The sequence below is a fragment of the Streptomyces rishiriensis genome (genome assembly GCF_003112535.1).
Classification (GTDB): Bacteria; Actinomycetota; Actinomycetes; order Streptomycetales; family Streptomycetaceae; genus Streptomyces; species Streptomyces rishiriensis.
Genome location: NZ_BEWA01000009.1, coordinates 228,061 through 343,403, shown reverse-complemented (window position 1 = coordinate 343,403; position 115,343 = coordinate 228,061). Strand labels below are relative to the sequence as shown.

Annotated in this window: 92 protein-coding genes and 1 pseudogene (2 of these 93 only partly in view); 23 read left to right on the top strand and 70 right to left on the bottom strand. The window is 73.0% G+C overall.

Going from position 1 to position 115,343, the window contains the following annotated elements; all coding sequences use genetic code 11:
* The 3 genes from Sri02f_RS17535 to rpsO all read right to left on the bottom strand — a co-directional run.
* Window positions 1–406, bottom strand: partial view of a M16 family metallopeptidase gene (locus Sri02f_RS17535; protein WP_109002232.1) — the beginning only. It extends 974 nt beyond the left edge of the window; only the first 406 of its 1,380 coding nucleotides appear in the window; its start codon is at window positions 404–406; the stop codon falls past the left edge of the window.
* Window positions 403–2,622, bottom strand: coding sequence for a polyribonucleotide nucleotidyltransferase (locus Sri02f_RS17530; RefSeq protein WP_109002231.1), 2,220 nt, complete (start codon window positions 2,620–2,622; stop codon window positions 403–405). The genes Sri02f_RS17535 and Sri02f_RS17530 overlap by 4 nt, the downstream gene beginning before the upstream one ends.
* A 398-nt stretch (window positions 2,623–3,020) precedes the next feature.
* Window positions 3,021–3,308 (bottom strand): 30S ribosomal protein S15, encoded by a 288-nt coding sequence (rpsO, locus tag Sri02f_RS17525; protein WP_015657483.1) that lies wholly within the window; start codon window positions 3,306–3,308, stop codon window positions 3,021–3,023.
* Window positions 3,309–3,814: 506 nt separating this feature from the next.
* On the opposite strand from rpsO, the gene Sri02f_RS17520 reads away from it, so the two are divergent.
* From Sri02f_RS17520 to Sri02f_RS17505, 3 genes and pseudogenes are all read left to right on the top strand, one after another.
* Complete coding sequence (locus tag Sri02f_RS17520) at window positions 3,815–4,126, top strand: DUF397 domain-containing protein (RefSeq protein ID WP_109002256.1); 312 nt, start codon at window positions 3,815–3,817, stop codon at window positions 4,124–4,126.
* A 432-nt stretch (window positions 4,127–4,558) separates the two neighbouring features.
* A pseudogene (locus Sri02f_RS17510) lies at window positions 4,559–5,182 on the top strand (hypothetical protein); the annotation flags it as partial.
* A gap of 369 nt (window positions 5,183–5,551) precedes the next feature.
* Window positions 5,552–9,004, top strand: coding sequence for an SCO5717 family growth-regulating ATPase (locus tag Sri02f_RS17505; RefSeq protein WP_109002230.1), 3,453 nt, complete (start codon window positions 5,552–5,554; stop codon window positions 9,002–9,004).
* Window positions 9,005–9,079: 75 nt separating this feature from the next.
* On the opposite strand, the gene Sri02f_RS17500 is transcribed toward Sri02f_RS17505, so the two are convergent.
* The 9 genes from Sri02f_RS17500 to rimP form a co-directional block, all read right to left on the bottom strand.
* On the bottom strand, window positions 9,080–10,027 hold the full coding sequence (locus tag Sri02f_RS17500) for a bifunctional riboflavin kinase/FAD synthetase (RefSeq protein ID WP_109002229.1): 948 nt from the start codon (window positions 10,025–10,027) through the stop codon (window positions 9,080–9,082).
* 218 nt (window positions 10,028–10,245) lie between these two features.
* The gene (locus Sri02f_RS17495; RefSeq protein ID WP_109002228.1) at window positions 10,246–14,178 is read right to left on the bottom strand and encodes a trypsin-like peptidase domain-containing protein; all 3,933 of its coding nucleotides are present in this window, start codon (window positions 14,176–14,178) and stop codon (window positions 10,246–10,248) included.
* A gap of 247 nt (window positions 14,179–14,425) precedes the next feature.
* On the bottom strand, window positions 14,426–15,331 hold the full coding sequence (truB, locus tag Sri02f_RS17490; protein WP_109002227.1) for a tRNA pseudouridine(55) synthase TruB: 906 nt from the start codon (window positions 15,329–15,331) through the stop codon (window positions 14,426–14,428).
* Complete coding sequence (rbfA, locus tag Sri02f_RS17485; protein ID WP_054239652.1) at window positions 15,331–15,780, bottom strand: 30S ribosome-binding factor RbfA; 450 nt, start codon at window positions 15,778–15,780, stop codon at window positions 15,331–15,333. The genes truB and rbfA overlap by 1 nt, the downstream gene beginning before the upstream one ends.
* A 48-nt stretch (window positions 15,781–15,828) precedes the next feature.
* Window positions 15,829–16,122, bottom strand: a complete 294-nt coding sequence (locus Sri02f_RS17480; RefSeq protein ID WP_109002255.1) for a DUF503 domain-containing protein — start codon at window positions 16,120–16,122, stop codon at window positions 15,829–15,831.
* A 180-nt stretch (window positions 16,123–16,302) separates the two neighbouring features.
* On the bottom strand, window positions 16,303–19,437 hold the full coding sequence (gene infB / locus Sri02f_RS17475) for a translation initiation factor IF-2 (protein ID WP_109002226.1): 3,135 nt from the start codon (window positions 19,435–19,437) through the stop codon (window positions 16,303–16,305).
* A 147-nt stretch (window positions 19,438–19,584) separates the two neighbouring features.
* The gene (locus Sri02f_RS17470; protein WP_109002254.1) at window positions 19,585–19,881 is read right to left on the bottom strand and encodes a YlxR family protein; all 297 of its coding nucleotides are present in this window, start codon (window positions 19,879–19,881) and stop codon (window positions 19,585–19,587) included.
* 102 nt (window positions 19,882–19,983) lie between these two features.
* Window positions 19,984–20,970 carry a transcription termination factor NusA gene (nusA, locus tag Sri02f_RS17465; RefSeq protein ID WP_109002225.1) on the bottom strand — a complete coding sequence of 329 codons (987 nt, stop codon included), beginning with the start codon at window positions 20,968–20,970 and terminating at the stop codon, window positions 19,984–19,986.
* A gap of 2 nt (window positions 20,971–20,972) precedes the next feature.
* On the bottom strand, window positions 20,973–21,476 hold the full coding sequence (gene rimP / locus Sri02f_RS17460) for a ribosome maturation factor RimP (protein ID WP_109002224.1): 504 nt from the start codon (window positions 21,474–21,476) through the stop codon (window positions 20,973–20,975).
* 235 nt (window positions 21,477–21,711) lie between these two features.
* Here rimP and Sri02f_RS17455 point away from each other — a divergent pair, with 235 nt between their 5' ends.
* The 3 genes from Sri02f_RS17455 to Sri02f_RS17445 are packed head-to-tail and all read left to right on the top strand — an operon-like array spanning window position 21,712 to window position 23,764.
* Window positions 21,712–22,302 carry a hypothetical protein gene (locus Sri02f_RS17455; protein ID WP_109002223.1) on the top strand — a complete coding sequence of 197 codons (591 nt, stop codon included), beginning with the start codon at window positions 21,712–21,714 and terminating at the stop codon, window positions 22,300–22,302.
* Window positions 22,299–22,820: a ferritin-like domain-containing protein gene (locus tag Sri02f_RS17450; protein WP_109002222.1), complete on the top strand. Its 522-nt coding sequence runs from the start codon at window positions 22,299–22,301 to the stop codon at window positions 22,818–22,820. Before Sri02f_RS17455 ends, Sri02f_RS17450 begins: the two co-directional genes overlap by 4 nt.
* Before the next feature lie 41 nt (window positions 22,821–22,861).
* Entirely contained in the window at window positions 22,862–23,764 is a 903-nt protein-coding gene (locus Sri02f_RS17445) for an aminoglycoside phosphotransferase family protein (RefSeq protein ID WP_109002221.1), read from the top strand.
* 275 nt (window positions 23,765–24,039) lie between these two features.
* Here the strand turns inward: Sri02f_RS17445 and Sri02f_RS17440 are convergent, their stop codons facing one another.
* The 7 genes from Sri02f_RS17440 to Sri02f_RS17410 all read right to left on the bottom strand — a co-directional run bounded on the left by Sri02f_RS17440 (window position 24,040) and on the right by Sri02f_RS17410 (window position 33,511).
* Window positions 24,040–25,743, bottom strand: coding sequence for a proline--tRNA ligase (locus tag Sri02f_RS17440; protein ID WP_109002220.1), 1,704 nt, complete (start codon window positions 25,741–25,743; stop codon window positions 24,040–24,042).
* A gap of 107 nt (window positions 25,744–25,850) precedes the next feature.
* The gene (locus tag Sri02f_RS17435; protein ID WP_109002219.1) at window positions 25,851–26,387 is read right to left on the bottom strand and encodes a GNAT family N-acetyltransferase; all 537 of its coding nucleotides are present in this window, start codon (window positions 26,385–26,387) and stop codon (window positions 25,851–25,853) included.
* 21 nt (window positions 26,388–26,408) lie between these two features.
* Window positions 26,409–27,257 (bottom strand): GNAT family N-acetyltransferase, encoded by an 849-nt coding sequence (locus Sri02f_RS17430; RefSeq protein ID WP_109002218.1) that lies wholly within the window; start codon window positions 27,255–27,257, stop codon window positions 26,409–26,411.
* A 280-nt stretch (window positions 27,258–27,537) separates the two neighbouring features.
* The gene (ispG, locus tag Sri02f_RS17425; protein ID WP_109002217.1) at window positions 27,538–28,695 is read right to left on the bottom strand and encodes a flavodoxin-dependent (E)-4-hydroxy-3-methylbut-2-enyl-diphosphate synthase; all 1,158 of its coding nucleotides are present in this window, start codon (window positions 28,693–28,695) and stop codon (window positions 27,538–27,540) included.
* A 228-nt stretch (window positions 28,696–28,923) separates the two neighbouring features.
* Entirely contained in the window at window positions 28,924–30,228 is a 1,305-nt protein-coding gene (locus Sri02f_RS17420; protein WP_109002216.1) for a M50 family metallopeptidase, read from the bottom strand.
* Window positions 30,225–31,478: a 1-deoxy-D-xylulose-5-phosphate reductoisomerase gene (gene dxr / locus Sri02f_RS17415; protein ID WP_109002215.1), complete on the bottom strand. Its 1,254-nt coding sequence runs from the start codon at window positions 31,476–31,478 to the stop codon at window positions 30,225–30,227. The genes Sri02f_RS17420 and dxr overlap by 4 nt, the downstream gene beginning before the upstream one ends.
* A gap of 95 nt (window positions 31,479–31,573) precedes the next feature.
* Window positions 31,574–33,511, bottom strand: coding sequence for an acyl-CoA dehydrogenase family protein (locus tag Sri02f_RS17410; protein ID WP_109002253.1), 1,938 nt, complete (start codon window positions 33,509–33,511; stop codon window positions 31,574–31,576).
* Window positions 33,512–33,943: 432 nt separating this feature from the next.
* Here Sri02f_RS17410 and Sri02f_RS17405 point away from each other — a divergent pair, with 432 nt between their 5' ends.
* Window positions 33,944–34,957 (top strand): LacI family DNA-binding transcriptional regulator, encoded by a 1,014-nt coding sequence (locus Sri02f_RS17405; RefSeq protein ID WP_109002214.1) that lies wholly within the window; start codon window positions 33,944–33,946, stop codon window positions 34,955–34,957.
* A 76-nt stretch (window positions 34,958–35,033) separates the two neighbouring features.
* The gene (locus Sri02f_RS17400) at window positions 35,034–37,076 is read left to right on the top strand and encodes a glycoside hydrolase family 31 protein (protein WP_109002213.1); all 2,043 of its coding nucleotides are present in this window, start codon (window positions 35,034–35,036) and stop codon (window positions 37,074–37,076) included.
* A gap of 55 nt (window positions 37,077–37,131) precedes the next feature.
* Here the strand turns inward: Sri02f_RS17400 and Sri02f_RS17395 are convergent, their stop codons facing one another.
* From Sri02f_RS17395 to Sri02f_RS17360, 8 genes are all read right to left on the bottom strand, one after another.
* Complete coding sequence (locus Sri02f_RS17395; RefSeq protein WP_109002212.1) at window positions 37,132–37,764, bottom strand: chorismate mutase; 633 nt, start codon at window positions 37,762–37,764, stop codon at window positions 37,132–37,134.
* A 35-nt stretch (window positions 37,765–37,799) separates the two neighbouring features.
* Entirely contained in the window at window positions 37,800–38,513 is a 714-nt protein-coding gene (locus tag Sri02f_RS17390) for a glycoside hydrolase family 12 protein (RefSeq protein WP_109002211.1), read from the bottom strand.
* Between the two features lie 44 nt (window positions 38,514–38,557).
* The gene (locus Sri02f_RS17385; protein ID WP_109002210.1) at window positions 38,558–40,864 is read right to left on the bottom strand and encodes a glycosyl hydrolase family 95 catalytic domain-containing protein; all 2,307 of its coding nucleotides are present in this window, start codon (window positions 40,862–40,864) and stop codon (window positions 38,558–38,560) included.
* Window positions 40,861–42,840: a beta-galactosidase gene (locus Sri02f_RS17380; RefSeq protein ID WP_109002209.1), complete on the bottom strand. Its 1,980-nt coding sequence runs from the start codon at window positions 42,838–42,840 to the stop codon at window positions 40,861–40,863. Before Sri02f_RS17380 ends, Sri02f_RS17385 begins: the two co-directional genes overlap by 4 nt.
* On the bottom strand, window positions 42,837–45,050 hold the full coding sequence (locus tag Sri02f_RS17375) for a sialidase family protein (protein ID WP_109002208.1): 2,214 nt from the start codon (window positions 45,048–45,050) through the stop codon (window positions 42,837–42,839). Before Sri02f_RS17375 ends, Sri02f_RS17380 begins: the two co-directional genes overlap by 4 nt.
* 269 nt (window positions 45,051–45,319) lie before the next feature.
* Entirely contained in the window at window positions 45,320–46,267 is a 948-nt protein-coding gene (locus Sri02f_RS17370; RefSeq protein WP_109002207.1) for a carbohydrate ABC transporter permease, read from the bottom strand.
* Window positions 46,264–47,298, bottom strand: a complete 1,035-nt coding sequence (locus tag Sri02f_RS17365) for an ABC transporter permease (RefSeq protein ID WP_109002206.1) — start codon at window positions 47,296–47,298, stop codon at window positions 46,264–46,266. The genes Sri02f_RS17370 and Sri02f_RS17365 overlap by 4 nt, the downstream gene beginning before the upstream one ends.
* A 25-nt stretch (window positions 47,299–47,323) precedes the next feature.
* A complete protein-coding gene (locus Sri02f_RS17360) occupies window positions 47,324–49,024 on the bottom strand; it encodes an extracellular solute-binding protein (protein ID WP_109002205.1) in 1,701 nt (566 codons plus the stop codon).
* Between the two features lie 364 nt (window positions 49,025–49,388).
* On the opposite strand from Sri02f_RS17360, the gene Sri02f_RS17355 reads away from it, so the two are divergent.
* Entirely contained in the window at window positions 49,389–52,247 is a 2,859-nt protein-coding gene (locus Sri02f_RS17355) for a glycoside hydrolase family 3 C-terminal domain-containing protein (RefSeq protein WP_109002204.1), read from the top strand.
* A 108-nt stretch (window positions 52,248–52,355) separates the two neighbouring features.
* Here the strand turns inward: Sri02f_RS17355 and Sri02f_RS17350 are convergent, their stop codons facing one another.
* The 3 genes from Sri02f_RS17350 to gabT all read right to left on the bottom strand — a co-directional run bounded on the left by Sri02f_RS17350 (window position 52,356) and on the right by gabT (window position 56,445).
* Window positions 52,356–53,801, bottom strand: a complete 1,446-nt coding sequence (locus Sri02f_RS17350) for an aldehyde dehydrogenase family protein (RefSeq protein ID WP_109002203.1) — start codon at window positions 53,799–53,801, stop codon at window positions 52,356–52,358.
* A 22-nt stretch (window positions 53,802–53,823) separates the two neighbouring features.
* Window positions 53,824–54,618, bottom strand: a complete 795-nt coding sequence (locus Sri02f_RS17345) for a phosphatase PAP2 family protein (RefSeq protein WP_109002202.1) — start codon at window positions 54,616–54,618, stop codon at window positions 53,824–53,826.
* Window positions 54,619–55,110: 492 nt separating this feature from the next.
* Window positions 55,111–56,445: a 4-aminobutyrate--2-oxoglutarate transaminase gene (gene gabT, locus Sri02f_RS17335; RefSeq protein ID WP_109002201.1), complete on the bottom strand. Its 1,335-nt coding sequence runs from the start codon at window positions 56,443–56,445 to the stop codon at window positions 55,111–55,113.
* A gap of 251 nt (window positions 56,446–56,696) precedes the next feature.
* Here gabT and Sri02f_RS17330 point away from each other — a divergent pair, with 251 nt between their 5' ends.
* Window positions 56,697–59,078, top strand: a complete 2,382-nt coding sequence (locus tag Sri02f_RS17330) for an ATP/GTP-binding protein (protein ID WP_109002200.1) — start codon at window positions 56,697–56,699, stop codon at window positions 59,076–59,078.
* 125 nt (window positions 59,079–59,203) lie between these two features.
* Window positions 59,204–60,898: a PucR family transcriptional regulator gene (locus Sri02f_RS17325; protein ID WP_109002199.1), complete on the top strand. Its 1,695-nt coding sequence runs from the start codon at window positions 59,204–59,206 to the stop codon at window positions 60,896–60,898.
* Between the two features lie 166 nt (window positions 60,899–61,064).
* Here the strand turns inward: Sri02f_RS17325 and Sri02f_RS17320 are convergent, their stop codons facing one another.
* The 7 genes from Sri02f_RS17320 to Sri02f_RS17290 all read right to left on the bottom strand — a co-directional run bounded on the left by Sri02f_RS17320 (window position 61,065) and on the right by Sri02f_RS17290 (window position 68,813).
* A complete protein-coding gene (locus Sri02f_RS17320; protein WP_109002198.1) occupies window positions 61,065–61,517 on the bottom strand; it encodes a bifunctional DNA primase/polymerase in 453 nt (150 codons plus the stop codon).
* A gap of 137 nt (window positions 61,518–61,654) precedes the next feature.
* Window positions 61,655–63,073: an NAD(P)/FAD-dependent oxidoreductase gene (locus Sri02f_RS17315; RefSeq protein ID WP_109002197.1), complete on the bottom strand. Its 1,419-nt coding sequence runs from the start codon at window positions 63,071–63,073 to the stop codon at window positions 61,655–61,657.
* A 33-nt stretch (window positions 63,074–63,106) separates the two neighbouring features.
* Window positions 63,107–63,907, bottom strand: coding sequence for an ABC transporter permease (locus tag Sri02f_RS17310; RefSeq protein WP_109002196.1), 801 nt, complete (start codon window positions 63,905–63,907; stop codon window positions 63,107–63,109).
* Window positions 63,908–64,837 carry an ABC transporter permease gene (locus tag Sri02f_RS17305; protein ID WP_109002195.1) on the bottom strand — a complete coding sequence of 310 codons (930 nt, stop codon included), beginning with the start codon at window positions 64,835–64,837 and terminating at the stop codon, window positions 63,908–63,910. It abuts the gene before it with no gap.
* A 1-nt stretch (window position 64,838) separates the two neighbouring features.
* On the bottom strand, window positions 64,839–65,990 hold the full coding sequence (locus Sri02f_RS17300) for an ABC transporter ATP-binding protein (protein WP_174855663.1): 1,152 nt from the start codon (window positions 65,988–65,990) through the stop codon (window positions 64,839–64,841).
* A 5-nt stretch (window positions 65,991–65,995) separates the two neighbouring features.
* On the bottom strand, window positions 65,996–67,243 hold the full coding sequence (locus Sri02f_RS17295; protein ID WP_109002193.1) for an ABC transporter substrate-binding protein: 1,248 nt from the start codon (window positions 67,241–67,243) through the stop codon (window positions 65,996–65,998).
* Window positions 67,244–67,298: 55 nt separating this feature from the next.
* Window positions 67,299–68,813, bottom strand: a complete 1,515-nt coding sequence (locus Sri02f_RS17290; protein WP_109002192.1) for a gamma-aminobutyraldehyde dehydrogenase — start codon at window positions 68,811–68,813, stop codon at window positions 67,299–67,301.
* A gap of 221 nt (window positions 68,814–69,034) precedes the next feature.
* On the opposite strand from Sri02f_RS17290, the gene ybiA reads away from it, so the two are divergent.
* Window positions 69,035–69,595, top strand: coding sequence for a riboflavin biosynthesis intermediates N-glycosidase (gene ybiA, locus Sri02f_RS17285; RefSeq protein WP_174855662.1), 561 nt, complete (start codon window positions 69,035–69,037; stop codon window positions 69,593–69,595).
* Window positions 69,596–69,643: 48 nt separating this feature from the next.
* Here the strand turns inward: ybiA and Sri02f_RS42810 are convergent, their stop codons facing one another.
* Window positions 69,644–70,609 carry a DUF4190 domain-containing protein gene (locus Sri02f_RS42810; RefSeq protein ID WP_245970653.1) on the bottom strand — a complete coding sequence of 322 codons (966 nt, stop codon included), beginning with the start codon at window positions 70,607–70,609 and terminating at the stop codon, window positions 69,644–69,646.
* 238 nt (window positions 70,610–70,847) lie between these two features.
* Here Sri02f_RS42810 and Sri02f_RS17275 point away from each other — a divergent pair, with 238 nt between their 5' ends.
* Together Sri02f_RS17275 and Sri02f_RS17270 are read left to right on the top strand one after the other, a co-directional pair.
* Window positions 70,848–71,975 (top strand): adenosine deaminase, encoded by a 1,128-nt coding sequence (locus Sri02f_RS17275; RefSeq protein ID WP_245970652.1) that lies wholly within the window; start codon window positions 70,848–70,850, stop codon window positions 71,973–71,975.
* Between the two features lie 33 nt (window positions 71,976–72,008).
* On the top strand, window positions 72,009–72,695 hold the full coding sequence (locus Sri02f_RS17270; protein ID WP_109002190.1) for a glycerophosphodiester phosphodiesterase: 687 nt from the start codon (window positions 72,009–72,011) through the stop codon (window positions 72,693–72,695).
* A 12-nt stretch (window positions 72,696–72,707) separates the two neighbouring features.
* Here the strand turns inward: Sri02f_RS17270 and Sri02f_RS41230 are convergent, their stop codons facing one another.
* Window positions 72,708–72,869, bottom strand: coding sequence for a hypothetical protein (locus Sri02f_RS41230; RefSeq protein WP_159106715.1), 162 nt, complete (start codon window positions 72,867–72,869; stop codon window positions 72,708–72,710).
* Window positions 72,866–78,718 carry a WD40 domain-containing protein gene (locus tag Sri02f_RS17265; RefSeq protein WP_218029874.1) on the bottom strand — a complete coding sequence of 1,951 codons (5,853 nt, stop codon included), beginning with the start codon at window positions 78,716–78,718 and terminating at the stop codon, window positions 72,866–72,868. The genes Sri02f_RS41230 and Sri02f_RS17265 overlap by 4 nt, the downstream gene beginning before the upstream one ends.
* A 164-nt stretch (window positions 78,719–78,882) precedes the next feature.
* Between Sri02f_RS17265 and Sri02f_RS17260 the strand changes: the two genes are divergently transcribed.
* Window positions 78,883–80,121, top strand: a complete 1,239-nt coding sequence (locus tag Sri02f_RS17260; RefSeq protein ID WP_109002250.1) for an ArsB/NhaD family transporter — start codon at window positions 78,883–78,885, stop codon at window positions 80,119–80,121.
* A 61-nt stretch (window positions 80,122–80,182) separates the two neighbouring features.
* On the opposite strand, the gene Sri02f_RS17255 is transcribed toward Sri02f_RS17260, so the two are convergent.
* The 8 genes from Sri02f_RS17255 to Sri02f_RS17220 all read right to left on the bottom strand — a co-directional run bounded on the left by Sri02f_RS17255 (window position 80,183) and on the right by Sri02f_RS17220 (window position 86,632).
* Complete coding sequence (locus Sri02f_RS17255) at window positions 80,183–81,064, bottom strand: inositol monophosphatase family protein (protein WP_109002188.1); 882 nt, start codon at window positions 81,062–81,064, stop codon at window positions 80,183–80,185.
* Window positions 81,039–81,698, bottom strand: a complete 660-nt coding sequence (locus Sri02f_RS17250) for a hypothetical protein (RefSeq protein ID WP_109002187.1) — start codon at window positions 81,696–81,698, stop codon at window positions 81,039–81,041. The genes Sri02f_RS17255 and Sri02f_RS17250 overlap by 26 nt, the downstream gene beginning before the upstream one ends.
* A gap of 44 nt (window positions 81,699–81,742) precedes the next feature.
* Window positions 81,743–82,696, bottom strand: coding sequence for a hypothetical protein (locus Sri02f_RS17245; RefSeq protein ID WP_307721042.1), 954 nt, complete (start codon window positions 82,694–82,696; stop codon window positions 81,743–81,745).
* Between the two features lie 74 nt (window positions 82,697–82,770).
* On the bottom strand, window positions 82,771–83,304 hold the full coding sequence (locus Sri02f_RS17240; RefSeq protein WP_174855661.1) for a flagellar biosynthesis protein FlhF: 534 nt from the start codon (window positions 83,302–83,304) through the stop codon (window positions 82,771–82,773).
* Window positions 83,288–83,785: an RNA polymerase sigma factor gene (locus tag Sri02f_RS17235; protein ID WP_109002185.1), complete on the bottom strand. Its 498-nt coding sequence runs from the start codon at window positions 83,783–83,785 to the stop codon at window positions 83,288–83,290. Before Sri02f_RS17235 ends, Sri02f_RS17240 begins: the two co-directional genes overlap by 17 nt.
* Window positions 83,782–84,507, bottom strand: a complete 726-nt coding sequence (locus Sri02f_RS17230) for a class F sortase (protein ID WP_109002184.1) — start codon at window positions 84,505–84,507, stop codon at window positions 83,782–83,784. The genes Sri02f_RS17235 and Sri02f_RS17230 overlap by 4 nt, the downstream gene beginning before the upstream one ends.
* A complete protein-coding gene (locus Sri02f_RS17225; RefSeq protein ID WP_109002183.1) occupies window positions 84,504–84,899 on the bottom strand; it encodes a Tat pathway signal sequence domain protein in 396 nt (131 codons plus the stop codon). The genes Sri02f_RS17230 and Sri02f_RS17225 overlap by 4 nt, the downstream gene beginning before the upstream one ends.
* A 284-nt stretch (window positions 84,900–85,183) precedes the next feature.
* On the bottom strand, window positions 85,184–86,632 hold the full coding sequence (locus Sri02f_RS17220; RefSeq protein ID WP_109002182.1) for a gamma-aminobutyraldehyde dehydrogenase: 1,449 nt from the start codon (window positions 86,630–86,632) through the stop codon (window positions 85,184–85,186).
* A gap of 177 nt (window positions 86,633–86,809) precedes the next feature.
* Between Sri02f_RS17220 and Sri02f_RS17215 the strand changes: the two genes are divergently transcribed.
* The 7 genes from Sri02f_RS17215 to Sri02f_RS17185 all read left to right on the top strand — a co-directional run bounded on the left by Sri02f_RS17215 (window position 86,810) and on the right by Sri02f_RS17185 (window position 93,757).
* Window positions 86,810–87,328 (top strand): Lrp/AsnC family transcriptional regulator, encoded by a 519-nt coding sequence (locus Sri02f_RS17215; protein ID WP_109002181.1) that lies wholly within the window; start codon window positions 86,810–86,812, stop codon window positions 87,326–87,328.
* 19 nt (window positions 87,329–87,347) lie between these two features.
* Window positions 87,348–88,712, top strand: coding sequence for an aspartate aminotransferase family protein (locus Sri02f_RS17210; protein WP_109002180.1), 1,365 nt, complete (start codon window positions 87,348–87,350; stop codon window positions 88,710–88,712).
* 194 nt (window positions 88,713–88,906) lie between these two features.
* Window positions 88,907–89,650: an ABC transporter ATP-binding protein gene (locus Sri02f_RS17205; RefSeq protein ID WP_109002179.1), complete on the top strand. Its 744-nt coding sequence runs from the start codon at window positions 88,907–88,909 to the stop codon at window positions 89,648–89,650.
* A complete protein-coding gene (locus Sri02f_RS17200) occupies window positions 89,632–91,044 on the top strand; it encodes a YML083C domain-containing protein (RefSeq protein ID WP_109002178.1) in 1,413 nt (470 codons plus the stop codon). The genes Sri02f_RS17205 and Sri02f_RS17200 overlap by 19 nt, the downstream gene beginning before the upstream one ends.
* 189 nt (window positions 91,045–91,233) lie before the next feature.
* On the top strand, window positions 91,234–91,653 hold the full coding sequence (locus tag Sri02f_RS17195) for a VOC family protein (protein WP_109002177.1): 420 nt from the start codon (window positions 91,234–91,236) through the stop codon (window positions 91,651–91,653).
* Between the two features lie 78 nt (window positions 91,654–91,731).
* Complete coding sequence (locus Sri02f_RS17190; protein ID WP_109002176.1) at window positions 91,732–92,859, top strand: LOG family protein; 1,128 nt, start codon at window positions 91,732–91,734, stop codon at window positions 92,857–92,859.
* Between the two features lie 163 nt (window positions 92,860–93,022).
* Complete coding sequence (locus Sri02f_RS17185) at window positions 93,023–93,757, top strand: LAETG motif-containing sortase-dependent surface protein (protein WP_109002175.1); 735 nt, start codon at window positions 93,023–93,025, stop codon at window positions 93,755–93,757.
* A gap of 73 nt (window positions 93,758–93,830) precedes the next feature.
* On the opposite strand, the gene Sri02f_RS17180 is transcribed toward Sri02f_RS17185, so the two are convergent.
* The 11 genes from Sri02f_RS17180 to rpsB form a co-directional block, all read right to left on the bottom strand.
* Window positions 93,831–94,667, bottom strand: coding sequence for a maleylpyruvate isomerase N-terminal domain-containing protein (locus tag Sri02f_RS17180; RefSeq protein ID WP_109002249.1), 837 nt, complete (start codon window positions 94,665–94,667; stop codon window positions 93,831–93,833).
* Between the two features lie 10 nt (window positions 94,668–94,677).
* Entirely contained in the window at window positions 94,678–95,715 is a 1,038-nt protein-coding gene (locus Sri02f_RS17175) for an ABC transporter ATP-binding protein (RefSeq protein ID WP_109002174.1), read from the bottom strand.
* Entirely contained in the window at window positions 95,715–97,388 is a 1,674-nt protein-coding gene (locus Sri02f_RS17170; protein ID WP_109002173.1) for an ABC transporter permease, read from the bottom strand. The genes Sri02f_RS17175 and Sri02f_RS17170 overlap by 1 nt, the downstream gene beginning before the upstream one ends.
* Window positions 97,364–98,491: a thiamine ABC transporter substrate-binding protein gene (locus tag Sri02f_RS17165; RefSeq protein WP_109002172.1), complete on the bottom strand. Its 1,128-nt coding sequence runs from the start codon at window positions 98,489–98,491 to the stop codon at window positions 97,364–97,366. Before Sri02f_RS17165 ends, Sri02f_RS17170 begins: the two co-directional genes overlap by 25 nt.
* Before the next feature lie 208 nt (window positions 98,492–98,699).
* Entirely contained in the window at window positions 98,700–99,806 is a 1,107-nt protein-coding gene (gene rlmN / locus Sri02f_RS17160) for a dual-specificity RNA methyltransferase RlmN (RefSeq protein ID WP_109002171.1), read from the bottom strand.
* 129 nt (window positions 99,807–99,935) lie between these two features.
* Complete coding sequence (locus tag Sri02f_RS17155; protein ID WP_109002170.1) at window positions 99,936–100,385, bottom strand: SRPBCC family protein; 450 nt, start codon at window positions 100,383–100,385, stop codon at window positions 99,936–99,938.
* A 140-nt stretch (window positions 100,386–100,525) separates the two neighbouring features.
* Entirely contained in the window at window positions 100,526–101,722 is a 1,197-nt protein-coding gene (locus Sri02f_RS17150) for a phosphatidate cytidylyltransferase (protein ID WP_109002169.1), read from the bottom strand.
* A complete protein-coding gene (frr, locus tag Sri02f_RS17145) occupies window positions 101,722–102,279 on the bottom strand; it encodes a ribosome recycling factor (protein ID WP_069773301.1) in 558 nt (185 codons plus the stop codon). Before frr ends, Sri02f_RS17150 begins: the two co-directional genes overlap by 1 nt.
* A gap of 173 nt (window positions 102,280–102,452) precedes the next feature.
* Window positions 102,453–103,211 (bottom strand): UMP kinase, encoded by a 759-nt coding sequence (gene pyrH / locus Sri02f_RS17140; RefSeq protein ID WP_109002168.1) that lies wholly within the window; start codon window positions 103,209–103,211, stop codon window positions 102,453–102,455.
* Window positions 103,212–103,400: 189 nt separating this feature from the next.
* Window positions 103,401–104,246, bottom strand: a complete 846-nt coding sequence (gene tsf / locus Sri02f_RS17135) for a translation elongation factor Ts (RefSeq protein ID WP_109002167.1) — start codon at window positions 104,244–104,246, stop codon at window positions 103,401–103,403.
* Between the two features lie 156 nt (window positions 104,247–104,402).
* Complete coding sequence (gene rpsB, locus Sri02f_RS17130; RefSeq protein ID WP_109002166.1) at window positions 104,403–105,338, bottom strand: 30S ribosomal protein S2; 936 nt, start codon at window positions 105,336–105,338, stop codon at window positions 104,403–104,405.
* 280 nt (window positions 105,339–105,618) lie between these two features.
* On the opposite strand from rpsB, the gene Sri02f_RS17125 reads away from it, so the two are divergent.
* Complete coding sequence (locus Sri02f_RS17125) at window positions 105,619–106,335, top strand: M23 family metallopeptidase (protein WP_245970650.1); 717 nt, start codon at window positions 105,619–105,621, stop codon at window positions 106,333–106,335.
* 71 nt (window positions 106,336–106,406) lie between these two features.
* Here Sri02f_RS17125 and Sri02f_RS17120 read toward each other — a convergent pair whose 3' ends face one another.
* The 11 genes from Sri02f_RS17120 to lepB (Sri02f_RS17070) all read right to left on the bottom strand — a co-directional run.
* Window positions 106,407–106,964, bottom strand: a complete 558-nt coding sequence (locus tag Sri02f_RS17120) for a TetR/AcrR family transcriptional regulator (RefSeq protein ID WP_109002165.1) — start codon at window positions 106,962–106,964, stop codon at window positions 106,407–106,409.
* A gap of 94 nt (window positions 106,965–107,058) precedes the next feature.
* Entirely contained in the window at window positions 107,059–107,901 is an 843-nt protein-coding gene (gene whiG / locus Sri02f_RS17115; RefSeq protein ID WP_109002164.1) for an RNA polymerase sigma factor WhiG, read from the bottom strand.
* A 262-nt stretch (window positions 107,902–108,163) separates the two neighbouring features.
* On the bottom strand, window positions 108,164–109,324 hold the full coding sequence (gene dprA, locus Sri02f_RS17110; protein ID WP_109002163.1) for a DNA-processing protein DprA: 1,161 nt from the start codon (window positions 109,322–109,324) through the stop codon (window positions 108,164–108,166).
* A complete protein-coding gene (locus tag Sri02f_RS17105; RefSeq protein WP_109002162.1) occupies window positions 109,321–110,973 on the bottom strand; it encodes a YifB family Mg chelatase-like AAA ATPase in 1,653 nt (550 codons plus the stop codon). Before Sri02f_RS17105 ends, dprA begins: the two co-directional genes overlap by 4 nt.
* Window position 110,974: 1 nt before the next feature.
* Complete coding sequence (locus tag Sri02f_RS17100) at window positions 110,975–111,352, bottom strand: YraN family protein (RefSeq protein WP_167467565.1); 378 nt, start codon at window positions 111,350–111,352, stop codon at window positions 110,975–110,977.
* Between the two features lie 127 nt (window positions 111,353–111,479).
* Window positions 111,480–111,788: a DUF2469 domain-containing protein gene (locus Sri02f_RS17095; RefSeq protein WP_005311352.1), complete on the bottom strand. Its 309-nt coding sequence runs from the start codon at window positions 111,786–111,788 to the stop codon at window positions 111,480–111,482.
* A gap of 56 nt (window positions 111,789–111,844) precedes the next feature.
* Window positions 111,845–112,381: an NUDIX hydrolase gene (locus Sri02f_RS17090; protein WP_109002160.1), complete on the bottom strand. Its 537-nt coding sequence runs from the start codon at window positions 112,379–112,381 to the stop codon at window positions 111,845–111,847.
* Entirely contained in the window at window positions 112,371–113,153 is a 783-nt protein-coding gene (lepB, locus tag Sri02f_RS17085; protein ID WP_109002159.1) for a signal peptidase I, read from the bottom strand. Before lepB (Sri02f_RS17085) ends, Sri02f_RS17090 begins: the two co-directional genes overlap by 11 nt.
* A gap of 110 nt (window positions 113,154–113,263) precedes the next feature.
* The gene (gene lepB, locus Sri02f_RS17080) at window positions 113,264–114,247 is read right to left on the bottom strand and encodes a signal peptidase I (RefSeq protein WP_109002158.1); all 984 of its coding nucleotides are present in this window, start codon (window positions 114,245–114,247) and stop codon (window positions 113,264–113,266) included.
* The gene (gene lepB, locus Sri02f_RS17075; RefSeq protein WP_109002157.1) at window positions 114,135–115,232 is read right to left on the bottom strand and encodes a signal peptidase I; all 1,098 of its coding nucleotides are present in this window, start codon (window positions 115,230–115,232) and stop codon (window positions 114,135–114,137) included. The genes lepB (Sri02f_RS17080) and lepB (Sri02f_RS17075) overlap by 113 nt, the downstream gene beginning before the upstream one ends.
* Window positions 115,225–115,343, bottom strand: partial view of a signal peptidase I gene (gene lepB, locus Sri02f_RS17070; RefSeq protein WP_109002156.1) — the 3' portion only. Its footprint extends 610 nt past the window's final position; the window shows 119 of its 729 coding nt (coding positions 611–729); its start codon lies off the right edge, out of view — the gene reads right to left on this strand; its stop codon occupies window positions 115,225–115,227. Before lepB (Sri02f_RS17070) ends, lepB (Sri02f_RS17075) begins: the two co-directional genes overlap by 8 nt.

The following is a 115,343-nucleotide window of genomic DNA, read 5'->3' as shown; positions in this document are numbered from 1 at the left end:
AGACGACGTCGATGGCGAGCGGCAGGTCGGTGTCGAGCACGCGCGCGTAGTAGCACGTGTACTCCTTCGCCGTGAACGCGTTCATCTCGCCGCCGACCGCGTCTATGGCGGAGGAGATGTCCAGCGCGGACCTGCGGTGCGTCCCCTTGAAGAGGAGGTGCTCCAGGTAGTGGGTGGCGCCGTTCAGGGACGGCGTCTCGTCGCGGGAGCCGACGTGCGCCCAGATGCCGAAGGTGGCGGAGCGGACCGAGGGGAGGGTCTCGGTGACGATGCGCAGGCCGCCCGGGAGGGTGGTCTTGCGGACGACGCCGATGCCGGCCGTGCCCTTGATCAGGGTTTGGGTACGGGCGACGGCCCGCGCCTCCGAAGAGGTGCGGGCCGTCGCCTGGGAGCTACTCGACGTCACTTGTCGGAGTCGTCCTTCGTGTCCTCAGCAGCTTCCTCGCCCTCGATCACGGGGATCAGGGAGAGCTTGCCGCGCGAGTCGATCTCGGCGATCTCGACCTGGACCTTGGAGCCCACACCGAGCACGTCCTCGACGTTCTCCACGCGCTTGCCGCCGGCGAGCTTACGGATCTGCGAGATGTGCAGCAGACCGTCCTTGCCCGGGAGCAGCGACACGAACGCACCGAAGGTGGTGGTCTTGACGACCGTGCCCAGGTAGCGCTCGCCGACCTCCGGCATGGTCGGGTTGGCGATGCCGTTGATCGTGGCGCGGGCGGCCTCGGCCTGCGAGCCGACCTGGGCACCGATGTAGATGGTGCCGTCGTCCTCGATCGTGATCTCGGCGCCGGTGTCCTCCTGGATCTGGTTGATCATCTTGCCCTTCGGGCCGATGACCTCACCGATCTTGTCCACCGGGATCTTGACGGTGATGATCCGCGGGGCGTTGGGGGACATCTCGTCCGGCGTGTCGATCGCTTCCATCATCACGTCGAGGATGTGGAGGCGGGCGTCGCGGGCCTGCTTGAGGGCCGCGGCCAGGACGGAGGCCGGGATGCCGTCCAGCTTGGTGTCGAGCTGGAGGGCGGTGACGAACTCCTTGGTGCCGGCGACCTTGAAGTCCATGTCGCCGAAGGCGTCCTCCGCACCGAGGATGTCGGTGAGGGCGACGTAGTGCGTCTCGCCGTTGATCTCCTGGGAGATCAGGCCCATGGCGATGCCGGCGACGGGGGCCTTGAGGGGCACACCGGCGTTCAGCAGCGACATGGTGGAGGCGCAGACCGAGCCCATCGACGTCGAGCCGTTGGAGCCGAGGGCCTCGGACACCTGACGGATCGCGTAGGGGAACTCCTCGCGCGTCGGCAGGACCGGCACGATGGCGCGCTCGGCGAGAGCGCCGTGGCCGATCTCGCGGCGCTTCGGGGAGCCGACGCGGCCGGTCTCGCCGACCGAGTACGGCGGGAAGTTGTAGTTGTGCATGTAGCGCTTGCGGGTCACCGGGGAGAGGGTGTCCAGCTGCTGCTCCATGCGGAGCATGTTGAGGGTGGTGACGCCCAGGATCTGGGTCTCGCCACGCTCGAACAGCGCCGAGCCGTGCACGCGCGGGATGGCCTCCACCTCGGCGGCGAGCGTACGGATGTCCGTGACGCCGCGGCCGTCGATGCGCTTCTTCTCCTTGATCACGCGCTCGCGGACCAGCTGCTTGGTGAGCGAGCGGTACGCGGCGGAGATCTCCTTCTCGCGGCCCTCGAACTCCGGCAGGAGCTTCTCGGCGGCGAGCGCCTTGACGCGGTCCAGCTCGGCCTCGCGGTCCTGCTTGCCCGCGATGGTCAGCGCGGAGGCGAGCTCCGGGCGGACGGCGGCGGACAGCGCCTCCAGGATGTCGTCCTGGTAGTCGAGGAAGACCGGGAACTCGCCGGTCGGCTTGGCGGCCTTCGCGGCGAGGTCGGCCTGGGCCTTGCAGAGCACCTTGATGAAGGGCTTCGCGGCGTCCAGACCGGAGGCGACGACCTCCTCGGTCGGCGCCTCGGCGCCGCCCGCGACCAGCGTGATGGTCTTCTCGGTGGCCTCGGCCTCGACCATCATGATCGCGACGTCGCCGTCCTCCAGGACGCGACCGGCGACGACCATGTCGAAGACGGCGTCCTCGAGCTCGGTGTGCGTCGGGAACGCGACCCACTGGCCGTTGATCAGCGCGACGCGGACGCCGCCGATCGGGCCGGAGAAGGGCAGGCCGGCCAGCTGCGTGGACGCGGAGGCGGCGTTGATCGCCACGACGTCGTACAGGTGGTCGGGGTTGAGCGCCATGATCGTGGCGACGACCTGGATCTCGTTGCGCAGGCCCTTCTTGAAGGACGGGCGCAGCGGGCGGTCGATCAGCCGGCAGGTGAGGATGGCGTCCTCGGAGGGACGGCCCTCACGGCGGAAGAAGCTGCCGGGGATCTTGCCGGCGGCGTACATCCGCTCCTCGACGTCCACCGTGAGGGGGAAGAAGTCGAGCTGGTCCTTGGGGTTCTTGGAGGCGGTGGTGGCCGACAGCACCATGGTGTCGTCGTCCAGGTACGCCACGGCGGAGCCGGCGGCCTGCTTGGCCAGGCGGCCCGTCTCGAAGCGGATGGTGCGGGTGCCGAAGGTGCCGTTGTCGATCACGGCCTCGGCGTAGTGGGTCTCGTTCTCCACTAGTGAATTCTCCTCGTCTTCGTCCCTCGCTGCCCGTGTGGCAGGGGGACGGTTGCGGAGAAGCGCGCCGTTCGGTGCGGGCCGGTCTTCGATCGAAGCACCCGGGGTTCTCTGTCCCGGGGGCCACTACCGAGGACCGGCGGCGGTGCGGTGCGCTTCTCCTCGTTCGGTGTGCGTGGTGACGTTCACCCGCAGCGAGTGCACGTCATCACGCTGTGTCGTACGTCGTGCGTTGTGCTACCACACTACAAAGCGTGGGAGACACTCCGCACGTTTCCGCGACCGGCAGGGCGCACGACGGGCCCGGCCGGGGTGCGTGCCGCTCCGTGGAGCGCACGCCGCGTACAGCAAAAGGGAGCGGTCCCGATGCTGCCGGGAACCGCTCCCCTCACGGCGTCCTACTTGGCGCCCGCCGCACCGCGGCGGATGCCGAGGCGGTCGACCAGCGCACGGAAGCGCTGGATGTCCTTCTTGGCGAGGTACTGCAGCAGGCGGCGACGCTGACCGACCAGGATCAGCAGACCACGACGGGAGTGGTGGTCGTGCTTGTGCGTCTTGAGGTGCTCGGTCAGGTCCGAGATCCGGCGCGACAGCATGGCGACCTGGACCTCGGGAGAGCCGGTGTCGCCCTCCTTCTGGCCGAACTCGCTGATGATCTGCTTCTTCGTAGCGGCGTCGAGCGGCACGCGTACTCCTCGTAGTCTTTTTCAGGCCACCGAGTGCCCCCGGTCTGTGTCTCGGGGGAGCTTCCGTTACTCGGGAGGCGGGGATCCGCTGAGCGCGACCTCCAGAACCTTCAGGCGGTGCCTGAGGGCGCTTCCGGGGGTGCGTACACAAACGGCCGAAGACCAGGGTATCAGGCCGGTGCGCCGGGCTTGTCCGGGATGCACGGCGGGCGACCGGGCCGCGGTCCGACGGTGCGGGGCGGCGGTGCGGGACGGCAGTCCGGCGGGGGGCCGTCGGCCGCGCGGCGCTCGGCCGGGCGGGGGCGGGCGGGCCGCGCTCCGGCGGGGGGCGGCGCGGGCGTCTGTCCGCATCCGGCGAGTGGGGGCAGTGTACGGGCCGCGAGGCCGGGCGGGAACGTAACGGAGGAACCTCTGAGCTGGGAGAACTGCGACAAGTAGGGTGACGCCACAGCTCGTTGGCACAGCGGGAACAGAGGGAAGGGGCGGAGCCGATCATGGCCGATGACATGGCCGACGCCGAGAACACCGGGAACGCCGGGAACGCCGAGGACAGGGCGGTGCGGGCGCGCAAGGACCGGGAGCGGGACGAGCTCTACGCGCTCGACATCTCCGGCGTCGAGTGGCAGTGCGCACCGGGCACGGAGGAGCACGAGGAGCGCGTCGAGATCGCGCATCTGCCCGAGGGCGCCGTGGCGATGCGGTCGTCGCTCGACCCGGAGACGGTGCTGCGCTACACCGAGGCGGAATGGCGGGCCTTCGTGCTGGGCGCCCGCGACGGCGAGTTCGACCTGGAGCCGGCGCCGGGCGACGGGGGGTGACGGCGGGGCGGCCGGGGTCCGACGACGAGGGACGGCGGTCAACGTCCGAGAAGCCGAGCACGGCGACCGCGCCGACGACGACCCCGGCCGCGCCGCCCAGCAGCCCAAGCAGCGTCTCGCGGCCGCACCCGGCCTGGGCGGCGATGCGTTCGGCGTCCGTGCAGGGGATCCGCCGCCGGCCTGAGCCCGGCGGGCGCAGGGCGCCGTCGCTGCCGCAGTTCCTGGCGCTCGTCAGCGCGATACCGGCGCTCGCCACCATCTTTTCCGCCTGACGCTCACGTGGGGGCGCGCAACGAGGTCTCGCTCAGCGGTCCTCCGCGGGTGACCTGGCGCCGCGCCGACGAACTGACGGCGGCGTGGCGCGCGTTGGAGGACGCCGCTCGCCACGGGGGTGCCGGGCTCGCCCGGCTGGGCCGCGAGCAGCTGCCCGGGATGCTCGCCGCCCTGCCTCTCGGAGGCGCGCGACGACGGCCCGACGCCAGGGGCGACCCCGGGTCCCGGCGCGCGGAACGGCTCGGACGGCGCGCCGGTTCCGGCCGGTCGGAGGGCGCGCGCGCCCTGCCCATCGGGGACGACGGTGTCGTCGGCGGGCTCGACGTCGAGGGGCGGCCCGCCGTGCTGGGGCTCAACCGGCCCACGGTGTACGACGTCGTCCTGATCGGGGGGGCTGTGGACGGCGCAGGTGCCGGCGCTCAGGGCCGCGGCGACCGGCGCGCGGGGCACGCCGGTGCTGGTGGTGCGGGACTGCGGGATGCGCCCCCCACGTGGACGCGTCGCCTCCGGCCCTGGCAGGCCGTGCTGACGCTGCTGCCGCATCTCGGTCCGGTCGCCCCGCGTCTGATTCGGCAGGCCGGGCTGGTCGGCGTGCGGCGGATCCCGCCCGACGAAGCCGCGTAGCTGGGCCGCGCGTTGACGCTGCCCCGGGGGGACGTGGAGGCGCTTCCCACGCTCGCCGACGGTTTCACCCTGGGATGCGCCGACCGTGACCGGCAGTACGTGATGACGCAGCCCAAGGATGCGGCGACCGGGTTGCTGGGCACGCTCCGTCGCATGGACCGAACCGAGGCGGCACCGGCGCCTCGGACGCCTGCTCCCGTACCTCGTGCGGCAGTTGCGGCCTTTTGGCCGGTTTGTTGAGTGACGTGACGAACAGCGGCGGCTTCGTCGTGGAGTCACCGGCGTGGTCGCGGAGTCACCGACGTGATGGACTGGTGCCGAGGGGCGGGCGGGCCTGCCTGCGTCGGGGGTCCGATGACTAGGCTGGTGCGGGGGCGCGGTACCGGAAACCGTGGGACGGGTGTCCTCGCCTCTGGGGGAGGGCCGGCGCATCGGACGACCTCAGACCGCCTCGCATCACTTCGGACGACGAGAGAAAACGGTCGCCCCGCCACGGCATGCGGGTGCTCGACCACATCAGGAGGAATTGTGAGCAGCGATCGGGACGGGAACGGCGGGGGCTGGGCCACACCCGGCGATGACCAGCCCGACGCGGAGTCCTCTGTCGAGGCGACGGGCGAGTTCACCATCGACTACGCGCCGCCGGCCTGGTACACGCAGAACGCGGGCGGGGATTCGACGGGCGGTGCGACGGGGCCCGCGGGCGCGAACCCGGGCGCGGCGGCCCCCGTGGGGCCGCCCACCGGCCCCGCCGGGCCGACCCGACCCGCAGCCGAGCCTGCTGCCGGAGCTGTACCCGGGCCTCCGGCGCCTGCCGGACCGGCGGCACCTGGCATGCCCGGTGCAGCCGGTGTGCCCGGTGCGCCTGGCATGCCGTTCACTCCGGCTGCTCCGCCGGCCCCCATCGCGCCCGAGACGCCTGGCATGCCGCCCGTGCCGCCCTCGCCTGTCCTTCCCACGCCCGCTGCTTCGACCCCCGCTGCTCCGACGCCCGTTGCCCCGGCGGCCGTCGCTCCGGCGTCCCCCGTTCCGGCTCCGGGCGTGCCGCTGACGCCTCCGGGTCCGGCGCCCGAGGCTCCGTTCGCTCCGCCCGCGCCGCCGGCGCCTCCCGTGTCGTCCGCCCCGCAGCAGGACGCCGTGCCCGGCCCTCCGGCCGACAGCGGGTTCGAGCTCCAGCGACCGCTGGCCCCGGCCCAAGTACCGGCACCGGCACCGGCACCGGCACCCATGACGCCTCCGGCCGCCCAGGTCGCGCAGGAGGCCGACGAGGACGGCGGTTCCGGGAACGGGGACCTGGAGAGCGGCGCCACGATGCGCTTCTCGGCGATCGCCCTCAAGCGGGAGATCGCGGAACACGCTGCCGCGGCAGAGTCCGAAGCCCGGCCCGAGGAAGCGGCCGCTGAGGCCCAGGAGGGTGACGGCGCTGCCGCCGGGGCCGACGAGTCCGCGGACGGGACCGAGAGCCCGGTGGAGGGTTCGCAGTCCGCCGACGGCCCTGCCCCGGACGGGACAGGGGCCGCCGCCGCCGAGACGGAGACGGCCGGGTCCGGCGAGCCCCGGGCCGCGGCCGACGGTACCGTCGGCGACGCCGGCGAGGCGGGGGCCGCTCCCGGCCGCTCCGCGGACCCCGCGGCTCAGGACGCCGAGGCCGTGGCGGTCCCGGCCCCCGAGGAACCGCCCGCGGTCGGGGACGCGGTCCCCGTGCAGAACGTCCCCGTGCAGAACGTCCCGCTACACGATGCCCCCGTGGACGATGTCGCCGAGGGCCCGTCCGACGCCGTTCCCGCGCACGCCCCCGAGCCCCAGGACAGCGCACCCCAGGAGGCTCCTCCCACCGGGCCGCCCGTCTGGACTCCCCCGCCGGTCCCGCAGGGCGGCCTTCCTCCGCTGCCGCCGTCGTACCAGCCCGCCGCTCCGGCTCCGGCGGCCCAGTGGCCGGCCCAGCCGCAGCCGGCCGCCGCGGGTCCCGAGACCGCGCCCGCACAGCAGCCTCCGGTCCAGCAGCCTCCGGTCCAGCAGCAGGCGGCTCCGGCCGCCCCGGTCGGCTGGAACCCGCCCGCCCCCGAGCCCGCACCGGCCGCGCCGCAGCCCGGCTACGGCTTCCCCCAGCCCCCGGCTCCCGCGCCCGCAGCACAGCAGCCCCCCGCACCGCAGCCGGGTTACGGCTTCCCGCAGCCCGGCGGGGCCTCGGCGCCCACCCCGCCGGCCGCCCCCGGCGGTTACGGGTTCCCTCAGCAGAACACCGGCCCGACGGCACCGCACGGCTACGGCTTCCCCCAGCCCCAGCCCCAAGCCCAGCCCCTGCCCCAGCCGCAGCCCGAGGGCACTCAAGCTCCGCAGCCGCAGCCCGGGTTCCCGCAGCCCGGTGTTCAGCCCGGCATTCCGCAGCAGTCGGACGGAAGCTTCCCGGCAGCCGCGCCCCAGGACTATCCGCAGGGGGCTCCGCAAGGAGCGGCTCAGCAGGGCCACCCACAGGGTTTCCCCGGGCAGGTCCCGCAGCCGACCCCTCATCAAGCGCCGTACGCACCGCAGGCGCCCGCGCCTGCCCCCGCACCCGACTTCGGTCCCGGCCCAGGTTTCGGTCCCGGTCCTGACGACGCGTCGCCGCAGAGCCACCAGGCGGCCCCGCAGATTCCCCAGCAGCCCGTCGATCCCCGGTCCGGGGCCGCATGGCCGCAGCCGATCCAGCACGACCAGCGGCAGCCGGTCAATCCCGGTGCCGCGCCGCTGGGTTACACGGCCGCCGTGGAGCTGTCGTCGGACCGGCTGCTCAACAACAGGAAGCAGAAGGCCAAGAGCGGCCGGCCGACCGCGGCGTCCTCCCGCTTCAAGCTCGGCGGGAAGAAGGAGGAGGCCGAGCGGCAGCGCAAACTGGAGCTGATCCGCACGCCGGTGCTGTCGTGCTACCGGATCGCGGTCATCAGCCTCAAGGGCGGCGTCGGCAAGACGACGACCACCACCGCCCTCGGGGCGACGCTCGCGACGGAACGGCAGGACAAGATCCTCGCCATCGACGCCAACCCGGACGCCGGCACGCTCGGCCGACGGGTGCGCCGCGAGACCGGGGCGACCATCCGCGACCTCGTCCAGGCGATCCCGTACCTCAACTCGTACATGGACATCCGGCGGTTCACCTCCCAGGCGCCGTCCGGCCTGGAGATCATCGCCAACGACGTCGACCCGGCCGTCTCGACGGCCTTCAACGACGAGGACTACCGGCGCGCGATCGACGTGCTCGGCAACCAGTACCCGATCATCCTCACGGACTCCGGCACCGGTCTGCTCTATAGCGCCATGCGCGGGGTGCTCGACCTCGCCGACCAGCTCATCATCATCTCCACCCCGTCCGTGGACGGCGCGAGCAGCGCCAGCACCACGCTCGACTGGCTGTCGGCGCACGGGTACGCCGAGCTCGTCTCGCGGTCCCTCACCGTCATCTCCGGGGTGCGCGAGACCGGCAAGATGATCAAGGTGGACGACATCGTGGCGCACTTCGAGACCCGTTGCCGCGGTGTCGTCGTCGTGCCGTTCGACGAGCACCTGGCGGCAGGCGCCGAGGTCGACCTCGACATGATGCGGCCCAAGGTGCGCGAGGCGTACTTCAATCTCACGGCGCTGGTCGCGGAGGACTTCATCCGTCATCAGCAGCGTCAGGGGCTGTGGACCAGCGACGGCAACCCGCCCCCGGTGGCCGCCCCGCCGATGCCGGGTCAGCAGATGCCCGGGCAGCCGATGCCCGGGCAGCAGGCGCCGGCACAGCCGTATCCGCCGCAGGCCGGCCAGCCGTACCCGCAGGCTCCCCAGCCCGGGCCCGGCCAGCCGTATCCCCCGCAGGGCCAGCCGTATCCGCAGGACCCGGGCCAGCCCTATCCGCAACAGCAGCCACAGCCGCAGTCCCAGCCCCAATCCCAGCCCCAGCAGCCGCACCCGGGGTACCCCCCGCCCGGCTACGGCTACCCGCAGCAGCCTCCGCAGCAGTGAAGAACGCCGAAGGGCGGCCGGTGTCCTGGGACACCGGCCGCCCTTCGGCCGTTCACGGTCGGACCTGCGGCGCGACTACGGCTGCGCCGCCACCAGTTCCCGGCAGCGCTTCACGTCCAGCGCCATCTGCTCCAACAGGCCTTCCAGGGAATCGAACTTGGCCTGGCCGCGTACGAAGGCCAGGAAGTCGACGGCGACGTGCAGGCCGTACAGGTCGAGGCCGACGCGGTCGATGGCGTACGCCTCCACCGTGCGCTCCGTGCCGTCGAACTGCGGGTTCGTGCCGACGGAGATCGCGGCCGGCATCGCCTCGCCGGCCGCGTGCAGCCAGCCCGCGTAGACGCCGTCCGCCGGGATCGCGGTGTGCGGGAGCGTCTCGACGTTCGCGGTGGGGAAGCCGAGTTCGCGGCCCCGCTGGGCCCCGCGCACCACGACGCCCTCGACCCGGTGCGGGCGGCCGAGGATCTCACCGGCGCCCGCGAGATCGCCCTCGGCGACCAGTCGGCGGGTCAGCGTGGAGGAGAACGGCTGACCGCCGCCCGCCTCGCCGCACAGCACCAGGTCGACGATCTCGACGTCGAAGTCGTACACCTTGCCCTGCTCGGTGAGGAAGTCGACGTTCCCCGCCGCCTTGTGGCCGAAGCGGAAGTTCGGGCCTTCGACGACCGCCTTGGCGTGCAGCTTGTCGACGAGGACCTTCACCACGAAGTCGGCGGGCGAGAGCTTCGAGAACTCGGTCGTGAAGGGCAGGATCAGGACCGCGTCGACCCCCAGTTCCGCCATCAGTTCGGCGCGGCGGTGGTGCGGGGCGAGCAGCGGCGGGTGGCTGCCGGGGCGGACGACCTCGCTGGGGTGCGGGTCGAAGGTGACGACGACCGCGGGAACGTCCAGCTCACGGGCGCGGTCCACGGCATGCCGGATGATCAGCTGGTGCCCGCGGTGGACCCCGTCGTAGGACCCGATGGTGACGACGCTGCGTCCCCAGTCCTCGGGGATGTCCTCCAAGCCACGCCAGCGCTGCACTGTGACCGCTCCTCGAACCCGTGTCCGTATCCACTGTTGTCTCTTACGCAGGTCTAAGGGTGCCATGCCGGACGCTTCGGGCCCGCATCGGCATGGAGGCTGTGACCCGGCCCACTGAGCAGGCCGCGGGCGATCGGCAGGCGAAGGGCAGGCGATCGGCAAGCTGCCGGCACGGGACGGGGACGGGCGGAGACCGCGGGTCCCCGCGCCGGTGTGCCTCATGCGGGCACGCGCGCTCCCGCCAGGCTCTCCAGCGTTCGGCGGGCGCTCGGGCCGACCATCGCGGCCCACTCCCCCGGAGCCCGGGCGAGCCAGTCCACCACCTGTGCGGCGAACCCCGGCACATGACGCCCGAGATCGACCAGCCCGCGGTCGAAGCGGATCGCGCCGTCCGGTGTGCGGACGAGGAGGAGACCCGTGCGATGGACCAGTGCGCGCAGGTCCTCTCCGCTGCGCTCCGCGGCTCCGTACAGGACGGCGGCGAGGACGGCCGGGGCGCGTTCGTGCGTGAGGAGACGGTCCAGGAGTTCGCGGCGCAGGGGGGCGGACTGCGGAGCGCCGGGGGCGGCCAGCACGCCGGCCAGGGCGGCTCGCGCCTGCTCGGGGCAGTCGCCGTCCAACAAGCCCCTGAGCAGCGGGAGGAGGGCGGCGTGCGCGGTGGGCCCGTCGTCGAGGCGTCGGCCGACGGACGCGGCCAGACGGCCCGTGCTCTCCGGCCGCCGCTCCAGCGCCTCCCGCAGGAGCGCGGCGATCCGGTGGGCCAGGGCAGGGGTGGCGGCTTCCACGAGGGCGTGCAGGACAGCGCCCGCGTCCGCCGCACCCGCGTCCGCCCGGCCTGTGTCCGGCCGGTCTCCGTCCGCCCGGCCCGTGTCCTCCCGGGCGGGGCCGTGCAGCCGGGTTCGGAAGGCGGCCAGGACCGGTTCGGGGTGGGTGCTCAGGGCGGTGAGCAGCGCTTCCGGGGGCACCTGCCGGTCCCCCGCCGCGAAGCGCTCCAGGGCCTGCGCGAGGTGACGGGAGCGGGTCTCGGGGTCGCGGACGAGGAGGGCGAGCGCACCGCCGTGCAGGGTGCGGTCGGCCGGGCGGGCGAGCAGGGTGAGGGCGGCGTGCCGCAGCAGCAGGCGGTCGGGCTCCGTCCGGACGTGCGGCGCGGCACGCAGCCCGTGCGTCACCGCCGCCGCCCGCCGGGCGGGCCGCTGGTCGTGCGCCCACCGGTCGACTGCCCGGCACAGGGCGGTCGGTTCCTCCTCGGCCAGCACCGCGAGCAGTTCGTCGGCGCGCAGATGGGCGCAGTCGACGAGGGCCTCGGTGAGGTCGTCGGGCGCCCGGTGGCGGTGGGTGTGCAGCAGCGCCTGCGCCGCCGTCGCCACGGTGGCGTGCGGGGTCGCGGGCAGCGGCCGCTCGTCGTCGAACCAGTTTGTGAGGTACGGCTGGACGGCGCGAGGGTCGGCGGCGAGGACTCCGGCGACGGCGTCGAGGTAGCGGGGGGCGTCCGCTTCGTGCGGGGCGCCGTCGGCGAGGACCAGGCGGCGCAGCAGGTCCAGCCGGGCGTCGGCCGGCAGGGCGAGCCGCGTCCAGAAGGCGGGGCCCAGGTCCGCGAACCGGCCGAGGTCCGAGGCGCCGGCGCCGATCCGGTCCGCGATCAGGCGCAGGACGGCCGTGTAGGGCGTCGCGTCCGGGACGCGCAGCAGGGTCTCGGTGAGCAGGCGGGCGGCCCACCACGAGTCCGGGTCGGCTTCCAGTGCGTGGGCCAACTCGCGTAGCCGGGCGGCGAGTCGGTGCGGGCCCTGCTGGCGGGCGAGGAGCAGCAGGGCCTGGACGACGGGGCCGATGCGGTGGTGCGGGACGGGCAGCGGACGGTCGTCCTCGGGTGTGCCGGTCCGGTGGACGAGGGCGCGCAGGGCTTCGTCGAGGTCGAGGTGGGCGCCCTGGATCCAGTCGGCGAGTTCCTCGTGGGCGAAGCGGTAGCCGCTGCCGGCCGGCACGAGGAGGCCCTCGGCGAGGACGGCGGACGCCCAGCCGACCCCTCCGCCGAGGCGGGCCGGCGCGGGCCCCCACGGGAAGACCGCCTCGAACGACGCCCGGTCCAGGCCGCCCTGTCCCGGCCCGAGACTGCGCCGGGCGGCTTCGTGCACCTGGCCGGCGACCTTCGCCGCGAGGCGTCGTACGGCGGCGCCCCGCAGCCCGTTCCCGGCGGCGAGGCGGACCGCGACGCGCAGGCACATCAGGTCGAGGTGGGCGGCGAGGACGTCGTCACGGTCGACGGGGGTCTGGTCGGGCGGGCCGGGGAGCGCGGCGCGGACCTCGGAGAGCAGGCGCAGGGTGAGCGGGTGCCGGTCGTCGGGGGAGGCGAGCGCCGTCTCGGGAAGGCAGTAGCGGGCGCGGGCCTCGCGGGCCTCGTCGGGGGTGAAGTCGCCCAGGCGGACGCAGGGCGGGAGCGGATCCCCGGCGGCTGCGGCTCCGTACAGCATCTCCGGCGCAAACCGGGCTCCGGCGTGCTCCCAGTACTCGCTCCGGCACGCCACCACGAGCCGCGCTCCCGTCTCCCGCAGCCATCGCGCCGTGCCCTCGGTCCACTCGGCGAGCCGGTGCGCGAGGACCGGGGGCATCTCCTCGGGTCCGTCCAGGAGGAGCAGCAGCGGGCGTCCGACGGTGCGGGCGAGCCGGGCGAGCCGCTCGGGGGTGACGTCACCGAGGTCGGTGCCGACGGCGCCGGCGGCCGGGGAGGGGGGCGCCGCTCGCCCCGGCCGCGAGGCCGCCACGATGCGGGCGGCCCTGGCCAGGGTGCGGCGGGCCGCGTCGGCGAGCGACTCGTCCTCGTCCTGCAGGTCGGCGCCGCGCAACCAGAGGGTGGGGGCGGGCCGGGCGCCCCGGGTGCGGCGGGCGGCGAGGGCCGCGAGTTCGGTCGTACGGCCGCTGCCCGGAGCGCCGACCAGGCCGAGGACGGCTGCCGGGCTCGACGCGAACCGGGTGAACTCCCCTGCGGGGAGGGCCCGTTCGACGGGTTCCGAGGCGGCGGGGCGGGACCCGGTCCCGGTGCGGTGGAGGGAGTGGTTCAGCGCGCCCGGCGGGCCGTCCGAGCCGACGGACGTGGCCGTCAGCTCCAGGACGGCCGCCAGGTTGAGGTCGGCGCCGTACGCGGGCACGGTGGCCGCGTTGCGGGCGAGCAACTCGGCGAGGGGCCCCTCGGGCCGCGTCTCCGCCGTCTCCGCACGACCGGAGGCCCCCGCCGGCGCTGCCGCCCCCACCGGGCTCGCCGCCCCGGCGGTCCGTGCCGTTCCCGCAGCCCCCGCCGTTCCCGCCGCTCGCGTGGGCGTCCCCGGCGCCCCCTGCTCCCCGACGCCGCAGGGCAAAACCGTGTCCCCGTGTGTCCCGACGCCGCCGGCCCGAGTCGTCTCCCCCGGCGGCACGGAGTACTCCCCCGTCGCCCAGCCCTCGCCCGACACCGTCGGCGCCGTCGGGGCGGCGACGGGCGCTCCGTCCCCGCGCTCGCTCCGCTGCTCGCCGGTCGTGCGGGTGAGGGGGCGCAGCGGCACGGCGAAGCCGGTGTCGCGGTGACCGCAGTGGAGCGCGGTGCCGAGGACGGCGACGACCGCGCCGGTCCGGGCGTCGAGGACCGGTCCGCCGGCCGCGCCCCCGCCCGGGCGCAGCGCGTCCCGGCCCGCGGTGCCGATCGCCAGCTCCAGGACGCCGTCGAGGTGGTGGAAGCGGTCGGTGGCCGTGTACGTCGCGCTGGTCTCGGCCAGCACCCGCGCCTCACGCCAGCAGCCGGCCGCCAGCCGGACGTATCTGCCGGGCTCCACGCCCTCCCGCACGGTCATCGGCAGCGGGTCCACGCCGAGCCCCTCGGTGCGCACGAGTGCCAGGTCGAGTTCGGGCAGCGGGGTGACCGCGTCGGCCGTCACGACGCAGCTGCGGTCGCCGGCGCCGTACAGCACGAGCCGGGGCAGTCCGTCGACCGCCTCGTGGCTGGTGACCACGGTGCCGTGGTGGTCGGCGACGAAGCCGGCGCCGCGCGGCCGGCCGGCGGGATCCTGGATGCGCACGAGAGCGGGGCCGACGTCCGGGGCGGCGCGGCAGACGTCCGCCGGACGGCCCTGGAGCGCGCCGCGCCCGGAGTCCCGCCACGGTGCCCGCGGGCCCCGTCCCGCCATCGTCGTACCTCCCGCCGCGCCCGCGTGTGCTGCGTCCGACGGTAGGGGCGGGATGATCGGCGGGACAGATCGCTGAGCGAAAGCGCCCCCCTGCGCTCCCTCGGTTCACTCCGAGCGCCTGCCCGGACGGGTGAATGAAGGGGGGTCGTCGGACACACCCTAGGGGTGGGGGAACCGAGGGGGGCCGTGGAGCGGCGGCGCAGCACCACCCCGTGTTCGCCGCTCCACGGGCCGGGCCGGGAGTGCCTCAGCCGAGTACGGCCAGGCTCTTGGCCTTGCCCTTCTGTTCCTCCACCAGGGCCAGGAAGCGGCCCTCGGGATCGAAGACGGCCACGGCGCCCGCGTCGGCGTACTCGTCGGGCATCTCCAGCCGCACGCCGTTGAGGAGCAGCCGAGCCCGCTTGGCGTCCACGTTCCAGCGGGGGAACGCGGCGGCGGCCGCGTCGGCGATCGGCATCACGCTCAGCTCCTGCTGGAGCTGGTCGAGCGTCTTCGCCGAGTCCAGCTTGTAGGGGCCGACGCGGGTGCGGCGCAGGGCGGTGAGGTGGCCGCCGACGCCGAGTCCGGCGCCCAGGTCGCGGGCGAGGGCCCGGATGTAGGTGCCGGAGGAGCAGACGACGGAGACGACGAGGTCCAGGACGGGGGTGCCGTCCTCGGCGACGGCGTCGCGAACGTCGTACACCGAGAAGGACGAGACGGTGACCGGGCGGGCCGGGATCTCGAAGTCCTCGCCGTCGCGGGCCCGTTTGTAGGAGCGAACCCCGTTGATCTTGATGGCGCTGACCTTGGACGGCACCTGCATGATGTCGCCGCTCAGCTCGGCGATGCCCGCGTCGATCGCGTCCCGGGCGACCTTCGAGGCGTCCGTGGAGCCCGTGAGCTCGCCCTCGGCGTCGTCGGTCAGGGTCGTCTGGCCGAGCCGGATCGTGCCCAGGTACTCCTTCTCGGTGAGCGCCAGGTGCCCGAGGAGCTTGGTCGCCTTCTCGATGCCGAGGACGAGGACGCCCGTCGCCATCGGGTCGAGCGTGCCGGCGTGGCCGACGCGGCGGGTCCCCGCGATCCCCCGCATCTTGGCCACGACGTCGTGCGAAGTGAAGCCCGACGGCTTGTCCACGATGACCAGGCCGTCGGGCGGGGTCGGCTTGCGGTTCATCAGGCGGAGTCGTCCGTCTCGTCCTCGTCACCGGGCTTCTTGTACGGGTCGGCGTCGCCCGCGTAGCCGGCTCCCGCGGACACCTCGCGGACCTTCTCGTCGGCGGCGCGCGCCTTGTCGAGGAGGTCGTCGATGGTGCGGGCGTTGTCCGGCAGGGCGTCGGCGACGAAGGCCAGCGTCGGCGTGAACTTCACGCCCGCCGCACGGCCCACCTCGGAGCGCAGGACGCCCTTGGCGCTCTCCAGACCGGCGGCCGCGGCCGCCCGCTCCTCGTCGTCCCCGTACACGGTGTAGAAGACGGTCGCCTCCCTGAGGTCACCCGTGACCCGGGTGTCCGTGATGGTGACGTGGGAGCCGAGCCGCGGGTCCTTGATCCCGCGCTGCAGCTTCTGGGCCACCACCTGCTGGATGAGGTCCGCCAGCCTCTTGGCGCGCGCGTTGTCGGCCACTGGTCCGTCTCCCGTTCTTTCTTCTTCTTGCGATTCGTGGTCGGTCGGTCAGTCGTCTTCGCCGTGGAAGCGGCGTCTGACCGACAGCAGCTCCACCTCGGGGCGCCCGGCGACCAGCCGTTCGCACCGGTCCAGTACATCGGTCAGGTGCTCCGCGTCACCCGAGACCACGGCGAGGCCGATCCTGGCCCTGCGGTGAAGGTCCTGGTCGTCCACCTCGGCCACGCTCACCGCGAACTTGCGCTGGAGCTCGGCGACGATGGGACGGACGACGGAGCGCTTCTCCTTCAGCGAATGTACGTCGCCGAGGAGGAGGTCGAAGGACAGAGTCCCCACGTACATGTGTATCCGGTTCACCCGCCGGTACGGGATCGACGGCCCTGCCGCCATGGGACAGGGACATCGAGAACGGTACAGCGTTCCCGGCGGCTGCTCGACGGGGTTTTCCCCGCTTGGCGGCGCCGGACGCCGTACCGGCCGGCGGGGAACGATCCCCCGCCGGCCGGTACGGACCTTGGGTGCTTACACCCGCGGCTTCTCGCGCATCTCGTACGTCGCGATGACGTCGTCGACCTTGATGTCGTTGAAGTTGCCGAGGTTGATACCGCCCTCGAACCCTTCGCGGATCTCGGTGACGTCGTCCTTGAAGCGACGCAGCCCGGAGATGGTGAGGCTCTCCGCGATGACCTTGCCGTCGCGGATGAGGCGCGCCTTGGTGTTGCGCTTGACCTCGCCCGAGCGGACCAGGACACCGGCGATGTTGCCCAGCTTGGACGACTTGAAGACCTCGCGGATCTCCGCCGTGCCGAGCTCGACCTCCTCGTACTCCGGCTTCAGCATGCCCTTCAGGGCCGCCTCGATCTCCTCGATGGCCTGGTAGATCACCGAGTAGTACCGGACGTCCACACCCTCGCGCTCCGCCATCTGCGCGGCACGACCGGCCGCACGGACGTTGAAGCCGATGACGATGGCGTCGGAGCCGGTCGCCAGGTCGATGTCCGACTCGGTGACCGCACCCACACCGCGGTGCAGGACGCGGATGTCGACCTCTTCGCCGACGTCGAGCTGGAGCAGCGAGGACTCGAGAGCCTCCACCGAACCGGACGCGTCGCCCTTGATGATGAGGTTGAGTTCCTGCACCAGACCGGCCTTGAGCGCCTCGTCCAGGTTCTCCAGGGAGAACCGGACTCCACGCCGGGCGAAGTTGGCGTTGCGCTCACGCGCCGCGCGCTTCTCGGCGATCTGACGTGCCGTGCGGTCCTCGTCGACGACGAGGAAGTTGTCGCCGGCGCCCGGGACGTTGGTGAGACCCAGGACCAGGACGGGGGTCGACGGACCCGCTTCCTCGACGTTGTTGCCGTTGTCGTCGAGCATCGCCCGGACTCGGCCGTACGCGTCGCCGACCACCATCGTGTCGCCGATGCGCAGCGTGCCGCGCTGGACCAGAACCGTCGAGACGGCACCACGGCCGCGGTCGAGGTGGGACTCGATCGCGATGCCCTGCGCGTCCTGCTCCGGGTTGGCCCGCAGGTCGAGCGAGGCGTCCGCGGTCAGGACCACGGCCTCCAGCAGGCTCTCGATGTTGAGGCCCTGCTTGGCGGAGATGTCGACGAACATCGTGTCGCCGCCGTACTCCTCGGCCACCAGACCGAACTCGGTGAGCTGACCGCGCACCTTGGTCGGGTCCGCGCCCTCGACGTCGATCTTGTTGACCGCGACCACGATCGGCACGTCGGCCGCCTTGGCGTGGTTCAGCGCCTCGATCGTCTGGGGCATCACACCGTCGTTGGCCGCCACCACGAGGATCGCGATGTCGGTCGACTTGGCGCCACGGGCACGCATGGCGGTGAACGCCTCGTGACCCGGGGTGTCGATGAAGGTGATCCTGCGCTCTTCACCGTTGACCTCGGTGGCGACCTGGTACGCACCGATGTGCTGCGTGATGCCGCCGGCCTCGCCCGCGATGACGTTCGTCTTGCGGATGGTGTCGAGCAGTCGGGTCTTACCGTGGTCGACGTGACCCATGACGGTCACGACCGGCGGACGAACCACCAGGTCTTCCTCGTCGCCCTCGTCCTCGCCGAACTCGATGTCGAAGGACTCGAGCAGCTCGCGGTCCTCCTCCTCGGGGCTGACGATCTCGAGGACGAAGTTCATCTCGTCCGCGAGAAGCTTCAGCGTCTCGTCGGAGACGGACTGCGTGGCGGTGACCATCTCGCCGAGGTTCATCATCACGCCGACGAGCGACGCCGGGTTGGCGCCGATCTTCTCGGCGAAGTCGGTCAGGGACGCACCACGCGACAGGCGGACGGACTGTCCGTTGCCGCGAGGCAGCATCACGCCGCCGACCGACGGGGCCTGCATGGCCTCGTACTCCTGGCGCCTCTGCCGCTTCGACTTGCGACCGCGACGCGCGGGACCGCCGGGACGGCCGAAGGCGCCCTGCGTGCCACCACGGGCACCCGGACCGCCGGGACGACCGCCGAATCCGGGACGGCCACCGCCGCCGCCGAAGCCGCCGCCGCCACCGGGACCGCCGGGACGACCGGCGAAGCCGCCGCCGCCACCGGGACGGGCGCCGCCGCCGGGACCGGCCGGACGACCTGCGAAGCCGCCGCCGGGACGACCGCCGCCGCCAGGACGACCCGCACCGCCGCCGCCACCCGGGCCGCGGCCACCGGGGCCACCGCCGGGACGCGGGCCGGCAGCGGGACGCTGCGGCATCATGCCGGGGTTGGGACGGGGACCGCCGCCGGGACGCGGGCCGCCGGGGCCTGCGCCCTGCGGGCGGGGCATGCCGCCCGGAGACGGACGGGAGCCGCCCGGAGACTGCGGACGAGGACCGCCGCCCTGGCCACCGGGGCCCTGCGGACGGGGACCGGCGCCGGGAGCGCCACCGGGGCCGCCGGGACGCGGGGCGCCCTGCGGACGGGGCGCCTGCGGGCGCGCCATGCCGGCGTTGCCGCCGGACGTGAAGGGGTTGTTGCCCGGACGCGGACCCGTGGGACGGGCACCGCCCGGACGCGGGGCGCCGGCGCCACCGGGGCGCGGCCCCTGAGCGGCGGCCGGACGCTGGCCGCGGTCACCACGATCGCCGCGGTCACCACGGTCGCCGCGGTCCTGACCGGGCGCGGGACGGCCGGCGGGGCGCGGCGCGCCGGGGCGCGGACCCTGCGAGGCCGGCCGCGGGCCGGACGACTGGGCCGGAGCGGCGGGGGCGGCCGGAGCAGCCGGCGGAGCGGTGAACTCCGGGGCGGCGGGGGCCGGACGCGGCGCGGGCTTGGGGCCCGGACGCGGACCGGAGGCCGCCGGCGCGGGGGCCGACGGCGCGGGAGCCGACGAGGCGGCAGGGGCGGCGGGAGCCGCCGGAGCCGCGGGCGTCTGCGCCGCGGGAGGCTTGGGGGCGGCCGGCCGAGGTGCGGCCGGACCCGGACGGGCCGCCTGCGCCGGAGAGGGCGCCGCGGGCCTGGGGGCTGCCTTGCGGGGGGCGGGCTTGCCGCCGCCCTGGAAGGCGTCAGTCAGTTTGCGGACAACGGGCGCTTCGATGGTCGAAGACGCCGAACGGACGAATTCACCGAGTTCCTGGAGCTTGGCCATGACGGCCTTGCTCTCCACCCCGAACTCCTTGGCGAGTTCGTATACCCGGACCTTAGCCACTTCGCTCCTTTTAGGTCCGGGTGTGTCCGGACCGTCGCTACTTCATGGGCGTACTCATCGCGTGCTCATCGAGTGCTCATCGCAATCTCGACCTACTTCCAACTCGCGGGGTACCAGAGCCGCACGGAGGTTCCGTGCGACGCCTTCTTACGGTGTCGCCTGTTCGGCAACGGTCGTCTGCTCGACGTACTGGCGCAACGCGTTTGTGTCGAGCGCTCCCGGGGCTCGCAACGCCCTCGTGAACGCCCGGCGGCGCGCCGCCTGGTCGAGACAGAACGGGGCGGGGTGCAGATACGCACCCCGGCCGGGCAGCGTACCGCGTGGATCGGGGACGCATGCGTCCTTGATCGCCACGATGCGCAGCAGCTCCGTCTTGGCCGCTCGCTTCCGGCACCCCACACAGGTGCGTTCAGGGCGTGATCCGGTGTGCGTCCGGCCAGACACAGTCAAGTCTACCTCCCCGCGTCGACCTCGTCCCAATGGGACAGGAATCGAACACGTGCCGTGACGAACTCTGACGTGATCTCAGCCACCACAGGCCGAGATCTATTCCTCCGGCTGTTCGGTGTCCGGACGGATGTCGATCCGCCAGCCGGTCAGACGGGCGGCGAGCCGGGCGTTCTGCCCTTCCTTGCCGATCGCCAGGGACAGCTGGTAGTCCGGCACGGTCACGCGCGCGGAGCGGGCCGCGAGGTCGACGACCTCCACCTTCGAGACCCGGGCCGGGGACAGCGCGTTGGCCACCATCTCGGCCGGGTCGTCGGACCAGTCGACGATGTCGATCTTCTCACCGTTGAGCTCGCCCATCACGTTGCGCACCCGGCCGCCCATGGGGCCGATGCAGGCTCCCTTGGCGTTCAGGCCCGAACGGGTGGACCTGACGGCGATCTTCGTGCGGTGCCCGGCCTCGCGGGCGATCGCGGCGATCTCGACCGAGCCGTCGGCGATCTCCGGCACCTCCAGGGCGAAGAGCTTCTTCACCAGGTTGGGGTGGGTCCGCGAGAGCGTCACGGACGGGCCGCGCACGCCCTTCGCCACCCGGACGACGTACGACCGCAGTCGCAATCCGTGCGAGTAGGTCTCGCCGGGGACCTGCTCCTGGACCGGCAGGATGGCCTCCAGCTTGCCGATGTCCACGAGCACGTTCTTCGGGTCGCGGCCCTGCTGGACCACGCCGGTGACGATGTCGCCCTCCCGGCCGGCGTACTCGCCGAGCGTCGCGTCGTCCTCGGCGTCGCGCAGGCGCTGCAGGATGACCTGCTTGGCCGTGGTGGCGGCGATACGGCCGAAGTCCGACGGGGTGTCGTCGAACGTGCGGGGCTCCTGCCCCTCGTCGAGGTCCTCGGGGTCCTCCTTCGCCCACACGGTCACATGACCGGTCTGCCGGTTGAGCTCCACGCGCGCGTGACGGCGGCTTCCCTCGGTGCGGTGGTAGGCGATGAGGAGGGCCGACTCGATCGCTTCGACCAGCAGGTCGAAGGAGATCTCCTTCTCCCGTACCAAGCCCCGCAGGGCGCTCATGTCGATGTCCACGGCTACGCCTCCTCTTCCTTCTCGTTCTTGTCCTTGCGGTTGAACTCGACCTGCACGCGCGCCTTGTCGACGTCGGCGAAGGCGAGTCTGCGGGCGGTGGCCCTGCGGCCCTTCACGCCCGGCACCTCGACGTCGAGCCCCTCGTCGTCGACCCCGACGATCCGGGCGACCAGCTCGCCGCCCTCGGTCAGCTGGAATCGCACCAGCCGGTCCGTGGCGCGCACGTAGTGGCGGTGCTCGGTGAGGGCGCGCTCCGCGCCCGGGGTGCCGACCTCGAGGGTGTACTCGCCCTCGCCCATCGCGTCCGTCTCGTCGAGCTTCGCCGAGAGCGCGCGGCTCACATCGGCGATCTGGTCCAGGTCCGCTCCGGTGTCGGAGTCGACGACCACGCTCAGCACCCGCTTGCGTCCTACGGAGTCCACGGCGATCTCTTCGAGATCCAGTCCCTGGGAGGCGACGAGCGGTTCCAGTAGCTCTCGCAGCCTCTCGCTCTGGGTGGTGCTCATCCGGGTGACTCCTCGGCCGCGTGTGCTGTTGTGGGACGGTGCGCGTGTCTGGTCAAAGGGTATCCGGTCGCAGGGAGTGTTGCCGTCCACCTGTGCACGGAGGGTGGCGGACCGTGGCGCCCGCGGTGCCGCTGAGCTGTGGGGGAGGAACGCGCGGGTACGGTGATCACGGGCCTGCCGCCCTTCTTCGTGTTCCTTATCGTTTCTTTCGTACGAGTTCCCGAGGACGTCTGCCGTGCCGTTCCCCCTTCCCCCGCGCGCCCCGTCGGGACCGCGCAGAAGATCCCTGCTCGCGTCCGCCGCGGGAGCGGCGCTGCTCGCCGGCTGCTCGTCGGGCGGCGGGGACGGCGAGGAGGGCGGCGGGGACGCGAGCGGCAGCCCGGCGGTCGTCGAGCGGGCACGCGCGCGTGCGGCCGCGGACAGCGACGGGCTGGTGGCGCGGTACGACGCGGTCCTGGCCGTCCATCCGGGGCTGACGGGTCTGCTGGGACCGCTGCGGGCCGAGGTCGTCCGGCATGTGGACGCGTTCGGCGGCGTCCGCAGCACGCCCCCGCCGCGGTCCGCCTCCCCCACCGGGGCGCCGGCCGGTTCTCCCACCGGTTCTCCCACCGGCCCCGTCCCGGCGCCCCCGGCCTCGGCCGTGCCCTCCCCCGCTCCGGCGGTCGAGAAGGACGCCCTGGCGCAGTTGGCCGCCGCCGAACGGGCGCTGGCCGACCGCAGGGCCGGGGAGCTGGCGGGCCTGCCGGGCGAACACGCCCGGCTGCTGGCCTCGGTGGCGGCGGCCGGCGCGGCCCACGCCTATCTGCTGACGGAGGGGACGCGATGAGCGAGGAGACGAGCGCGGAGCTGACGGCGCTGCAGGCGGCGCTGGCCGCCGAGCACGCCGCCGTCTACGGCTACGGGGTCGTGGGCGGGCGCATCGGCGAGGTACGGCGCCTCGAGGCGCGGGCGGCCTACGACACGCACCGGGCTCGCCGTGACGCGCTGGTGCGCGAGGTGCGGGGCCTGGGCGCCGAGCCGGTCGCGGCGAGCGCCGGGTACGCGCTGCCGTTCGCGGTGGCGGACTCCGCCTCGGCGGTGCGGCTCGCCGCCGAGCTGGAGGGACGCGTGGCCGGGGTGTACTCGGACCTGGTGCGGGCAGCCGGGGACGCACGACGCCGCGAGGCCGCGGCGGCGCTGCGGGAGGCGGCGGTGCGCGCGGTGCGCTGGCGCGGCAGCAGCGTAGCCTTCCCTGGTCTCGCGGAGCGGGACGGTACGGATCCGGCCACGGGCTCGGCGCCCGCCACGACGGCGGCGCCCGCCGCGCCCCCGGCGACAGCGGCATCGGCCACGGCCACGGGGTGACCGAAGGCTCGGCCGGAAGCACGGAAGGGGACGACTCGCGCATGGCTTTCGCACCGCCGCAGCGTCTGGTCAGGGCGCTCGGTGAGACGGCGCCGGACGGGGACGGCTGGCTGGAGAAGCTGCCGGAGACCGTCCGGCAGGCCGTCGCCCTGCGCGAGTTGACCGTCGACCGGGTGCAGGTGCCGGGCGGCCGGTCCAGCCTGGTCGTGCTGGTGCGCCGGGCGGACGGGACGCCGGCCGTGCTGAAGCTGGCCCCTCCCCGGTTCCGCCCCGAGGCCGAGCGGGCCGCGCTGGCGCGCTGGGACGGCCTGGGCGCGGTGCAGGCACTGGACGGGCCGGAGACGGCGGGGGCCCTGCTCCTGGAACGGCTGCACCCCGATGTGTCGGTGCGGTCGCTGCCGGAGGCGAAGGCGTTGCTGGAGGCGGCGGGGACGCTGCGGCGGCTGTGGGTGGAGCCGCCGGCCGGGCAGGTCTTCGAGACGGTGGCCGAGCGGACCGGTCGGCAGGCTGTGGCGATGCGGAGCACCGCCGCCGGTTCCGAGGCGGCGGTGGCCGCTCTGGTGGACGCGGCGCTCGCCGCCCGGGAGGAGCTGGTGGGCACCGCGCCGGAGGTGCGGTTGCTGCACGGCACGTTCCGGCAGAGCAAGGTGCTGGCGGCGGAGCGGTCGCCGTGGCTGGCGGTGGGCCCGGATCCCGTGGTGGGCGAGTGCGCGTTCGACCTGGCACGGCTGGTGCGTGACCGGGTGGAGGATCTGATCGGCTCCCCCTCGGGGGCGGCGACCACGCGGCGGCGGGTGCGGAAGCTGGCGGAGTCGCTGGAGCTGGACGGCGAGCGGGTGCGCGCGTGGACGCTCTTCCGGGCGGTGGAGTCGGGGGTGCGGGCGCTGCGGGTCGGCCGGCCCCGGGACGCCGAGCTGCTGCTGGAATTCGCCGCCTGGCTCTGAATCGACATGTCGACTCACCGGTCCGGGGCACCGGTGAGTCGATGACGTCGGCGCAGGTCGCCGACGAAGAGCGTCAGGACGGGCGGACGGCGCCGTCGAGGTGTCGTCCGCCCGCTTGACGCCGCTGCCGCCGACGCCGGGGCGGCTCTGCCGGCCGCCGTGGGCGTTCCCCTCCCTGGGGGCGTTCCGTCACGCCTGCGGTCGGGGAACGGCCCGCGGGAGGTGCGCCGAGGCGGCCGCACGGCCACTCGGCGCCCTCCGGTACGGCTCTGCCGTCATGCGGTGAGGCGGGCGATCGCCTCGTCCACCGTGAGCTCCTCGCGCTCGCCGGTCCTGCGGTCCTTCAGCTCCAGGACGCCTTCGGCGGAGCGACGGCCCGCCACCAGGATCTGCGGCACGCCGATCAGCTCGGAGTCGGTGAACTTCACGCCCGGGGAGACGCCGGCCCGGTCGTCGACCAGGACGCGCAGGCCGGCCGCGCGCAGCTTCTCGGAGACCTCCAGCGCCAGCTCGGTCTGCAGCGCCTTGCCGGCGGCGACCACGTGCACGTCGGCCGGGGCGACCTCGGCGGGCCAGCACAGGCCCTTGTCGTCGGCGGTCTGCTCGGCGAGGGCGGCGACCGCGCGGGAGACGCCGATGCCGTAGGAGCCCATGGTGACGCGGACCGGCTTGCCGTGCTGGCCGAGGACGTCGAGCTTGAGGGCGTCGGCGTACTTGCGGCCCAGCTGGAAGATGTGGCCGATCTCGATGGCGCGGTCCAGCTTCAGGCCGGTGCCGCACTTCGGGCAGGGGTCGCCCTCCTGGACGACGACGACGTCGACGTACGCGCCGACCTCGAAGTCGCGGCCCGCGACGACGTTCTTCGCGTGCGTGCCCTCCTTGTTGGCGCCGGTGATCCAGGAGGTGCCGGGCGCCACGCGCGGGTCGGCGATGTAGGTGACCTTGTCCCCGAGTCCCTGCGGGCCGACGTAGCCGCGCACCAGGTCGGGGCGGCCGACGAAGTCCTCGGCGGTGACCAGTTCGACGGCGGCCGGGGCGAAGTGCGCCTCGACCTTGCCGAGGTCCACCTCGCGGTCGCCGGGCACGCCGACGGCCACGATCTCGCCGCCGACCTTCACCAGCAGGTTCTTCAGGGTGGCGGAGGCCGGGACGCCGAGATGGGCGGCGAGGGTCTCGATGGTCGGGGTGTCCGGGGTGGGGATCTCCTCGAGCGCGGCGACGCCGTCGGCGTCGACCGGCGCCAGCTCGTAGGTGATCGCCTCGGTGTTCGCCGCGAAGTCGCAGTTCGGGCAGTCCGCGAAGGTGTCCTCGCCGGCCTCGGCGGGGGCGAGGAACTCCTCCGACTTCGAGCCGCCCATCGCGCCGGCGGTGGCGGCGCAGATGCGGTAGTCGAGGCCGAGACGCTCGAAGACGCGCTGGTAGGCCTGGCGGTGCAGGGCGTAGGAGTGGGCGAGGCCCTCGTCCTCGGTGTCGAAGGAGTAGGAGTCCTTCATGAGGAACTCGCGGCCGCGCAGGATGCCGGCACGCGGGCGGGCCTCGTCGCGGTACTTGTTCTGGATCTGGTAGAGGATGACCGGCAGGTCCTTGTAGGAGGACGCCTGGTCCTTCACGAGGAGGGTGAAGATCTCCTCGTGGGTGGGGCCGAGCAGGTAGTCGCCGCCCCTGCGGTCCTGGAGGCGGAAGAGCTCGGCGCCGTACTCCTCCCACCGGCCGGTCGCCTCGTACGGCTCCCGGGGCAGGATGGCGGGGAGCAGCACCTCCTGGGCGCCGATCGCGTCCATCTCCTCGCGCACGATGCGCTCGACGTTGGAGAGGACCTTCTTGCCGAGGGGCAGCCAGGACCAGATGCCGGCGGCGGTGCGACGGACGTAGCCGGCACGGACGAGGAGCTTGTGGCTGAGGACCTCGGCGTCCGCCGGGTCGTCGCGCAGCGTCTTCGCCATCAACTGGGACATGCGCTGGACCGGTGCGTTGGCCATGGTTGTCGTACTCCTGCCGATGGGGTACCCCCGCTCGGACGGAGCCGAGAGCGGAGGAGGGTGATGGCTAGGAGGTTAGCCGGGAGCGCGGCGTGCCCGGAAATCCGTTATTCCGGGCGCAGGAGCGGAAGCGGGGCGCCCATCACCGCGTAGGGGCGGGGGGCGCTGGGGAAGAGGACGCGGCGGGCCAGGTCCTGGTATCCGAGGGAGCGGTAGAGCGCCCGGGCGGGGCTCTCGGTGTCGATCGCGGAGAGGATCGAGCGGGGCTCGGCCGCGGTGTCGGTGATCGTGGTGATGAGGGCCCGGCCCGCGCCGCGGTTCTGGTACGCGGGGTGGACGTGGAGCTCGGTGATGACGAAGGAGTCGTCGAGCCAGTGCTCGTGGTGCTGGGCCCGCAGATAGGGCTGGACGACGGTGGACCACCAGTGGGTGCGGTCGTTGGGCATGCCGTAGACGAAGCCGACGAGCCGGCCCTCGGACGTCGTCGCGCCGAAGGCGCGCGCGCCCGAACTCGTCATGTGGCGCAGGACGATCTGGCGTCTGACGGCGACTTCGTCGGGGCCGAGCCCGAAGGCGACGGCCTGGACGGCCAGGGCCTCGTCCACGTGGGCGGGAAGGTCCAGGGGGCCGATGACGAGGTCCATGGCGGGGAGCCTACAGGGGCGTCAAAAGAGCACGCTCGTGAAGGCGCCGACCTCCTGGAAGCCGACCCTGCGGTACGTCCTGCGCGCCGCGGTGTTGAAGTCGTTCACGTAGAGACTCACCACGGGGGCCACGTCCGCCAGGGCGTAGCGCAGGACCGCCGCCATGCCGGGGGCGGCCAGGCCCTGCCCGCGGTACTCGGGGGCCACCCAGACGCCCTGGATCTGGCAGGCCTGGGATGTCGCCGCGCCGATCTCCGCCTTGAAGGCGACCTTGCCCCGCTCGTCGAGACGGGCGAACGAGCGGCCGGAGCCGACGAGTTCGGCGACCCGGGCCTGGTACAGGAGTCCGCCGTCGCCGGCCATCGGGGAGACCCCGACCTCCTCGGTGAACATCGCCACGCACGCCGGCATGATCGTGTCCATCTCGTCCTTGCGGATGCGGCGGACGTAGGGGTCGGGGGCGACGTCGGCGGGCATGCGGTCGGTGACCATGAGCGGCTGACGGGTGCGGACCTCCCGGGCCGGGCCCCAGTGGGGTTCGAGGAGGCGCCACAGCCGGGTCGTCGGCTCGGCGGGGCCGACGATCGAGGAGCAGCGGCGGCCGGCCCGGCGGGCCCGGTCGGCGAAGGCGCGCACCGCGCGCGGAGTCGCGCAGATCGGGACGAGGTTGGCGCCGGCGTAGCACAGGGACGTCAGCATGCCGTCCTGGTACCAGCCCCACATCTCGCCGCCGAGGCGCCACGGGTCGAGGCCGGCGATCTGCACGCGGGATGTCACGAAGGCGTTGGCGACCGGCTCGCGGTCCAGGACGGCGAGCGCGGCGTCCAGGTCGCTCGGTTCGAGGACCCGGGAGGTGGTCTGGGTCAACACGCGCGGGGCCTCACACTCAGGTCTGCTGATCTCCGCACTGTACCCGCGGAAGCTTTGCGGTGCCGCCCTGCGTTGGGTCGCCGTTCGTTTGCCGGTGGCCGTCGGCTTGCCGTGCCCTCTTCTGGGGGCTGCCGCCCCCAGGCCCCCGCGGTCGGCCCTGAACGGGCCTCGTCCTCAAACGCCGGACGGGCTGAGGGGGAACGGTCAGCACTCGTCTTCAAGTGGCCAGGCGGGCTGAAGGCCGGCCACCGGCTGGGACTCGACAGCCCCGTCGCCCCCGTCAGCCCGCGACCGACACCGAGGGCTCACCGGAGGCGGTTCCCGCGGCCTCCATCTGCTCGGCCAGCTTCATGGCTTCCTCGATGAGGGTCTCCACGATCTTCGACTCGGGGACGGTCTTGATGACCTCGCCCTTGACGAAGATCTGGCCCTTGCCGTTGCCGGAGGCGACCCCGAGGTCGGCCTCGCGGGCCTCGCCGGGACCGTTGACGACGCAGCCCATGACGGCCACCCGCAGCGGGACCTCCATGCCGGTGAGACCGGCGGTGACCTCCTCGGCCAGCTTGTACACGTCGACCTGGGCACGGCCGCAGGACGGGCACGAGACGATCTCCAGCCCGCGCTGCCTCAGGTTCAGCGACTCCAGGATCTGGTTGCCGACCTTGACCTCCTCCACCGGAGGGGCCGACAGCGACACGCGGATGGTGTCGCCGATGCCCTCCGACAGCAGCGCGCCGAAGGCCACCGCCGACTTGATCGTGCCCTGGAAGGCGGGCCCGGCCTCCGTGACGCCCAGGTGCAGCGGGTAGTCGCACTGCGCGGCGAGCTGCCGGTAGGCCTCGATCATCACGACCGGGTCGTTGTGCTTGACCGAGATCTTGATGTCACGGAAGTCGTGCTCCTCGAAGAGGGACGCCTCCCACAGCGCCGACTCCACCAGCGCCTCGGGCGTCGCCCTGCCGTACTTCTGCAGCAGCCGGCGATCCAGCGAACCCGCGTTGACGCCGATACGGATCGGCGTGCCGTGCTCCTTCGCCGCCTTGGCGATCTCGCGGACCTTGTCGTCGAACTGCTTGATGTTGCCCGGGTTCACCCGCACCGCCGCACAGCCCGCCTCGATCGCGGCGAACACGTACTTCGGCTGGAAGTGGATGTCCGCGATCACCGGGATCTGCGACTTGCGCGCGATCGTCGCCAGCGCGTCCGCGTCGTCCTGCGTCGGACACGCCACCCGCACGATCTGACAGCCCGACGCCGTCAGCTCCGCGATCTGCTGCAACGTCGCACCGACGTCCGACGTACGCGTCGTCGTCATCGACTGCACCGACACCGGGGCGTCTCCGCCGACCGCCACGGAGCCGACCTGGATCTGCCGGCTCTTGCGGCGCTCGGCGAGCTTGGTCGGAACGGACGGCATGCCGAGAGAAATCGCAGTCATCTGCTGTGCAACCCCAAGTCGTGGATCAAGGCCCAGGTCCCGTCTTCAGGCGGGTTCCAGGCTTCGAGATTACGGCACCGGCCGGTGCGGAAGCACTTCCGCTCCCGGGAACCACCCGCGCGGGGCACCCCTCGGTCGTCGAACCCCCGGTGACGCGGGACGGCCCGGCACGAGGAGAGTGCCGGGCCGTCCCGAACCGCCGGCCACCGGGGCGGCGGTGACCTGCCGCTACGAGATCTTCACCGGGTTGACCACGTCCGCGATCAGGACCAGCACGGTGAAGCAGATGAAGATGCCCGCCACGACGTACGCGACCGGCATCAGCTTCGCCACGTCGAACGGACCCGGGTCCGGCCTGCGCATGACCCTGGCCAGGTTGCGGCGCAGCGACTCCCACAGGGCGCCCGCGATGTGGCCGCCGTCGAGCGGCAGCAGCGGGAGCATGTTGAACAGGAACAGGGAGAGGTTGAAGCCGGCCACGAGCATCACGGCCAGGGCGAGCTGCTGCGAGGCCGGGATGTCCAGGGTGAAGATCTCGCCGCCGACGCGGGCCGCGCCGACCACGCCCATGGGCGAGTCGGGCTCGCGGGGCGCGCCGTCGAAGGCCGCGTTCCACAGGGCCGGGATCTTGCCGGGCAGGGCGGTGAGGGAGTCGACGGCCTCGCCCACCCGGTCGGTCATCCAGGAGACGGAGTCGCCGAAGTCCTGCTTGACGACGCCGTTGGCCGCGCTGAAGCCGAGGAATCCGGCCTTCACGTACTGGCCCTGGACGTACGCCCCGCTGGAGTCCTTCTTGGCGACCATGTTGGTGGCGATCTTGGCGTGCAGGGTCAGTTCGCTGCCCTTGCGCTCGACGACGATGGCGACGTCCTTGCCGGCGCTGACCCGGATCAGGTCGGAGAGGGTGTCCCAGTCGTCCGTCCGCTGCCCGGCGAAGGAGACGATCCGGTCGCCGGGCTTCATGCCGGCGGCCGCGGCCGGGGAGGCCGGGTCGGACGGCTTGCACGCGTCACGGTTCTGGCTCTGCGCGATGACGCACGGGGAGACCGAGCTGACGCTGGTGGTCTGCTGGGAGATGCCGAAGCCCATCAGCACGGTGAGGAACAGCCCGATCGCGAGCACCAGGTTCATGAACGGTCCGGCGAACATCACGATGACGCGCTTCCAGGGCTTGCGCGTGTAGAACATGCGCGTCTCGTCGCCCGGCTGGAGTTCCTCGTAGGCCGCCGAGCGGGCGTCCTCGATCATGCCGCGCCAGGGCGAGGTGGAGCGGGCCGTGATCCGGCCGTCCTCGCCGGGCGGGAACATGCCGATCATGCGGATGTAGCCGCCCAGCGGGATCGCCTTGACGCCGTACTCGGTGTCGCCCTTCTTGCGCGAGAAGACGGTCGGGCCGAAGCCGACCATGTACTGCGGGACGCGGATGCCGAAGAGCTTGGCCGTGGACAGGTGTCCCAGCTCGTGCCAGGCGATCGAGAACAGCAGCCCCGCCGCGAAGACGACTATGCCGAGGATCATCATCAGGGCTGTCATGCACGCGCCTCCGCGGTAGCCGTCAGTTCTTGGGCCCGGGCCCGTGCCCAGGTCTCCGCTTCGAGGACGTCCGACACGGTCAGTGAAGTTCCCGTCACCGGCGTGCCGTGCTCGTGCACGACCCGGGTGACGGTCTCCATGATGCCGTTGAAGGGCAGCGCGCCCCTGCGGAACGCCTCGACGCACTCCTCGTTCGCGGCATTGAACACCGCGGGGGCCGTGCCCGCGAGCTCGCCCACGTGCCGGGCGAGGCCCACCGAGGGGAAGGCCTCCTCGTCGAGAGGGAAGAACTCCCAGGTCGACGCGGTGCTCCAGTCGAAGGCGGGCGCGGCGTCCGGGACGCGCCCGGGCCAGCCGAGGCCTATGGCGATGGGCCCGCGCATGTCGGGGGGCGTCGCCTGCGCCAGTGTCGATCCGTCCGTGAACTCAACCATCGAGTGGACATACGACTGCGGGTGGACGACCACCTCAATGCGCGAGAAGGGAATGTCGTAGAGCAGGTGCGCCTCGATGACCTCCAGGCCCTTGTTGACGAGGGTCGCGGAGTTGATCGTGATCACCGGGCCCATGGACCAGGTGGGGTGGGCGAGGGCGTCCTCGACCGTCACGTTCGCCAGTTCCGCCTTCGTCCGGCCGCGGAACGGGCCGCCGGAGGCGGTGACGACCAGCTTGCGGACGTCGGCCCGGGTGCCTGCGGCGAGGCACTGGAAGAGGGCCGCGTGCTCGGAGTCCACCGGGATGATCTGCCCCGGCTCGGCGAGCGCCTTGACCAGCGGTCCGCCGACGATGAGCGACTCCTTGTTGGCGAGCGCGAGGGTGCGGCCCGCCTCCAGGGCGGCGAGGGTGGGCGCGAGGCCGATGGAGCCGGTGATGCCGTTCAGCACGGTGTGGCAGTCGGACGCGGCGAGCTCGGTGGCCGCCGCGGGGCCCGCGAGGATCTCGGGCAGCGGCTCTCCGGGGCCGTACTCGGCGGCCAGCGCCTCGCGCAGGGCGGGCACGACGTCCTCGCGGGCGACGGCGACGGTCCGCGCGCGCAGCCGGCGGGCCTGCTCGGCGAGGAGGGCGACCCGGCCGCCGTTGGCGGACAGGCCGGTCACCCGGAAGCGGTCCGGATTGCGCAGCACGAGGTCGATGGCCTGGGTCCCGATCGAGCCGGTGGAACCGAGGATCACCACGTCCTTGGGGCCGTCGCCCGCGACGGGGTCGTAGACGAGATGCGGGTCGGCGAGGGGGGCTGGACTGTCGCTCATCCCCCCATTGTTGCCGCAACGGGAAGGCGGCCGGACAGGGCGTCCCCCTGGGGAACGCCCCGCGACCCGGCCGCCTGGCAACCGTGTTCGAAGGATCACCTGATCGGGCGGTGGACGTTCTCCCGCTCGCTGGGGCCGGGGGTCGCGTCGGCGATCCAGGGAGCGTCCCCGGACAGGTCGACGACGCCCTGCTCCAGCCACTCGTAGGCGCCCGCCATGACGCCCCTGACGACCTTGCGGTCCAGATCGTCGGTGTTGTGCCACAGGCGCGCGAAGAGCTCGTCGACGCGGATGCGGGACTGGCGGCAGAACACGTCGGCGAGCTGGTAGGCCTCGCGGCCGTTCTCGCCGCGCGAGCGCAGCAGTTCGGCGCGCACACAGGCCGCGCTCATCGCGAACAGCTCCGCGCCGATGTCGACGATCCGGCCGAGGAAGCCCTGCTTGGTCTCCATCCGGCCCTGCCAGCGGGACATGGCGTAGAAGGTGGAGCGGGCGAGCTTGCGCGCATGCCGCTCGACATGCCGCAGATGCGGCGACAGGTCGACGCCCGCGTGCTTGAACTCCGCGTACGACGAAGGCAGTTGCCCCGGCCCCGCGACCAGCTTCGGCAGCCACTTGGCGTAGAAGACACCGGCGTTCGCACCCGCCCTCGCCTTGTCCTGGAGGGACTTGTCGGGGTCGATGAGGTCGCCGGCGACCGTGAGGTGGGCGTCGACGGCCTCGCGGGCGATGAGGAGGTGCATGATCTCCGTCGAGCCCTCGAAGATGCGGTTGATCCGCAGGTCGCGCAGGACCTGTTCGGCGGGGACGGCCTTCTCGCCGCGGGCGGCGAGGGACTCCGCCGTCTCGAAGCCGCGGCCGCCGCGGATCTGGACCAGTTCGTCGGCCATCCGCCAGCCCATCTCGGAGGCGAAGAGCTTGGCCAGCGCGCCCTCGATGCGGATGTCGTTGCGGTCCTCGTCGGCCATCTGCGACGACAGGTCGAGCACCGCTTCCAAGGCGAAGGTGGTCGCCGCGATGAAGGAGATCTTCGCGCCGACCGCCTCGTGGTGGGCGATCGGCTTGCCCCACTGCTCGCGGGCCGCCGACCATTCACGGGCGATCTTCAGACACCACTTGCCGGCGGCCACGCAGGACGCGGGCAGGGAGAGCCGGCCCGTGTTGAGCGTGGTCAGGGCGATCTTCAGACCGGCGCCCTCGGGGCCGACGCGGTTCGCGGCCGGGACCCGGACCTGGTGGAAGCGGGTGACGCCGTTCTCGATGCCGCGCAGGCCCATGAAGGCGTTGCGGTTCTCGACGGTGATGCCGGGCGAGTCCGTCTCCACGACGAAGGCGGTGATGCCGCCCTTGTGCCCCTCGCTCGCGGGGACCCGCGCCATGACCACCAGCAGGTCGGCGACCACGCCGTTGGTCGTCCACAGCTTCACGCCGTCGAGGACGTAGTCGTCGCCGTCGGGCACCGCGCTCGCCGCCAGGCGGGCCGGGTCGGAGCCGACGTCCGGCTCGGTGAGCAGGAAGGCGCTGATGTCGGTGGTGGCGCAGCGAGGCAGGAACTTCTGCTTCTGCTCGGGGGTGCCGAACATCTTCAGCGGCTGCGGCACGCCGATCGACTGGTGCGCCGACAGCAGCACCCCGATGGCGGGGCTGGCGGAGCCCACCAGGGCCAGGGCCTTGTTGTAGTACACCTGGGTGAGGCCGAGGCCGCCGTACTTGGGGTCGATCTTCATGCCGAGGGCGCCGAGCTCCTTGAGCCCGCGCACGACCTCGTCGGGGATGCGGGCCTCGCGTTCGATGCGGGCCGCGTCCACCTGCGTCTCGCAGAATTCGCGGAGCTTGGCCAGGAACGCCTCGCCCCGCCGGACGGCCTCGTCGGAGGGGACCGGGTGCGGGTGGACGAGGTCGAGGCGGAAACGGCCCAGGAACAGTTCCTTGGCGAAGCTGGGCTTGCGCCAGTCCTGCTCCCGGGCGGCCTCGGCGACCTGACGGGCCTCACGCTCGGTGACGGTGGGTTTCTTGAGGGGTGGTGCGGACATGAGGCTCACCTCGCCGCGAATCGGGATCTCGGACCACATTGGTTACCGATGGGTGCTACCCGATCGTTGGTACCCGATCCGGGCCGCGGTGGCCACCCCACGCGCGGCCCTTCGAGCGGGATCGGGCCCGGCGGCCGGGCCCGGGAGGGGCGTCGCCCCGGCGTATCGCGGCGTGTCGCGGCGTCCCCCGGCGTCCGGGCGCGGGCCGCGCGGGACGCCGTGCGCGGCCCGCGCGGCCTGCGCCGAACGGGTGTGGGCGACGACCGCGGCCCGTTCCCGTACTCTTCTCCACCAATCCGCCACAACTCGCTGTCGAAGCGCTTCGACAACCTATGGACACCCACTCGCGCTAGAGCTACTGTCGAACCACCCTCACCCGCCCCTGTTCGCAATGCGCACTGTCGAAGCGCTTCACAAAACTTGGAGAGCTGGATGGTCACCCTCGCCGAGGTCGCCCAGCACGCCGGAGTCTCGGCGAGCACGGTGAGCTATGTCCTCAGTGGCAAGCGGTCCATCTCCACGACCACCCGGCAGCGCGTCGAGCAGAGCATCCGGGAGCTCGGCTACCACCCGAACGCGGGCGCGCGCGCCCTGGCCAGCAGCAGGTCGAACATCATCGCGCTGATGATCCCGCTGCGCACCGACATCTACGTGCCGGTGATGATGGAGATCGCCATCGCGGTGGCCACCACGGCACGGACGCACGGGTACGACGTCCTGCTGCTCACCGGCGAGGAGGGGTCCGACGCGGTCCGCCGCGTCACCGGCAGCGGGCTCGCCGACGCGATGATCCTGATGGACGTCGAACTCGACGACGAGCGGCTGCCGCTGCTGCGCTCCACCGACCAGCCGTCCGTCCTGATCGGCCTCCCGGCCGACACCTCGGGGCTGACCTGCGTCGATCTGGACTTCGGGGCGACCGGCGCGCTGTGTGTGGAGCATCTGGCCACGCTCGGGCACCGCGACATCGCCGTCATCGGCGAGGCCCCGGCGGTCTACGAGCGGCACACCGGCTTCGCCGAGCGCACGCTCGACGGGCTGCGCCGCCGGGCGAGGGAACTGGGCCTGCGGCTGCTGCACCGGCCGTGCGAGGGCGGGTACGACGCGATGGCCGTGACCCTGGCCCGGATCCTCGACGAACGTCCGGGCACCACCGGCTTCGTCGTGCAGAACGAGTCGGCGGTGGAGCCGCTGCTCGCGCTGCTGCGCCAGCAGGGCCGGGCCGTGCCGGAGGACGTCTCGGTGGTGGCGATCTGCCCCGACCAGGTCGCCGTCCAGGCGTCGGTGCGGCTGACCTCCGTCGCCATCCCCGCGCAGGAGATGGGCCGGCACGCGGTGGAACGCCTGGTCGCCAAGCTGGAGGGGCACGGCGGCGACGAGGTCGTGCTGATCGCGCCCGAGCTGACGGTCCGGGCGAGCACCGGACCGGTTCCCGTCGCCTCCTGAGAAACCCCCGCTTTTCTCGCTGTCGTGCCCTCGCCGGGGCACCGCCATGTCTGCACTCCTTCAAGGAGCACTCCACATGAACCAGCCCGCCGAAAGCCAGCCTCAGGTCAGCCTCGCGCAGTCCTCCCCCACCGTCGGCACCTTCCGTGAGCGAGGCGGCGCGCTGGAGTGGAGCGGCCGCCAGGAGACTCTGCGCGTCGAACCCTGGGGTCCGGACGCCGTCCGGGTGCGCGCCCGACTCGGCGGGCCGATCCTGCAGGGGCTGCCGGGCGCGCTGCTCGAGGAGCCGCCGGCCACCGAGAGCACCGTCAAGACCGGCGACGACGAGGGGCAGCTGACGGTCGGCGCGCTCACCGTCGAGGTGAACGCCGAGGGCCTGATCCGCTTTCTGCGCACGGACGACCGCACGGAGATCCTGGCCGAGGAGCGCGCCCACTTCTGGTGGCCGGGCTCGCGTCTGTACACGGCGGTCGGCCACGGCCATCACCGGCTGGAGCAGCGCTTCGCCGCGTACGACGACGAGAAGCTGTACGGGCTCGGCCAGCACCAGCACGGGCGGCTCGACCAGAAGGGCCTGGTCCTGGACCTGGTCCAGCGCAACGCCGAGGTCGGCATCCCGGTGCTCACCTCCAGCCGCGGCTACACGCTGCTGTGGAACAACCCGGCGATCGGCCGCGTCGAACTGGCCGGCAACGGCACCCGCTGGGTCGCGGACTCGGCCCGCCAGATCGACTACTGGATCACGGCGGGCGCGCCGGCCGAGGCCCAGCGCCGCTACAGCGCGGTCACCGGCCGCACCCCGATGCTGCCGGAGTGGGCCGCCGGGTTCTGGCAGTGCAAGCTGCGCTACCGCACCCAGCACGAACTCCTCGAAGTGGCAAGGGAGTACAAGCGCCGGGGCCTGCCGCTGGACGCCATCGTCTGCGACTTCTTCCACTGGACGCACCTCGGCGAGTGGAGGTTCGACCCCAGCGAGTGGCCCGACCCGGCGGCGATGGTCCGTGAACTGGACGAGCTGGGCGTGAAGCTGGTGGTGTCGGTGTGGCCGTCGGTGTCCCCGCTGTCGGAGAACCACCCGGTGATGGAGCAGCGGGGCTACTTCATCGGCACCGAGTACGGCCCGACGGCCCACGCCGACTGGCCGGACAAGGGCGTCGCCTCGACCGTCCAGGTGGCGTTCTACGACGCGACGAACCCCGAGGCCCGGGAGTTCCTGTGGTCGAGGATCCGCGACAACTACCTGGCCCCGTACGGCATCACGGCGTTCTGGCTGGACGCCTGCGAGCCCGAGCTGAAGCCCGGTTTCCAGGAGAACCTGCGGTACTGGGCGGGTCCGGGGCTGGAGGTCGGCAACATCTACCCGGCCGAGAACGCCCGCACCTTCTACGAGGGCCTGCGCGCGGCCGGCGAGGAGGAGATCGTCAGCCTCAACCGCTCGGCGTGGGCGGGCAGCCAGCGCTACGGCGCCGCCCTGTGGTCCGGTGACATCGGCACCGACTTCCCCACCCTGCGCCGTCAGATCGCGGCCGGCCTGAACACCGCGCTGTCGGGCATTCCGTGGTGGAACACCGACATCGGCGGCTTCCACGGCGGCGACCCGGACGATCCGCGGTACCGGGAGGTGATGGTGCGCTGGTTCCAGTTCGGCGCGCTGTCCCCGCTGATGCGGCTGCACGGCTTCCGCGACCCCGGCATGCCGCTGGGCCCGGACATGACGGGCGGCCCGAACGAGGTGTGGTCCTACGGCGAGGAGGCCGGCGCGGTCCTGGAGAAGTACCTGCGGCTGCGGGAGCGGCTCAAGCCCTATGTCCTGCGGGTGATGCGGGAGGCGCACGAGGAGGGCCTGCCGCCCATGCGGCCGCTGTTCCTGGAGTTCCCCGACGACCGGGCGGCCTGGTCGGTGGACGACTCCTACCTCTTCGGCCGGGACCTGCTCGTCGCCCCGGTGCTGACGGCGGGCGCCACGGCCCGCACCGCGTACCTGCCGGCGGGGGCGCGCTGGACCGACGCGTGGACGGGCGAGACGTACGAGGGGGGTGCGGCCGTGACGGTCGACGCCCCGCTGGACCGGCTCCCGCTGTTCCTGCGGGACGGGGCGCGGCTGCCCGTGGCGGAGTAGCCGTCGCCGACGCGGCCGGTCCGACGTGGGTGGGCCGGCCGCCCCGGCGTGCGGGTCAGCGGCAGACGGAGGCCAGGGAGCGGGTCAGCGCCCGGGTGTGCAGGGCGTCGAGGCGGTCCTCGTGGTGGACCAGGAGGGCGGCCAGGGCGAGCTCGGGGCGGCAGGCGGGGGCGTCGCGGTCGGTGGCCGTGGCGGCGAGGGCCTCGACGAGCGCACCGGTGACCCGGTTGATCTCCTGCCGTACGACGGCCAGGTCGGGGCGAGTGACGGGCGCCTGGTCGGGGTGGTCCGTCCAGCGCCGGAAGAGGCCGCGCTGCACGGTCTTGTCGGCCTCGATCTGGTCGCGGAAGACCGTGCGGATCTCGTCCGGGTCGGCGCCCAGCTCCGTGGCCCGGGCGGCCACGGCGTCCAGGACCTGCTGCTCGCGGGCGGGGTCGTCGACGGGGGCGGTGGTGCCCCACTTCGCGGCGGCGACCAGGTCGGCGGTGGCGAGGCGCTCCGCGGACAGCTCGGCGACCGGGCGCAGGGCGAGGACGGGGCCGGGGCCGGAGGCGGGAGAGAAGGGCGCGGTGGACGCCGGGACGCCGACGGCCGGGACCGCGACCGCGGCTCCCGTGCAGGCGAGGGCGACGGCCGCGGTCGCGGTCAGGGTGGTCAGGAGGCGGCGCAGGGGGGTGATCGGACGCATGCGGTCATCCAACCCGACGCCGCCCCATGATCAGGTCAACTGCTGCTGACGGTCAGGTTGTTGGTGGTGAAGTTCAGGCCGCCGGAGGACGAGGTGATCTCGTAGCCGAACTGGAGGTCTCCGATGGTCTCGTTGCCGAACCAGCCCTTGGAGTCCTTGATCCACTTGAGGATCGGCAGGATGTTCACCGTGCCGGAGGTCGAGTTGGAGGTGCGGACGAAGGAGAACACCTCGTTGGCGCCGTTGCTGCCCTTGTAGACGGTCCAGGAGTGCCCGCCGAGCGTGACGTTGCCCTGCGAGGAGCCGAGGGGGCCGACGGCTCCGGTCTTGTTGACCCAGAGCATGATCTCGTAGCGGTGCGCGGTGTCCCAGATGTCGTACGACGTGTTGTACGCGCCGGACGACGGGACGGAGACGTTGTAGGTGCTGGAGAGCGAGCCCAGCGAGGTGATCGACTTGTTGATCACCTTCTTCGAGTCGGGGTACGACTTGATGCCGCCGGTGTTGGGGTGGTTGGCCCAGACGCCCCAGTTGGTGCCGGAGTTGGCCCAGATGCACTGGCTGCCCGCGCCGGAGCCCCAGATGTTGTTGTAGAGCGTGTAGCCGTTGAGGCTGGTGTTGCCCCACTGGTCGCAGGAGTTCCAGACGGCGGCCGAGGCGGGGGCGGAGGCGAGGCCGACGGTGGCGCCGAGCGCGAGGGCCGGGGCCAGCGTCGCCATGGTGATCCTGCGGAGCGTGCGAGTTGCCATGGTGTCCCTTCCATGGGTGGGGGGATGTGCGTTTTCTGTGGGGGTCACCACGTCCCCGGGGTGAGGACGTGGTCTTCTCCGGCGACCAGGTCGAGCGAGTGGGCGTCGCCGGAGGAAGTCCGGACTTCTATGCGGTGGCTGCGGTGCGGTCTGAGGACGGCCCGGGTGCCCGTCGGACCCCAGGACAGGTCGAGCTCGGCGCCGAACCGGGTGCGCACGCCCCGCAGTTCGCCCTCGCCCAGGGCGGGGACGGGGGCGGGCAGCAGGACCAGCCGGTGGGGGGTCGACTGGACGAGCGCCTCGATGAGCACCGCGGGCAGGGTGTGCGCGGCGTCGGCGTTGTAGACGTCGCGGCCCGGATAGTGGGAGCTCATCAGGGAGGCGTGGAAGAAGTCGCCGCCCAGCACGGAGTCGAGCGCGCGGGCGACCCGGTGGCCGTCGCGCAGCCGCGCCGCGATCAGGGCGTGGTGGAGGTGGCCGTGCGCGGAGTCGTTCTCGGCGCCGCGCAGTTCCAGCGCGCGGTGCGCGGCGGCGGCCGGGCCGGGGGTGTCGTAGGGGTTGATCTCGTCGAGCGGCCAGACCCCGTAGAGGTGGCTGAGGTGACGGTGGTCGTAGCGGTCGCCGAGGCCGGGCCGGGCCCATTCGGCGAGGGCGCCGTCGGCGTTCACGCGGTGCGGCGGGAGCCGGTCGGCGAGGGCGCGCCAGCGGGCGGCCCGCTCGGGGCGGTGCGGGTGGTACGCGGCGGCGGTGAGCAGCGCGTGCCGGGCCGCGGAGAGGTCCATGGCCGCGTTGAGGGCGCCCCAGCTCCCGCCCTCCGGGCGGTTCTCGGGCGAGTAGGAGGGCACGACGACGAGCCGGCCGTCCGGGTGGCCGGGGTCGGTGCGGGTGAGGAAGTCCTCGTAGAAGAGGGCGGTCTCGGCGAGGGCGGCGGCGGTGCGCGGATCGCGTTCGCCGCGGGTCTCGTCGTGGTCGACGAGCGGCTTGAGCAGCCAGTCCGCGCCGGCCGTCCACAGGTGCAGCGGGTACTCCCGGCTGAAGTGGTAGGCCAGCCCGGACTCGCCGTCGCTGTGCGCGGGCGCGACCGCGCCCCGGGCGCCGAAGACCGCGCGGGCGTTCTCGCGCCAGTCGTCGAGCTGGCGGTGGATCAGACCGGCCAGGGCGTCGGTGACTTCGGGGAGTGCGGCGGCCGGGGCGGAGGAGGTCTGGAGGTTGAGGTTGGCGTCGTTGGTGAACGCCCCGGACCAGGCCGTGTCCCAGTCGCCGGTCCACAGGCCGGTCAGCCGGGGCGGGTTGAGCCCGCTGGACGACAGCAGGTGGTAGCGGCCGGCGGCGAAGAGGCGCTCCAGCAGAGCCGGGCTCCGGGGGCGTGCCAGCAGCTCGCTGCCGGGCAGGAGGCGCTCGCCCGGGTCGGCGTGCAGGTCGAGGACGACCCGCTGGTAGGCGGTGCGGTGCAGCGCGAGGTGCCGGGCGAGCAGCTCGTCGTAGGAGTGCGGCAGATCGGCCAGGGCCCGCTGTTCCCGGGCGACGTCCGGTTCGCCGCGGTGCCGGCGCACGCGGGTGAGCAGCAGCACCGACTCGGCGCCGGAGACGGCCACGCCGGGGAGCCGGAGCGTGGTGCGGCCGCCGGTGGCGACGACGAGTGTGACGCCCGTGTAGCCGCGGTCGCTGTCCGGGTAGCGGGCCCGCAGGGTGAGCAGCGCGCCGTCCGGGGTGAGGACGGCTCCCTGGCCCACGGCGAGGCCGGCGGGCGCGCCGGGCAGCCGGTGGTCCAGGCGGACCTCCAGGTCGGGGCCGGTGAAATGCTGGACGATCACGTCGTCGGCGCGGGAGACGAAGAGCCGGCCGGCGCCGTCGGCGCAGCTCGCCGTGGTCTCGCCGGTGGTGAAGTCGACGGAGCGCAGGTGGTCGCGGCAGTCGCCCGGTTCGCCGGAGGGCGCCGCGCTCAGCCGCAGCTGGAAGGCCGGGTGGAAGGGCTGGACCCACTGCAGCGGCCGGTGGTCGGTGAAGTCCTCGGCGGCGGCCCGGTCGCCGGCGAGCAACCTGTCCTGCACCGCCGCCAGTTCACCGGCCAGCTCGGGCGGCCGGGCGTGTTCGGCGCCGTTGGGGCGGACCAGCGTGTGGTGGGTGACGACGACGCGGTCGTCGTGGGGGTCGCCGAACACGAGGGCGCCGTGCCGGCCGTTGCCGCTGAGGAAGGCGTCCTCCCAGCGCTGGGCGGGCCGGTGCTCGTGCGTGCCGTGAAGGGGGCCGTCGACGCCGGGGCGGTGCGGACCAGGACCGGCGAAGGGCGGCCGGTCGGCGTCCGGGCGGGCGGGGCGGGCGTGGGCGGGGTGCGGGGAGGCGTCGGTCATGAGCGCAGCACCGCCGCCCCGTAGCGGCCCAGCGTGATCTCGTCGGTGACGGTGGTCCCGCTGAGCAGGTCGTGGTGGGCGCCGGGCAGCTCGACGGTGACCGGTTCGCGGCCGTGGTGGAGCAGGAACAGCAGGTCGCCCCGGCGCACGGCCTCCACGCCCGGCGGCAGGCCGTCGAGGACGGGCCGCACGCCCGCGCCGGCGGCGACCCGCGCGAGGAGGTCCCGCAGGGCCTCGGGTTCGGGGAGGGTGGAGACGTACCAGGCACGGCCCTTGCGCAGGACGGCGGGCAGCCGGTCGAGCTCGCCGCCCTTGTAGGCGCTCTCCACGGCGTCCTCGTCGGCTTCGAGCTCCTCCGACCACAGGGTCGCGTCGAACCCGTCGGTCGCGACCCGCTCCCCGGGCTCCAGCGGCCACCACTCGTGCAGGACGCGGATGCCGAACAGCTCGCGCAGCCGGGCGTCCATGCCTCCGGGGCGGATCCGGTCGTCCTCGTCGGCCACGCCGGTCAGGAAGCCGGCCACCAGGGAGCCGCCGCCGCGGACATGGGCGAGGAGGTTGTCGATCGCGGCGTCCGTCATCGCGTAGAGCTGCGGGACGACGATCAGCCGGTAGCGGGTGAGGTCGTGTTCGGGGTGGGCGAAGTCGGTGGCGAGGCCGGCCTCCCACAGGGCGCGGTGCCAGGCGTGCAGGACGGCCGCGTGGTCGACGTGCACGGAGGGCCGGCCGTCCTGGGCGCCGGCCCACCAGGCGTGCCAGTCGTGCAGGATCGCGATGTCCGCAGTGATATGACCACCCGTCACTTCAGCCCCGATGCGCGCCAGTTCACCGCCGAGCTGCTTGACCTCCTGGAAGGTGCGGCCCCGCTCCCCAGCGTGGCCGACCATCCCGGAGTGGAACTTCTCGGCGCCCTGCCGGGACTGCCGCCACTGGAAGTAGCAGACGGCGTCCGCGCCGCGGGCCACGGCCTGCAGGGACCAGAGGCGGTTGAGGCCGCGCGGTTTGGGGTGGTTCGCCCCGCGCCAGTTGACGGGCCCCGCCGCCTGTTCCATCAGCATCCAGGGGCCGCGGGCCTGGGAGCGGGTGAGGTCCTGGACCAGCGCGGCGTGCTGGGCGCCCAGCGGGTCGCGGGGGTCGGGGTAGAGGTCGACGGAGACGACGTCCTCCTCCTCGGCCCAGCGCCAGGCGTCCTGGCCGGCGAAGAGCGGCATGAAGTTGGTGGTGACCGGGATGTGCGGGGTGTGCCGGGCGACGATGTCCCGCTCGGCGAGGTAGCACTCCAGGAGCATGTCGGAGGTGAAGCGCCGGAAGTCCAGCACCTGGGCGGGGTTCTTCAGGTAGTGGGTGCGGCGGGCGGGCAGGACGCCGTCCCAGCTGTCGTAGCCCTGGCTCCAGAAGGCCGTGCCCCAGGCGGTGTTGAGGGCGTCGAGGGTGCCGTACCTGTCGCGCAGCCAGCGGCGGAAGGCGGCGGCCGCCTCGTCGCCGTGGTCGGCGGTGCAGTACTCGTTGTTGATGTGCCACATCGTGAGGGCGGGATGGCCGGCGTAGCGGGCCGCGAGGTCCTCGGTGATGGCCGCGGCGTGACGCCGGTAGGCGGTGCTGGAGTGCGAGAAGTGCTGGCGGCCGCCCCACCACTCGACGTCGCCGTTCTCGTCGCGGGGCAGGGTGTCGGGGTGGAGCCGGCCGAGCCAGGGGGGCGGGGCGGAGGTCGGGGTGGCGAGCACGACCCCGATGCCGTTCGCGTGCATCAGGTCCATCAGCGTGTCGAGCCAGCCGAAGTCCCTCGCCCCGGGCTCCGGTTCGAGCCGGGCCCAGGAGAAGACGCCGAGGGTGACGGAGTTGACGCCGGCCTCCCGCATGAGCCGGACGTCCTCGTGCCAGGTCTCCTCGGGCCACTGCTCGGGGTTGTAGTCGCCGCCGAAGAGGATGCGGCCGCGGGTGGCGTCGGCGAGGCCGGGGCGGTCGGCGGCGGTCATCGGACGGGCTCCCCGTACTGGATGCCCCGGCCGTTGGTGGCGATGTACACCCGGCCGTGGACGCGCGGGTCGGCGGCGAGGGTCGCGCCGATCCAGCCCCACTGGTGCCGGTCGTCGTTGATCCGCGTCCAGGTCCTCGCGCCGTCGTCGGAGCGGTACACGGCGGTGATCGTCTCCGTGGAGCCGACCAGGTAGACCGCCGGACGGCCGGCGCCCTCGGCGCCCCGGCCGAAGGCGACGGTGTACGCGGCCCGGCAGCTGTCGACCTTCGTGAAGCTCGCGCCGCCGTCGGTGGACCGGTACAGGCCGTTCCCCTTGGCGCTCAGCCACAGGTCGCCGGAGCGCCCCGGGACGGCGGCCAGCTGGAACTGGCTGTCGCCGGAGGGCAGTCCGCCGGCCCGGCCGGTGAAGGTGAGCCCGCCGTCCGTGCTCGCGAACAGGGTTCCGGTGTCGGTGTCGTAGGCGTAGAGGCGCGTCGGGTCGACCGGGTCGGCGAGCGGGGTGGCGCCCTCGGGGAAGGTGGGAACCTCGGACCAGGTCGCCCCGTCGTCGGTGGAGCGCTGGGCGGGGTACCCGGCGCCGTCCCCGTGCACGAAAGTCCACAGCAGCACGCCGCCGTCGGCGGTGACGGCGATCGGTCCGGTGGCGTCCTTGGCGAGAATGGGCTGGGCGGCGAAGGGGGTCCAGGTCCTGCCGCCGTCGTGCGACCGGGCGCCGTTGCCGTGGTCGCCGAACCCGGTGCGCACGACGTACGACGGCCAGGCCGCGGCCTGGGCGAGTCCCGTCGCCGTCCCGAACACGGGGTCGGCCGCCATGCCCCGCGACGGCGAGGCGGTGAGCCGGTCGTGGTACATCACGCCGAGGTCCCCGAGACCGCTGATCAGGTGGGCCCGTCCGGCCGGGGGAGAGATCAGCTGCCGTACGGAGGTCTCCTCCAGACCCCGGATCTGCGGGGCCCAGTGCTTCAGGTCCCGGGTGCCGTACAACGTGGCGCCGGTGCCGTAGACGATGTGGTGCGCGTCGTAGGGGTCGACGGCGACGGCCTGGATCCACCAGCCGAACTTGGGCTCGTCGGCGCCGAAGGTGAGGAACGGCGTCTCGGACACGTCGAGGACGGCCGAGTCCTTGAGGGAGGTCCAGGTGCGGCCGCCGTCCGTGGTCCGGTACAGGGTGTCGACGGCCGCCCAGCGGTTGTTGGTGGACACGACGGCCACGCCGGGGCGGCGGGCGTCCACGGCGACGCCGCCGTAGCCGAAGGTGTCCGCGCCCCCCTCGGCCGTCGTCCCGCCGGGCTTCACCGGGGTGACGTCCGTCCATCTGCCGCTCGCCGTGGCCAGCTTGTGCACGCTGCCGTCGGACTGGCCGTTGGGGCCGGGGGCGTCGGCGTACGTCACGTACAGCTCGTGGGCGCGGCCGTCGTGAGCGGCGCGGATGGGCACCTTCGCCGAGGCTCCGGAGGGCTGTCCGGGGACGGCGTGCCAGGTGCTGCCGTCGGTCGTGCGGTACAGGTGGGGCGCGGTCCCGTCGGAGTCGCCCCAGCCGGCGTAGAGCGCGCGCCCGGCGGCGACGAGCAGCGTGACGCCCTGTCCGCCGGCGACGGGGGTCGCCGGGAACCCGCCGGCGGCCGCCCAGGTGGCGCCGCGGTCGGTCGACCTGAGCAGTCCGTCGTGCCGTGTCCCCAGCCACAGGGTGTCGCTGTCGCGCGGGTCGACCAGCAGCCGCTCCCCGGCGCCCCGGCCGTCCTCGTTGCCGCCCAGGCGCACGGGGAGGTCGGTGCGGGACCAGGTGGCGCCGCGGTCCTCGGAGCGCAGGACCGCGCCGTTGCCGGCCCAGGACTGGGCGTAGGCGCCGAGCGCGAGGTAGAGCCGGTCCGGGTGGGCGGGATCGACGGCGAGGGCCTCGACGCCGAGCAGGTTCCAGTCGTCCCAGCCGAGATGGTCGGTCAGGGGCGTCCAGCGGGCGGATCGGTCGTCCCAGCGGTAGGCGCCGCCGATGTCGGTGCGGGCGTAGGCGAGACCGCGGACGGCGGGGTGGAAGAGGACTCCGGTGACGAACCCGCCACCGCCGACGACGACGTCGCGCCACCGGTAGGCGGGGGCGGGCCCGGCACCCGTCTGCGCGGCGTGGGCGTTGTCCTGCAGGGCGGGCAGGGCGGTGAGCGCGGCGGCGGTGGCTGCGCCGGCGAGGACCGTACGGCGGGACGCGTGCATGGGGTACCTCGGGGGGGGTGAGGGGGGCGGGGACGTGGGTTGCCGTGGGGGGAGGCGGGACGCTCGCGCGCGCGCGTGGCGGCGCGCCGCCACGGGGCTCGCTGCCCGCAGCCGTGCGGGCAGCGGTGACCGGCCGTCGCCCGGGGGCGCGGGGCCGGGTCGGTGCGCGGTCGCGCGGGGCGGGGGGCGAGGCCCCGGCCGCCGGCGGGTCGGCCCCGGCCTGGAGGGCCTACGGTGCTGCCCGGCGAAGGGGGCGCCCGGCCGGGGCGCTACCCCTTGACCGCCCCCGTCAGCATCCCCTTCTTGAAGTGCTTCTGGACGAACGGCGAGAGCACCGCGACCGGCAGCAGGGCCATCACCATCACCGCCATCTGGACGGCCAGCCCGGAGAGCTGACCGGTCTTGATGGCCTGGCCGAGGCCGACCGGCGCCTCCTGCTTCTGCACGAGCTGGATCATCACGTTCTGCAGCGGCATCATGTCCTGGTCGTTCAGGTAGAGGGAGGCGTTGAACCACGCGCTCCAGTACCCGACGGCGTAGAACAGGGTGATCACCGCGAGGACCGCTCGCGACAGCGGCATGACGATCTGCCACAGGATCCGGAAGTCGCCGGCCCCGTCGATGCGGGCGCTGTCGACGAGTTCCTGCGAGATCCCCATGAAGAAGCCGCGCAGGACCAGGATGTTGAAGACGCTGAGCGCGCTCGGCAGGATCAGCGCGAGATAGCTGTCCGTCAGGCCGAGCGACTGCACCAGCAGGTACGTCGGGATGAGACCGGCGCTGAAGAACATCGTGGCGAGCAGGGCCAGGAGCAGCCAGCGGTGGCCCAGCGACCCGGTGCGGGAGAGGCCGTAGGCGCACAGCACCGACACCGCCATCGAGAAGAGCGTGCCGACCAGCGTGATCAGGACGCTGATCACCGCCGCCCGGGTCACCTGGCCGCCGCTCAGCAGCTCCTGGTAGGCGACGAAGGTGACGCCCTTGGGGATCATCACCAGGCCGCCGGCCTCGTCGATCGTCCTGCGGGACGAGAGGCTGGTGACGACCACGATCCAGATGGGGAAGAGGATCCCCAGGCAGGCCAGCGACAGGACGAGGCCCTTGCCCGCGAGGCCCGCCCTGCCGGGCTCCTCCTCCCAGGACGGCCGGGGCGGCGCGGCCCACAACCCGCCCGTGCCGGCCGGTTCGTGGGCCGGCTTGTGCAGTGTCGCGCTCACTTCTTGTACACCCCCTGCTCGCCCATGAGATGGGCCGCCTTGTTCGCGGCGAGGACCAGCCCGAGGCTGACGACGCCCTTGACCAGACCTGCGGCGGCCGCGTAGCCGAAGTCCTGGTTGCGCACACCGTTCCACCAGACGAAGGTGTCGAGGACCTCGGACGCGCCCGGTCCCACCGCGTCGCGTTGCAGCAGGATCTGTTCGAACCCGACCGTCAGCGCGTCGCCGACCCTCAGCACCAGCAGCAGCGCGATCACCGGGCGCAGGGCCGGGAGCGTCACGTGCCACATGCGGCGCCAGCGGCCGGCGCCGTCCATCGCCGCGGCCTCGTACAGGTCGGTCGGGACGGAGGCCAGGGCCGCGAGGAAGACGATGATCCCCCACCCCGCGTCCTTCCACACGCTCTCCGCGGTGATCAGGAACTTGAACGTCGCGGGGTCGGTCATGATGTCGAGGCCGTCGTAGCCGTGCTGCCGCAGCAGTTGGGAGAGCAGGCCGGCGCCGCCGAACAACTGCTGGAAGACGGCGATGACCAGGACCCAGGAGAAGAAGTGGGGCAGATAGAGGATCGCCTGGGAGAGGGCCCGCACCTTCGGTCTGACCACGCTGTTGATGAGCAGCGCGAGCATGATCGGGATGGGGAAGTACAGCACCAGCTGGAGGCCGAACAGCACCAGGGTGTTGCGGACCGCGCCCCAGAACGCCGAGTCCGCGAAGATCCGCTGGAAGTTGTCGAAGCCGACCCAGGGGCTGTGCAGGATCGAGACGATCCCGTTGTCGCTGACGTAGGGGTCGTAGTCCTGGAAGGCGACGACGTTGCCGAGGATCGGCACGTAGCTGAAGACCAGGACGAGGAGGAGGGCCGGCAGGGTCATCAGCAGCAGGACCCGGTCGCGTCTGAACCTCACACGCAGGCTCAGTCTCCCCGAGGGCGGCTTTCGCCGGGCGGCCGCCTCGCCGCCGGGCGCCGCCGGTGTGTTCGCCGTCTCGTCCGCCTCGGCCTCGCTCCGAGGCACCGTGCTGTGGGCCACGGCGTTCTCCTCGCCTCGCCGCCGGTCAGCTCGCCGCCGTGCCGTTGTCGTCGAGCAGCTTCTTGTACCAGTCGCGCAGCTTGTCTCCGCCCTTGCTCTTCCAGTCGGAGACGGCCTGCTGCATGTCGCTGATCTTCTTGCGGCCGCGGGTGATGTCGTCCTCGAGCTGCTCGAAGCCGTCGGAGAGGTTGGTGTACCGGGCCGGCTCCGTGATCTGCATGCCGTAGAAGGAGGACTTCTTGGTGAAGGCGCCCGCGTGCTGCTGCCACTCGACCTGCGCCTTGGCGACCGCGGGGAAGTCGGGGTGCGCGATGGTGGCGGCGGGGCTCGCGACCATGACGTACGCGTTCAGCACCTCGTTGTTGCCCTTGTCGGTCTTGACCGGGACGCCGTCCTTGACGGTGTAGTGGGTGCCCTCCACACCGTAGTTGGTCATCATGTACTCCTTGGTGCCGTACGGAGCGGCGGTGACGTTGGCGACGGCCAGCACGTCACGGATGACCGACTCGGAGGCCTTCTTGTTGACGAAGGCGAAGATGCCGGCGGGCTGTTCGGCCCAGAGATGGGGGTCGCCGCCGTCGTGCGCGAAGACGTCCATGCCCCAGATCCTGAACTCGGGGTTCTGGGTTGCCTGTTCGGCGGTGCGGCCCCACCACTGGCTGATGTTGTTGGCGTAGATCAGGAACTCGCCGGCCGCGAACTTGGGTCCGGGGTCGGGGGCCGTCTTGCCCAGCTCGGCGTCGGGGTGCACGACCCCGGCGGCGAAGAGCTTGCGGGTCCACTCCAGCGCTTCCAGGTACTCGTCGGTCTCGACGCGGTTGACGAGCTTGCCGTCGACCAGGTTCCAGCCGAGCGGCTTCTCGCTCCCGGAGAGCACCCCGAACATCTGCCAGGCGGTCCACTTCATGTCCAGGCAGGCCCACCGCTTGGCCTTGGCGTCGGTGATCTCCTTGGCCAGCGCCATGAACTCGTCCGCGGAGCGCGGGACGGTGTACCCCTTCTTGTCGAAGACGTCCTTGCGGTACAGCGGCACGATGCCGGTCACGTACGGCGAGGGCTGCGGCAGGCCGAGCAGCTTCCCGCCGAAGATGGACCGCTGCCAGGCGTCCGTGGGGATCGCGGCGAGGTTCGGGTACTCCTTGACGGCGTCCCCGGAGAGGTAGGGGCCGAGGTCGGCGAACTTGCTGATGATCGCGCTGGGTATCCGGCCGGTCATGTTCCAGCCGGGGACGACCACGACGTCCGGCACGTCGCTGGAGGCGAGGACCGCGCCGAGTTTCTGGTCGTAGGTGTTGCCGTCCTGGTTCTGCCAGGCGACGTCGACGCCGATGAGGGAGTTCATCCCCTGGTAGTAGGCGTTGTCGGCCTTGGGCGGGGAGCCCCAGAACGGCGACATCACGGTGACCTTGCCGCCCTTGCCGAGTTTCTCGGGCACGGAGGTCTTGAGCGTGGCGAGGTCGAGCTTGGCGGTGAAACCGATGGCCGAGCCGTTCCTGGCCGGGATGTCCGGCGTCACCACGTTGCTCGCCACGAACGCCGGGAGGATCTTCTTCGCGTCCTTGCCCGACGTGGTGCCGTCGCGCGAGCCGCTGTCCGAGCCGCCGCAGGCGGCCAGCAACGGCATCCCTCCCGCCACCGCTGCGGTGGCGACCGCCGTGGAGGCGAGGAAGCTTCTCCGGCTGGGCCCGGAAGGACCTGAAGAGGGGGAAGCGGCGTTCGGCGTCATTGCGTCAACCCTTCATGGCGCACCAGGACACCCGGCGGGGGCCGTCGGCTGCGGTGTCTCGAGTGGAACTGGCTGGGCTGAAGCGATCCTTCGACCGACGACGTCCGAGAACGTCCGACAACGACCGACCACGTCCCACGGCGTCAAGCTCAGTCGAAGCGCTTCGATGTTGCTGCGAGGTTAAGTGAACACCCGGGGGTGCACAAGGGCCGCTCCCAAGATTCCTCCGAGGTGCCAGGAGCGACGTGTGAGTATGGCCTGCTTGAAATTAGCGTGAGGCTCTCTTGACACCCGCCCTCTCGTCGAATGAGCATCGAAGCGCTTCGAAAGAGCCTTCCCGGTCCAGTGCAAAGGGATCCCCACCGTGACCGCACCTCCGCCGCACACGCCGCCGTTCCGCGACCCTCGGCTGCCGTTCGCGAAGCGCATCGACGACCTGCTGTCGCGTCTGACGCCGCAGGAGAAGACCTCCTTCCTGCACCAGTTCGCGCCCGCCGTCGAGCGTCTCGGCATCGCCGCCTTCCGCACCGGACAGGAAGCACTGCACGGCGTCGCGTGGATGGGCCCGGCGACGGTGTTCCCGCAGGCCGTGGGGCTGGCCGCGACCTGGGACACGGACCTCGTGCGCCGGGTCGGCGAGGCGGTGTCCCGGGAGGTCAGGGCGATGCGCGCCCGCGACGAACGGGTCGGCCTCAACGTCTGGTCGCCCACCGTCAACCTGCTGCGCCACCCTCTGTGGGGCCGCAACGAGGAGGGTTACTCCGAGGACCCGAAGCTCACCTCGGCCATCGCCACCGCCTACACGCGCGGGCTGCGCGGCGATCACCCCACGTACTGGCGCACGGCCCCGGTCCTCAAGCACTGGCTGGCCCACAACAACGAGACGGGCCGGGACGTCACGTCGTCGTCGGTCCGCCCGCGCGTGCTGCACGAGTACGACCTGCGCGCCTTCCACGAGACGGTGCGGGCGGGCGCGGTGGCCGGGGTGATGCCCGCCTACAACCTGGTCAACGGCCGCCCCAACCACGTCTCGCCGTACCTGCGCGAGCACCTGCGCGCGTGGACCGACGACGAGCTGCTGGTCTGCTCGGACGCGGGCGCGCCCTCCAACCTGGTGGACTCCGAGCACTACTTCGACACCCACGAGGAGGCGACGGCGGCCGCGCTCGTCGCCGGCGTGGACAGCTTCACCGACCACGGCACGGACGGCTCGAAGATCGTCGCCCGGGTCCAGGGGGCCCTGGAGCAGGGCCTGCTGACGGAGGCGGACGTGGACGCGGCGGTCCGCCGCCAGCTGTCGGTCCGCTTCCGGCTGGGCGAGTTCGACCCGCACCACGACCCGCACGCGGGCGCCGGCGAGTTCGACAGCCCGGCCCATCGCGCCCTCGCCCGGGAGGCCGCCGAGCGGGCGATCGTCCTGCTGCGCAACGACGGCGTGCTGCCGCTGGCCGCCGGCGCCCGGATCGCGGTGGTCGGCCTGCTCGCCGACGAGTGCAAGCTCGACTGGTACAGCGGCACGCTGATCCACCGCTCCACTCCGCTGGAAGGGCTGTACGAGCGGTTCGGCGCCGAGCGGGTCGAGTTCGCCGAGGGCGTGGACCGGGTGCTGTTGCGGACCTCCGCCGGAACGTTCCTGAAGGTCCCCGACGCCCCCGGGGCCGCGGCCGGGGCGCGCGGCGCCGAGGGGGCGCTCGACCCGGCGCTCCTGGCCGGCCGCACCGACCTCCCGCCGCTGACCACGGACGCCGTCGGCACGGAGCTCGCGCTCGTCGAATGGGGCGAGGGCGTGCTCACGCTGCGCGCCCCCGACGGCCGCTATCTCTCGGTGGCCGAGGACGGCCGGCTGCGCGCCTCCGCCGACCAGCCCGGCGGCTGGATCGTCCAGGAGACGTTCCGCCTCGAACCGCACGGAAACGGTCACCTCCTGCTGCATGTGGGCACGGGTCGACACGTCTGTGTCGCCGCCGACGGCGTGCAGGTTGCCGGGGCGGATCCCGAGGCCGTCGCGGGGGCGGATCCCGAGGTCTTCGAGCTCGTCCTCGTCGAGAGGGGCGAGGACGCCGTGGCGCGGGCGGCGGCCGGGGCCGACGTGGTCGTGGTGGTGGCGGGCAACGACCCGCACATCAACGGGCGCGAGACCGAGGACCGCACGACGCTGCGGCTGCCGGCCCACCAGGAGCGGTTGCTGGCGGCCGCCCGGGCGGCGAACCGGCGCACGGTGCTGGTCCTGGTGTCGGCGTACCCGTACGCGTTCGAGCCGGGACCGCTGTCCGCGGCGCTGTGGACCGCGCACGGCGGCCAGGCCGCGGGCGACGCCCTGGCGCGGGTCCTCGCCGGCGACGTCTCCCCCGCCGGCCGCCTGCCCCAGACCTGGTACGCCGACGACGCCGACCTGCCCGACCTGCTCGACTACGACGTGATCGGCGCCCGTCAGACGTACCTGTACTTCGAGGGCGCTCCGCTCTTCCCGTTCGGGCACGGCCTGTCGTACGCGTCGTTCTCCTACGCCGACCTGGCGGTGCGCGTCGAGGGCGGCTCGGTGCACGTGGCGTTCACCGTCGCCAACACCGGCGGGGTGAGCGCCGACGAGGTGGCCCAGCTCTACACCCGCGCCGTCGAGCCGTCGGTGGTCCGACCGCGCCGCGAGCTGCTCGGCCACCGCCGGGTGCGGCTCGCGCCCGGCGAGCGGACGGAGCTGTCCTTCGAGGTCCCGCTGTCCGCTTTCGCGTTCTGGGACGTGGCGCACGGCCGGTGGCGGCTGGAGTCCGGCCCCTACGACCTCCTGGTCGGCGCGTCCAGCGCGGACGTCCGGCTGCGCGGGACCGTCACGCTCGAAGGCGAGCCGCCGAGCCCGCGCGAGGTCTTGGACGGCGGCCTGGCGGCCGTCGACTTCGACGAGCAGAGCGGCTGCGACATCGTCGACCGCACGAAGACGTCCGGCGACGCGGTGACGCCGGTCGCGGGCGGGACGGCCGAACTGGTCTACCGGGCCTGCGACTTCGCAGCCGGCACGACCGGCGTGACGCTCACGGTGGCCGGGCGGGGCACGGTCGGGCTGTCGTCCGACGGCGGCGCGCCGACCGTGCTCACCCTCGGCACGCCCACGGCGGGTCCGTACGACTACGTCCGCGTCGAGGCCGCGTTCGCCGCCGACGGCGTGCGCGATCTGCACATCCAACTGCGCGGCCCGCTGCGGCTCGCGCACGTCGCCTTCCACGGCTGAGGGTCCGCGGGGGCCGACGCGAAGGGGCCCGGCGCCGGAAGTCATCGGCGCCGGGCCCCTTCGGGCAGGCTATATGAAAACGGTTCCCACGTACGGGAGTGCCGTGGCCTAGAGCGCGAGGCCCGTCAGGACCAGCACCCGCTCGTAGGTGTAGTCGTCCATCGCGAACTTCACGCCCTCGCGGCCCACCCCGGACTGCTTGGCGCCGCCGTACGGCATCTGGTCGGCGCGGTACGAGGGCACGTCGCCGACGACCACGCCGCCGACCTCCAGCGCGCGGTGGGCGCGGAAGGCGACCTGGAGGTCGTGGGTGAACACGCCCGCCTGGAGGCCGTACTTGGAGGAGTTGACGGCCGCGAAGGCCTCGGCCTCGCCGTTCACCCGCTGCACCGTGAGCACCGGTCCGAAGACCTCCTCGCGGGCGATCGTGGTGTCCGACGGGACGTCGGTGAGAACGGTCGGCGCGTAGGAGGCGCCGTCGCGCTTGCCGCCGGCGAGGAGCTTCGCGCCCGCGGCGACGGCCTCGTCCACCCAGGCCTCGACGCGCTCGGCCGCGGCCTCGCTGACCAGCGGGCCGACGTCCGTGGCGTCGTCGGAGGGGTCGCCGGTGACCTGGGCCTCGACGGCGGCGACGATGCGCGGCAGCAGCCGGTCGTACACGGCGGCGTCCGCGACGACCCGCTGCACCGAGATGCAGGACTGGCCGCCCTGGTAGTTGGAGAAGGTCGCGATGCGGGCGGCGGCCCAGTCGAGGTCGGCGTCGGCGGCGTAGTCCGCGAGGACCACGGCCGCGCCGTTGCCGCCCAGCTCCAGGGTGCAGTGCTTGCGCGGCACCGAGTCCATGATCGCGTAACCGACCTGCTCGGAGCCCGTGAAGGAGATGACCGGCAGCCGCTCGTCCTGGACGAGGGCGGGCATGCGGTCGTTGGCGACCGGCAGGATCGACCAGGAGCCGGCCGGCAGGTCCGTCTCGGCGAGCAGGTCGCCGAGGATCAGACCGGACAGCGGGGTCGCCGGGGCGGGCTTGAGGATGATCGGCACGCCGGCCGCGATCGCCGGGGCGACCTTGTGGGCGCACAGGTTCAGCGGGAAGTTGAACGGCGCGATGCCGAGCACGACGCCCTTGGGGAAGCGCCGGGTGAGGGCGAGCCGCCCCTGACCGCCGAGGTCGGTGTCCAGGCGCTGGGCCTCTCCGCCGTTGAAACGCCGGGCCTCCTCGGCGGCGAACCGGAAGACCGACACGGCGCGGCCCACCTCGCCCCGGGCCCACTTGATGGGCTTGCCGTTCTCCGCGGAGATCAGCTGGGCGATCTCCTCGGTGCGCTCGACGAGCCGCCTGCTGACGTGGTCGAGGGCGGCGGCGCGCACATGGGCCGGGGTGGCGGCGAACTCGTCCCGCACGGCGTACGCGGCGGCCACGGCCTCCTCGACCTGGTCGTCCGTCGGCACGCCGACCCGGGCGACGAGGCGGCCGTCCCAGGGGGAGGTGACGTCGAAGCCGTCCTCGCCGGTGGCCTGGCGGCCGGCGAGCCAGAAGGCGTGGAGGGAAGTCATATCGGAGTCCCGGCCCTTCCGCTTAGGGAGTGTCCTGTGGTGTGCGTGCTCCACGGTAGGGGTGGGACGCCGACGGAGCGCTTGTCCGAGTCGTACGGGTGGACGGCGGGTGTGCGCCGGTTTGGCACGGTCGCCCCGCTCCCGTGCCGGGCCTCCTCCCGCTCCCCCGGTCCCCTTCCTGGTCACGCTCCCTTTCCCGCTCCCGCTCCCGCTCCAGGAAGAGCCGCAGCGCGCCGAGCAGCACCGCGCTCAGGCACCAGCTCGCCACGACGTCCAGCGGCCAGTGGTAGCCCCGGCGGACCAGCCCGTAGGAGACGGCCAGGACGAGGAGCGCGCCCGTGGCGACGGCCGCCCGGCGGGCGAGCGCCGTACGCAGCCACGGCAGCAGGACCAGCACCGCGCAGCCGTAGGCGACGGCCGCCGTCGCCGTGTGTCCGGAGGGGTAGTACCCGGTGGCCGGCGGCACGGCGGGGGTGCCGGGCCGGTCGGTCCACTCCTTCAGGGGGACGACGATCAGCGGCACCAGCGCCATCGGACACAGGGCGGCGACGGGCGGGACCCACCACCGCGCGTCACCCGCGCCTCTGCCGCGCCACGCCGTCCAGGCCGCGACCAGCACCAGGACCGGCAGCGCGACCTGCACGTTCCCCAGGTCGGCCAGCAGCTCACCGGAACGGCCGGGGTGGACCAGGGCGTGGCTGAGGCGCTCGTCCGGGCCCAGGAGCGGCCCGGCGGCGGCCACCTGCCAGGTGATCAGCGCGAAGAGGACGGCGGGCGGCAGGAGGCCGAGGAGAGCGCGGCTCGGGCGGGACGGCATGGGCCCCAGCTTGTCAGCAGCGGCCGGCCGGCGGAGAGCCTGCGAGGACGACGGGCCGAAAGCGTTCCGGAACGAAAGAGGGGCGCCACCGAAAAGGACCCCGGATCAGTGTCCGGGGTCCGCTTTCGTGGTCTGCACCAGAGAAGGAGGTCGGCCACCCCGGAACAGGGGGGGTGGTTCCGGGGTGGCCGTCCGGACCGGATCGTCGGCCGCCCCGGGGGGTTTGGGGCGGACGACCGTCCGATCGGTGTGGAGATTTCCGAAGCCGGAAGCTCCCGTTGTGTGCGCGAGGGCACGACCAGGTCGAAGCTGGGGAGGCCCCGGCCCGGCGTCCGTCCACAGTCCCCTGTGGACGGGGTGTATCTCTCATCTGGGTAGAACCTACGGCAGCGGCAGGCCGTACGACAGCCCGTATCCCGTCCCGCCATCCTCCTCGCACACGTTCTTCACACCCTCTGCGGGCGCTGGGAGGCAGGTGTGCGAGGGCCCTGCTCAGATGCGCGCGAAAGCCTGCTCGATGATGTCCAGGCCCTCTTCGAGCAGGTCGTCGCCGATGACCAGCGGCGGCAGGAAGCGCAGCACGTTGCCGTAGGTGCCACAGGTCAGGACCAGCAGGCCCTCCTGGTGGCAGGCCTTGGCGAGGGCGGCGGTGGCCTCGGCGTTCGGCTCCTTCGTCGTGCGGTCCTTGACCAGCTCGATCGCGATCATCGCGCCGCGCCCGCGGACGTCGCCGATCACGTCGAACTTCTCGGCCATGGCCGTCAGGCGGCCCTTCATGACGGCCTCGATGTGCTTGGCCCGGGCGTTGAGGTCGAGCTCCTTCATCGTCTCGATCGCGCCGAGCGCGCCCGCGCAGGCGACCGGGTTGCCGCCGTAGGTGCCGCCCAGGCCGCCCGCGTGCGCGGCGTCCATGATCTCGGCGCGGCCGGTCACGGCGGCGAGCGGCAGCCCGCCCGCGATGCCCTTGGCCGTGGTGATCAGGTCCGGGACGATGCCCTCGTCCTCGCAGGCGAACCACTGGCCGGTGCGGCAGAAGCCCGACTGGATCTCGTCGGCGACGAAGACGATGCCGTTGTCGGACGCGAACTGGCTGATGGCCGGCAGGAAGCCCTTGGCCGGCTCGATGAAGCCGCCCTCGCCGAGCACCGGCTCGATGATGATCGCGGCCACGTTGTCCGCGCCGACCTGCTTGGTGATCTGGTCGATGGCCTGCGCGGCGGCCTCGCGGCCGGCGTTCTGCGCGCCGGTGGGCCAGCGGTAGCCGTAGGCGACCGGGACGCGGTAGACCTCGGGAGCGAACGGGCCGAAGCCGTGCTTGTACGGCATGTTCTTCGCCGTCAGGGCCATGGTGAGGTTGGTCCGGCCGTGGTAACCGTGGTCGAAGACGACGACGGCCTGGCGCTTGGTGTACGCGCGCGCGATCTTGACGGCGTTCTCGACGGCCTCGGCGCCCGAGTTGAACAGCGCGGACTTCTTGGCGTGGTCGCCCGGGGTGAGCTCGGCGAGGGCCTCGGCCACCGCCACGTAGCCCTCGTAGGGGGTGACCATGAAACAGGTGTGGGTGAAGTCGGCGAGCTGGGCGGTGGCCCGGCGCACGACGGCCTCGGCGGAGGCGCCGACGGAGGTCACCGCGATGCCGGAGCCGAAGTCGATCAGACGGTTGCCGTCGACGTCCTCGATGATGCCGCCGCCCGCGCGCGTGGTGAAGACGGGGAGCACCGAGCCCACGCCGGCCGCCACCGCGGCGGTACGGCGGGCCTGCAGCTCCTGCGACTTCGGGCCGGGGATGGCGGTGACGACGCGGCGCTCCTGCGGAAGGGCGGTCATGACGGCTCCTGTGGTTCTGCGAACGGGGCTTTGCGGACGCTTTTCCCTCTTTTCTCGCAGGCTAGGACCCCGGGCGGGGGGTCGGCATGCTCCATGTGGGCGGTGTCGGAGAGACGGGTTGTCCGACATGGACAGTGCCGAAGCGCGACCGTCCCCGCGGGCCCGGCCGCGTAAGCGGTGAACTCCCCTTGCGGGCGCGTTAGATTGGCTCGCTGATGACGGACGGAACGGCTGGTCAGGGGGCAGGGTCGATGGACAGCGACGGGACGCAGGACGCGCGGGGTACGCATGCGAATCCTGTGCCGCGCCCGGCGGGGCCCGCACAGCCGCCCCCGGTGCCGCCGCGGCCGGCCCGCGCGCCGGGCGTGCCGCCGGCCGCCGAGCACGCGCCGCGGGCCGCGTCCGCCGTCGCGGCCTGGCTCGACGAGGCGCGGCCGGTGTCCCGGCCGGGGATCTGGCGGTTCGGCCACCGGCTGCCGAAACCGCAACGGGCGTCGGAGCGGCTCGCTCCGGTGACGGTCGTCGGCATGCTGGTCCCGCTGGTGGTCGCGCTGGTGCTGTGGTCGCTGTGGCGACGGGGCGCCCTGCCCTACCAGTTCACCCTGCTGCGGCTGTTCACCCCCGACAGCTGGTGGTGGGGCGGCACGATCGCCTCCCCCAAGAACATGGACGGCGCCGAGGCGCGGGTGGTCTACGACGGCGTCTTCTTCGCCGTTCTGCTGTACGCCATGGGCCGGCTGGGCAGCTGGCCGCACGTCGTACGGCACTTCGTCGGCCGGCGGCCGCAGCCCGCGCGGGCCCTGATCGCCCTGCTGGGCGCGCTCGCCGCGCTGAGCTTCGTCTTCCCCGGCGCCTTCGGCGTCGGCTGGGACGCGCTGCCGGTCGTGGACCCGCTGTTCTCGCTGATCGTGCTGATCTCCGGCGGCTACGAGCTGTTCTCCTCTCCCCTCTTCACGAACACCCTTTACGCCGTCATCACGGTGCTGGTGGTCTGGCCGTTCGCACGGGTCGGGGGCTGGCTGCCGTACGCGAAGGAGCGGCTCGCCGCCCGGCGGGCCGGCCCCGACCACGGCGTGCCCGCGGCCGAGCGGCCCCGCTCGCAGTGGCCGGAACTGCGCGACGCCGGGCAGTACGAGGCGGCCGACCTGCTCACCGGTGAGGTCGCCGCGGGCCGGATGAACGACGTGGACTGCGTGCGGGTGCGCCAGGCGTGGAGCGCGGGTCTCGGCGACTTCCGCGAGACCGTGCTGCGCCAGGGCGGCGCGGCCTGGACGCACCCTTCCGGCGACCGCGACCTGCCCCGGCGCACGGCCCGCCACGACCTGCTCACCGGGCAGGTGCGCATCGGCCGCTGGGTGGCCGCCGAGCGCACCCCGCTCGCCTATCACGACACGGGCGCCGCGCTCGGCCCGGACCTGCTGGGCACCTCGCTGCTGGCGGTGGGGCCGTCCGGCTCGGGCAAGACGCGCACGCTGATCGAGCCGCTGACCGAGGCGCTGGCCCTGCAGGCGCTGACCGGGACGTGCGCCGTGGTCGCGCTGTCCTCGCCCGGCGGCGGCCCGCTCGGCTCCGACACCGCCTTCGACGTGATCGTGCGGATCGGCGACCCGTCGTCCGTGTACGACCTGGACCCGTACGCGGGCTGCGACGACCCGGACGAGGCGGCCGCCGTCCTCGCCGAGGCGCTGGTCGGCGACCTCGACTCGGTGAGCGCCCAGGGCGCGGCCACGGCGCTCGCCCAGCTGCTCGGTCCGTACCGCGCCGCGCACGGGCGTTTCCCCGCCCTGACCGAGCTGCTCGGGCTGCTGGAGGGCGAGCCCGGCGCGCTGTCCGCGCTGCGCGAGGCGGTGGCAGGGAACGAGGTGATGCGGCGCGAGCTGCAGGCGCGCCTCCGGCAGACGGGCGCGGCGGGCGACCCCGGCCGCGCCCTGGCCGACCGGCTGGCGCTGCTGAGCCGGCCGGCGTTCGCGGGGTTCTTCGGCGCGGACGGCGACGCGCACCGGACCTTCTCGCTGCGCGCGGTCGCCCACCATCCGCTCCGGGTGCGGATCGACCTGCCCGAGCGCGGCCACGAGGAGGCCGCCCGGCTGATCACCCGGCTGGTCCTCGCGCAGTTCCACGCCGTCGTACGGGAGCGGCACGACCACTTCGCCTGTCTGGTCCTGGACGACGCCACGGGGGCCGTCACCGACGGGTCGGTGCGCCGGCTGCAGCGGCTGCGCTCGCAGAACGCGGGCGTGGTGCTCGCCCTGCGCAGCGTCGGCGACGTCCCCGAGGCCCTGCACGGACCGCTGTACGGGGCCGTCGGCTGCCGGATGGCGTTCTCCGGGATCACCACCTGGGACGGCGGCAGGTTCGCGCAGACCTGGGGCACGGAGTGGGTGGAGACCACGGAGATCGCCAAGCACACCGTGTTCGCCGACCAGCCGATGACCCGCGCCATCCACGCGCTGCGCAAACTGGTGACCGGGAACGCGGTGACCACGGACGCGGTGACGGTGCGCCAGGTCGAGCGGGAGCGGTGGTCGGCGTCCCAGCTGGCGCACGAGGTCCCGCCCGGGCACGCGGTGCTGTCCCTGACCAGCGTGCGGGGCGAGCACACGCCGCCGCTGCTGGTGGATCTGCGGGGCTGAAGCGGCGTCCCGCGGGCCCTTACGGTGAGGCAGAATCGGCACAGGCCCTTCATACGAAGCGGCCAAATGATCACCTCGTCCACACCCGCCCCGCCGATCGCTCGTCTCCTCGACCTGAAGGCCCCATGCCTCCCACGCTCGCCTCGCTCGTCCACCATTCCGCGCTGAAGCTGACCGTCCGGGCGGGCGGGGGCCGTCTGGACGTGCCGGTGCGCTGGGCGCACGTCAGCGAGCTGGCGGACCCCGTGCCCTACATGGAGGGCGGGGAGCTGCTGCTGATCACCGCGCTCAAACTGGACGCCGAGGACCCGCAGGCCATGCGGCGCTATGTGCGGCGGCTGGCCAAGGCGGGGGTGGTCGGGCTGGGCTTCGCCGTGGGCGTCAATTACGAGGAGATCCCCGGGGCGCTGGTGGACGCGGCCGAGGAGGAGGGCCTGCCGCTGCTGGAGGTGCCGCGGCGCACGCCCTTCCTCGCCATCAGCAAGGCGGTGTCGGCGGCGATCGCGGCCGACCAGTACCGAGCGGTGACGGCCGGGTTCGCGGCGCAGCGGGAGCTGACCAGGCAGGCGCTGACCGAGGGCCCCCAGGGTCTGCTCGGCGCACTCGCCGCGCAGGTGAACGGGTGGGCGGCCCTGTACGACGCCTCGGGGGCCGTGGTGGCGGCCGCTCCCGAGTGGGCGGGCCGGCGGGCGGCGCGGCTCACGGCGGAGGTGGAGCGGCTGCGGGAGCGGCCGGCGCCCGCCTCGGCGGTGGTCGGGAGCGGGGCGGCGGACCGCCCCGAGCACGACGACCGTTACGACGACCGGATCGAACTGCACTCCCTGGGTACCGGCCGGCGCCCGCGCGCGGCGCTCGCCGTCGGCACCGCGTCGGCCCCGGGCACCGCCGAGCGGTACGCCGTCCACTCGGCCATCGCCCTGCTGACCCTGACCACGGAACGCTCCCGGCCGCTGCACGCGGCGCAGCAGCGGATCGGCGCGGCGGTCCTGCGCATGCTGCTGGCGGGCGAGCCCGACCACGCGCGGGCCGTCGCCGGGGACCTCTACGGCGATCTGCTCGACGCCCCCTTCCGGGTGGTGGTCGCCGAGACGGCGTCGGCCTCGCGGACGCACCCGGACACGTCGGCGCGAGGGCCGGCGGGCGCCGCGGAGGGGCCGCACGCGCGCGCGGCGCCCGTGACCCAGCCGGTCGGCGACCCGTTCGGCGCTCTGGTCGAGGCGATCGAGTCGGCGGCCGCCCGGGCCGGGGAGGCCGTGCTCGCGGTCCCCGAGGGCGACCGGCTGACGGCGCTGGTCAGGGACGGGGGCGCGGCCGCGGCGGCCTGCGAGCGGTACGCGACGGCGCGGGAGGGCGCGCCGGCGGACGACGGCGTCGCGCCCGGGACCGGCGACGAGCCCGGGTCGGTCGTGGGGCTGTCGGCGCCGGCCGGACCGATCGCGGCGGCTGCGGCCTACAGACAGGCGGAACAGGCGCTGTCGGTGGCACGGCGCCGGGGCCGGTTCTTCGTGGAGCACGAGCAGCTCGCGGCGGGTTCCGTGCTGCCGCTGCTCGCCGACGACGCGGTGAAGGCGTTCGCGGACGGCCTGCTGCGGGCGCTGCGCGAACACGACGCGACCGGCCGCGGCGACCTGGTGGCCTCCCTGCGGGCCTGGCTGTCCCGGCACGGCCAGTGGGACGCGGCGGCGGCCGACCTGGGCGTCCACCGCCACACCCTGCGCTACCGCATGCGCCGGGTGGAGGAGATCCTCGGACGCTCCCTGGACGACCCGGACGTGCGCATGGAGCTGTGGCTGGCCCTGAAGACGACGTCGGCGGACTGAGCCCCGGCGCGCCGGGGGCCGTCACGGCCGGCCCCGCCCGCGGGGCCGCGCGAAGCTCTCGGGGCGGCTCCGCCGGCCCCGGGACCGCGGGCCCTCGCGATCGGCCTGCCCGCGAGACCGGCGGGAGCCGCCGCGGCCGGCCACGGCCGCGGGGGTGTCCGGGACGTCAGTCGGCCCCTCCGTCCGCCAGGCCCGCCGCGGCCTCGTGCATCGCCAGTTCGAGGAGCGCCGGGTCGGTCAGGGTGCCGCTGCCGTCCGGCGGGACCAGCCAGCGCACGTTCCCGGTCCCGCGCCCCGGATAGGGCACGACGATCCAGGCGCCGGCCCCGGCGGTGCGGATGCCGGTGCCGAGCCAGCGGGCGGCGGTGCCGGGCGCCACGAAGAAGCCCATGCGGTCGTCCCCGAAGTCGACGAGCACCGGGCCCGGCCGGTCGAGGATCCGGGTGAGCACGTCGAGGGTGGGACAGCCGAGCCCGCCCGGCAGGATGAGCACGTCCCAGGCCCTGCCCGCGGGCAGCAGCGCCACCCCCAGCGGGTTGCGCTCCCATTCCCAGCGGCACGCCTCGGGATCCGGTGCGACCGATGCCAGCCATTCGACGGCCGTCTTCGCCCCAGCCATGAGAAGACCTCCCCTTCACTCGTGGACGCGGTCGCGTCACAAGGGAGAGGGAGGTCCCCGGCAGGCGTTACGCGGGTTCGGGCGACCCGTTGGAGTGAACCGGGCCGCCGTTCACCGGGCCGCCGTTCACCGGGCTGTCAGCTGTCGAAGCCCAGGCCCAGCCGGTCCATCGTCCTCAGCCACAGGTTGCGCCGTCCGCCGTGCGCGTCGGCCCGGGCCAGCGACCACTTGGTGAGGGCGATGCCCGTCCAGGCGAACGGCTCGGGCGGGAAGGGCAGCGGCTTCCTGCGGACCATCTCCAGCGACGTCCGCTCGGTGCTCTCCCCCGCGAGCAGGTCCAGCATCACCTCGGCCCCGAACCGGGTGGCCCCGACGCCCAGACCGGTGTACCCGGCCGCGTACGCCACCCTGCCCCGGTGGGCCGTGCCGAAGAACGCCGAGAAGCGCGAGCAGGTGTCGATCGCCCCGCCCCACGCGTGGGTGAAACGGACGTCCTCGAGTTGCGGGAAGCAGCCGAAGAAGTGCTCGGCGAGTGTGGCGTACGTCTGCGGCCGGTCGTCGTACTCGGCGCGCACCCGGCCCCCGTAGGGGTAGACGGCGTCGTACCCGCCCCACAGGATCCGGTTGTCGGCCGACAGCCGGAAGTAGTGGAACTGGTTCGCCGAGTCCCCGAGCCCCTGCCGGTTCTTCCAGCCGACGGAGTCGAGCTGTCCGGCGGTCAGCGGCTCGGTCATCAGCGCGTAGTCGTAGACCGGCACGGTGTACGACCGCACCCGCCTGACCAGGCTGGGGAAGATGTTCGTGCCCAGGGCGATCTGCCGGGCGCGGACCTGCCCGTACGGTGTGCGGACGGCCATTGCGGCGCCGTTCGGCTTCAGGTCCAGCGCGGGCGTGTGCTCGTACACGCGCACCCCGAGCCGCAGGCACGCCGCCTTCAGGCCCCAGGCCAGCTTGGCCGGATGGAGCATGGCGACGCCCCGGCGGTCGTGCAGGCCGGCCTCGAAGGTGGGCGAGGCGACCTGCTCGCGCACCGCGTCGGCGTCGAGGAACTCGATGCCGTCGCCGAGGCCGCGGCGGTCCAGCTCCTCGTACCAGTCGCGCAGCTCCCGCGCCTGGTACTCCTCGGTGGCGACGTCGATCTCGCCGGTGCGCTCGAAGTCGCAGTCGATGCCGTGCCGGGCGATCGCCGCCTCGATCTCGTCGAGGTTGCGCGCCCCGAGCTCCTGGAGCCGGTGGATCTCGTCCGGCCAGCGGGTGAGCCCGTTGGACAGCCCGTGGGTGAGGGAGGCCGCGCAGAACCCCCCGTTGCGGCCCGAGGCGGCCCAGCCCACCTCGCGGCCCTCCAGCAGCACCACGTCCCGCTGCGGCTCGCGCTCCTTGGCGACGAGCGCGGTCCACAGTCCGCTGTAGCCGCCCCCGACGACCAGCAGGTCGCAGGTCTCGGGGCCGGTGAGCGCGGCTTCGGGGCGGGGCCTGCCCGGGTCTTCCAGCCAGTACGGGACCGGCTGGGCGTCGGAAAGAGAAGTGATCCACCGGTTCATGGCGCTCGGGGCCATGATGTCAACTCCCTACAGGGGCTCCGCGCAGGCTCATGCCTTGTGCTTGGTGCGGCGATTGCTGATGACCATCGACGTCAGGACGAGGGCCACGGCGACGAGGAACATGGCCGTGCCGATGACGTTGATCTGGACGGGCGTCCCGCGCTGTGCCGAGCCCCAGACGAACATGGGGAAGGTGACGGTGGAGCCCGCGTTGAAGTTGGTGATGATGAAATCGTCGAAGGAGAGCGCGAAGGCGAGCAGCGCGCCCGCGGCGATTCCGGGGGCGGCGATCGGCAGGGTGACGCGCAGGAACGTCTGCGCGGGTCCGGCGTAGAGGTCCTGGGCGGCCTGTTCGAGGCGCGGGTCCATCGACATCACGCGTGCCTTGACCGCCGTCACGACGAAGCTCAGACAGAACATGATGTGGGCGATGAGGATCGTCCAGAATCCCAGCTGCGCGCCCAGGTTGAGGAACAGGGTGAGCAGCGAGGCCGCCATGACGACCTCGGGCATGGCCATCGGCAGGAAGATCAGCGAGTTGACGGCGCCCCGCGCGCGGAAGCGGTAGCGCACCAGGGCGAAGGCGATCATCGTGCCGAGGAGCGTGGCGCCCAGGGTCGCCCAGACGGCGATCTGGAGGCTGAGCGACAACGAGCCGCACATGCCGGCCACGCCGCACGGGTCCTTCCAGGCGTCCGTGGAGAACTGCTGCCATTCGTAGTTGAAGCGGCCCTTCGGCTTGTTGAAGGAGAACACCGTGACGACGACGTTCGGCAGGAGGAGATACGCGAGCGTGAGAAGTCCCGCGATGACCACGAAATGGCGCTTGAGCCAGTTGACGAAGGGCATTTAGACCAGATCCTCCGTCCCGGACCTGCGGATGTAGAAGGTGACCATGAAGAGGATCGCGGCCATGAGGATGAAGGAGAGGGCCGCCGCCGTCGGATAGTCCAGGACGCGCAGGAACTGCGTCTGGATGACGTTTCCGATCATGCGGGTGTCGGTCGAGCCGAGGAGTTCCGCGTTGACGTAGTCGCCGGAGGCCGGGATGAAGGTCAGCAGCGTCCCGGAGACCACGCCCGGCATCGACAGCGGGAAGGTGACCTTGCGGAAGACGGTGGACGGCCGGGCGTACAGGTCGCCCGCCGCCTCGTGCAGCCGTCCGTCGATGCGCTCGAGGGAGGAGTACAGCGGAAGGATCATGAACGGCAGGAAGTTGTACGTCAGGCCGCAGACCACCGCGAGCGGGGTGGCGAGGACGCGGTCCCCGGCCGTCCAGCCGAGCCAGCTGGTGACGTCGAGGACGTGCAGGGTGTTCAGGGCGCCGACGACGGGGCCGCCGTCCGCGAGGATCGTCTTCCAGGCGAGGGTGCGGATCAGGAAGCTGGTGAAGAACGGCGCGATCACCAGGATCATGATCAGGTTGCGCCAGCGTCCGGCGCGGAAGGCGATCAGATAGGCCAGCGGGTAGCCGAGCGCCAGGCACAGGACCGTGGCGGCGCCCGCGTAGAGCACCGAGCGCAGGAACTGCGGCCAGTACGCGCTGAGGGCGTCCCAGTAGGTGGCGAGGTGCCAGGTGACCTTGTAGCCCTGCTCCAGGGATCCCGTCTGCACGGACGTGGAGGCCTGGTAGATCATCGGCAGCGCGAAGAACACGACCAGCCAGAGCAGGCCGGGCAGCAGCAGCCAGTACGGGGTCAGACGCCCGCGCTTGCGCGGCGGCTTCTGCGTCGGCGCCGTCGGGGAGAGAGGCGGGGGCGCCTCGGTGAGGGTCGCCATCTCAGACCGCCGTCTCTTCCTGGATGCCGGCGTCGATGTCCTGTGCCGCGTCCAGCCCGAAGGTGTGGGCCGGGCTCCAGTGCAGGACGACGTCGGCGCCGGGGACGAGCCGGGCGTCGCGGTCGATGTTCTGGGCGTAGACCTCGAACTCGGGGCAGACCGAGCTGTCGATGACGTACTGGGTGGAGACGCCGATGAACGAGGAGTCGGCGATCTTCCCGGTGATGCGGTTGCGGCCCTCCGGGATCTCGCCCGCGTCGTCGGCGTGGCTGAGGGATATCTTCTCCGGGCGGACGCCGACGAGCACCTTGCCGCCGGTCGTCGTGGGCGCCGAGCAGCGCGCCTCGGGCAGCACCAGCTTGCCGCCGCCCGCCTTCAGGACGATGTCGCCGCCGCTGCGGGAGTCGACCTCGGCCTCGATGAGGTTGGAGGTGCCGAGGAAGTTGGCGACGAACGTGGTGTGCGGGTTCTCGTAGAGGTCGGCCGGGGAGCCGAGCTGCTCGACGCGGCCGGCGTTCATCACCGCGACGGTGTCGGCCATCGTCATGGCCTCCTCCTGGTCGTGCGTGACGTGCACGAAGGTGATGCCGACCTCGGTCTGGATGCGCTTGAGCTCCAGCTGCATCTGGCGGCGCAGCTTGAGGTCGAGGGCGCCGAGGGGCTCGTCGAGGAGGAGCACCTTGGGGTGGTTGATCAGGGCGCGGGCCACGGCGACGCGTTGCTGCTGGCCGCCGGAGAGCTGGTGCGGCTTCTTGCGGGCCTGCTCGCCGAGCTGGACGAGCTCCAGCATGTCCTCGACCTGCTTCTTCACGCTCTTGATGCCGCGCCGGCGCAGACCGAAGGCGACGTTCTCGAAGATGTCGAGGTGCGGGAAGAGCGCGTAGGACTGGAAGACGGTGTTCACCGGGCGCTTGTACGGCGGGAGGGCCGTGACGTCGAGGTCGCCGAGGTGGACGGTCCCCGAGGACGGCTCCTCCAGTCCGGCGATCATGCGCAGGGTGGTGGTCTTGCCGCAGCCGGAGGCGCCGAGCAGGGCGAAGAAGGAGCCCTGCGGGACGGTCAGGTCCAGCGGGTGGACGGCGGTGAAGGAGCCGTAGGTCTTGCTGATGCCGGTCAGGCGGACGTCGCCGCTGCCGCTGTCGTTCGTCTTCATCGTCGTCACGCCCCGGTCAGCTTCGCGAACTTCGCTTGGTAGGCGGTCTCTTCCTTCGCGCTCAGGGAGCGGAAGGCGTGGGACCTGGCCTGCATGGCCTTGTCGGGGAGGATCAGCGGATTGTCCGCCGCCGACTTGTCGATCTTGGCGAGGTACGGCTTCACGTCCGCGACCGGGCTCACGTAGTTGATGTACGCGGCGAGTTCGGCGGCCGGCTCGGGCTGGTAGTAGTAGTCGATCAGCCGCTCGGCGTTCGTCTTGTGGCGCGCCTTGTTGGGGATCAGCATGTTGTCGGTCGAGGTCATGTAGCCGCTGTCCGGGACGACATAGCCGACGTCCGGGTTGTCGGCCTGGAGCTGCACGATGTCGCCGGCCCAGGCGACACAGGCGGCCAGGTCGCCCTTGCTGAGGTCGGAGGTGTAGTCGTTGCCGGTGAAGCGGCGGATCTGGCCCTTGTCGACGGCTTTCTGGAGGCGGGCGAGGACCGCGTCGTAGTCGTCGTCGGTGAACTTCGCCGGGTCCTTGCCCATGTCGAGCATGGTCATCCCGACGGTGTCGCGCATCTCGGTGAGCAGGCCCACCCGGCCCTTGAGCGCCGGGGTGTCGAGCAGGTCGGAGACCGACTTCACCTCGACGCCGTGCAGCGCCTTCTTGTTGAAGGCGATGACCGTCGAGATGCCCTGCCAGGGGTACGAGTAGGCGCGGCCCGGGTCCCAGTCGGGGCTGCGGAACTGGTCCGAGAGGTTGGCGAAGGCGTGCGGCAGGTGGGACGCGTCCAGCTTCTGGACGTAGCCGAGCCGGATCATGCGGGCGGCCAGCCAGTCGGTGAGGACGATGAGGTCGCGGCCGGTGTCCTGGCCGGCGGCGAGCTGCGGCTGGATCTTGCCGAAGAACTCGTCGTTGTCGTTGATGTCCTCGGTGTACGTGACCGCGATGCCGGTCTGCCTGCGGAACGCGTCCAGCGTCGGGCGGCGCTTGCCACTGTCGTCGACGTCGATGTACTCCGGCCAGTTGGAGAACTTGACGACCTTCTCCTTCGCCGAGTGGTCGTCCGCGGAGACGCCGCCCTGGGACTTGCCGGCGGCGGGGATGCCGCAGCCGCTCAGCGCGCCGAGGCCGCCCAGGGTGAGCGCGCCGCCGGCGGAGGCGCGCAGCACCGACCGTCGGGTCATGGCCGCCCTGCCGTTGCGGAGGCTGCGCCGTATCGCGGCCAGGTGGGCCGGGCTGAGGCGGTCTGGCTCGTACTGCTCCATGCGCGTGGTGCCCTTTCGGGAGGTACGGCCGTGGTCGGCGGCCGGTCGTCGTCGCTTATGAGTCCCCGAAGACAGTGCGGTGCCAGGGCTTGCGGGCCACCGCCGTGTTATCGAACATAACGTGCTTTACCTGCGTGTACTCCTCGAACGAATACGCTGACATGTCCTTGCCGAAGCCGGAGGCCTTGTAGCCGCCGTGCGGCATCTCGCTGATGATCGGAATGTGATCGTTGATCCACACGCACCCGGCCTTGATCTCGCGTGTCGCCCGGTTCGCCCGGAACACGTCCCGGGTCCACGCGGAGGCGGCCAGCCCGTAGGGGGTGTCGTTGGCGAGCGCGATGCCCTCGTCGTCACCGTCGAAGGGCAGGACCACCAGGACCGGCCCGAAGATCTCGGACTGGACGACCTCGCTGTCCTGGGCCGCGCCCGCGATCAGCGTGGGGAGGTAGTAGGCGCCGTTCTTCAGCTCCCCCTGGGGCGCCTCGCCGCCGGTCACGACGCGCGCGTACCCGCGCGCCCGGTCGACGAAGGCGGCGACCCGGTCGCGCTGGAGATGCGAGACCAGCGGCCCGAGGTCGGTGCCGGGGGCGAAGGGGTCTCCGACCCGGACCGTCTCCATCAGCGCGGCCGTCCGCTCGACGAACGCCTCGTAGAGCGGCCGCTGCACATACGCGCGCGTGGCGGCCGTGCAGTCCTGCCCCGTGTTGATGAGCGCGCCCGCGACCGCGCCGTTGGCCGCGGCCTCCAGGTCGGCGTCGTCGAAGACCAGGAGGGGCGCCTTTCCGCCGAGCTCCAGGTGCAGCCGCTTGACGGTCGCGGTGGCGACCTCGGCGACGCGCTTGCCGACGGCGGTGGAGCCGGTGAAGGACGTCATCGCCACGTCGGGGTGGCCGACCAGGTGCTCGCCCGCCGTCCGCCCGGTCCCGGTGACGATGTTGACGACGCCGTCGGGGATGCCGGCCTCCGTGGCCGCCTGCGCGAAGAGGAGCGAGGTCAGCGGGGTGAGTTCGGCGGGCTTGAGCACGATGGTGTTGCCCGCGGCGATCGCCGGGAGGATCTTCCAGGCGGCCATCTGGAGGGGGTAGTTCCAGGGGGCGATGGAGCCGACGACGCCGATGGGCTCACGGCGGACGTAGGAGGTGTGGTCGCCGGAGTACTCGCCGGCGGACTGGCCCGCGAGGTGACGGGCGGCGCCGGCGAAGAAGGAGGTGTTGTCGATCGTCCCCGGGACGTCGAACTCGCGGGTCAGCTTCAGCGGCTTGCCGCACTGCAGGGACTCGGCGCGGGCCAGGTCCTCGGCGCGGTCGGCGAGGACGGCGGCGAAACGGTGCAGGGCGTCGGAGCGCTCGCCCGGGGTGGCCGCGGACCAGCCGGTGAAGGCCGCGCGCGCGGCGGCGACGGCGGCGTCGACGTCGCCCGCGCCCGCCAGCTCGTAGGTGAGGACCTCCTCGCCGGTGGCGGGGTCGACCACGGTGTGGGCGGCACCCGACGTGCCCTTCGTCAGGCGGCCGGCGATGTACTGCGCGCCGTCCGAGAAACGTTCCTGTGCGGGAAACCGGTCCTGCATGTCGCTCTCCTCCGCCTTCGCCCCGAAGTGTTCGGCAGCGGGTGGCGTAGCTCCAGCTCGATTTGATTGCCGATCCTGACAGAGCAAGGGCACTCCAACAAGTGATTCCGTTGTTGCCTTTTGATTACGCGACGAAATCTGTCGACGAGGGTCGACCAGGTGTCGAGTCGGAGCGAAAAAGGGGGGACGCTCTGTCAGTGGCGCGTGCCATCCTCGGCGGCATGGACACGATCGTGGACCGGGAGGCGCTGGTCGGCGCCGTCCGGGCGGGGGCCCGAATCAAGTACCTGCACTTCTGGGGACACCGGCCGCGACCGGACGGGCGGATCGGCGCGAGCTGCCTCAGCCAGTGGTGGCCGTCACCGTTCGTGGTCGACGGGGTCGGCTATGCGACGGCCGAGCACTGGATGATGGCCGCGAAGGCGCGGCTCTTCGGCGACGCCGAGGCGGAGCGGCGGGCGCTGGCCGCCGCCTCCCCCGCGCAGGCGAAGAAGGAGGGGCGGCTGGTGCGCGGCTTCGACGAGGAGACCTGGCAGCGGGAGCGGTTCGGGATCGTGGTCGAGGGCAGCGTCCACAAGTTCGCCTCGGACGCCGGGCTGCGCGCTTTCCTGCTGGGCACCGGCACCCGGGTGCTGGTCGAGGCGAGCCCCATGGACCGCGTGTGGGGCATCGGTCTGGCGGCCGACGACGAGGCGGCGATGGATCCGCAGCGGTGGCGGGGGCCGAACCTGCTGGGGTTCGCGCTGATGGAGGCGAGAGAGCGGCTGCGGGCCGCCGGCTGAGCGGCGGGAGAACGGCTGGGCCGGCCTCCGCCGCGCGTCGCCGGAGCCTCAGGGCACCACGATCGTCAGGACGCCCACCGCGACGGCGAGCACCACGCCCACGGCTCCGCAGATGATGCCCGCCAGCGCCTGGCCGGGGTTGGAGGCCTCGCCCCGGGCGGCCTTCCGGCGTCCGATCGCGCCGAAGACGACGCCGAGGATGCCGAGGACGGCGGCGAGCGGCCAGAGACAGAAGAGGACAGCGGCGAGGATCCCGAGCGCGAGCCCGGCGACCCCCATGCCGTTGCTGTCCCCCGCCCCGGTCCCGGTCCAGCCGTACAGGCCCGGGCCGCCCCCGTAGGGCTGCGGGGGCGGGTAGCCGTAGCCGTAGCCGTAGCCGCCCGGGTAGCCGTAGGGGATCTGTCCCGGACCGTCGGGGGCGATGGGCGGCGGCGGGACGGCCTGCGCGGGAGGCGCGAAGGGGTTGGGGGGCGGGCCGCCGACGGCGGTCGCCGGGTTGGGCGGCGGGAAGGACCCGAGCGGCTGCCCGGCCTGCGGGGCGCCGAAGGGGCTGGTCCAGGGCTGCGGAGCGCCGCCGGCGGCCGGCATCGAGGTGACCGTCCGCTGGTCGTGGACGGACGGGGGCGCCTGGCCGGGAAGCACGGGATCCGGGCCGGCGGTGCGACCGGGCCCGCTCGGCTCACCGCCACCGGGAGCGGCCCACGGACCGGCCCCACCCGTCGCCCCCTCGCCCGACGGCACCGCGTCGGACGGAGGCGCGTCGGACGGAGGCGCGTCCGCCCCGGGGGGCGCGGGCCACGCAGGGCCGGACGCGTCAGCGGCACTCCCGCCCGCAGCCCCCGCAGCCCCCGCGACCGCCGGACCCGCATCGCCGTCCGCCGTCCCCTCCCCCGGGCCCTTGCCCAAGGAGACCTTGCCGGCCGCGTCCTGCGGACCGTCCGCGTCGGCGGAGGCGGCGGCTGGCCACGGGGAGCGGGTGGCGTCGTCGGTCGGTGTCGGCACCTCGTCGGACATGCGTGGATCCCCCTGTCGCCCGCTTCGGGCCTGCGTTCTGCGTTCCGTCACCCGTACGCCGTTCCACCCCGCGCACGTTCCGTCATGCTACGGCCCGCGGTCGGCGGGGCGCTTGCGGGACGGGCCCGCGGCCGCCCGCCGAGCCCTCCGCCTACGATGATCCCGACCCACCGATCAGCCGATCACCCGCGTCCCGTCCGGCCCGCCGGGCCACGGGCGCCGTCCCGGGGAGGACCCCATGACCGACCGCCTCGACGCATCCTCAGCAGCCGCCTCGTCCGGCTCCCCCGCGTCCGGCGCACCCGCCGGTCCCACCGTCGCGGCCGCGGCCGGCGGCCGCGATCTGCACGCCTTCATCGCGGGGCTGCCGAAGGCCGAATTGCACGTGCACCACGTAGGCTCCGCCTCCCCCCGCATCGTCTCCGAGCTGGCCGCCCGGCACCCCGACTCCAGGGTGCCCACCGACCCCGAGGCTCTGGCCGACTACTTCACGTTCACGGACTTCGCCCACTTCATCGAGGTGTACCTGTCCGTCGTCGACCTCATCCGCACCCCCGAGGACGTCCGGCTGCTGACGTACGAGGTCGCCCGGGACCTGGCCCGCCAGCAGGTGCGGTACGCGGAGCTGACGATCACCCCGTTCTCCTCGACCCGGCGCGGCATCGACGAACTCGCCTTCATGGACGCCGTCGAGGATGCCCGCAAGGCGGCCGAGGCGGAGTTCGGGACCGTGCTGCGCTGGTGCTTCGACATCCCCGGCGAGGCCGGGCTGGAGGCCGCCGAGGAGACGACGCGGCTCGCCACCGACGACCGGGTCCGCCCCGAGGGGCTGGTCTCCTTCGGCCTCGGCGGGCCCGAGATCGGGGTGCCGCGCCCGCAGTTCAAGCCGTACTTCGACCGGGCGATCGCCGCCGGGCTGCGGTCCGTGCCGCACGCCGGCGAGACCACCGGCCCCGAGACGGTGTGGGACGCGCTGACGCATCTGCGCGCCGAGCGCATCGGCCACGGCACCAGCTCCGCGCAGGACGGGAAGCTCCTCGCCCACCTCGCCGAGGCCCGGATCGCGCTGGAGGTGTGCCCCACGTCGAACATCGCCACGCGTGCGGTCCGCACCCTCGACGAGCACCCGATCAAGCAGTTCGTGGAGGCCGGCGTCCTGGTGACGGTCAACTCCGACGACCCGCCCATGTTCGGCACGGACCTCAACAGCGAGTACGCGGTGGCCGCCCGACTCCTCGGCCTCGACGAGCGCGGCGTCGCCGGCCTCGCGAAGAACGCGGTCGAGGCCTCCTTCCTGGAGGAGAGCGGCAAGCGACGCGTCCGGGACGAGATCGACGCCTACACCGCCGGGTGGCTCGCCCCCTGACGGCGGTCCGCCCCGGCCCGCCACAATGGGCCCATGCAGAACGTGACCGCCGTCGCCCATCGCGGCGACCCCTACCGCTTCCGTGAGAACACGATCGACTCGCTGATGTCCGCGCTCGACCGGGGTGCGGACGCCGTCGAGTGCGACGTCCGGCTCACCCGGGACGGCGTGCCCGTCCTGCTCCACGACGAGACGCTCAAGCGGCTCTGGGGGCAGGACCGGCCGCTGCGGTCGCTGTCCGCCGCGGAGGTGCGCGGACTCACGGACGGCGCAGTGCCCACCCTCGCGGAGGCGCTCGCGGCGACGGACGGCAGCAGGCTGATGCTCGACCTGCCGGGCACCCGGGAGGAGCGCACGGCGCGGCGGATCGTCGACGCCGTGCGCGAGGCCGGGGCCGCCGACCGGGTCTACTACTGCGCCGACGCCGTGGCGATGCTCGCCGTGCGCGCCGCGGACCCGTCCGCCGAGATCGCCCTGACCTGCACGAGCCTGGCGCCCCCGCGCCCCGCGTTGCTCGCCGCGGTCAAGCCGCGCTGGCTCAACTACCGCTTCTCCCTGGTGGACCGGGACCTCGCCGCGCGCGTCCACCACGACGGCTTCCTGCTCTCCGTGTGGACCCCCGACACCCGCCGCGCGCTGCGCCGGCTCATCGGCCTGGGCGTCGACTCCGTCACCACCAACCGCATCGACGTGCTGACCGCGCTGCGCGAACAGGCCTGAGCCCGCGGGACGTCACACGTCGGAGCGCTGCGGCGCCGTCGCCGGGTCGGACGGCGTCTCGCGGGTGACGTACTGCGGGACCGGTGCGTCGTCCCGGCCGGTGTCGCGGACCAGGCCGTAGCGCCGCGCGCCCTGGGCGGGACCGCTGGTGACGCCCGGGGCGGAGGTCCTCACCGCAGCGGCTCCTCCAGCGGGACGTCGCGCACCCCGGGGAGATGGCCGTCCAGCTCCCCCGGCTCGAACCGGCACATGCCCACCGCGTGCCAGAACTCGCCGGTGACGTCCCCCTCGTACTTGTAGCCGCCGGACGGCGCGAGCGCGGCCCAGCCGCCCGGCAGTCCGACCAGGACGGCGCGGAGCGCGACCGGGCCGTCGGCGGGGACCTCCCACAGCCGGACCGTGCCGTCCTCGCCGCCGCTGGCCAGCAGCGAGCCGTCGGGGCTGAAGGAGACCGCCAGCACCCGGCCGGTGTGGCCGGTCAGGACGGCGGCCTCGCGGCCGGTGCGGGCGTCCCAGAGGCGGACCGTGCGGTCGTCGCCGGCGGTCGCGAGCAGCGGGCGGCGCGGATGGGCCGCGGCCGTCCAGAGTCTGCCGCTGTGGCCGGTCAGCCGGTGCACGGCCGCGCCGTCGCGCCAGATCACCGCCAGGCCGTCCCAGGAGGCGCTGGCCAGCCAGGAGCCGTCGGCCGCGAACGTGACGGCGTACACGCGATCGGCGTGTCCGTCGAGCACGGCGGTGACCCGGCGTTCGGCGACGTCCCAGATGCGCACCTTGCGGTCGTCGCAACCGGTCGCCAGGACCGCGCCGTCGGGCCGGAAGGCGATGGAGCGGACGCGTCCGAAGTGCTCGCCGATGGTGACGACGTGTGCGCCGGTCGCCCGGTACCACAGGCAGACCGTGTCGTCGTCGTTGGCGGTGGCGAGCAGTTCGCCGTCCGGGCTGAACGCCTCGGCCCAGACGTGGTCCGTCTCCACGTCCATCTCGCGCTGGTACTCGCCGGTGCCCGCGTTCCACAGGTACATGTCGCCGTCGCTGCTCGCGGTGGCCAGCAGCGGGCCGTCGGGGCCGAACACGGCCGAGACCAGCCGGTCGCTGTGTCCGGCCAGCTCCCGCAGCCGCCGCCCGGAGGAGGTGTGCCACAGCCGGACGACGCCGTCGTTGCCGCCGGCCGCCAGCATCGAGCCGTCGGCGCTGAAGGACAGGGTGGCGATCCGCCGCCCGTGTCCGCGCAGGATCCGCCGCCCCTGGCCGGTGGCCGGGTCCCAGAGCCGGACGACGCCGTCGTTGCCGCCGGTGACCAGCAGCGAGCCGGCGTCCGGGGCGAGCCCGGCCCCGGCGGACCCCGCGGCCCCTTCCGCGGCGGGACGGAACGTGCACACCCAGACCGAGCCGCGGTGCTCGGGCGGCTGGCGGGTGAGCGGCACGGCGACCGGGTCGCCCTGCGGGTCGACCCGCCACAGCCGCACCACGCCCTGGCTGTCCCCGGCGGCCAGCAGGGTTCCCTCGGGGTCGAAGAGCACCTGGTACACGGCGCCGCGGCAGCCGCCGAGCACCCCGGCGCCGGCCCCTGCGGCCAGGTCCCACAGCCGTACCTCGCCCTCGGTGTCCCCGCTCACCAGGAACCGGCCCCCGGGGTGGAAGTCCAGCGTGTAGACGCGGCCCGCGTGTCCGCCGAAGGTGTGCACCACCCGCCGCCGGGCCACGTCCCACACCCGGACGGTCCCGGCCCGCCCGTCTCCCATGTCGCCGGTGGCGAGCAGGGCGCCGTCCGGGCTGAACCGGGCCCGGAAGACCGCCCCCCGGTGCCCGGGCAGCGCTCCCAGCAGCCGCCCGGCGGCGAGGTCCCACAGCCGTACGGCGGCCGAGGCGTCCCCGGTGACGAGGGTGGCGCCGTCGGCCGCGAAGGCGACGGTGTAGACGGGCGCGGAGTGGCCGGGCAGCCGGTGCAGGGGCCGGCCCGTGGCCGTGTCCCACAGGGTGACCACGCCGTCGGCGTCGCCGGTGGCCAGCAGGGCGCCCCCGGCGTCCAGGGCGAGCGGCCAGACCCCGCCCTCGTGGATGCGCAGCACGTGCCGGCACGCGCCGGACACCGGGTCCCACAGCCGCACCGTGCCGTCGGCGCCGCCGGTGGCCAGCACGCGCTCGCGGAACTTGACGGCGTAGACGCGGTCGGTGTGGCCCTGCAGGGTGCGCAGTGCGGTGCCGGTGACGGCGTCGCAGACCAGGACCCCGCCGTCCTCGCTGCCGACGGCGAGCAGTTCGCCGTCCGGACTGTACGAGATCGGTTCGGGCAGCCGGCTGGTGCGCATGTCGAAGCCGTAGGGCACGCCGACCGCGGAGGGCCGGAAGCCGGAGTCGACGCTCATGCCGGGGGCGAACGCGGCGGCGGCCAGTTCCGGGGTGTCCGGCAGCCCGGCCCCGGTGGTCGCCGCGATGAGCGCGGCGCGCCGCCAGTTGCCGCCCTCGACCCGGGCGCCGGTGAGGTCGGCGCGGATCAGCCGGGACCGCCGCAGGTCGGCGCCGCGCAGGTCGGCCCCGGTGAGATCGGCCCCGTCGAGCCGCGCGCCGGTCAGCCGGGCGTCGCGCAGGACGGCGCCGGAGAGGTTCGCGCCGACCAGGCGGGCGTCGGTGAGATCGGCGCGGGTGAGGTCGACGCCGGAGAAGTCGCGGTAGGAGAGGTCCTCCCCGGCCAGGGCGGCGCCCCGCAGGTCGGTGTGGGCGGGCACCCGCAGCCGGGAGAGGATCTTCACGGCGTTGGCGCGCGACACCTCCGCGCCGCCGGAGTCCTGCTCGTCCAGCACCCGTTCCGCCCACTCCTGGCAGGCGCGGTGGTCGGCCAGGTCGCACAGGAACTCGACGGCGAGCCGGCTGAGCGGGCGCAGGCCCAGCAGCGCGCTGTCCCCCGCGGCCAGCCGCAGCGCGCACTCGCGGGCGATGAGCCACTCCACCACCGAGCCGTGGATGAAACGGAACACGCCGTCCTCGCCGCGCACCAGCAGGCTGCCGGAGCCGACGGCGTGCGCGGCCTGCGGGACGGACAGGCGGCTGTCGGCGAGTCCGGTCAGGGTCTCGGCGACGTCCGTCAGCTCGTCGAGGCGCAGTGAGTCCTGGCCGCTCTGCCACAGCCGCAGGGCGAGCGCGGTGACCGCCCGCCACAGCTGGTCCAGGCTGAGTCCGGGAGCCCGCCCGGCGCCGCCGCCGGCCCGCTGCTGCTCGAAGCGCAGCCAGGCGGTGAGCACCTCCTGGTAGAGGCCGGCGGGGCTGAGGGCGCGGCCCGCGCCGGCGACGGCGCGCAGCTGGTCGTCGTCGAGGTCGGCGACGAAGCCGAGGAGGCGGGGGTTGCGGCACAGGGCGAGCAGGTCGGGGATGGCGTCGAGCAGATGGACCCGGCGGTCGGCGGCGCGGTCGTCGCCGTCGTAGCGGTTGACCAGGTAGGCGCGGATCTGCTGCGGGGTGAACTCCTGGACGGCCAGCACCCGGCGGTGCGGGAGCAGGCCCACGCGTTCGCCGAGCGCGGTCAGCACCTGCCCCTGGGAACGGAAGTGCTGGGTGCGGCTGCTGACGACGATCTTGGCGCTGTCGACGGCGGAGTCGAGCAGCACCTGGAGGCGTTCGGCGGCGCGGTCGTACGTCACCCGGGTGACGAGTTCGTCGAAGCCGTCGAAGAGGAGCACGATGCGGCCCTGCTGGAGCATGTACCGGAAGGCGCGCAGGTCGATGTTGTCGACGCCGTGGGCGGCGAGGTGGGCGGCGACCAGGCCCTCGAAGGAGTAGGCCCGGTCCAGGGCGTTCAGCTCCACCAGCAGCGGTACCAGGTGCGGGAGTTCGGCGGGGATGCGGCGGGCCAGCTCGCGCAGCGCGAACGTCTTGCCGTGGCCGAAGTCGCCCAGCAGGAGCAGGAAGCGGCCCTGGTCGGAGTCGAGGAGGCGGAGCATGTCGTCGACCAGGCCGTCGCGGTCCTCGGCGTCGATGCGCTCGATCTCGCGGTAGCGCTGGGGCAGGTACATGCCCGGCGGGTAGCGCAGGTCGGTGCGCAGCCGCTCGCTCTGGGCGCCGACGTACGCCCGCAGGTCGAGCAGGCCCTGGAACTCGGTGAAGCTGCGCACCCGGACGCCTCGGCGGCGGGCCTGGTCACGCAGCTCCCGGGCGGGCGGCGGACCGTCGTGGACGAGTTCGGCCTCGGTCTCGGAGTCCGCCGCGTGGACGAGGGCGACCACGCGCTCGACGTCCTGGTCGGTGGGCGTGCCGGTGTGCACGGCGACGCGCTGCTGCCGTACGAAGCCCGACTGGGTCCAGGTGACGAGGAGTTGGGGCACCGGTCCGGCCACCGGGCGGATCTGCGCGCCCTCGTGCCGGGTCCGGCAGACCTCGGCGACACGGGCCAGCAGCGTCTCGGCCGGGGACTGCAGGGCGCGCGGCTCGGGGTCCGGGTCGGCGCCCGTGTGCGGTGCGCCGCCGGGAGGACCGCCGGGCGCGCCGGCCGCCTCGTCGGGGGCGAAGGCGCGGTGGGCCCGCCGCCAGTCGGCCCGGGTGCGGCGCGGTTCGCCGGGACCCGGCCAGACGGCCAGTCCGTCGCGGCCGATGCGCAGCAGCTGGTGCCGGGCGGGGCCGGCGGCGGCCAGCAGCGGCAGCTCTCCGGCGGCGGTGGGCAGGACGGAGTGCGCGCCGGGGCCGGTCGGGCCGTGCAGCAGCAGGTGCAGCCGGGGGGCGGTGAGCCGGGCCAGCACGTCGGTGTCGCGCAGCGGCCCCGAGCCGTCCGGGGCGGCGGCGCCGCGCAGCACTCCGGCGCGGGCGGTCCCGGGGGCGTGCCGCAGCGCGCCGATCCGGAGCCAGCCCTCCTCCTCGTAGGGCCGCAGCGCCTGCGCGAACCAGGCGGCCTGCTCGGGCCCGACGAAGCCGTACTGGTCGTCGAGGCGGTGGCTGTAGGCCATCGAGGAGTTGAGCCCGGCGACGACGGTGTGCAGTTCGGGCACGGGGAAGAGGGTCCACGGCTGGTCGCTGTCGAAGACGGCGTCGAGCCCCTGGTAGAGCTCCTGGAAGAGCCGCGTGAAGTGCCGCCACTTGGGCCAGTACGGCGGCCTGGGCGGCATCTCGTCCGCCTCGCAGGTGCTGAAGTAGGCCCGGCAGGCGGCCTGGTTGACGTCGTGGCCGCCGGGGACGAGGGCCACCCGGTGCGGTTCGAGGCCCAGCAGCGCCCGCAGTCCGGTGAGGAAGGAGAGCGCCTGGTCGAACTCGCGCGGGCTGCCGGAGGCGGTGAGATCGCCGGTGACGACCAGCAGATCGGGTCCGGGCGCGCCCGCGTCGGCGAGCTCGACGAGATCGCCCCAGATCGCCGCCTGCAGTTCGGCCGGGTCCTGGCCGCGTCCGAAGGCGGGCCCGGCCAGCTGCAGCACGGTGACCGCGTCGCGGGTCGCCGGGGCGCCGGCGACCCGCGGGTAGACGGGCGGCGTGGCGGGCCTGCGGCGTCCGGCCCAGCCGGGGCGCCCGAGCGGCCGGCCGCTCCGCGGCGCGACCGGCGCCGCCGCGGCGGGCGGCCCGGGCTGCCCGTCGCCCGGGTAGCCGGGCCGCAGGGTGGGCCGGGCCCGGCCGTCGAGGGCCTGGCGCACGCGGACGAGCAGCAGGTCGCGGGCGGCGGACGGGTCGGTCACCGGCACCAGGTCCACGTAGGTGAGCGTGGCGAGCAGCCCCTCCACCGGGATGTCCTCGACCCGGACGGTGATCAGCCGGCGCTCGGGCAGGTCCGGGTCGGCGCGCAGGGCGGCCTGCCACTCCATGCGGCCGTACCGGGAGCGCTCGTAGTTGCGCGAGAGGACGGCGATGACGGCCGCGGACTCGCTCACCCCGCGGTCCATGAAGTCGACGAAGTTGGTCCCCGGCACGAAGTCCCAGGCCTGCAGGACGGTCCGGTATCCGGCCTCCTCCAGCGTCCAGGCGATCCAGGACGCCCAGCGCTCGTCCGCGGGCGAATAGCTGACGAAGAAGTCCAACGGTCCGGTGTCACCGCTCATCTGACGACCCCCCATGTCTTCATGATGCAGTGAACGAGCATCGGCATGAACTGTTTTCGCAGCCGCGGGACCGGCCGGAAGCCCCCTGGGGCGAATCTGTCCCGAAGCAGCCCCTGGTCACACGGGCGCACAATTGTGCGACCCTTCCCCTCGTGCCTGTCTTACGGCGTCTGCATGTACTGGACCGGGTGGCGATCGCTCTCCTGGCGACCGGACTGGCGTGCGTGGCAACGGGGTTGCTGCCCACCGGCGCCGCGTCCGGCGCGATGACCCGGATCGCGCCGCTGCTGGCCTTCCTGGGCACGGTGATCGTGCTCGCCGAACTCACCAGCAGGGCCGAGGTGTTCGACGTGGTGGCGGCGCGGGTGGCACGGGCGGGCCGGGGCAGCCGCCCGCTGCTGTTCCTGCTGTGCGTGGCCTTCGCGTCGGTCACGACGATCTGCCTGAACCTGGACACCACGGCGGTGCTCCTGACGCCCGTGATGCTGGCGCTGGCCTCCAGGGTGGGGATCGCGGCGGTCCCGCTGGCGATGACGACGGTCTGGCTCGCCAACACGGCGAGCCTGCTGCTCCCCGTCTCGAATCTGACCAACCTGCTGGCCGCGGACCGGGTGGCGCTGTCCCCCCTGGGCCTGGCGGGCCGGATGTGGGCTCCGCAGCTGGCGGCGGTCGCCGTGACCACGGCCTGTCTGTGGGCCTTCTTCTGGCGGCCCGCGCGCCGAACGGCCGACGGGGCGCGGCGGCGGGAGCGGGGCGGGCCGGGAGCGGTCCGCGTCGGGCAGGGGGAGCGGACGGCGCGGGACGGACGTTATGCGCTGCCCGCGGTGCACCGCCCGGCCGACCCGGTGCTCTTCCGGGCCTGCGCTCTCGCCTGCGGCGGCTTCCTGCTGGCCATCCTGGTCGCCGACGTGCCGTTGTGGATCGCGTCCGCGACGGCGGCGGCGGTGGCCGTCACGGCGTTCGCGCTGCGGGAGCGGCCGGCGCTGCGGTGGTCCCTGGTGCCGTGGCGGCTGCTGGTGATGGTGCCGGGGATGTTCCTGGTGGTGGAGACCGTCACCGCGCACGGCCTGCACGGCCTGCTGGCCGCCGCGGTCGGCGACGACGGCGGCGTCCTGGGCCGGTTCCGGGCGGCGGCGGTCGGCGCCGGACTGTCGAACGTCCTGAACAACCTGCCCGTCTATCTGGCCGGCGAGGGGGCGGTCCCGGTCGGCAACCACGACCAGCTCCTCGCCCTGCTCATCGGCACCAACGCCGGCCCGGTGGTCACCCCGTGGGCCTCTCTGGCGACCCTGCTGTGGTACGAGCGCTGCCTCGCGCACGGGGTACGGGTGCCGGCGGCCCGGCTGGTCGGCACGGGCGCGGTGCTGGCCGTCACGGCGGTGACGGCGTCGGTGGCGGCGCTGGCCCTCACCCGGTAGCCGTGACGGGCCCTCACCGGGTAGCCGAGCGTGGCCCTCACCCGGTGGCCGTGACTGACTCTCACCCGGTGGCCGTGCCGGCCCGCCCCGGCGCCCTGCCGCGCAGGGGGGTGGCGGCCGCGACCAGGTCCAGCAGGGACGGCAGGATCTCGGGGCGGCCCGCGACGAAGGACCGGTCGGTGTCGGGGCCGGTGAAGCCGGCGCTGAACTCGCCGCCGTCGAGCCTGCGCAGGACCACCCCGGCCTCGCGGGCCAGCAGGGCCCCGGCCGGCAGGTCGATGGCCTCGGCGCGGTAGCCGACGAAGCCGTCGATGTCCCCTCTGGCCAGCATCGCCCAGGCGACCAGCGGCGCCCACAGCTGGAGCAGCCGGCGCGAGCGCAGCTCCAGGCCGTGCCGCAAGGCGTGGACGGCCGGATCGTCACGGCGGACCGCGTGCCCCTGGGTCCAGGCCAGGAGCGGCCCCGCGGGCGAGGACGGCCGGCGGGCCGGGGCGAGCGGGCCGGCCGGACCGTGCGCGCCCGCCCCGTGCCGGGCCGACCAGGTCCGGCCGGTCACCGGGTCGTGCACCACGCCGACCACCGGCGCCCCCTCCACGCACAGGGCGATGCCGACGACGTAGACGGGCAGGCCGATCACCACGTTGTTGCTGCCGTCGAGGGGGTCCACCAGCCAGGTGCGGCCGCCGTCGCCGCCCAGGGCGCCCAGGTCGCCGCCCTCCTCGGCGAGGACGCGGTCGTGCGGGAAGTCGGCGCGGATCCGGTCGACGACCATGCTCTCGGCCAGCAGGTCGAGGTCGGTGACGACGTCGCCCAGGGCGCCCTTGGGGCGGGCCGCGAACCCGTCGGGGAACCTTGACCGCAGCAGCGCCCCGGCCGCCTCGGCGGCCGCCACCGCCGTCCGGCACTCGGCGGTGAAGTCAGACGGACGGGGGGTGGGCCTCATGGATCCTCCTGAGCGCGGCCTGGGCGATCCGGGCGGTCTGGGCCGCGTCGCACATCCTGCGGACCACCCGGTGGCCCGGGGCCCGTATCGGGCCCAGGGAGAGGTCCGCCCGGCCGGGCGTCGTCCGCCCCAGCACCAGGGTGGCGGTCGGACGGCCGTCCGGCACCACGGTGGTGTGGAACTCGCCCGCCGGAAGGGCGTAGGTCTGACCCCGTGCGCTCGACTGCTCGGGACCCGGCAGACAGCGCACCAGCCGTCTGGTGGGCCGCAGTTCGTCCACCCCGGACGGCGCGCTGTGCACCTCGAACACGCGGTGGGTGGGGCGCACGGCCTCCTCGGTCACCTCCATCCGCCGGTTGTTCAGCTCCCCGTACAGCACCGTGCTCGTCAACTCCCAGCTGTGCGAGTGCACTCGGCGGTCCTCCAGGACGGGGTCCGTAGGCCCGAAGACATGCACGCACACGCCCTGCGGCCCGTCGCGCAGGACCGGCAGACAGACGAACCCCAGCGGATGACGCACCGCGCGCAGCGCCCGGCCGCCGGAGACGACTCCCTCGAGTTGCGACACGGCGTGCCGCACCAGCTCGGCGGTCGCGCCCCGCCGCGCGGCCCGTTCGAGGGCCGGGTAGTCCATCACTCCCCCAAGGGGCTCTCGTCGGGATCCGGCCGGGCACACGCTCACCTGCGGTAGGGGTCCTCCGCGCGCAGCGCCTTGTCGATCACGTCGCCGACGTCGCGGTCGGTGAAACTGGCCGGCAACGGCAGTCCGAGCCGGTCGAGCAGCCGTCTGACCTCGTCGACGGTCGGCTCCTCGCCCAACGGGGCCGCCTCCCGCAGATCGAGCTTGACCGCCTGCTCGCGGCTCTGGTGCAACTCGGTGACGTAGTAGTCGTACAGCGGCCGCCCCCGCTCCACGAACAGGCTGACGCGGCGCGGGTCGTCCTGGGTGATGATCAGGCAGGTGTCGGACAGGTCGAAGCGCAACGCCGGTGCCACGGAGCTGAGATGGACGTCGATCTCCAGGGTGTCCAGCCGTTGCCGGTGCCAGCTGGCGGCGACGACGGTGGCGTAGGACTCCTTGCGGGTGCGTTCCGGCGTCCAGCCCTCGCCGTCCCCGTGTCCGAAGGTCCGCCGGAAACGGGCGTAGGCCTCGCACACCTTGTCGTCGGCCGGGTTGACGATGTCGATCTTCATGCTGAGGGAGCGGCGCTGCCGCTGCGCCTCCAGCACGCACTCGGGCAGGGTGACCGCCCGCAGATAGGTCCCGGTGCCGCCCTTGAAGACCCAGCGGCTGGTGCTGCGCCGGGCCCGCTCGTGCGCGGGACCGACCTCCGGGCCGGTCAGCGTGCGGACCATGGCCAGATCCTCGATCGCCCGGCCGGTCCCGGCGGTGGCGGCCCGGATGTCGGCCATCCGGCGTCGGCGCTCGGTCAGCGATCCGTACACCAGCGTGGCCAGGACCAGCAGGATCGAGCCGGTGACGATGTTGTCGTCGAAGTTCTTGTCCGTGATGTCCAGCAGGCCCACGGTGAGGGCCACGGCGATGGCCACGAGGCCGTCCGCGTTGCGGACCGCCCAGGCGATCGAGTCCTCGAGCCGACGTCCCGACGGCTGCGGTGCACTGCGCGACACGACCACCCTCCCCCGACGGCGGACTCCATGGTAGGAGCAGTCGGCCCCGGACGGCTACGGTGCGTGAATCGGCCTCAACGGCGCGCCTTCGACGCCGACGACGCGGTGGAGGGCGCCATGGACGGCGCACTGCGCCGGGGCGACCGCGTTTCCTGCGCGCTCGGCGTCGGACGCGCGCCGTAGGTGCGGTCCGTGCCCGGGGCAGCGGTGTCGGCGGGGGCAGCCGCGGCGTCGGGGGCGCTCGTCGTGTCCGCCCCCCGGGTAGGGCGCTCGGCGCGCTCCGGAGGCGAGGCCGACGGACCGGGCACGGGCCCGGTGGACGGACCGCCGGTCACCGGGGGCGGGGCGAGCGGCGTCGTCGGGCGCACGGGCGCGTCGGACGCCGTCAGCCGCAGCGGCAGCAGGACGGCGAACACGGTGACCGCGCACGCCGCTCCGACGCCGGCCGCGGTGCGCAGCGTCCTGCGGCGGACCGCGCCGCGGCGGATCTCCTCGTAGCGGCCGGGCGGCGGGCCGAGGTGTCCGGCGGGGGGGCGCAGGATGACGGTCAGGGGGTCGTCGGGGTCGAGGTCCGGGCCGTCGTCGAAGTCGTCAGCCGGTGTGATCAAGGCTTCTCCTCAGGTGGACGCGGAGCAGTTCGCGGGCCGCGTGCAGGTCGGCCTTGACGGTTCCTTCCTTGCGTCCGGTCAGCACGGACACCTCCCGGATCGGCATGTCAGCGTAGTAGTGCAGCAGGATCGGCACCCGCAGCCGGTCGGGCAGGGACTGCACCAGCATCCGCACCGACGGGTCGGCCTGTTCGGCCGGCGGGGCGACGGCGACCTCGACGGTGACCCGGCGCACGGCCCGGCGTTCCCGTTCCAGCTTGCGCCAGTGGTCGCGGACCAGGTTGGCGGCGGTGACGAACAGGAAGCCCTGGGGCTCGGTCACCGTCGTCCAGCGCGCCCAGAGCCGGGTGAACGCCTCCGAGGCGATCTCGTGCGCCGTCTCGTCGTCGTCGACGAGACGGCGGCACCAGCCGGCCAGGCGGGGGTAGAGGGCGGCGAACAGTTCGGACGCCGCCCTCTCGCGCGAGCGTGAGCGTTTCAACGTTCTCCCGCAGTACTCGACGCGCCGCCGGATCCAGACCCGGACGTGGACCCGGACGTGGACCCGGACCCGGACGTGGATCCGGACCCGGATCCGGTGCTGAGCGCGGCGAAGACGATCACGTTGTCGCGGTACCCGTCGCCGGTGCGCGGGCCGCCGCACGTGATGAGACGCAGTTCGGGCCGGCCCACGTTCCCGTAGACCTCCTCGGTGGGGAACTGCGCCTTGTCGACGGTCCGCACGCGGGTGACGGCGAACCCGGCCGTCGTGCCGTTCTCCAGGCGCACCACGATCCGGTCGCCCCGGTGCAGCCGGTCGAGGCGGCGGAACACGCCGTCGCCGTACTGCCCGACCGTGACGTGGGCGAGGATCACCGACGGCCCGGTCTGCCCCGGCGTCGGCGAGTGCTCGTACCACCCCGCCCGGTCGTGCCGCTCGACCGGAGGCACCTGGACACTGCCGTCGGCGGCCAGTCCCAGCCGCATGACCGGGGTGTCGACGCCGATGGCCGGGATTTGCAGTCCGACCGGCGCCGAGCGCGCGAGGGGCCGCACGGCCCGGGCGGCCGGAGCGGCCGGGGCCGAGGGCCCCGGTCCGCCCGCGACGGCCGTGGCGGTCGTGCCGGGCGTCGCGGCCGGCTCGGACCCGTGCGCGGTGCAGCCGGTGAACAGCAGCGCCGCGAGGGCCGCGAGCGCCGGGGCGCGCCTGGAGAGCGGGCTCATGCGCCGGTCGCCCTCCGGCGCCGCACGACATAGAAGACGGTGCCGGCCGCGGCGAACGCCGCCGCGGCGCCGCCGCCGATCAGCGTGCCGTGGCCCTCGGAGGCCGGCTCGGCGACGCCGGTGTCGGCCGCTCCCCTCGGCACGACGCCGACTTGGTTCCGGCCGGTGGCCGGAGCACTGGTGGCCTCGGGCGCCTTGGTGGGCTCGGCCGCCCTGCTCGGGCCGGTGTCGGTCGGGCCGGTGTCGGCCCCGCCCGGGGCCTGGCTGGCACTGCGGGTGCTGGGAACGGGGGTCGGCGTCCCCGCGTCGGCGAGCGCCGGCGCCGCGCCCGCCAGCAGGGCGGTGCTCGCAACTGCCAGGGCGGCGAGGCCCGTTCGGGGCTTGAGTCGCATGAATCGCTCTCTTTCGTCGGTCCGTTGACGGATCGAGCGAAGAGACGAGGCAGCCCGGGACCAGGTTGTAAAGAGATGGCAAAGCCCGAAACGGCGGCAGCCGGCCGACGCCGACCGACGCCGTCGACCGGGCGGTCACGATGCGGAGATGAGTCGGCAGGGGTGACGACAGGTCCCGACGAGGGCCGCCGGCCGTGGGACCCCCGCCAGGGGCCCACGGCCCGTGAACGCGACGGGCACGGCGGAGGACCGCCGTGCCCGTGTGCGGCCGAACCCGCGGAGCGCTACGCGTCGAGGGACGTCATGACGTGCTTGATGCGCGTGTAGTCGTCGAAGCCGTAGCCCGAGAGGTCCTTGCCGTAGCCGGACTTCTTGAAGCCGCCGTGGGGCATCTCGGCGACCAGCGGGATGTGGGTGTTGATCCACACGCAGCCGAAGTCGAGCTTCTTCGACATCCGCATGGCACGGCCGTGGTCCTTGGTCCACACCGAGGAGGCGAGGGCGTAGTCGACGCCGTTGGCCCACGCGACGGCCTGGTCCTCGTCCGTGAAGGACTGGACGGTGATGACCGGCCCGAAGACCTCGTTCTGGATGATCTCGTCGTCCTGCTTCAGCCCGGAGACGACGGTGGCGGCGTAGAAGTAGCCCTTGTCGCCGACCCGTTCACCGCCCGCCTCGACCTTGGCGTGCGCGGGCAGCCGCTCGATGAACCCGGCGACCTGCTCGAGCTGGTTGGGGTTGTTCAGCGGCCCGTACAGCACGTCCTCGTCGTCCGGCTGCCCGGTCTTCGTCTCGGAGGCGGCCTTCGCGAGCGCGGCCACGAACTCGTCGTGGATGGACTCCTGGACGAGGACGCGGGTGGCGGCCGTGCAGTCCTGGCCGGCGTTGAAGTAGCCCGCCACCGAGATGTCCTCGACGGCCTTGGCGATGTCGGTGTCCTCGAAGACCACGACCGGCGCCTTGCCGCCCAGCTCCAGGTGGACCCGCTTGAGGTCGCGGGACGCCGACTCGGCGACCGACATGCCGGCGCGCACGGACCCGGTGATGGACGCCATGGCAGGGGTCGGGTGCTCGACCATCAGCCGGCCAGTGTCCCGGTCCCCGGTGACGACGTTGAAGACGCCCTTGGGCAGGATCGAGCCGATGATGTCGGCGATCAGGACGGTGGAGGCGGGGGTGGTGTCCGACGGCTTGAGCACCACCGTGTTGCCGGCCGCGATCGCCGGGGCGAACTTCCACACGGCCATCATCATGGGGTAGTTCCACGGCGCGACCTGCGCGCAGACGCCGACCGGCTCACGGCGGACGATCGAGGTCATCCCGTCCATGTACTCGCCGGCCGAGCGGCCCTCCAGCATCCGGGCCGCGCCCGCGAAGAAGCGGATCTGGTCCACCATCGGCGGGATCTCCTCGGAGCGGGTCAGGCCGATGGGCTTGCCCGTGTTCTCCACCTCCGCCGCGATGAGGTCCTCGGCGCGCTCCTCGAACGCGTCCGCGATCTTGAGGAGGGCCTTCTGACGCTCGGCCGGGGTGGTGTCGCGCCAGCCCGGGAAGGCCTCGGCGGCGGCGGCCATGGCGGCGTCGACGTCCGCCGGGCCGGACAGCGGCGCGGTCGCGTACGCCTCGCCCGTCGCCGGGTTGACCACCTCGGTGGTCCGTCCGTCGACGGCGTCCCGGAACTCGCCGGCGATGTAATTCCGTAGTTTGCGCATCCGGCGCAGCTCGGTGCTCACTGCCGGCCTCCTGATCGTTTCTTACTGCTGGGGGTGTCCATGGACTGAGACACCACCCTAATCCGCGCGCCCGCGTTTTCAACACCCCCGATCGCGTGACGGCTGCGGAATCCGCAGATCTCACACACGTAAACAACGAATTTCATCGCCTCGACCTTGCGGAACTGTCGAGACGTCGTGCACAGTGTGGCCGTGGCCAGTCGAAGCGCAGAGCACAGGGACTCCCGCGAGTCCAGGAACGGCAGCACCCCTCACCTGGATGCCGTGAGCCTCGCCATCATCGAGCAGTTGCAGGAGGACGGCCGTCGGCCGTACGCCGCGATCGGCAAGGCCGTGGGCCTGTCCGAGGCGGCCGTGCGCCAGCGCGTCCAGAAGCTGCTCGACCAGGGCGTGATGCAGATCGTCGCCGTCACGGACCCGCTCACCGTGGGCTTCCGCCGTCAGGCGATGGTCGGGATCAACGTCGAGGGGGACGTCGAGTCCATCGCCGACGCGCTGACCGCCATGCCGGAGGTCGAGTACGTGGTGATGACGGCGGGCTCGTTCGACATCCTCGCCGAGATCGTCTGCGAGGACGACGACCACCTGCTCGACGTCATCAACAAACGCATGCGCGCCCTGCCCGGCGTGCGCTCCACCGAGAGCTTCGTCTACCTGAAGCTGAAGAAGCAGACCTACATGTGGGGAACCCGATAACCGTGAGGACCCGATAACCGTGAGCACCAAGGACCTCAGCCGCACCGCGTACGACCACCTGTGGATGCACTTCACCCGCATGTCCTCGTACGAGAACTCGCCGGTCCCGACCATCGTCCGGGGCGAGGGCACCTACATCTACGACGACAAGGGCAAGCGCTACCTCGACGGTCTCGCGGGCCTGTTCGTGGTCCAGGCGGGCCACGGCCGCGTGGAGCTCGCCGAGGCGGCCTTCAAGCAGGCGCAGGAGCTCGCGTTCTTCCCGGTCTGGTCCTACGCCCACCCCAAGGCCGTGGAGCTGGCGGAGCGTCTGGCCGACCACGCGCCGGGCGACCTGAACAAGGTCTTCTTCACCACCGGCGGCGGAGAGGCCGTCGAGACCGCCTGGAAGCTCGCCAAGCAGTACTTCAAGCTGCAGGGCAAGCCGACCAAGTACAAGGTCATCTCCCGCGCGGTCGCCTATCACGGCACCCCGCAGGGCGCCCTGTCCATCACCGGGCTGCCGGCCCTGAAGGCCCCCTTCGAGCCGCTCGTCCCGGGCGCGCACAAGGTGCCGAACACCAACATCTACCGCGCCCCGCTCTTCGGCGACGACCCCGAGGCCTTCGGCCGCTGGGCCGCCGACCAGATCGAGCAGCAGATCCTCTTCGAGGGCCCGGACACCGTCGCGGCGGTCTTCCTGGAGCCGGTCCAGAACGCCGGCGGCTGCTTCCCGCCCCCGCCCGGCTACTTCCGGCGGGTGCGCGAGATCTGCGACCAGTACGACGTGCTGCTCGTCTCGGACGAGGTCATCTGCGCCTTCGGCCGCCTCGGCACGATGTTCGCCTGCGACAAGTTCGGCTACGTCCCGGACATGATCACCTGCGCCAAGGGCATGACCTCGGGCTACTCCCCGATCGGCGCCTGCATCATCAGCGACAGGCTGGCCGAGCCGTTCTACAAGGGCGACAACACCTTCCTGCACGGCTACACCTTCGGCGGCCACCCGGTGTCCGCGGCCGTGGGCCTGGCCAACCTCGACCTGTTCGAACGCGAGAACCTCACCCAGCACGTGCTGGACAACGAGGACGCGTTCCGCTCGACCCTGGAGAAGCTGCACGACCTGCCGATCGTCGGCGACGTCCGCGGCAACGGCTTCTTCTACGGCATCGAGCTGGTGAAGGACAAGGCCACGAAGGAGTCGTTCGACGCCGAGGAGACCGAGCGCGTCCTGTACGGCTTCCTCTCCAAGGCGCTGTACGACAACGGCCTGTACTGCCGTGCCGACGACCGCGGCGACCCGGTCGTCCAGCTCGCCCCGCCGCTGATCTCCAACCAGGAGACGTTCGACGAGATCGAGCAGATCCTGCGCGCCACGCTGACGGAGGCGTGGACGAAGCTGTGACGTCAGCCTGATCAGCTGATCAACACCGGCCCCGGTGTCGACCGTTCGAGTGAGAAACGGCGGCCCGGGGCCGCGTGCTGTCCGGATGCCCGCTCTCGCCTCCTTAGCGTGCCAGTGACCGATCGGCCCTGCCTTCGTTCCCCCGCACGGGGGAACGGCACGGGAACCACAGATCTGAACCGAGGTGTACGCCCATGGAGGCCCCGCCGGACAACGACGTGCTCTGGGCACGCTCCCTGCACTTCTCGCACCCCGACGGCTCCCCCGGGCTGAGCGGGGTCTCGCTGGGTGTGCGGGAGGGCGAGATCCTGGCCGTCGGCGGACCACGCGGCAGCGGCAAGACGACGTTGCTGCGCTGTCTGTCGGGCCTGGCGTCCGCCCAGCGCGGCGAGGTCTGGTTCAACAGCGCGCCCGTGCACACGATGGGTCCGACGGCCCGCGAACGGCTGCGCCGCGACCGCTTCGGCTGGATCGACCCGGCACCGCTCCTCGTCCCCGAACTCAGCGTCTGGGAGAACGCGGCCCTCCCCCTGATGCTGCGCGGCACCGGCCGTCGCCGGGCCAAGGCCGCCGCGCTGGAATGGCTGGAGCGCCTGGACATCGGCGACCGCTCGCACTGCCGCCCGCACGAGCTCACCCAGGCCGAGCGCCAGCGGGTCTGCATCACCCGCGCCCTGGCGCCGGCCCCCTCGGTCCTGTTCGCGGACGAGCCGACGGCCCCCCTGCACCGGGCGGACCGGGCCCACGTCCTGCGCACCCTGACGACGGCCGCCCGCTCACACGGCATCACGGTGGTCCTGGCCACCCACGACGCGGAGACGGCGGCCCTCGCCGACCGCACGGTGGCGCTGCTGGACGGACGCCGGGTCAAGACGGTCCACCTGCCCCCGGTCACGGAGTCGGAAGGCCGGGGGGCGGCGTGCTCGCTCTCCGTCTGACCCGCAGCGCCCGTCCCGCCGTCCAGCTGCGCCGTCTGCTGGTGGCGGCGGCGTCGGCGGGCACCGGGTTCCTCCTGCTGAGCACCCTCGGCCACGCCCTGACCCACCCCGAGGCTCCGGCGGCGTCCGCGATCCGGCTGGCCTGGTGCGTGGTCCCGCTGGCCGCGACCGTCCACCTCGCTCTGGCGGTGGCCCGCACCGACCCCGGCACCCGGCCCCGCCCAGGGCTGGCGGCGATCGGCCTGGGCCCGGCCCGTCTGATGGCCGTCTCGGCGATGACGACGGCCCTGTCGACGCTGCTCGGCTCCATGCTGGCGCTGCTGTTCTTCCTCCATCTGCGCGGAGACCTGACGGGCATGCCCTTCGACGGAGCGGCCAGGGACTTCCTGGCGGCCGGCCGCCCGCTGCCGTGGCCGGCCGCCCTGACCCTGCTGACCCTCGCGCCGGTGTCCTCGTCGGTCGCGGTGGTGCTGATGCTGCGCCCCCGGGACGCACGGGTGGCGGCCCGGACGGCGCCACGGATGTTCGGCCGGTTCGGGGCGTACGCGACGACGGGGCCGGGAGAGACGTTCGGCGCGTACGGCAGATTCGGCAGCCGCGCGGTCCGTCCCCTCGCCGGCCGTGCCGCCGGGACCGCACCGGCGCCGTCCGCCGAAGCGGACGGCGCGTCCTCGCCCCCGGACGGCGCGCTCCCCGCCCCGGCCGACGGCGCCCTCGGGGAGACGGCCCCGAGCGCCGTGAACGGTTCGGCGCCCCAGGGCGTCCCACCGGCGCGGGACGTCCCGGCCCCCGACCCCACCGCCCTCCCCTGGGGCACGGCCCTGCTGGCCGTCGGTCTGGCCGTGGAGGCGTACGCCGACCGCGGCCCCGACGTCGGCGGGCTGCCCCTCCCCGGGGGCCTGCCCACCGGCCCCGCCGCCGTCCTGCTGGGCTGGACGCTCACCGCCGTGGGCCTCGCGCTCGCCGGCCCCGGCCTCACCCACCTGTGCGGCCGTCTGCTGCAGGCGGCCCGCCCCGGCGCCCTGCGTCTCCTCGCGGGCCGCGGACTGATGCAGGAGGCCTCCCGCATCGGCCGTCCGCTGGGCGTGGTCTGCGCGGTGGCCTCCGGCGCGTTCACGATGGCCCGGCTGTACGACCCCGCCGACCCCTCCTTCGGCCCGCTCACCATCCTCGGCGCCCTGGTCGTGGCCGGCTGCACCCTCGCCACGCTGCTGACCGCGGCCGTGGAGGCCAGGCAGTCCCGCGCCGACACCACGGCCGCCCTCCTACGCCTCGGCGCCCCGGCCAGGACGCTCCGCAGCGCCGCCGCCCTGCGCACGGGGGCCCTGCTGACGCTCTTCGTCCCGCTCACCCTGGCCGTGGCCGAACTGGCGGCCCTCCCGCTGATGCGCTGAAGCGCTCCCGCGCCGCACGGCGGACAGCGACGCAGAAGAGACCGGCGCGAAAGAGAGCGGTGCGGAAGCGAGCGGTGCGGAAGCGAGCGGTGCGGAAAATATCTTCCCGGGCCGATGAGTTCCGGGCGGCGCCCCGGTCTACCCCCACGACAACGCACCCAGCGGCAGCGATCCTCCGGGAGAGACCAGATGAGCACCTCGGCCTACCAGCAGATGATCTTCGTGAACCTGCCCGTGAACGACCTCGACGCCTCGAAGAAGTTCTTCACGGAGCTCGGCTACTCGATCAACCCGCAGTTCAGCGACGACAACGCCGCCTCCGTGGTGATCAGCGACACGATCGTCGCGATGCTGCTCACCAAGCCGTTCTACTCGACCTTCACCAAGAAGGAGATCGCGGACTCCGCCACCACCAGCGAGGTGCTGATCGCGCTGAGCGCGCCGAGCCGCGAGAAGGTCGACGAGCTGGTCGACCGGGCGCTCGCGCTGGGCGGTTCGCCGAGCGGCGACACCCAGGACCACGGCTTCATGTACGGCCGCTCCTTCGACGACCTCGACGGCCACACCTGGGAGGTCGTCTGGATGGACCCGTCGGCCGTCCAGGGCTGACCGGCGCCGAGGCCGTTCCGGGGGACGGAATCCGGGGACGGCTCCGATCGCCGGTGGGGCGGTGCCTAGCATGGGCGGGTGCATCCGACGACACCCGCCCAGCCGTTCGACGGTTCCCACGACCGTGAGATCGAGTCCCTCGCCGAGTTCGACGAGGTGGTCGCCGCTCACGGCACGCTCTCCCACTTCCGCGTCCAGTCCGTCGACCTGACGGACCGTACGGACGCCCTGCTCTCGGTCGACACCTCGGGCGCCGTCTTCCTCGGCTGCCCGATGGACCCGGCGGCCGCCGCCCGTGCGCGTGCCGGCGGCGCTCTGGTCTTCCCGCCCGTGCCGGGCCTGCCCTTCGACCCGTACCGCGGCCGCGTCTACTCCCCTGACGAGTTGTTCGCGTCCCTCGACGAGGGGTACGAGGCGACCCCGGACGCCCGGACGTACGCCTGGTTCCAGCGCACGAAGGCGGACGGCGACATCTTCGGCTCGATGCTCCGCTCGATCCACGACGACGCCGTCTCGGACGCCCTCGACGAACTGCTCGCCGGCGCGCCCGTGGTGGGCGTGATGGGCGGTCACGCGATGGCGCGCGGCACCGAGGAGTACGCCGGGGCGGCCCGGCTCGGCCGTGAACTGGCCCGCGCCGGACTGACGGTGGCCACGGGCGGCGGACCGGGCGCCATGGAGGCGGCCAACCTCGGCGCGTACACGGCGCCCTTCGACGCCGGGATGCTCACCGAGGCCCTGCGGATCCTCGCGAAGGCGCCGAAGTTCACGCCCTCGGTCACCGACTGGGCGCGGGCCGCCTTCGAGGTCCGCGCGAACTGGCCCGGCGGCGGGCCCTCGGTCGCCGTCCCCACCTGGTTCTACGGCCACGAGCCGCCGAACCCGTTCGCCGCGCACATCGCCAAGTACTTCTCCAACGCCACCCGCGAGGACGGCCTGTTGGCCCGCTGCACGGCGGGCGTGGTGTTCCTGCCGGGCGCCGCCGGGACCGTCCAGGAGATCTTCGACAACACGACGCCCAACTACTACGAGTCGCGGGGCGAGCCGACGCCGATGGTGCTGGTGGACCGTGCGCACTGGACGGAACGCCTGCCGGCCTGGCCGCTCCTGCGGTCCCTCGCCCGGGAGCGGTCGATGGAGTCCCGTATCGCCCTGGTTGACCGGATCGAGGAGGCGCCGGCGGCCCTGAAACGTCTCGGTGGTTAATAAGCGGGCAAAGCCAACCGCTCAGAGGAGTCTCCGCATTGACACTGCTTATGAAACGCTTATAGACCTGTGAGCCTGCTGGGGATGGTGACGCACTCGGCTCACCCGGGGGCGCCATCTCCCCCTCCACCCCCCGCAGTTGCGCTTCCCGTAAAGGACAAACGTGTCCCTTTCCCGCCGTACCGCCGCCCGTTCGGTGCGCATGCTCGGTGTCACCGCCGCCTCCGCAGCCCTTGCGCTCAGCGCCTCCGGCACCGCGCTGGCCTGCGACATCACCGAGTTCTCCGCCGCTGCCGCCTGTGACGGCACGAAGGGCGTCATCACCGTCACGGACAAGGACGCCACGCACGTCCCGGCCGTCGTCACCGTCTTCCTCGAGAACAACGGCGCCGACCTCCGGCAGGTCGGCAAGGAACAGACGGTCACCGGCTCGAAGAAGGGCGTCGCCGTCTCCTTCGCCGAGGACTGGGAGCCGAACGCCGAGTACCGGGTCCACGTCGTGGCCGTCAAGGGCAAGAAGACGCTCGTCGACGCCGACATCACCCCGAACGTGACCACGCCGTCCAAGGCCTGCGCGGCCGACGACACGTCGATCCCGACGACCACCCCGTCCTCGACGCCGTCGTCGACGCCTTCCTCGTCGTCGTCGCAGACCGCTGCGCCGCCGGCCGGGACGGCCACCCCGTCGCCGTCCCCGTCCGACTCGTCGGGCGACACCGCCGCACCCCCGGCACCCGCGAGCAACGCCCCGTCGCCCGCGGCCCAGGAGTCCAACCTCGCCGAGACCGGCGCCAACTCCAACACCGGCCTGATCGTCGGCATCGCGGCCGTCCTGGTCGTCGTCGGCGGCGGCGCGGTGTTCTTCGGGATGCGCCGCCGCGGAGCCAGCCACCGCTGACCCCCACGCCCGCCCACCACGAAGCGAACATCACGGCCCGCCCCCGATCGGGGGCGGGCCGTCCGCGCGTGACTCAGCCGAACGTCGCCTTCTCCAGCCAGAACTCCAGCACCTCGCGCTCGCCGAGCACCTCCAGCCCGGGACCGTCCAACGGCAGCCGACCGTAGAAGGCGAGCAGCACGGAGGTGAGCGGGCCGCGCAGGGCGACGGTCGTCTCCTCGTGGCCGGGGCGCCATTCGACGCCCTGCTCGGTGAGTTCGACCACCCTGCCCCACGTCCCGGCCCGGGGGACCGCCGTCGCGTCTCGCACCGCGCCCGGCTCGGCGGGTGCGTCCGTGGCGTCCAGCTGGATCGTGCGGCCCCTGACGAGCAGCTCCCCGGCCGCCGCGTGCGGCTCGTTGCGCTGCGCCCACCGCACGAGCTGCAGCCACTCGTCCACGGCGTCGGCGGCCACGTCCGGCGCGACCTCGTAGGGCAGTCCGGCGGCGAGCGCGGCGTCGGCGCGGTGCACGGTGATCTCGTGGGTCATCCGGCGCGCCCAGAAGCCGCTGTCGGGCACTCCGGCCCAGCCCCACACCTTCGTGTCCGGGCCGGCCTCGCGCAGCGCGCCGACGACCAGTTCACCGCTCTCCGCGAGCCAGGCGTCGAGCGCGGCCGCGTCGCCCACCTCGTCCGGTCCGCCGAGCAGCGGGATCCGCTCGTCCGGGATGTTCTCCTGCGCCCGCGTCCGCACCAGCGCGTCCACCCAGCGCAGGGCGCCGCCCATGTGCCGCACAAGCTGCTCCAGCGACCAGTCGGGGCAGGTCGGCACGGTCGCCGCCAGAGCCGCCCCGGAGGTCACAACCGTCCTCAACTCACCGACCTGATGGGCGATTTCGTCACAGTACCGGTCATGCGCGAGAACAGTCATACCGAGCACCCTAGGGTCCGGCGGTTCGGTTCAGCACCACGGTTTCGGCCGGGTCGAAGGACACCCCCACCACGCTCCCGACCTCCGGCGCGTCGCGCAGCGTGCACGCTGCCTCCAGCCTCGGTGCGCCCTCCGGCTGGAGGCGCAAGGCGACATGCGTGCCCCGGAAGGTGCGGGCGGCGACCGTGCAGCGCAGCCCGTCGTCCGCGGCGCCCAGGCGCACGCCCGCCGGCCGGACGAGCAGGGTCCGCGTCCCCTGGCCGGACCCGGCCGGCACCGGAGTCTTGCCCCACGGCGTGACCGCGACCTCGCCCGTGACGGTGGCCTCCACCACGTTGTCGAAGCCGAGGAAGCGGGCCACGAACGCGTCCGCCGGCCGCTGCCAGACCTCGAGCGGCGTACCGGACTGGGCGATGCGGCCGTCCCGCATCACCACGACCCGGTCGGCCAGCGCGAACGCCTCGCCCTGGTCATGGGTGACCGCCAGCACGGTGGTCCCCAACCTGCCGAAGAGCTCGCGCAGTTCGACGACCAGCCGCTCGCGCAGCGACCGGTCGAGCTGACCGAACGGCTCGTCGAGCATCAGCAGCCGGGGGCGCGGCGCGAGGGCTCTGGCCAGCGCCACCCGCTGCTGCTCACCGCCGGAGAGCGAGGCCACGGCCCGTCCGGCCGCGCCCGGCAGCCCGACGAGGTCGAGCAGCTCCCCCACACGCTCGCCCTGCCGGCCGCGCGGCATGCCGCGCATCCGCAGTCCGAAGGCCACGTTGCCGCCGACGTCGCGCTGCGGGAACAGCTGGTGGTCCTGGAACATCAGGCCGAGCTCGCGCCGGTGCGCGGGCACGCCCGCCTGGTCGCGCCCGTCGAGCGCGACCCGCCCGGAGTCCAGGGGCTGCAGACCGGCCACGGCCCGCAGCAGCGTCGACTTGCCGCTGCCGCTGGGCCCGAGCACGCACACCACCTCGTGCTCGGCGACGTCGAGATCGACGGCGTCCAGCACGGCCCGCCCGCCGAACCGCACAGTGGCCCGCTCCAGTTCGAGCAGTCGCATCAGAACTCCCCCGCCCGGTCGGTCCGCAGCCGCTCCAGCACCAGCAGCGCCACCGCGCACACCACCATCAGAATCGTCGAAAGGGCCATCGCCTGGCCGTAGTTGAGCTCACCGGCCCGACCGAGGAGGCGCGCCACGGCCACCGGCAGCGTCGGGTTGTCGGGCCGTGCGATGAACACCGTCGCCCCGAACTCCCCCAGCGACACCGCGAAGGCGAACCCGGCCGCGACCAGCAGCGCCCGCCGCACCATCGGCAGGTCGACCTCGCGCCACACCCGCCAGGGCGAGGCCCCGAGCACGGCCGCCGCCTCCCGCAGCCGCTGGTCCACCGCCCGCAGAACCGGCAGCATGGTCCGCACGACGAAGGGCACACCGACCAGCGCCTGGGCCAGCGGCACCAGGATCCATGTGGCGCGCAGATCCAGCGGCGGCTCGTCGAGCGCGATCAGGAACCCGAAGCCCACGGTCACCGCGGAGACGCCCAGCGGCAGCATCAGCAGCGCGTCGAAGCCCCGCACCAGCCGTCCGGCGTCCCTCCGGGTGAGCGCGGCCGCGGCGAGGCCGCCGACGACCATGGCGATCGCGGTCGCGGCGAGCGCGTACTGGAGCGAGTTGCCGACCGCGTCGATCGGCGGGACCAGGAAGACGTTCCCGTCGTCGCGGGTCAGCGCCCGGTAGTAGGCGAACCCGGGCGCGTCCAGCGAGCGCTGCACCAGGACCGCGAGCGGCAGGACCAGCAGGACGGCGATGCTCGCGAGCACCCCGGCCAGCAGCGCCCACTGCCCGCCCCCGCGCGGCCGGCGCGCCGTCCCGGCCGCGTCCACCAGCCGCAGCGCGCTCTCCCGCCGCCGTACCGTCCAGGCGTGCACGGCGAGGATCGCGCCGACGGCCGCGAACTGGACGATCGTGAGGACGGCGGCCGTGGACAGGTCGAAGATCTCGGAGGTCTGCCGGTAGATCTCCACCTCCAGCGTGGAGAAGGTGGGGCCGCCGAGGATCTGCACCACCCCGAAGGAGGTGAAGGTGAAGAGGAAGACCATCAGCGCGGCCGCGGCGACGGCGGGTCCGAGCGCCGGCAGGGTCACCGTGCGCCAGGCCCGCAGCCGGGACGCGCCCAGCATCCGCGCCGCCTCCTCCTGCCGCGGGTCGAGCTGCGCCCACAGCCCGCCCACCGTGCGGACGACGACCGCGTAGTTGAAGAAGACGTGGGCGAGCAGGATCGCCCACACGGTGGTGTCGAGACGCAGCCCCCACAGGTCGTCGAGCAGCCCGCCGCGCCCGACGAGCGCGAGGAACGCCGTGCCGACGACGACCGTCGGCAGCACGAACGGAACGGTGACGACGGCGCGCAGCGCCTGCCTGCCGGGGAAGTCGAGGCGCGCGAGGACATACGCACCCGGCAGCGCCACCAGCAGCGTGAGCGCGGTGGAGGCGAGCGCCTGCCAGGTGGTGAACCACAGCACGTGCCGGATGTCGGACTGCCCGAGCACGTCCCACAGCCGCCCGAAGCGCCACGCCCCGTCGACGTGGAGCCCCCGGGCGACGATCGCGGCGACCGGGTAGGCGAAGAAGACAGCGAAGAACGCGACGGGCACGGCCAGGAGTCCGAGCCGGGCCGCCGCGCTCCCCTTGGCTCCCCTGCCCGGGGCTACTTCAGTACGAGCGAGGTCCACGACTTGACCCACTGGTCGCGACGGTCGGCGATCTTCGCCGGGTCCATGGTCTCGGGATCCTTGGCGGCGGGCCCGAACCGGGTGAACTCGGCGGGCACGGCCGCGCCCTTCACCACCGGGTACACGAACATGTTGAGCGGCATGTCCTCCTGGAACTCCTTGCCGATCAGGAAGTCGATCAGCGCCTTGCCGCCCTCGCTGTTGCGGGCGTTGCTCAGCAGGCCCGCGAACTCGATCTGCCGGAAGCAGGTGCCGGTCGCGACGCCGGTCGGCGCGGTGGCCGGCTTCGGGTCGCCGTAGATCACCTCGGCGGGCGGCGAGGAGGCGTACGAGACGACGAGCGGCCGGTCCGCCTTGGCCTTTTTGCCGCCCGCGGAGCCCGAGAACTCCTCGTTGTAGGCCTGCTCCCAGCCGTCGACCACCTTCACTCCGTTGGCCTTGAGCTGCTTCCAGTACCCCTGCCAGCCTCCCCCACTCTCGGCTTCGCTCGAGCGGGAGGTGCCCCCACCGCCGTACTTCGCGGCCGTGCCGAGCAGGAAGCCGAGGCCGGGCGAGGAGGTGGAGGCGTTCTCGGTGACGAGGAGGTTCTTGTAGGCGGGCTTCACCAGGTCCTCGAAGGAGGCGGGCGGGGCCAGCTTGTGCGCGGTGAAGTACGCCTTGTCGTAGTTGACGCAGATGTCGCCGAAGTCGATCGGCGTGACCCGGTGCTTCTTCGCGTCCAGCTGGTACGGGCCGCCGACCTGCGCCAGCCCCTTGGCCTCGTACGACTGGAACAGCCCGTTGTCGAGGGCGCGGGACAGCAGGGTGTTGTCGACGCCGAAGAAGACGTCGCCCTGCGGGTTGTCCTTGGTGAGGATCGCCTTGTTGACGGCCTGCCCGGCGTCGCCGTCCTTGAGGACCCGCACCTTGTACCCGGAGCGCTTCTCGAAGTCGGCGAGGACGCTCTTGGAGACGACCCACGAGTCGTGGCTGACGAGGGTGACCGTCTTCGAGCCCGTCGAGCTCGCCGCCCCCTTGCCGTCCGTGGACCCGCACGCGGACAACGCGGGCGACGCGACCAGGCCGAGCCCGAGGGCCACGGCCACGAAGGTCTTGTTCTGCACTGGTTTTCCTCCTGGGTTGACCAGGAAGAGACGCGGCCCCGCCCGGGTCCGCGCGGACTCCGGGCAGGGCGCAACAGCTCGAGTGATGACCGAACTTCCTACCCAGAATGACCTGGGCGAGGTTCAGAGGGTCTGCGGGCCTGGGTGCCGCACTCTCAGCGCTGTGGCGCTCCCCTGTCGGAATATGAAGATGTGTACGGTCCTCAGACTACCGCTCGGTGGCCGCGAGCTGACCGCACGCTCCGTCGATCTCCTGACCACGGGTGTCGCGGACGGTCACCGGCACCCCGTGCGCGGCGATCGCCTCGACGAAGGCCTTCTCGTCCTCCGGCCGGGAGGCCGTCCACTTCGAGCCCGGCGTCGGGTTCAGCGGGATGAGGTTGACGTGCACGGGCTTGCCGCGCAGCAGCCGGCCCAGCCGGTCACCACGCCAGGCCTGGTCGTTGATGTCCCGGATCAGCGCGTACTCGATGGACAGCCGGCGGCCCGACCGCTCGGTGTACTCGAACCCGGCGTCCAGCACCTCGCGCACCTTCCACCGCGTGTTCACGGGGACGAGGGTGTCGCGCAGCTCGTCGTCCGGGGCGTGCAGGGAGATCGCCAGCCGGCACTTGAAGCCCTCTTCGGAGAACCGGTGGATGGCGGGCACCAGCCCGACCGTCGACACGGTGATCCCGCGCTGCGACAGTCCGAGCCCGTCCGGGGCCGGGTCGGTCAGCGCGCGGACGGCGCCGACGACCCGCTTGTAGTTGGCGAGCGGCTCGCCCATCCCCATGAAGACGATGTTGGAGAGCCTGGCGGGCCCGCCGGGCACCTCCCCGTCGCGCAGCGCACGCATCCCGTCGACGATCTGGTGCACGATCTCGGCGGTGGACAGGTTCCGGTCGAGCCCCGCCTGCCCGGTGGCGCAGAACGGGCAGTTCATCCCGCACCCCGCCTGCGAGCTGATGCACATGGTCACCCGGTCGGGGTACCGCATCAGCACCGACTCCACGAGCGTGCCGTCGAACAGCCGCCACAGCGTCTTGCGGGTGGTCCCCTGGTCCGTCGACAGATGCCGGACGACCGACATCAGGTCCGGCAGCAGCGCCTCACGCAGCTTCTCGCGGGAGCCGGCGGGGATGTCGGTCCACTCCACCGGGTCGTGCGCGTACCGGGCGAAGTAGTGCTGCGAGAGCTGCTTGGCACGAAACGGCTTCTCCCCGATCTCCGCCACGACCTCCTTCCGCTCGGCGGGCGAGAGGTCGGCGAGATGCCGCGGCGGCTTCTTGGCTCCGCGGGGGGCGACGAAAGTGAGTTCTCCGGGCTTCGGCATAACTCATCCAGTGTCGCAGATCGTCCGTGCTGCCCCGCCGGGGAGCCGGGACGGGGGATCGCCGCCGGGCGTCCGCGGGCGCCGCCCGGGTGTTCTTCCGGCGCACCCGGGCGGGTCGCCCTCGGGCGGCTATGCCGGCCGGTGCTCCAAGCGGTCCTTCAGCAGGCGCTCGTTCACCGGGAACTCCTTGCGGGCCTGACGCCGGACGACGAGGGGCACGAGGAGCTTGCCCATGCCCTTGCCCTCGAAGTCGAGGTCCATGATCACGCGGGAGCGGCGGCCCTCGTCGATCGGGAGGATCTCGCCGCGGAAGTGGCCGCGCACGGGGCCGTCGACACCCTGAAGCGCCCAGGCGTGCGGCGGGTCGTACTCGGTGTACTCCATGGTCATCGGCATTTCCCGGCTGCCGACGTGCCGGGTGACCCGCACCCGGGAGCCGACACCGGCCGGCCCGGGGTCGAGCTGCTCCGCCGAGACCGCGCTCGCCTGCCATTCGGGCAGGTGGGAGGGGTCGATGACATAGGCCCATACGTCGTCTGCCGGGGCGTCGACGTCGATCGATTCATGGAAGTCGGACATACAGCCCGCCCCCTTTCAGGGCGATCCCCCCTGTGCGGCCTTCACCAGAATCGTCCCACCCGCGCGGCCTCGCGACCACGGCAGCGGGCCCCCGTCCCGAGCGATCAGGACGAGGGCCCGCGGGAGCCGGTGTGCGCGGGTCAGCCGGAGCCCACGAACAGCACGAGCAGCAGCCAGACGACCGGAGCCGTCGGCAGCAGCGAGTCCAGCCGGTCCATGATGCCGCCGTGCCCCGGAAGCAGCGTTCCCATGTCCTTGATGCCCAGGTCCCGCTTGATCATGGACTCGCCGAGGTCGCCCAGCGTGGCGCTGGCCGCGACGGCGAAACCGAGCACCAGTCCCTGCCACCAGGCGCCGCCGTCGATGAGGAACTGCATGCACAGCGCACCGACGACCATCGCGAACGACACCGCGCCGAGCAGCCCCTCGCGGGTCTTTCCCGGGCTGATGCGCGGGGCGAGCTTGGTCCTGCCGAAGCGCCAGCCGACGGCGTACGCGCCCGTGTCGCTGACGACCGTCAGGACCAGGAAGGTCATGACACGGAACGCTCCGTCGTCGGCGGTGAGCATCAGGGCGACGAACGTGGCCAGGAACGGGACGTAGAAGGCCGCGAAGACGCCGGCCGTGACGTCCTTGAGGTAGCCCTCGGGCGGCTCGGTCATCCGCCAGACCAGCACCGCGAGCGCGGTGAGGGCCATGGCGACCCAGGCGCCCTCGGGGCCCCGGACGTAACCGGCGACCACCATGGCGGCGCCGCCGACCGCGAGCGGCACGAGCGGCGCCCTGATGCCCTTGCGCTCCTGCAGCCTGCTGGTCAGCTCCCACAGGCCGACGACGACGGCGACCGCTATCACGCCGACGAACACGGCCTTGACGACGAACAGCGACGCGACGATGACCGCACCGAGTCCGACCCCGACCCCTATGGCCGCGCCCAGGTCTCGGCCCGCGCTCTTCTTCTGCGGCGCGGGCGCCGGGTGAGGGGCGTCGGGCATGGGCTCCGGATTCTGCGGCGCCGCCGCAGGGGGCCGTGCCGTCGGGGTGTCGTCGCCGTGGGCGGCGAGGCGGTGGGGCTCGCCGCCGTAGGGCGCGTTGCCGTAGTTCTCGTCGTGGAACAAGGGGCCGCCCAGCCGAGCGGCCCCCCGGTCGTCATCCTGGTTTCCGCCGAGTGCGGGCACGTCGGGGACGATGGGCATGGGGCGAGTCTGCTGCGCCTCAGGCGCATCGTACGCGGGACCCGCCGGGGCGGCCCCCTGGACCGGCCCCTGGTCGGCGGGCCCCCAGTACCCGGCCCGCGACCCGGCGTGTGGCGGTGAGCCCCAGGAAGAGTCGTTCATCAGACCTCGAGCAGCTCCGCTTCCTTGTGCTTCAGGAGCTCGTCCACCTGAGCGACGTACTTCGCGGTGGTGTCGTCGAGCTCCTTCTCGGCACGGCGGCCCTCGTCCTCGCCGACCTCGCCGTCCTTGATCAGCTTGTCGATCGCGTCCTTGGCCTTGCGGCGGACCGCGCGGATGGACACCTTGGCGTCCTCGGCCTTGCCCTTGGCGACCTTGATGTAGTCGCGGCGGCGCTCCTCGGTCAGCTCGGGGAACACCACTCGGATGATGTTGCCGTCGTTGCTCGGGTTGACGCCCAGGTCGGAGTCGCGGATCGCCTGCTCGATGTTGCGCAGGGCGGTCTTGTCGAACGGGGTCACGACGGCCATGCGCGGCTCCGGCACGGAGAACGAAGCCAGCTGGTTGATCGGCGTCGGCGCACCGTAGTAGTCGGCAACGATCTTGTTGAACATCGCCGGGTGCGCACGGCCGGTGCGGATCGCGGCGAAGTCCTCCTTGGCGACCACGACGGCCTTCTCCATCTTCTCCTCGGCCTCGAGGAGGGTCTCTTCGATCACCACTTGCTCCTGCGTGTCTTGAGTAGGCCCGGCTGCGGATCCTTGCGAGGGCGGCGGCCGGCTGCGTCGCGTCTTCTTCCTGCACGGTTCCCGACCGGCAGGACATTGTCCATCCTGCGACCGGGGTCCGTCCCCCGGTCAGACGTTGTCGTGGAAAACCGGGATGGCGCCGGTCAGGACCGGCTGCCTTGCTCACCCACGAGCGTGCCGATCTTCTCACCCTTGACCGCGCGGGCGATATTGCCCTCGGCGAGAAGCTCGAAGACGAGGATCGGCAGCTTGTTGTCGCGGCACAGCGTGATCGCGGTCATGTCGGCGACCTTCAGGTCGCGGGTGATGACCTCGCCGTACCCGAGGGCGTCGAACTTGACGGCCGCGGGGTTGGTCTTCGGGTCGGAGTCGTAGACGCCGTCCACGCCGTTCTTGCCCATGAGCAGCGCCTCGGCGTCGATCTCCAGGGCGCGCTGGGCGGCGGTGGTGTCGGTGGAGAAGTACGGCATGCCCATGCCGGCGCCGAAGATGACCACGCGGCCCTTCTCCAGGTGCCGCACGGCCCGCAGCGGGATGTACGGCTCGGCGACCTGGCCCATCGTGATGGCGGTCTGCACGCGGCTGTCGATGCCCTCCTTCTCCAGGAAGTCCTGGAGGGCGAGGCAGTTCATCACCGTGCCGAGCATGCCCATGTAGTCCGAGCGGGCCCGGTCCATGCCGCGCACCTGGAGTTCGGCGCCGCGGAAGAAGTTGCCGCCGCCGATGACGACCGCGATCTCGGCGCCGTCGCGGACGACGGCCGCGATCTCCCGAGCGATCTTGTGCACCACGTCGGGGTCCACGCCCAGGCCTCCGCCGCCGGAGAATGCCTCACCGGACAGCTTCAGCAGAAACCGGCCGTGTACCTTGCCGTCGTCACTCTTCTGGGCCTTGGTGGTCATGGGAGATCCCGCCTCTTTCACGTGGTGCACATACGAAGAAGGCCACTGCCGGTGGGGTGTCGTGGGCAACCCGTGCGCGGCAATGGCCTCCTCGTCAGATCTGCTGTCGTCCGCCACGCGTGCGCGTGACGGCGTACCGGACGACTGCACCCGACCCTATCGGGCCGACGCGTCGATCGCGGTACGGACTCAGATGCCGACCTTGATGCGCGTGAAGCGCTTCAGGGTGACACCGGCCTCGTCCAGGACCTTCTGGACGGACTTCTTGTTGTCCAGCGCGTACGGCTGACCGAGCAGCGTGGCGTCCTTGAAGAAGCCGTTGAGGCGACCCTCGACGATCTTCGGCAGGGCGGCCTCGGGCTTGCCCTCGGCGCGGGTGGTCTCCTCGGCGACGCGGCGCTCGGACTCGACGACCTCGGCCGGCACGTCCTCCTTGGAGAGGTACTTCGGCGCGAAGGCGGCGATGTGCTGGGCGACGCCCTTGGCGATCGCGGCGGCCTCGTCGGTCTGCTTGTCCAGCTCGACGAGGACACCGATCTGCGGGGGCAGGTCGGGCATCGTGCGGTGCATGTAGGCAGTGACGTAGCCGTCGGTGAACTGCGCGAAGCGGTCCAGCACGATCTTCTCGCCGAGGTTGGCGTTGGCCTCGTCCACGAACGCCTGGACGGTCTTGCCGGCCTCGATCTCGGACGCGAGCAGCGCCTCGAGGTCGGCCGGGGAGGTCTTGGTGACGTGCTCGGCGATCGCGGTGGCGACGGCCTGGAACTTGTCGCCCTTGGCGACGAAGTCCGTCTCGCACTTCAGCTCGACGAGGACGCCGGAGGAGTTGTCGTCGGCGATGATCGAGACCACGGCGCCGTTCTCGGCGGAGCGGCCCTCGCGCTTGGCGACGCCCTTCTGGCCCTTGATGCGGAGCGCCTCGACGGCCTTGTCGACGTGGCCCTCGGCCTCGTCCAGCGCCTTCTTGCAGTCCATCATGCCGGCGCCGGTGAGCTCACGGAGCTTCTTGACGTCAGCGGCGGTGTAGTTCGCCATGATCTGTGAATCTCTCTCGGAGTTCGAAGTCTCGAAGATCTACGAAGATCTGGGGGCTGTGGGTGAACGGCGGGCGGCGCACTCGGCGCCTCCCGCCGTCACTTCATCCCTGGGGCCGTGCGAACGCGACGACGGCCGCACGGCTCACGGCCTGAGTCAGGCCTGCTCGCCCTCGGCGGCCGGAGCGGCCTCGGCGGCGGGCGCCTCGGCGGCCGGAGCCTCGGCCTCAGCCTCAGCGGCCGGAGCCTCGGCGGCGGGGGCCTCGGCGTCGGCCTCGGCGGGCTTCTCGGCGGCGTCCGTGGTCTCGGAGTCGGCCTTCTTCTCGCCCTCGAGCAGGTCGCGCTCCCACTCGGCCAGCGGCTCGCTCGCGGCCTTCTCGCCCTTGTCGCCGGTGGCGACACCGGAACGGGAGATGAGGCCCTCGGCGACGGCGTCGGCGATCACGCGGGTGAGCAGGGTGACGGAGCGGATCGCGTCGTCGTTGCCCGGGATCTTGTAGTCGACCTCGTCGGGGTCGCAGTTGGTGTCGAGGATGGCGACGACCGGGATGTTGAGCTTCCGGGCCTCGCCGACCGCGATGTGCTCCTTCTTGGTGTCCACGATCCAGACGGCGCTGGGCACCTTGGACATCTCGCGGATACCACCGAGGGTCTTCTCGAGCTTGGCCTTCTCACGCGAGAGGACCAGGAGCTCCTTCTTCGTCAGACCCGAGGCGGCGACGTCCTCGAAGTCGATGAGCTCGAGCTCCTTGAGGCGCTGGAGGCGCTTGTAGACGGTCGAGAAGTTGGTGAGCATGCCGCCCAGCCAGCGCTGGTTGACGTAGGGCATGCCGACGCGGGTGGCCTGCTCGGCGATGGCCTCCTGCGCCTGCTTCTTCGTGCCGACGAACATGACCGTGCCGCCGTGGGCGACGGTCTCCTTGACGAACTCGTAGGCGCGGTCGATGTACGACAGCGACTGGAGCAGGTCGATGATGTAGATGCCGTTGCGCTCGGTGAAGATGAAGCGCTTCATCTTCGGGTTCCAGCGACGGGTCTGGTGACCGAAGTGGACGCCGCTTTCCAGCAGCTCCCGCATCGTGACGACGGCCATGGCCGTTCTCCTCGTTTTTCTCGGTTGTGCCGCGGGGGCCGGACGGCTCCCGCGCCTGACGCCCGCGATGCGCCGAGCCACTGAGGACCGAGGGGCGCGAATACCGGAGAACCGACCGGAGCCGGTCCCCGTTACCGGGGCGTGCGAAGTCGACCCGGTGACCCGGATCGCCAGAAGAAGTGTACGGGACCCGGGGGGCGCCGGGTGACGCCGCTGTCCACAACCGCCGGGCCGTCCACAGGTCCGGGCCGTGTGCGGCGGAATGCGGAACGGTTCTCGCATGCACGCGAAACGACTTCTCGGCGGCCTGGCGCCGCTGCTGACGATCATGATGCTGGCGTCCACGGGCTGGGCGAACCCACTGCCCCCGCCCCGAACCCCCACGCCCCCGCCCGGCCCGCCCACATCGTCGGCCTCCGCCGCCCCGGCGGCCCCGGCCGTCCCAGCGGGCACTGCCGTCCCAGCGGGCCCGGCCGTCCGAGCAGTACCGGCCGCCCCGCCTGCCCCTGCCGCCCCGGCGGACCCGACGGACCCGGCCGTCCCGGCGGTGGCCCGGGTCTGGCCGGTGGGCTCGCGCCCGCCGGTGGTCCGTGGCTGGGAGCCGCCGGCGACGCCGTACGCCCGCGGCCACCGCGGGGTCGACCTGGCGACGGCGCCGGGCGCCCCGGTGCGGGCGGTGGCCGCCGGGCGGGTGTCCTTCGCGGGACGGGTGGCGGGCAGAGGGGTCGTCGCGGTGGAACTCGCGGTCACCGGCGAGCCGCCCCTGCGGACGACGTACGAACCGGTACGGGCGTCGGTGCGCGCGGGCGACCGGGTGGTCGCGGGCCAGGTCGTCGGCGCGGTCGAGCCGGCGGACTCGCACTGCACCGGCGGCTGCCTGCACTGGGGGCTGCTCAGAGGCGAGACCTACCTGGACCCGCTGTCCCTGCTGCCGCCATGGCTGAGGCGCAGCCTCCCGGCCCGGCTCCTCCCGGTCCTCGGCGTCCCCCTTCCGTGAGCCCGGCCCTGCCGCTTCCGGCCCGTGGGCTCCTGCCGTGAGCGCAACGCCGGCCCCTCCCGGCCGGTCCCTCAGCCGCGGACCCCGCGCAGGGCCATCGCCACCGCCGCCTCCGTGATCGCCGCGGGCTCCTCGGCGGCCCCGAGTTCGATGCGCCGCACGGCCGCGTCGACGACGCCCTGCAGGAGCATGGCCGCCAGCCGGGGCTCCGTGTGCCCCAGGCCCGCCAGCGCCTCCCCGATCATCGTCACGAGGGCGCCGTGCGCCGCGCGGATCTTCTCCCGGGCGCCCGCGTCCAGCTCGCTCGCCGAGATCGCCACGACGGCCCGGTGCCGCCGGTCCCCGACCAGCGCGAGCTGCCGGCGCACATACGCCTCGACCTTGGCCTCCGCCCCGTCGGCCGCGGCCATCGCCGCCTCGACCTCCGCCGTCCACACGGGGAAGTCCACCGCGCACAGTTCCTCGACCACGGCGGCCCGCGACCGGAAGTACTCGTACACGGACGAACGCGCGAGGCCCGTCCGCTCGGCGAGGGCCGGGAAGGTCAGCGCGTCCGTTCCGCCCTCGGACAGCAGGGTGCGCGCCGCGTCCAGGAGGGCGGCACGCTGCATCGACCGGTGCTCGGCCACGGAGGCCGCTCGAATCCTTGGCACGCCGCCCACTTTACGGACGCGCCGCCCCAGACGGGAGTGACGCCGACCGCGTTCCTGTCGTCCGTCCAGGTCAGCGGCCGAAGCTCGCCAGTTTCGCGCGCAGCTGGAGCACGGACTTGGTGTGGATCTGGCTCACCCTGCTCTCGGTCACGCCCAGCACGTTGCCGATCTCCGCGAGCGTCAGCCCCTCGTAGTAGTACAGCGTGACGACCGTCTTCTCACGGTCGGGCAGCGTGTTGATCGCTCGGGCCAGGAACCGCCGCAGCTCCCGGTCCTCGGCCACCTCCACCGGGTTGTCGGCGGCGGTGTCCTCCAGCGTGTCCATGAAGCTGAGGCCGTCGCCGTCCTCGCCCCCGACGTGCAGCAGCTCCTCCAGCGCCACCACGTTGGCCAGCGACAACTGGCTGAACACGGCGTGCAGTTCTTCGACGGCGATGCCCAGCTCGGCGGCCACCTCGCACTCCGTGGGCGTCCGCCGCAGCCGCGCCTCCAGCGTCGCGTAGGCCCGCTCCACGTTGCGCGCCTTCTGCCGCACCGACCTCGGGATCCAGTCCAGCGCCCGCAGCTCGTCGATCATCGCGCCCCGGATCCGGGTGATCGCGTACGTCTCGAACTTGATCTCCCGGTCGACGTCGAACTTCTCGATCGCGTCGATCAGCCCGAAGACCCCCGAGGAGACGAAGTCGGCCTGCTCCACGTTGGGCGGCAGACCGACGCTCACCCGCCCCGCCACGTACTTCACCAGCGGCGAGTAGTGCAGGATCAGCTGCTCGCGCAGGCGCTCGTCCCCTGTCGCCTTGTACGACCGCCACAGCTCGTCGAGCGTCGAGGGAGCGGGCGGCCGCACGCTGCCACCGTCACGGGCGGCTGGGGGGATCGCCGCCCGGTCGGACCCGGAGGTGTGCTGGGGCATTCGTCGCCTTGTGCCGTTCTGCCGTGAAGTGCGTGAGGTCGGTACCGCGTGGTGCAGTGGTCCGGTCTGTGCCGGAATCCACGTGAGCGTAGCGTGACTGGAGTGTCGCGGTGAGCGAAGGACGTGCCCGAACCGGTACGCAGATACGTTCCGCTGAGCGCTCTCCGGAGTCACGGCGGTCGCTGCGGGTGACGATCGAGCGGGTCAACTGCCGGAATTCCCAAGGCTTTCGGCGTTCCCCCGGACGGCCGAACCCCCCGCGTCAACATCGGGGCCGGCCCCCTCGAACGGAGACCATCGCCTGGCGTGTCAACTTCCAGCCGTCGCCGTGTCGTTCGACGTAGCCGAGCGCTCTGAGTTCGTACAGCCGGGCGATCGCGTCGTCCGGTGTGGTGCCGGCTTCGCGGGCGATCTCCTCCGGCGCGGCGGGCCGCCGGGAGGGGAGGGCGGCCAGCACCCGCCGGGCGCCCGGCTCCAGCAGATCGCGCGGCAGCTGCGGCCCCCGCCGGTCCGGGGCCAGCTCCCCCATGTCCCCGACCAGTTCGACGACCTCGGCGGCGTCGGTGACCAGCACCGCCTCGCCCCGCAGCAGTTCGTGGACCCCGGCGGACAGTCCGCTGGTGGCCGGGCCGGGGACGCCCATGGTGTGCCGGCCCAGCCGTTGCGCCGCCCTCGCGGTGACCAGCGAGCCGCTGCGGTGGGCCGCCTCGACGACGACCGTGCCCCGGGTGAGCGCGGCGATCACCCGGTTGCGCAGGATGAACCTGCTCGGCGTGGGATGGTCGCCGGGCGGCAACTCCCCGATCACCAGCCCCTGTTCCGCGATCCGGCCGATCAGCTCCGTGTGGCCGCTCGGGTAGGGCCGGTCGACCCCGCAGGCGAGGACGGCGACGGTGGCGCCGCCCGCGCCGAGTGCGCCCCGGTGGGCGGCTCCGTCGACTCCGTAGGCCCCGCCGGACACGACCACCCACCCTCGTTCGGCGAGGCCGCAGGCCAGGGTGGCGGCCATGTGGGCGCCGTACTCGGTGCAGGCACGGGCCCCGACCACGGCGACCGAGCGCAACGCCCACATGCGCAGACTGGGCCGCCCTCGCACCCACAGCCCCAGCGGTCTCGCGTCCCCGAGCTCGTCCAGCGGGCCCGGCCACTCGGCGTCGCCGGGGCAGACGTAGCGGACCCCGGCCTCCCGCGCGACGGCGAGATCGCGTTCCGGGTCGGCCTGCGCGGCCCGGGCCAGCAGCCCGGCCCACCGCCGGGCGGTCACCCCGGGCAGCGGCTCCCCGTCGCCGCGCAGCCGGCGTACCACCTCCGGCACGCCCCGCTCCCGCACCCACTGGCCGCTCACCTCGTCCCCGGGCTCGACGACCCGCCCGAGGAAGATCCGGGCGAGCCGGTCGTCGGCCAGGGCGCCGTCGGCGTTCACGTCAGCGCCCCGAGGGCCATGGGGACTCCGCGCGGCACCCCTGTGCGCAACTGCAGGGCCAGGGCCACGTCCATCGCGTCCGGCCGGTCGTGGCCGACGAGGTCGGCGACGGTCCAGGCGACGCGCAGCACACGGTCGAGCCCCCGCGCGGTCAGCACCCCGCGTTCCAGGTTGCGCTCGGCCTCGTCCATGGCTCCGGCAGCGGCGTGCCAGCGGTTGCGCAGCTCACGGCCCGGCACTTCGCTGTTGGTCCGCCAGGGAGTTCCCGCCAGCCGGGCGGTGGCACGTTCGCGGGCGGTCAGGACCCGGTCGGCGACGGTCCGGGTGGACTCGCCGCCGGGTCCGCGGTGGGCGAGCTCGGCCCGGCTGACCGGGTCGACCTCGACGCGCAGGTCGACCCGGTCGAGCAGCGGGCCGGACAGCCGTGCCTGGTAGCGGCGGATCGCGGAGGGCGGGCACTCGCACAGGGAGTCGCGCTGCGAGAAGCGGCCGCACGGGCATGGGTTGGCCGCGAGCACCATGAGGAACCGCGCCGGGAACCTCACCACGCCCGCGCTGCGCGCGATCACCACATGGCCCGCCTCCAGCGGCTGCCGCAGGGCGTCCAGGGCGTGGCTGCCGAACTCCGGGGTCTCGTCGAGGAAGAGCACCCCGCGGTGGGCCAGCGAGACGGCGCCGGGGCGGGCGACCCCGGGGCCGCCTCCGACCAGCGACTGCATCGTGGCCGAGTGGTGCGGCGCGCAGTACGGGGGCACGTCGATGAGCGGCTTGCCCGGTGGCAGCAGCCCGGCCACCGAGTGCACCGCGGTGACCTCCAGCGAATCCTGCCTGGTCAGCCGGGGCAGCACCGCCGGCAGCCGCTCCGCGAGCATGGTCTTGCCCGCTCCGGGCGGACCTTCCAGGAAGAGGTGGTGGCCGCCGGCCGCGGCCACCTCCACGGCGGTGCGCGCCGAACGCTGTCCGACCACGTCCGCCAGGTCGTGCCCCTGGTCCTGCTGGGCGGCGCCCATGCTGTGCATGCCGGTGGCGGCGCCCATGCTGTGCATGCCGGTGGCGGCGCCGGTGCCGGGCATGCGCAGGCCGGCCAGGAGCGGATCCGGGCGGCCCGCCTCGTCCGGCTCCTCCTCGGGTACGGGCTCGTCCGCGAGGACGGCGATCAGCTGGCGCAGGCTGCGCACGCCGAGCACGGAGACGCCCGGCACCAGCGACGCCTCGGCGGCGGCGCACTCGGGCACGACGACCTGTTCGTACCCGGCGTCGGCCGCGGCGAGCACCGCGGGGAGGATGCCCCGTACCGGGCGCACCCGTCCGTCCAGGCCCAGTTCCCCGATCATCACGATGTCGGCGAGCACCCTGGGATCGATGCGTTCGGCCGCGCCGAGGACCGCGCAAGCGACAGCGAGGTCGAAGCCCGATCCGCCTTTGGGCACGGAGGCCGGGCTGAGGCCCACCGTGAGCTTCTTCTGCGGCCACTCGGCGCCGGAGTTCACCACCGCCGCCCGCACCCGGTCACGGCTCTCGCTCAGGCTCTTGTCCGGCAGCCCCACCAGGGTGAACGCCGCCACTCCGGGTTCCAGGTCGGCCTGGACCTCGACGACGACCCCTTCGACGCCGACCAGCGCCACCGAGCACGTACGCGCGAACCCCATCTCAGGCCACCCCCCGCGCATGCTCGACGACGGGCGCTCCGCGGCCGGGCAGGACCACGCCGACCAGGTCGATGCGGACGCCTCCCGGCGGCGCTCCCCCGTGCGCCTGGATCCATCGCGCGGCGAGCGTGCGCAGGCGTTCGGCCTTCTCCGGCGTCACCGCGGCCATCGGGTGCTGGAATCCGCCGCCCCGGCGGGTCTTCACCTCGCAGACGACCAGGACGTCGCCGTCCCGGGCGACGATGTCGATCTCGCCGGTCCTGCCGCAGCGCCAGTTGCGCTCCAGGACCGTCATCCCGGCCTCGGCGAGCCGCCGCGCGGCGAGATCCTCGCCGTACCTGCCGAGGGCTCCTCGGGCCAGATCCGTGTTCGTGCTCATGTGGGCACCACCTCCGGCACCCACGCTCACGCATCCGCCGCCCAGGAAAGGATCTTGGTGGACAACCCGGCGGCTGTGGAAAACCCCGTCACCCACACGGGCGCGGCCACGGGGGAGCGCGAGGGGCTCAGCTGCCCGGGAGCTCCAGATCGCTCTTGTTGAGCTCCTCGATGTTCACGTCCTTGAACGTGAGCACCCGCACCTGCTTCACGAACCGGGCCGGCCGGTACATGTCCCACACCCAGGCGTCGGCCATCGACACCTCGAAGAACACCTCACCCTGGACCGAGTGCACCTGCATCTCATAGTCATTGGTGAGGTAGAAACGCCGCTCGGTCTCGATCACGTATTTGAACAGACCGACGACATCGCGGTACTCCCGGTAGAGCTTCAGCTCCATCTCGGTCTCGTACTTCTCGAGGTCCTCGGCGCTCATGGCATGTTCCCCTTCAGCCGTGCGATCTCCCCATTGTGCGCCAGTCCCGTGCGCCCCTAGACGATTTCCGTGTCAAGGGTTACGGGTCCGGCCGGGAGACCTTCGTCGAGCAGCGTGCGCAGCAACTCGGCGAGTCTGGTCGGATACACCGTCTCATGTGCCTGGGTCAGTTCCCGACACGTCCACCAACGCGATCCGGCGACGCTGCGCCGCTCCAGCTCGGTCAGGGCCGTCGCCCGGATCGCCGTCTTCGTCGTACGGGCCAGGTAGTACCACTCGTCCTGGTCCCAGCGCCGGCCCGCGAAGGGGAACGAGCACACCCGCCGCCACAGCACCGGGCCCAGCTCGACCTCGGTGATGCCGGTCTCCTCGGCGAGTTCCCGCAGGGCGGCCTCTTCACGGGTCTCGTCGCCCTCGACACCGCCGCCGGGCGTGAACCACCAGTCGTCGGCGGGGTCGTCCGGCTCGTGGCCGTGCAGCAGCAGGATGCGGTCCTGCGGGTCGAGGAGGACGACCCGGGCGACCCTGCGCAGCCCGCCCCCGCAGGAGTCGGCGCCGGTGCCCGTCGGCTCGTCCGCCGTCTCAGCGGGCACCGGCGGGCTCCGGCCGGGCGCGGCCGCGGCGCCCCGACGTCCGCTTGGCGATCGGGCCGTAGGCGCCGCCGCCGAGGACCAGCACGGCTCCGGCGACGATCAGCCAGCCGATCGTGCCCAGCGGGCCGGGCTGGGAGAGGGAGCCGAGGGTCTCGAAGCCCGTGGGCCGCTTCAGCATGCCGTTCATGGGCCAGACGACGGCGTCGACACGGGCCTTGACGGCGCTGCGCGCGACCGTGCCCTGGGCGGCGTCGGTGAGGTGGGCGGTGGAGTCCAGGGAACCCTCCCGCTCGTCACCGAGCAGGAACAGCCGGCCGTCCGGCACCTTCACGGTCGGGATGTTCTTGTTCTCGGCCAGGCTGCCGGCGGGAAGATACGGTTCTTCGATCTGCTTGCCGTTCACGGTCAGCTTGCCGTCGGTGCAGCAGGAGACCGTGTCGCCGCCGACGGCGACCACCCGCTTCACCACGGGCGCGTTGCTCACCCAGGTCTTGTCGGTGAAGACGACCACGTCCCCGCGCCGTACCTCGCCGCCGCCGACCCGCTCGGCCAGCACCCGGTCGCCGGCGGCGATCGTCGGGCTCATGGAGCTGGTGGGCACGGTGTACGGCCGGTAGACCAGGGCTCCCCAGCCGAATCCGCCGAGGAACAGCACGAGGCCCAGTGCGACGGCCAGGCCGGACAGACGTTGTCCGGTCCGGCTGCCCACCGGGCCACTGCTGGTGCCGCCGCCACTCGGCGGGGCCGTACGCGTAGTGCTCTCGCCACCCATGGATCCGCACCCTACCCGGCGGTACCGAACCGGGTCAGCCCTTCGCCCCCGGACTTCCCCGGCCTCGGTCACAAGCTTGGGAAAGGGTTTGCACGGCGGAGAGGGAGAGGTCAGCGGGTCTCGGCGTCGTCCCGGACCCGCCGGCGACGCCACAGGACGACCGGCACGGCGCCGACCAGGGCGAGGCCGCCCGGCGCGACCGTCAGCGCCGCGGAGGCCGCGGACCGGTCGTTCAGGCCGGTCTGGTCGAACGTGTCCGGCACCGGCAGCGTGCCCCAGTGGCTGATCGGCCAGGCCTTGACGATGGCGCGTCCGACGACCTGGTCGACGGGGACCATGCCGTGGTTCTTGTCCGACTGGTTGTAGCGCGAGTCGCGCGAGTTCTGCCGGTGGTCGCCCATGACCCAGACGAAGCCCTTGGGGACCTTCACGGTGAACTGACCGCCCTGGTCGTCCTGGCTGCACGGGGTGTTGCCGGGGTAGACGTACGGCTCGTTCAGCGCCTTGCCGTTGACCGTGAGCGGGCCCGTGCCCTTGCAGGAGACCGTGTCGCCGCCGACGCCGATGACCCGCTTGATCAGGTCCTTCTCCTCCGCGGACGGCATCAGGCCGATCCAGCTGAGGACGGTCTGGAAGGCGTTCGGCTCGGCCGTGTTCTCGCCAGCCAGCCAGTCGTCGGGGTCGTGGAAGACGACGACCTCGCCGCGCTCGGGCTCGGAGCCGAACCACGGGGTCAGCTTGTCCACGAGGACCCGGTCGCCGATCTTCAGGGTGTTCTCCATCGACGCCGACGGGATGGAGAACGCCTGCACCAGGAACGTCTTGATCAACAGCGCCAGGACGAGCGCGATGCCGATCAGGATCGGCAGCTCCTTCCAGAAGGAGCGGGGCTTCTTCGCCTTCGGCGCCGGGCCGCCCGAACCCTCGCCGCCGGTCCTGGGCGACTCGCTCGACGGCGGGCCGTCGCCGCCCGCCGCAGGGTCACTCCCGGAGGTCACGCCGTCGTCCGGAGCCCGGTCGGCGGCTTCCACGGGGTGCCCGCGGTGATCCTCGCCGTCGTGCCCGGACCGTGCGCCAACCGCCACATCCCCCACGCCAACTCCTTACTCTGTGCCGCTGCCTGCCCCACGTACGACGCAGGCCCACCACTCCCATAACGAGCGGGAGTTCCGCAGGGGTCGGGAGTTGTCGAATCGATCCGTTCGGATCGCCGGAAGCCACACTATGCGACAGCCGGGCGGACGCGGTCGCCCCGGCAGCCGAGGCGGTCACGGAAGAGAAAGTTTGCGGTTCCTTGAGGCGCACCCAGTGACCCAGCGGCCAGGCGATGACCATGGCCCGGCCCACCACCCCGTCCTCCGAGACGGTCCCGCCGTAGTCGGTGTTCTGGTGGAAGCGGGAGTCGGCCGAATTGGCCCGGTGGTCGCCCATCACCCACAGCCGGCCCTGGGGGACGGTGATGTCGAACGGAGTGCTGGAGGGCGCGTTGCCGGGGTAGAGATACGACCCCTCCTCCAGCGGAGCGCCGTTGACGGTCACCCGCCCCTGGGTGTCGCAGCACACCACGCGGTCGCCGCCCACCCCGACGACCCGCTTGATGAGGTCCTTCTCGTCGTCGGACGGCAGCAGACCGATGAAGGTGAGCCCTTCCTTGACCTGCTTGACGACGACCGGGTCCTTCTTCTTCGCGGTGGTCTGCTCGTCGTTGAGCCAGCCGCCCGGATCCTTGAACACGACGACGTCCCCGCGCTCGGGCTTGGAGCCGAACCACGGGGTGAACTTGTCGACCAGGACGCGGTCGCCGATCTGGATCGTCTGCTCCATGGAGCCGGACGGGATCACGAAGGCCTGGACGAGGAACGTCTTCAGGACGAGGGCGATCAGGACGGCGACGCCGACCAGCAGCGGTATCTCCCGGACGGCCGACCGCCGGCGCTTGCGCTTGACCTTGCGCTGCAGCTTGCGCCGCTCGGCGCGCGAGCGTCCGCCGCTCGGAGCGGCGGTGCGTCGCGAGCCCGTGGGCAGGAGGTTGTCCGCCGGGGACGCGGGCACGCCGCGCGGCCTGCCGCGGTTACCCATGGGCGCCCTCCGCGCCGGGCACGCGCGCGTAGGCGCTCGGGCGGGGCAGCCGGGTCAGGTGCGCGAAGGGCCAGACGATCCAGTCGGCGCGGCCGATCACGTCGTCGACGG

Excerpts from the sequence above, each read along its gene's own strand:
- Sri02f_RS17155 (WP_109002170.1), bottom strand. The coding sequence starts at position 100,385 with ATGTCCGACTTCCATGAATCGATCGACGTCGACGCCCCGGCAGACGAC.
- Sri02f_RS17205 (WP_109002179.1), top strand. The coding sequence starts at position 88,907 with ATGGAGGCCCCGCCGGACAACGACGTGCTCTGGGCACGCTCCCTGCAC.
- rpsB (WP_109002166.1), bottom strand. The coding sequence starts at position 105,338 with ATGGCCGTCGTCACGATGCGGGAGCTGCTGGAAAGCGGCGTCCACTTC.
- ispG (WP_109002217.1), bottom strand. The coding sequence starts at position 28,695 with ATGACTGCGATTTCTCTCGGCATGCCGTCCGTTCCGACCAAGCTCGCC.
- Sri02f_RS17300 (WP_174855663.1), bottom strand. The coding sequence starts at position 65,990 with ATGAAGACGAACGACAGCGGCAGCGGCGACGTCCGCCTGACCGGCATC.
- Sri02f_RS17195 (WP_109002177.1), top strand. The coding sequence starts at position 91,234 with ATGAGCACCTCGGCCTACCAGCAGATGATCTTCGTGAACCTGCCCGTG.
- Sri02f_RS17230 (WP_109002184.1), bottom strand. The coding sequence starts at position 84,507 with ATGAGCCCGCTCTCCAGGCGCGCCCCGGCGCTCGCGGCCCTCGCGGCG.
- Sri02f_RS17400 (WP_109002213.1), top strand. The coding sequence starts at position 35,034 with ATGAACCAGCCCGCCGAAAGCCAGCCTCAGGTCAGCCTCGCGCAGTCC.
- Sri02f_RS17390 (WP_109002211.1), bottom strand. The coding sequence starts at position 38,513 with ATGGCAACTCGCACGCTCCGCAGGATCACCATGGCGACGCTGGCCCCG.
- Sri02f_RS17480 (WP_109002255.1), bottom strand. The coding sequence starts at position 16,122 with ATGTACGTGGGGACTCTGTCCTTCGACCTCCTCCTCGGCGACGTACAT.
- Sri02f_RS17440 (WP_109002220.1), bottom strand. The coding sequence starts at position 25,743 with ATGGCCAACGCACCGGTCCAGCGCATGTCCCAGTTGATGGCGAAGACG.
- Sri02f_RS17450 (WP_109002222.1), top strand. The coding sequence starts at position 22,299 with ATGAGCGAGGAGACGAGCGCGGAGCTGACGGCGCTGCAGGCGGCGCTG.
- Sri02f_RS17345 (WP_109002202.1), bottom strand. The coding sequence starts at position 54,618 with ATGCCGTCCCGCCCGAGCCGCGCTCTCCTCGGCCTCCTGCCGCCCGCC.
- Sri02f_RS17350 (WP_109002203.1), bottom strand. The coding sequence starts at position 53,801 with ATGACTTCCCTCCACGCCTTCTGGCTCGCCGGCCGCCAGGCCACCGGC.
- Sri02f_RS17105 (WP_109002162.1), bottom strand. The coding sequence starts at position 110,973 with ATGGGGTTCGCGCGTACGTGCTCGGTGGCGCTGGTCGGCGTCGAAGGG.
- Sri02f_RS17275 (WP_245970652.1), top strand. The coding sequence starts at position 70,848 with ATGACCGACCGCCTCGACGCATCCTCAGCAGCCGCCTCGTCCGGCTCC.
- Sri02f_RS17330 (WP_109002200.1), top strand. The coding sequence starts at position 56,697 with ATGGACAGCGACGGGACGCAGGACGCGCGGGGTACGCATGCGAATCCT.
- Sri02f_RS17290 (WP_109002192.1), bottom strand. The coding sequence starts at position 68,813 with ATGCAGGACCGGTTTCCCGCACAGGAACGTTTCTCGGACGGCGCGCAG.
- Sri02f_RS17320 (WP_109002198.1), bottom strand. The coding sequence starts at position 61,517 with ATGGCTGGGGCGAAGACGGCCGTCGAATGGCTGGCATCGGTCGCACCG.
- Sri02f_RS17495 (WP_109002228.1), bottom strand. The coding sequence starts at position 14,178 with ATGGCGGGACGGGGCCCGCGGGCACCGTGGCGGGACTCCGGGCGCGGC.
- Sri02f_RS17325 (WP_109002199.1), top strand. The coding sequence starts at position 59,204 with ATGCCTCCCACGCTCGCCTCGCTCGTCCACCATTCCGCGCTGAAGCTG.
- Sri02f_RS17150 (WP_109002169.1), bottom strand. The coding sequence starts at position 101,722 with ATGAACGACTCTTCCTGGGGCTCACCGCCACACGCCGGGTCGCGGGCC.
- Sri02f_RS17380 (WP_109002209.1), bottom strand. The coding sequence starts at position 42,840 with ATGACCGCCGCCGACCGCCCCGGCCTCGCCGACGCCACCCGCGGCCGC.
- Sri02f_RS17175 (WP_109002174.1), bottom strand. The coding sequence starts at position 95,715 with ATGCGACTGCTCGAACTGGAGCGGGCCACTGTGCGGTTCGGCGGGCGG.
- Sri02f_RS17315 (WP_109002197.1), bottom strand. The coding sequence starts at position 63,073 with ATGGCCCCGAGCGCCATGAACCGGTGGATCACTTCTCTTTCCGACGCC.
- Sri02f_RS17225 (WP_109002183.1), bottom strand. The coding sequence starts at position 84,899 with ATGCGACTCAAGCCCCGAACGGGCCTCGCCGCCCTGGCAGTTGCGAGC.
- Sri02f_RS17435 (WP_109002219.1), bottom strand. The coding sequence starts at position 26,387 with ATGGACCTCGTCATCGGCCCCCTGGACCTTCCCGCCCACGTGGACGAG.
- whiG (WP_109002164.1), bottom strand. The coding sequence starts at position 107,901 with ATGCCCCAGCACACCTCCGGGTCCGACCGGGCGGCGATCCCCCCAGCC.
- Sri02f_RS17095 (WP_005311352.1), bottom strand. The coding sequence starts at position 111,788 with ATGAGCGCCGAGGACCTCGAGAAGTACGAGACCGAGATGGAGCTGAAG.
- Sri02f_RS17180 (WP_109002249.1), bottom strand. The coding sequence starts at position 94,667 with ATGACTGTTCTCGCGCATGACCGGTACTGTGACGAAATCGCCCATCAG.
- Sri02f_RS17295 (WP_109002193.1), bottom strand. The coding sequence starts at position 67,243 with ATGGAGCAGTACGAGCCAGACCGCCTCAGCCCGGCCCACCTGGCCGCG.
- ybiA (WP_174855662.1), top strand. The coding sequence starts at position 69,035 with ATGGACACGATCGTGGACCGGGAGGCGCTGGTCGGCGCCGTCCGGGCG.
- Sri02f_RS42810 (WP_245970653.1), bottom strand. The coding sequence starts at position 70,609 with ATGTCCGACGAGGTGCCGACACCGACCGACGACGCCACCCGCTCCCCG.
- Sri02f_RS17445 (WP_109002221.1), top strand. The coding sequence starts at position 22,862 with ATGGCTTTCGCACCGCCGCAGCGTCTGGTCAGGGCGCTCGGTGAGACG.
- Sri02f_RS17385 (WP_109002210.1), bottom strand. The coding sequence starts at position 40,864 with ATGACCGACGCCTCCCCGCACCCCGCCCACGCCCGCCCCGCCCGCCCG.
- Sri02f_RS17395 (WP_109002212.1), bottom strand. The coding sequence starts at position 37,764 with ATGCGTCCGATCACCCCCCTGCGCCGCCTCCTGACCACCCTGACCGCG.
- Sri02f_RS17250 (WP_109002187.1), bottom strand. The coding sequence starts at position 81,698 with ATGGACTACCCGGCCCTCGAACGGGCCGCGCGGCGGGGCGCGACCGCC.
- Sri02f_RS17305 (WP_109002195.1), bottom strand. The coding sequence starts at position 64,837 with ATGGCGACCCTCACCGAGGCGCCCCCGCCTCTCTCCCCGACGGCGCCG.
- tsf (WP_109002167.1), bottom strand. The coding sequence starts at position 104,246 with ATGGCGAACTACACCGCCGCTGACGTCAAGAAGCTCCGTGAGCTCACC.
- lepB (WP_109002159.1), bottom strand. The coding sequence starts at position 113,153 with ATGGGTGGCGAGAGCACTACGCGTACGGCCCCGCCGAGTGGCGGCGGC.
- pyrH (WP_109002168.1), bottom strand. The coding sequence starts at position 103,211 with ATGACCACCAAGGCCCAGAAGAGTGACGACGGCAAGGTACACGGCCGG.
- Sri02f_RS17265 (WP_218029874.1), bottom strand. The coding sequence starts at position 78,718 with ATGGGGGGTCGTCAGATGAGCGGTGACACCGGACCGTTGGACTTCTTC.
- Sri02f_RS17255 (WP_109002188.1), bottom strand. The coding sequence starts at position 81,064 with ATGAGGCCCACCCCCCGTCCGTCTGACTTCACCGCCGAGTGCCGGACG.
- Sri02f_RS17270 (WP_109002190.1), top strand. The coding sequence starts at position 72,009 with ATGCAGAACGTGACCGCCGTCGCCCATCGCGGCGACCCCTACCGCTTC.
- Sri02f_RS17410 (WP_109002253.1), bottom strand. The coding sequence starts at position 33,511 with ATGTCCGCACCACCCCTCAAGAAACCCACCGTCACCGAGCGTGAGGCC.
- Sri02f_RS17310 (WP_109002196.1), bottom strand. The coding sequence starts at position 63,907 with ATGCCCTTCGTCAACTGGCTCAAGCGCCATTTCGTGGTCATCGCGGGA.
- Sri02f_RS17520 (WP_109002256.1), top strand. The coding sequence starts at position 3,815 with ATGGCCGACGCCGAGAACACCGGGAACGCCGGGAACGCCGAGGACAGG.
- dxr (WP_109002215.1), bottom strand. The coding sequence starts at position 31,478 with ATGAGCGACAGTCCAGCCCCCCTCGCCGACCCGCATCTCGTCTACGAC.
- rimP (WP_109002224.1), bottom strand. The coding sequence starts at position 21,476 with ATGAGCACCACCCAGAGCGAGAGGCTGCGAGAGCTACTGGAACCGCTC.
- truB (WP_109002227.1), bottom strand. The coding sequence starts at position 15,331 with ATGAACCGCAAGCCGACCCCGCCCGACGGCCTGGTCATCGTGGACAAG.
- gabT (WP_109002201.1), bottom strand. The coding sequence starts at position 56,445 with ATGACCGCCCTTCCGCAGGAGCGCCGCGTCGTCACCGCCATCCCCGGC.
- Sri02f_RS17375 (WP_109002208.1), bottom strand. The coding sequence starts at position 45,050 with ATGCACGCGTCCCGCCGTACGGTCCTCGCCGGCGCAGCCACCGCCGCC.
- Sri02f_RS17100 (WP_167467565.1), bottom strand. The coding sequence starts at position 111,352 with ATGAGCACGAACACGGATCTGGCCCGAGGAGCCCTCGGCAGGTACGGC.
- lepB (WP_109002157.1), bottom strand. The coding sequence starts at position 115,232 with ATGGGTAACCGCGGCAGGCCGCGCGGCGTGCCCGCGTCCCCGGCGGAC.
- Sri02f_RS17405 (WP_109002214.1), top strand. The coding sequence starts at position 33,944 with ATGGTCACCCTCGCCGAGGTCGCCCAGCACGCCGGAGTCTCGGCGAGC.
- Sri02f_RS17360 (WP_109002205.1), bottom strand. The coding sequence starts at position 49,024 with ATGACGCCGAACGCCGCTTCCCCCTCTTCAGGTCCTTCCGGGCCCAGC.
- rlmN (WP_109002171.1), bottom strand. The coding sequence starts at position 99,806 with ATGCCGAAGCCCGGAGAACTCACTTTCGTCGCCCCCCGCGGAGCCAAG.
- Sri02f_RS17420 (WP_109002216.1), bottom strand. The coding sequence starts at position 30,228 with ATGACAGCCCTGATGATGATCCTCGGCATAGTCGTCTTCGCGGCGGGG.
- Sri02f_RS17125 (WP_245970650.1), top strand. The coding sequence starts at position 105,619 with ATGCACGCGAAACGACTTCTCGGCGGCCTGGCGCCGCTGCTGACGATC.